Source organism: Bowmanella denitrificans (assembly GCF_002887595.1).
Taxonomy (GTDB): domain Bacteria; phylum Pseudomonadota; class Gammaproteobacteria; order Enterobacterales; family Alteromonadaceae; genus Bowmanella; species Bowmanella denitrificans.
In genome coordinates this window covers 57,672-155,962 of the sequence record NZ_PEBU01000014.1, presented here as the reverse complement: position 1 = coordinate 155,962, position 98,291 = coordinate 57,672, and the positions used below count along the sequence as shown (strand labels likewise).

The window sequence follows — 98,291 nt, the reverse complement described above, 5'->3', positions numbered from 1 at the left end:
TATGTTTTCACTATTTGCAACGCGCACTTTTCTCAATTATCTCGCGCTTTAGCGCGAATTTTCGCGCGCGGCATCACTTACAGCATTTCCAGGCCTTTAATTTCCTTAATGCCCAGCCCAGGGGTATTTTCGATACTGATCTCGGCGCCGTTAAATTTTACATTGCCAATCACAGGGTCAAAGGCGCACAGGGAAGGGCCGTCCAGGTCCACCTTGGTAATAATATGTGATTTGGCCACCGCCAGATGGGCGGCAGCGGCCACGCTGATACTGGTCTCCAGCATACAGCCAATCATGCATTGAACGTCGAAGGTTTCGGCGATATCTGCAATACGGATGGCATTGGAGATACCGCCGGTTTTCATCAGCTTGATATTAATAATATCGGCGGCGCGCATTTTAATCAGTTCGATGACTTCTTTGGGGCCAAAAGTACTTTCATCGGCCATCACCGGCGTATGTACCCGCTCGGTAATATACTTCATTCCTTCTAAGTCATGACCTTTGACCGGCTGTTCTACCAGTTCCAGACGCACACCGGCATCTTCGAGTTTGGTCAGGGCGTATACCGCTTCTTTGGCGGTCCAGCCCTGGTTGGCATCCAGGCGCAGCAAGGCTTTGCCTTCTACCGCCGCATAGATGGCCTTAACCCGCTCGATGTCCACACCGATATCTTTGCCGACCTTGATTTTCAGGGTTTCGAAGCCGCGGTTTACCGCCTCGATACTGTCTTTGACCATCTTATCGATGTAATCCACGCTGATAGTAATATCGGTACTTAAGGTGGGTTCGCCGCCGCCCAGGATCTTATACAAGGGGGCGTTATAGCGCTGGGCAAACAGGTCATAAATGGCAATTTCTACCGCCGCTTTAGCACTGTAATTTTTGACGATACTGCCCTGAATCAGATGGGTTATGCGATTTAAATCCTCAATATCTTCGCCAATCAGCTTGGGTTTGATCATGGTTTTAATCGCTTCAATAATCGAACCATGGGTATCGCCGGTGATAACTGCTGTGGCCGGGGCTTCGCCATAGCCTCTGTGACCGGTATCGGTTTCGATAATAACGATCACATCCTCAACTTTTTCAACGGTGCGCAGCGCCGTTTTAAACGGGGTCTTAAGTGGCACCCTGAGCATGGCAAATTTGATATCAGTGATTTTCATGACTTTGACCCCTAACGGATAGTTTTAATGGTGTAGATCCTGTCCACATAGCTGGTGGACTGCGACAATCGCATGGGCAGAAGCGGAGTCACAGATACACCGTTCAGCCCTCCCTGGTAAAAATTGCCCTGTTTATCCACATAGGCCATGCCGTGTACATCATGGATAACATAAGGTTGGCCATGCTCCTCACCCAGATACATCACCACATGGCCGGGGATGTAAATCAGGTCACCAACCTGTAGTTTGTTGAGGGCGCTGAGTTTGTCCTGTGCGCTGCTGTTTTTATCAAAGCGGATATTCTGGCCATATTGGCCTTTGCCCTGCTCACCGGAGTTACGCGGCATCAGAATGCCAAAAGTGCGATAAACCTCTGACACAAAACCTGTGCAGTCCCTGGCGTTAAAGTCGTGGCCCCAGCCGTAGCGTTCACCGAGAAACTTAAAACCCTGGCGAATTATATTGGCCGGGGTAAAAGGCAGGTAACCCTGGTGCAGGTCCTGATTACGGCTGATCAGAGCGGGTTTAAATGACAAGCTGCCATTGGCTTCGCGAAAGGGCAGTTCCACCGCATAGCTGGCATAGGGATTCTGGCCATACAGGCGGTGATTGACGTCCTGATTACTCAGCAGGGGTAGCCTGACACCCATATCCAATTGTTTTTCCGACAGTTGCACAACCTCGGGATTATGATTGGTAAACACCTTTGCACCAGTTACTACCATAAAGGGCGTTTTTTGCCCGTAGCCCAGTACTTGTTCTTTTGTGCCAATGGCCACCGACGATGCCGGCAGCCAGGCCAGATAATGATAGGCACGGGCCAGTAACCATTGGCCGTCTTTACTTTGGTGATAAATCGCCAGGGCATCACCGGGAAACAGTCCGGTTTCGATAAAACGGTCAATATCCAGATCCATCTCCTGGTTATAGGCTTTATCCGCAGAGGGGAAGCGGCGCATATGAGTGCGCTCGGTCACCAGCGCAAACCGCACGGGGTTTAAGGCTCTGATGTTGGTGATATTCAGGTTTTCCAGATAAGGCTGGTAGTGCTGTTTGGTTAACTGGGTACCATCGGCATAGAATCTGTCACTACTGGGAATAGAACTGACCTGTTCGATAGCGGCTTTAAGATCTTCTGCACTTAAGGCCGCAGGCAGGTCAGCCAGGTCCTGTAGTTCATTCTGCTGGTTGAAGGTTCGCTGATTAAGCTGCTTGATTTGCGTTTGGCTTAACAGTACCTGATTGGCATCTTTTTGTTTTTCGACCCAATATTCGCTTTGCAGATGCTGCATCTGAATACCGATAACATCGGTGTCGGCAGCGCTGGCGCTGAAAGTCAGGAAACTCAGACCCAGAAATAATGCACAGAGTAATTTCATAATATTAATTTGCTTCCAATTCAAATGGCCGGTAGCAGATTGCCCACCAAAATGCCGCCCGCGGTACCGACTATATAGCCCAGTAACGCCATAAGTATACCAACAGGGATCAGGCTGCGAGAGTAGGACGCCGCCAGAATCGGCGCTGAGGCTACGCCACCAATATTGGCCAGCGACGCCACACCACAGGTAAACAGGTCCAGCCGGAATAACTTGGCCAGGGCCAGCATCACCAGCGCATGCAGTATCAGAATCAAAAGCCCGGACAGAATGAACAGAGGCGCCTGGCCGATATTGGCCACATTGCCTCTGGAGGCAATCAGGGCAATCAGAATAAACAGCATTAATTTGGATAACTCTCGGTCACCCCCTAAGTGTCTGAGGCGTGACTGGGCCACCAGCAGGCCTAATCCCGTAGCAACCACCACTTGCCAGGCGGTGCTGTTAAAAAATTCATTGCCTGGCAATATGCCACCCAGCCAGATAGCAGTCTGGGCCGCCACTGCGGCAGCCCCCAGCCAAAACAGCAAAGCTGCGCCACTGGCCGGTGCAATCTGTTGTTCATTCAACTGGGCGGCAACCTGATCAAGACGCGTATTGTCTGCGCCACTCCAGCGGTTAAACAGTTTGGCATGCGGGGTCAGGGCCAGCAGAATAAAGACCCACACCGCATAGTCAATGGAATCTACCAGCAGGGCAAAGCCCATACTTTGTTCATTAATACTGAATATTCCCTGCACCGCCACCATATTACCGGTGCCGCCCAGCCAACTGCCAGCCAGTGCCGCAAAGGTCTGCCAGCTCTGCGCAGGCAGCCAGTTGTGCATCAGCAAATGCACCACAATAATCGCCAGAATAATAGAGGCCGAGGCGGCCAGAAAGGTCAGCAATAATCTGGGGCCGAGTTTAGCGATAATGCGCAGGTCGGCCTGTACCATCATCAGAAAAATCATGGCAGGCAGCAAATTGCCTTTGCTGACTTTGTAGGCCTGGTCGATGGCTGGGCTGGCTTGCCAAACCGACAGACTGGCAGCGCACAGCATCACAAAATACAGTACCACCACGGCCGGAACCAGGGCAAAAAAGCGCTTGGCGGTTTTGTCTTCCAGTAGCGCCAGCAGGCCTGCACAGCCCAGTACCAGCGCTATAAAACCGCTTACAGAATCAATCATGGCTGAGGTCTCTTTTTTCTATGCCCTTGTCCATCGGCGAATCTTTATACACATTGAGTATCAAGGAATATTATTTCAAATCAATAATAAAGTAATAATAAATTATTTACATTGTGGAAATTGCTGATATTTTATCCATACTGGTGTAGGAGCAGCTTAACTTCAGGATGAAGTAAATATTCCTTGGTTGCAAGTTGTTTGGAATAAGTTATTTCAATTGGCCGGGAATAGTGCTAGCGTTAATAGCGGCTGTTCAAAAAGCCAGCAACAAGTGCATTGGTTTAAAACAAATACAACTGAACCAGGGATAACATAAACATGAAACTCAATAAGACTGCTTTTTCTAGAAGGCGCCTGGCATTGGCTACAAGACGGGCGTTGAGAACTCCTCTTTATTCCGTGTCTGCCCTGGCGTTAGCGAGTGCGATGGTTTGTGCCCCGGCTGTGGCTCAGCAGGCAGGCGGTATCAAGGGTAAAGTTACCGAGCAACAGGGTATGGCCGTGGGTGGTGTAACGGTAACCGCCACCAGTAATGTAATGCCCAAGCCCCGTTCCACCACCACCGCCGAAGATGGTAGCTACAATCTGCCACTCTTGATTCCCGGGCGTTATGAACTGACATTTACGTCAGCCGACGGCACCGTTCGTAAGGCCAGTGCTAATGTACTGCTGGACCAGGTTTCTAATGTCAGTATTGTGCTGGCTCCGGCCACGGCTGACGACACAGAGATTATTCAGATTGTCGGCAGTGCTATTGTCCGTGAAGGTAATTCTTCTCTGACCAACTCGATTGGTGATGATGTAGTGGAAGGGTTGCCGGTGGGGCAGAGCTACCGCGACCTGTTTAAGCTGGTACCAGGCGTACAGTATTCCGAGAATAGCACTCTGGGGCCGGCAGCTGGTGGTTCAGGAGTGGATAACAAATATGGCTTTGATGGCGTGGATGTTTCTCTGCCGCTGTTTGGCAATCTGGCATCTGAGCCTTCAACCCATGATATTGAAATGGTGTCGATGGAGCGCGGCGGTGCCAAGGCTAAGGGCTTTAATCGTGCTGGCGGTTTCGCCATGAACACCAAGTCCAAATCAGGGACCAATGAATTCCACGGTAAATTAGAATACAAGCTGGAGGATGCTAATTTTTCAGCCACCCCTGATGAAGGTCTGTATGAAGAGAAAGATAAGAGCTGGGTGACCGCCAACCTGGGGGGGCCGCTTATTGAGGATGAGCTGTTTTTCTATGCCTCTTATTATCGCCCGGAAGAAGATGGTCAAAGCAAAGTAACCAAATATGGTGAGGTTAAGCCCTTTAAGAGCGTCAGGGATGAATATTTTGGCAAGCTGACCTGGGCACCAACTTACGAGTTGTTGATGAACCTCAGCTACCGGACTTCTGAGAAGGAAGAAACCGCCGCGTCAATTGGGGAGTTTGATGCGGATAGCGCGTCTTCCGGCGGCACAGCGGACCAGGATATCCTGATATTTGACGGCTCCTATATTATCGATGACTACACAACCGTTAGTTTCCAATACAGTGAGTTTACTCTGGAAACAGCTGGTGTACCTGATATGGCTTTAGGTGTGGTGCCTACCATTGGCGGTTCGCTTGATATCTCGAATCTGGACCAGATGGGGTATTTCAATGTGCCGACCTTGCGCTCTGATGAGGGGTACGACCGTGTCACAGGTCAGGCCCTAATTGACCAATATGGCTATTTAGAGGGCGGTGTACGCAAAGGCGGTGGCGGAGTTGGTGGCTTCTTTCAGATTGATAACATTAATTTCTATCGAGACAGCTTTGAAACAGCCCTTGAACACGAGCTGATGTGGGGTGAGTCAACCCACAGTTTGCACTTTGGCTTTAAATGGGCCGAAAGTGAGGAAGAGCTGATTCGTGATTCTAACGGCTGGGGTTCTATTTCTTATATTGGCGGCCTGGAGACTGCTACAGATGGTACTCCCATTTATTATCGTAGCTATACCCAGCAATCCACTTTTGGTGATATTGAAAGCTCGGTGCCAGCCATTGTGTCATCCATCGAAACCTATAATTTCGAAATCAATGACACTATTGAACATGGTGATTTTACCTACAATGTTGGGGTACTGATCAGTAAGGATGTTTACTACGGTCAAGGTCTGCGGCCTAAAGACGGCACTGTGTCAGGCTATGAAGTAGCGCCTGGCAATAAATACAAAATGTATACCATTGACTGGAAGGATATGATCCAACCCCGTCTGGGGGTGGAATGGCGTTATGACGGTGAAAACACCGTATTTGCTAACTTTGCCCAGTATAACCCGGAAGCCAGTTCATTGGCCCGTGCAGCGTCCTGGGATAGAAATGCCCGCCCGCAAATGGAAGTATGGTTTGATGAGGACGGAAACTTTATTGAATCTACGCCAAGAGAGGGTTCATCCGGTAAGGCATTTCAGGATAATATGAAGCCACGTCGAATTGATGAATTTACTATTGGTACAACCAAACAGCTAACCGATGAATGGTTTATTCGTGGCCATGCCAGATACCGTGAAGGCTCGCATTTCTGGGAAGATGTACCAAATACTGCGCGTTTGTCCGGTACTTATGGCAATGGCTCTGTACCACAACATATTGCTGATAAAGGCCTGTATGTTGATAACCTGGATGCCATTCGCGCCGAAATTGGCGGGTCGTCTTATGTAATTGCCGAAGTGGATGACGGCCGGACCAAGTATTGGGAATTAAGCCTGGAAGCTGAATGGAATGGCGATAATACCTATCTGAATGCTTCTTACGTGTGGAGCCATTACTACGGTAACTTTGACCAGGACAATACCACGGCGACAAACGATGCCAATACTTTTGTTGGTTCCTCCAACTATAACGATGGTAATGGCCGTTATTCATGGGATAACAAATACGGAACCCTTAGCAGTGATAAACCGCATTTGCTGAAGGTTTATGGTTACTACACCACGGACTGGAATGCCAATATTGGGGCTTATTTGTTGTATCAGTCGGGTCAACCCTGGGAGAAATGGGACCCAACTGTGTATGGTTACGCCAGTACTGTTTCCGCAACAAACCGTTATGGTGAGCCAGCCGGTAGCAGACGCAGTCCAAGCCATTGGCAGTTAGATCTGAACTACACGCAGGATTTCCAGTTGACTGATGACTTTATGTTGAAGTTCCGTGCTGACCTGTTCAATGTGTTTGATCGCCAGACTGGTTACAACTTTAATCCTTATGCGTTCTCCGATACCTTTGGAGAAGCTCGTGACTACTACAACCCACGCAGACTACAAGTCTCTGTGGCGGTGGAGTTCTAAGCGGTTCACTATGGCCCTGCTGGCAGGGCCGGATAAAATCCTCGCATCCGTCGGGGATTTTTTATGTCCATGGATGGACGGTATGCCGCGATCGCATGGATGCGAAAGAGCGGCGATGTCCATGGATGGGCGGGACGAAAAACTGCTCCTGCGTTTTCGTCACTTCCGCCTTCCATGGCGGGCGTATGCCGTGGTCGCATGGATGCGAAAGAGAGGCGATGTCCATGGATGGACGGGCAGAAAAGCTGCTCCTGCGTTTTCTGCACTTCCGCCTTCCATGGTGGTCGGCAGAAAAGCTGCTCCTGCGTTTTCTGCACTTCCACCTTCCATGGTGGTCGGCAGAAAAGCTGCTCCTGCGTTTTCTGCACTTCCACCATCCCTGGTGGTCGTATGCCGCGATCGCATGGATGCGAGAGAACGGCGATGTCCAGGGGAGCGGGCAGAAAAAGCCTATCTCTCTGGCTTGTCTGACCGGCGCTAGCGGTCAAAAAGATGTATTAACGCAATTCGGTGCAATAAAAACACCATCGGATAACGAGAGACTAAGGCCATACGGTCTACAAAAACAAAGAGAGTGTTATGTCGTTTTTTCAGGGAATAGCCCGTGTTAGCTGGGTTGGCCTGGCCGCCCTGGCTGGGTTAGCCGGCTGTGCCAGTTTCTCGGTGCAGCAAATGCCATCCAACAGTTACAACCATAGAGTGCAGTTTTTGGTGATGCACTTTACTGCCATAGACTATCAGGCTTCGGTGGACGCGCTGGTTACTGGTAAGTATGTGAGCTCTCACTATCTTATTCCTGAACGTTTTGACGATTCTTATCCTGGCGGTGATGATTTACAGGTTTACCAACTGGTGGATGAGCACGATCGCGCCTGGCATGCTGGTAGCAGCTATTGGCAGGGGCGGCAGGACCTGAATGACCAGTCCATTGGTATTGAAATCGTTAATGTGCCGCGCTGCGAGCGCCCGATGGGGCATCACTTTATGGACCCGGAACAAAGCACGGAGCACGGTGATGGACGCCTGTGTATCTTCCCTGACTATGATCCCAAGCAAATTGAATTGCTGGTTAAACTGTCAAAAGACATTCTGGCCCGAAACCCGGATATCGGCCCAACACAAGTGATTGGCCATTCCGATATCACCCCGAGCCGCAAGAATGACCCTGGCCCGCGTTTCCCCTGGTACCAGTTATACAAAGAAGGTATAGGCGCCTGGTATGACAACGATACCGTCAACAAATACTGGCAACAATTTAGCCAGTCGCCGCCCAGTCTGGGCCTGGTGCAGGCAGCACTGCGTACTTATGGTTATGGCGTGCTGGAAACCGGGCAGATGGATGCACAAACACTGGATACTCTGTCAGCCTTTCAGATGCACTTTTTACCCTGGCATGTTAGTGGGCAGGCCAGTGATAAAACCGCCGCCACCCTGTTTGCGTTACTGGAGAAGTACTTCCCTGTCAGGCTTGAAAAGCTGATGCAGCGTTATGCTAAAGAGCAACTGCCGGATGTTGCGCCTGTAACGCTACCGCCATTGGGGCAGATTGATGAAGTCTTTCCGCAGCACAACCCCAGCGAGCGGCAGTATGTTAACGACAGGCGTATTTTTAAGGCATATGCCGGACAGGGCGAGATTATTATTGATAGCCACAATGCGCAAAGCGCCGACATTATGATTAATGGCCAGAAGCTGAATATTCAGCAGCCATTTAAGGCTAACCAGCAGTACCGTTATTCCCTGGCTAAACGCACTAAAAATGGCACCAACGTGCTGCAGGTGGCTAATGTTAGGCCATTAGGTGCTGAGATCCGGGTCACTATTCCTTATCCAACCCTCACTGAGGCTAAAACCAGCTCCTATAACTTTAAAGCCGTGGATAAACTGATTGGCGATGACATTGCCCAGGGCTTTCCCGGCGCGGTATTAATGGTGGTGAAAGACGGCAGAATCATTAAGCAGACCGCCTATGGCAATCAGCGGGTCTATGCTGATGACGGCAGCCTGCTGCCCAGCCCCCAGCCGATGCAGGTTGACACCCTGTTTGATATGGCGTCAAACACCAAAATGTATGCCACTAACTATGCATTGATGAAGCTTGCCAGCCAGGGCAAGCTGGATTTCAGTCAGCCTATCAGCCGCTATATTCCTGAGTACCGCGGCGCCGGACGTGAAGCCCGTACGGTAAAAGATCTGCTAACCCATACCGCCGGCTATGCCAGCTCGATACATTTTTATGAGCCTGATAACGCGCTGGGCGAACGCTTCTTTTCACAAAACAAGGCCAAAACCGAGCGTTTGCTATTAACTCAGGTGCCCTTTGAAACCGGCCGTCATTTGCGCAGCTTGTATAGCGACACTGACTATATGCTGCTGGGCATATTGGTTGAACGCCTCACCGGCATGCAACTGGACAGCTATGTGGAAAACCAGATTTACCAGCCGCTGGGCCTGCATCACACCATGTTTAACCCGCTACATAAAGGCTTTGTAAAGGGCCAGTTTGCCGCCACAGAAATTCAGGGCAATAGCCGCGGTGGGCGGGTCGATTTTGACAATATCCGTACTTATACCCTGCAGGGGGAAGTGCATGATGAAAAGGCCTTTTATTCCATGGGCGGGGTATCCGGGCATGCCGGGCTGTTTTCCCGCGCCGAGGATATGGCGGTGCTGACTCAGATTCTGCTCAATCGCGGCGGCTACGGCCAACAGCAGATATTCAGTGCAACCGTGCTGGATCAGTTTGCCAAAGCATCAGACAAAGATATCACTCAGGGGCTGGGCTGGCGCCGCGCAGGGAACGGTGAGCGGGCCTGGCACTTTGGCCCTTATGCCAGTCCACAGGCCATTGGCCATACCGGCTGGACGGGTACGGTTACGGTGGTTGACCCGGCTTATGACCTTGCCATTATTCTGCTTACTAACCGCAAACACAGCCCGGTGACAGATAACGAGCAGGGATACGGCTTTGCCGGTGACGAATATGAAACGGGGCGATATGGTAGTGTGGTATCGCTGGTTTACGAAGCCATTCTGGCTAAACCCTGAATCTGCGGCTTATACGCACAGAATGGGTGACCAGAATAAAAAAAAGGTTATGCTAGGACGTTATACCTTTGTAAAGAAATTGAATGGCCTATGGGCATCAAACCTGGCGCTAGGGAGAGATTTTGACCTGTTTACTGAAGATGCAAGCCATGCGTGAGCATATGTCTTCCAGTGAGAAGAAACTGGCGGATTTTATTTTGGATAATACCCATCTGCTGCGGGATTATTCGTCGCAGCAGTTGGCCAATGCAGTGGGGGTCAGCCAGTCCAGTGTGGTGAAATTCAGCCAGAAAATGGGCTATCGCGGTTACCCTGATCTGAAACTGGCGGTCAATGAAAGCCTGGCCAGGGGGCTGGGCCTGCAAAACCAGATGGGCCAGGCTGTCAGCGCCGATGAGCAGGAGTCCATTACCGACATTATTCGCCAGGAAGCCCTGAAAACCATTGATTATCTGGCCGAAGTGGAGGCTTCCGACAGTTTTGTGCAGGCAGTGACCGTACTGGCCCATGCCGCTTGTGTGCAGGTGCAGGGTAGTGGTGAAGGCTGCTATCCCGCTACCCGCTTGGCGCAGGGGTTGTGTGAGGTACAAAAACAGGTTCAGCATGTTAATGATCAGCGCCTGGCCTTGCTGCTGGCCGATCAGGCGGTGGACAACAAGGTGCTGGTGGTGATTAGCATCGATGACAGCGACAACCATTTGCAGGAACTGATTCGTCTGAACCGCGCGCATCGCAGCAAAATTATCGGTATTTGCAAATACGGCGACACCCGCCTGCCCAGCCTGTGTGATATCACTCTGCAGATGCTGGTGGATTGTCAGCATCCGGATGTGGTACTACCGCCGCAGGCGATTAACTTGTCTTATCTGGTGGATTTACTGGTACTGGCGCTGCAAAAAGCCGCTAAAAAAGGTTAGCTGATTCGGATATATCACACAGAGACGCTGAGGGCGCAGAGAAGAGCTCGCAGAGTTTTAAGATCTTCAATTCCTCTGTGTTCTCTGTGCCTCTGTGGTTTTTTCTGCTTTTACGCAAATACATTGTCACCACAGAGGCACGAAGAGCACGGAGATTCACAGAGATTTCAGGGCATTATCTCGGTGAACTCCGCGGCTTGGCGTGATACCGGAATCTTCACACAGAGGCGCTGAGGGCGCAGAGTGAAGCACGCAGAGTATTCAATGTCTTCAACTCCTCTGTGTTCTCTGTGCCTCTGTGGTTTTTTCTGCTTTTACGCAAATACATTGTCACCACAGCGGCACGAAGAGCACGGAGATTCACAGAGGTTTCAGGGCATTGTCTTGGCGAACTCCGCGGCTTGGCGAGTAGCTTTAGCTGAAAGCGGAATCTTCACACAGAGACGCTGAGAGCGCTGAGAAAAGCTCGCAGAGTTTTAAAGGGTTTTAGTTACTTTGCGGCTCTGCGAGAATGTATTGTGTGTTCAGGCTTGGTAACCGTTAGGATTTTGCGACTGCCAGCGCCAGGTGTCCTGACACATTTCCTCGATGCCTTTTTCTGCTTTCCAGTTAAGCTCACGTTCTGCCAGACTAGCATCGGCATAACAGGATGCCACGTCACCAGCGCGGCGCGGGGCAATTTTATAGGGCACCGTTTTACCGCTGGCTTGTTCAAAGGCTTTTACCATATCCAGTACGCTATAGCCCTGACCGGTCCCCAGATTATATACCTTAAGTCCCGCTCCAGGCAGTTTATCCAGCGCTTTTAAGTGGCCCGCCGCCAGATCCTGCACATGAATATAATCGCGCACGCCGGTACCGTCCGGCGTCGGATAGTCATCGCCGAATACGGCCAGTTGTTCACGACGTCCGGTCGCCACCTGGGCAACAAAGGGCATCAGGTTATTGGGAATACCATTAGGGTCTTCACCAATTTGCCCTGAGGGGTGGGCACCGACCGGGTTAAAGTAACGCAGCAGAGTGATATTCCAGCTTGGGTCGGCTTTGTGCAGATTCTGCAGGATCAGTTCCACCATCAGTTTGGATTGGCCATAAGGGTTGGTCGGACGGCCGGTTGGCATGGATTCCAGCAATGGCAGGCTGACCGGGTCGCCGTACACAGTGGCAGAAGAGCTAAACACCAGGTTTTTTACGCCATTGGCCTGCATGGCCTCACATAAGGTCAAAGTGCCATAAACATTGTTCTGATAGTAACGCAGGGGCTGTTCAACCGACTCGCCCACGGCCTTGAGACCAGCAAAATGCACAACCGCGTCAATCTGCTGCTGTGCGAACAAGGTGTTCAGCAGGTCGGCGTCGCGAATATCACCCTCGACAAAGCTAAGGGGTTTGCCACACAGTTCTTGTACCCGCTGCAGGGACGCTTTTGAGGCATTACTCAGATTATCCAGCACGGTGACCTGATGATTTGCTTCAAGAAGTTGCAGCACCGTATGGCTGCCAATATAGCCGGCGCCGCCGGTCACCAGAATATGAGACATAAAGACCTTCCTTATTGGTTGCGATCCAAACTGATATATTTCTCGCACAGGCCATATTGTAAAGGCCTGAGCAGTAAGGGATAAGCCAACAATAGCAATGCCACCCAAATAATTGCCGTCCAGTCGTCGGACAAACGTAAAATCAGTACAAAGGGTGGCAGCAATACCAGCAGTTTGACCAGGTTAAGCAGCATCTTCTCGGGGCCGGTAAGCTTGCTACTGGCTTCTCTTAGTTTGTGTAGCCGCTGCTGCAAAGGCAGTTGGGCCAGGGCCGGAATGTGACGAGAAGAAAAATACAATTTCATGGCATAGTTGCTTGTTTGGCAATGGCGGCAAGCTTACCCGAAATTATCCGGTGATGCAGTGTCTGGTGGGGTTTAGGAGCGAGAAAAATAAAAACGCCCGGCGAACCGGGCATTAGGGGCTGGATTTGAACAAAATCTATACTCGAAAGGCAAACAGCCCCTTGATATCTTATCCGTGGCTGGCTTGTGCCTGGCCAACCGGTGTGGCCGGACCGCTTTGTGCGTCAGGCTTGTCTGCCAGTTTTTCCCAGTGACGGGTTTTTAATGCCAGCAGGAAAATCACGATGCCAACCGCAATGCTGAACAGGGTGATTTGCATAAACAGATCCGGCATTTCTGCTGGTTTCTCCGGGTCGAAGTTACCGGCCAACAGGCCTGCTACTACGTTGCCTATGGAGTAAGTCAGTACAAATACACCCATCATCTGGCCAGCCATGCGCTTAGGCGACAACTTGCTGACTGCGCTAAGCGCGACAGGGCTTAAGCACAGCTCACCAACGGTATGCAGGAAGTAGGTGGCAATTAGCCAGAAAGGTGCCACTTTCAGGCCACTGGCGGCCAACTGAGCGGCAAAGAACATAGTGATAAAACCGGTGGCCATAATTACCAGACCTAAGGCGCTCTTAAAGCCATAGGAAGGGTTGATCATACGTTTGCTCAGGTTAATCCACAGCGCCGCGAAGAAGGGCGACATAATCACCAGAAAAATAGAGTTGGCAGACTGGAACCAGGCGGTGGGAATTTCAAAGGTGCCAATCATACGGTCGGTTAAATCGCGGCCAAATAAGTTCAGCGAAGAACCGGCTTGCTCAAAACCGGCCCAGAAGCAAGTAGATGCCACGCAGACCAGGAACAGTGCCAGCAAACGACGGGTTTCATCGCCGCTCAGTTTGCCAAACATAAAAATGGCCAGGTAGTACAGCAGGAACACCGCAGTGATGGCAATAGCTACATACTGAGCCATGCTAACCGGATTGATGCTGATTTGGCCATTCATGGTTAAAACAGTAATCAGGGCCAATGCGATCAGAAAGCCGACGATAATTGTCCAGCTTAACCTTGCGGCACCAGGTGACAGTGGCTCGGTCGGACCATTACCAATATTGGCCAGTTTGGGTAAGGTCATTCGATACTGAATCAGACCCAGGCCCATACCCACTGCTGCGGCACCAAAAGCCCAGTGCCAGCCCATATTGGTTTGCAGGTAACCACAGACAAAATAACCAATAATGGAGCCCATGTTGATACCCATATAGTACAGGGTATAACCGGCATCGCGGCGGTCGTCATTGTCGCTGTAAAGCTGGCCAACCAAGGCACCAATATTGGGTTTCAGCAGACCGGTGCCCAGTACCACCAGAATCAAACCGATAAAGAAGGTGTGGTCTGAAGGGATAGCCAGCACAATATGGCCGGACATAATAATGATACCGCCGTACCACACGGCTTTTTGCCCGCCGATTAAGCGGTCTGCCATCCAGCCGCCGGGCAGGCCCATAAAATACACCGCACCGGTGTACAAACCGTAGATCGCCGTGGCCGAGGCCACCGTGATAGCCAGGCCCTGCTCTTGCAAGCTGGCGGTCATAAATAATACCAGCAGGGCGCGCATGCCGTAATAACTCATACGCTCCCACATTTCGGTGAAAAACAGGGTGGATAAGCCGCCGGGATGGCCAAAAAAGGCCTTATCTAATTGACTGTTATTTGAAGGCGTTGTCATTGACCAAGCCCCCCCTCAATGCGGCGCAGGGCCGGCAAACTCATGTCGGATGGTTTCATTGATCCTTCCTTATTTAGTAATAATTATCAGGAGACAAAGGCTTAGCCGGTTGAGCTGCAATGTGGGTACAAAAAACCAGCAAACACGCCTGTTGCAAGCGCCCGGTTATACAGCCGCAGCCGGGTAAATGCAAGCGATGTAAAGGCATTCGGTGTTACACTTGCTTTGCTGTATTGCTTAATGCTGAACGAGTATTCGCAATACCAAGATTGCAAAAAGAAACATAGAGGCCGTATTTTGTAGCATTTTCTGGCTGGTGCAGTGAGCTAGGCTTTGTTACCATTTTGCGCGGAATACTGGAAGCTTGGTTGTCGCCTGTGAACAACATGGTAGAGCGGGCAAAGCGCTTCCTGAGGATAGTATTCTTAAACAAGGTAATAGGTAAGGGATTATCTGTCAGATTACAGGTAGAAAATGCGATGAAGCCTAATAATAACGATAAAATTGGTATTTGATGACTGTTTCCCTGAGTAGATCTACCCGTTTCGGCCTTTGCAAGGATTAATAATGTTCGCGTATTTGGAAGTTGTTCCACTTTTTACTGCATTTATTGTCGCCTTTTTTTCTTTGGTGGTGATGACGCCCTTTGCTCGACATTTAGGTCTGGTTGATGCGCCTGATTATAGAAAACGCCATACTGGTTTAGTTCCACTAACAGGCGGTGTTTCAATATTTCTGGCAGTTCTGACCGCAAGTCTGGTTACCGATGTGTGGATGAAAAACTATCCATTGTTCTTTACGGCGTCTGCTTTTGTAGTTCTCTTAGGTATGTTTGATGATCGATTCAATTTGAGTGCCAAGGGTCGATTGGTTTGTCAGTTTGCTGTTGCGTCAATCATGGCTTGGAGCGCCCAAAATTATATCACAGACTTAGGCAATATTTTCGGCTATGGCGACATAGAAATTAGTAGTATAGGTTATTTCTTTACTTTGATTTGTGTGGTTGGGGTTATCAATGCGTTCAATATGATTGACGGCATAGATGGCCTAGCTGGTGGAATGAGTCTGGTGGTCTTGTTTGCCGTGGTGTTCTTAATGCTGATCTCAAATAATGGAGATGCCATCATGGCACCGCTGATAATAGTATCTGCATTAGTACCATTTATGGCTTTTAATCTCAGCATTAAGGGCTTTCGGGGAAATAAGATATTTATGGGAGACTCGGGCAGCATGTTCATTGGGTTGACCATTGTCTGGCTTCTGGTTGAATTTACACAAGGTAGTCAACCTGCAATGCGCCCTATCACCGCTGTTTGGCTTATAGGCTTGCCATTGATGGATATGGCGGCAATTATGTATAGACGCGCAAAGAAAGGGCAGTCTGTGCTTCAACCTGATAGACAGCACTTACACAATATATTTATGCGTGCAGGCTTTTCTCAGACTAAAGCACTTGTTTTCATTATTGCTATAGGTGCAATTTATGCAATGGTTGGCATTGCTGGTGAAGTTTTAAATGTGCCGGAATACATTATGTTCGGTTTGTTTATGTCAATTTTGATATTGTATAGCTACGTGTTACAAAATATCTGGAAAATACTTAGGGTAGTCCGTAAACGTAGTGAATTATAAAATACCAGAGTTATGTATAAGATGAAGTTTTTTTTAACAGTCTTTCTTGCCGCCATATTAGTTGGTTGTGCGTCTGGTCCGCCACAATTGTCTTCTTCTCGTATACCTGTCGAAAAATCACCTCTCCTAGTTTCCAGGGATGTACCGTACTCATACGTAGGGGTATTAAACGATGAGACAGCTACGGAGATTAGACATGATGGTCACACGATTTCGATCGGAAAGTTTTACTTTTCTGCTGCGGGTAATGAATGTCGTCAATTGCGACTCCAATCGACTGTTTCAGTGAATGAGAATATAAATGTTGTCTGTCGGAAAAACAGCTCGAATGATTGGTTTATTACGCGACCTATATTAGCGAATGACGAATTGGTATGGATTTTAGGAAGTAACTGATGAAGCGTTTTTTTACTCTGCTGCTAATGCTTTCCTGCTTTACAGTCCAATTACAGGCGCAGTCGTTAAATTCTCAAGTTGAAAGTACCAATGAGAGTGCAACTGAGTCTGGTTTTATACCGTCAACTACAGTCCCACAGATGCAAACTGGTTCGGTTGTTCAAAGTCAGGGGGTTGATGTTTCTAGATACATGCAAAGTGCAAATAGCAACTCTGTGGCTCCAGCTTATCAGGCATTGTCTGGCGAAACGTTATCTCCCCAGCCCTATGGGGCCAGTTTGTTTACTGGAGGGTATGAAGCGCAGCGTAGTGATGGTATTAACCCCGACTATAAAATTTCTCCGGGCGACAAAGTATCCATTTGGCTTTGGGGTGCGGTTAATTTTGCAGAAGTTTTAACGGTAGATAACCAAGGTAACCTTTTTGTTCCTGAAGTGGGACCCGTACATGTATTAGATTTGCCTGCCGGTAGTTTAAACAAAACGGTAACTGATAAGATAAAGGCGGTCTATGTCAACAATGTCAACGTATACGTTAATTTGCTTAATGCAACACCAGTTAGCGTTTTTGTAACGGGACCCGTCATTAGACCGGGAAAATATGCCGGTTTGGCGTCTGATTCAGTGCTTTCATACTTACAACGAGCTGGTGGTATTGACCCTGTGAGAGGGAGCTATCGTGAAATCTCTTTACTCCGTGACGATAAAGTAATCTTGTCATTTGACCTATACCATTTTCTAAGAGATGGAAAATTGGCAAATGTACCGTTTAAAGACAATGATGTGTTGTTAGTGGGGCAGCAAGGGCCTTCTGTTGTTGTGGATGGTGCCGCGAGATACCCCTTTACGTTTGAGTTGAAAGATAAGTCTAGCATGGGGAGCGAGCTCAGTTATTATGCGCGTCCACTAACAAAGGCAAGTCATGTGGGCATAATTGGGAATAGGGAAGATGGTCCACTCTCTGTTTATTTGCCAATAAGAGATTTTGATAGTTTTTCTATTCAGGATGGTGACAGGGTACTTTTTAATGATGACTTACGCGCTGACGTAATCAGTATCAAAGTGTCTGGAAGTTACCTAGGGCCTTCTTACTATGCTGTGAAACGAGATACTCGTCTGATGGAACTGCTCAGCTATATTCAGGTGGACAAAGAGCAAGCTAACCTTGGCTCGATTTATTTACGTAGGAAAAGTGTCGCTGCTGCACAGAAACGTATGATTGATGAATCGCTGCAGCGCCTCGAACGAAGTGTTTTTACTGCCCCTACATCATCTACCGGAGAAGCTGGAATAAGAGCGGAGGAGGCAAAGTTAGTCGCTAATTTTGTTCAGCGCGCAAGACAAATAAAACCATTGGGAAAAGTAGTTGTTTCTGGTGACGGAAATACTGCCAACATAAGGTTGGAAGAAGGGGATGAAGTTGTCATTCCGCAAAAGAGTGATTTGGTGAATATTGCCGGTGAGGTATTACTGCCCCAAGCCGTTGTTCATAATCCCAGTGCAAGTATAAGTGATTATATCGTTTGGGCTGGCGGCTTCACTGAAAGAGCCGAACCCGATCGAATCGCTGTGGTGCATGCCAACGGGCTCACGACTTTTATGGATATTGGTGAGGGGAGTTGGTATTCAGGAACGCAACTTAAGCAGATAAGTCCTGGAGATGAAATCATTGTATTACCGAAAGTCGATACCAAAGTTCTGCAAGCTGTGAAGGACATCACACAAATAGTTTACCAAATTGCTGTGGCTGCCAATGTCGCCCTTAAGGATTGATCCTGAATATAGGGGGATATGGGAGATCACCATTGGCTAGAAAGACAAAAAGAAACCCCTGGGTCATCTGGAAAGATGTAATTTTTGCATTATTTGCCAGAGAAATACGAGTCGGTTTTAATGATCGCTTGGGAATTGGATGGGCAATTCTCCAGCCTATTATTTTTATTTTTGTCTTGTCTTTTTTCCGCGGACGCCTTGATCAAGGTGAAACCCATACCATTCCAACCTTTGTTTTTATCGCATTTGGTATGGTGCTAATTCAGTGTTTCCTGCAAACCTTTACTGCGGGTGTGAAGGCGATAAAAAAGAACAAAGCACTTTTCGCATTTAGACAAGTTCAGCCAATTAGTGTTGTACTAGCTAGTGGATTGTTTGAATTGTTGATAAAGATCTTTGTCAGTCTAGGAATGGGGCTGATGATGTATTTTCTTAACCTTGATTTTCAGCTTTCAGATCCTCTTAGCTTCATTTTTTATTTCTTGATACTGTGGCTATTTTCACTCAGCTTAGGCTTTTTAGTGGGCATTGCTGTTTTATACATTCCTGAAATTGATAAGATACAAAGTCTTATGACCAGGCCTCTGTTTTTTATCTCGGGAGTGTTTTTCTCCCTGCAGGATTTCCCTAGTGATTATTGGTGGCTATTAGATTGGAACCCAATTCTACATGCCATTGAGTTAAGCCGTTTTGCTGCTTATCCATCTTATGGTCTGGTCGGAGTGAGTAATTCTTACTTAGCGATATGTGTACTTATATCGACTTTTCTTTCTTTGTCTGTTTATCAGGCGTGTTGGAAGAAGGCGATTTCACGGTGATAAAACTACAGGGTGTAACTAAATTTTATCAAACTGAACTCGGAAAGAAGTATATTTTTAAAGATTTATCTTTTGAAATACCTACAGATCATAATATTGCCATTCTCGGATCAAATGGAGCTGGTAAGTCTACTTTATTTAGGTTGTTAGCAGGTAGCGAGTATCCTAATAAAGGCAAAGTTGTTACGCACTTAGAGCTGTCTTGGCCAGTTGCGCTTGCGACAGGAATTCATGCCGAAATGACGGGCAGAGAAAATACCAGATTTATCGGAAGGATTAATGGTGTTAATGACCTGTTGGAATATGAAGATAAGGTTAAAGCATTTGCCGAGTTAGGCAAAAACTATGAGTTACCGGTCAAGACCTATTCCAGCGGAATGCGTTCAAGGCTGGCTTTTGCCTGTTCAATTGCAATAGATTTCGATGTATATCTGATTGATGAGGTTACATCTGTTGGAGATGCCGGGTTCAAGCGTAAGGCAAAACAAGCGTTGTTGGAAAAAAGTCGGGACGCCAGCGTGATAATGGTTAGTCATGATATGCGTGATATCCGTCAGTTTTGTGACAGTGCCATAGTATTGCATGCTGGAGAACTCACTTTTTATAACGATTTAGACGAAGGAATTCGTCATTATCAGGCTTTATAGAACATGACTCGTGAATCTCAGCAATTATTAGAAAAGCGTTTGGAAGTGTTCAGAAAAGAACATTTACAAGAAGGCGATTGGAGACGCCCGGTCAGATTGGTCTCGGCCGCAGATAAGTTGGTAGATAGCGATCCTGCGTTAGCATTGAGAATCTACCAACGAGCCAGGGTTTTACAGCCAAATTCACCTGTTATTAAACAGAAAATTAAGACAACTGGTCAAATACTTAAACAAATTGAACCTGACGTAATGCGCAGCTCTTCAAGTGAGTCAAATAGGCTCACTGACAAATCGGATGTGCCACAAATTGAAACAGGCGATTTGGTAATCACTGCTCTTCAGGCCTGGAACATGAAAGAGCTGTTATTGCGACCGCTTGTCTTGCTTGTGATACTGCCATTTCTAGCCTTTGCCATTTACCTTAGTCTGCTAGCCAGCGACAGGTTTGAAAGTCAAAGCCAGATTATTGTTCAACAACCTAATGGCGCAAGTACGCTAGATCCTTCAATGGCACTGTTGTCTGGTCTGACAGGTAAAAGTGCCAGTCCAGATACTGAATTGGTTGAAGTTTTTATGCAATCAAGTGACTTACTGGCATATCTGGAGGAAACCATTGGGTTTTCGGAGCACTTCAGTAACAGTAATGCTGACGTATTCAGTCGATTAGCATCAAATGCCAGTTTCGAAGATCGCTTGGCGTATTATCAAACACGCGTGAAAGTTGAAGTGGATGACGCTTCCAAAGTGATTAAGCTGAAAACTCAGGCATATACACCAGAATATGCGCGCCTGTTAAATGAAACCATCGTCAGCCGAGCAGAGTGGTATATCAATAAAATTGGTAATCAACTGGCTGAAGCTCAATTGACTTTTGTGAAGCGTGAACATGAACAAGTAGAAAGCAGACTGCAAAAGGCGAAACAGGATCTGTTGTCGTTTCAGCGTCGGTACAATTTGTTGGATCCTGTTGCTGAGGGAATGGCTCTGCAACAAATAACCTATGCGCTTGAAGGGCAGATTGCCGCTAAAGAAGCCGAGCTGCGGGCTCTTAAAGGTAGTATGAGTGATACAGCCTCCCCGGTTATACAAGCCCGGGAGCAACTAAAGAGTCTCAAGCAGCAATTGCTTGAAGAACGTACCCGCTTGACAAAAGATCGAACCCCTACATCTGGCAGTGAAGTCATTGGGGTGAATGAGGTACAAGCAAGGTTTGCAGGGTTAAAGACCGAGCTTGAATTTGCCCTTGAAGCATTGTCCGCATCGTTGGTTTCGCTGGAAAAATCACGGATAGAAGCATACAGGCAGTTAAAGTACCTTGTCGTAGTAGAAACATCGACCTTGCCGGAGGATGCAAGATACCCTCGTACTTTTTATAGCTTGGCACTGTTTTTAGCTGTTTCGCTGATGATGTTTGGTATCGGGCGAATTATTCTGGCAACGGTTGACGAGCTGCGCTGAGTGTTCTGTTCTAAATCCTGAATTGAACTAATAACTAAGTTTTTGTAGAAGAGGTGCTAATGCGTAAAGGTATTGTATTGGCTGGTGGTTCGGGGACGCGTTTACATCCTCTAACCAGCGTAGTCAGCAAACAACTTATGCCGGTTTATGATAAACCGATGATTTACTACCCCATATCTACACTGATGCTGGCTGGTATTCGGGATATCTTAATCATTACCACGCCCGAAGAGCAGAGTCGGTTTATTGCATTATTAGGTGATGGTAGTCAATGGGGGCTCAATTTTAGCTATGTTGTGCAGCCCTCTCCAGATGGACTGGCGCAAGCATTTATTCTTGGCGAGGAATTTATTGCAAACGATGCTTGTACGCTGATTCTGGGGGACAATATTTATTATGGTCATGACCTGCAAGTTTCTTTGCTGAATGCTGCCAAACGCGAAGTGGGTGCCACGGTGTTCGGATATCATGTCAACGATCCACAGCGCTATGGGGTGGTTGACTTTGATGAGAACTGGAATGCCTTATCCATTGAAGAGAAGCCCGCTCAACCCAAATCAAGTTATGCAGTAACCGGCCTGTATTTTTATGACAGCGATGTTGTTGAGATGGCAAAACAAGTTAAGCCATCCAAAAGAAATGAACTGGAAATCACAGACCTGAATTCTTTGTATCTGCAGGCTGGTAAGCTGAGTGTTGAATTACTTGGCAGGGGTTCGGCCTGGCTCGATACCGGCACGTTAGACAGTCTTTTGGATGCGGCAAATTTTATTGCTGCAATTGAAAAACGTCAGGGGCTTAAAATAAGTTGCCCCGAGGAGATAGCATTCAGAAAAGGCTATATCAATGCTGAGCAGTTACAAGCCTTGGCCAGTCCCCTGATTAAAAGTGGCTATGGAATGTACTTAATGAAAATATTGCACGACAAGGTTAAGTAGGCGCGTAATGCAAGTTATTGAAACAACTATCCCCGATGTGAAAATCCTTGAGCCACGCCTATTTGGTGATGAGAGAGGCTTTTTTATGGAGACCTTTCGTGATGATTGGTTTCGTCAACATTGCGCTCATGTTCAGTTTGTGCAGGATAATCATAGTCGCTCATCCAGAGGGATATTGAGAGGTCTTCATTACCAGACTCAGCAAACACAAGGGAAATTAGTGCGCGTTGTATCAGGCGAGGTGTACGATGTTGCCGTTGATGTTAGGGCAAGCTCACCTACGTTTGGCCAGTGGGTTGGCGTTTACCTAAGCGAGCAGAACAAGCGTCAATTATGGGTCCCGGCCGGTTTCGCACATGGGTTCTACGTAACCAGTCAATATGCAGAATTTGTGTACAAGTGCACAGATTATTATCATCCTGAGTCTGAAGTTAGCATCAGGTATGATGATCCCTCGTTGCAGATCGATTGGCCTCTTCTGGACGGTATCGACGTCTCGCTGTCAGCTAAGGATAGGGCCGGAGTTTTGTTCGTTGATGCACCACGCCTTTAAGTGTTGAGATAAGAGCATGTACATAGTTATTGGTAAGGAAGGGCAATTAGCGCAAGAGCTAGGCGCGCTTTTGGGTGAGCAGGCCGTCTGCCTGGGCAGACAAGAGATTGATCTGGGCAGCATGGAAAGCATTGAAGCGACCTTGGCACAAATTCCCGTTACAGCAATTATCAATGCATCTGCTTACACTGCTGTCGATCGGGCTGAAACAGAAGCGGAATTAGCTCACCTGATTAACTGTACCGCTGTCGGTAATTTGGCGACTTATGCTAACAAACACGGGGTGCATCTGGTTCATGTTTCTACTGACTATGTATTCTCCGGTCAGAATGGCAGGCCATACCTGCCCACAGATGAATTGTCGCCTCTCGGTGTATATGGGGCAACTAAAGCTGCTGGCGAACGCAAATTAACAGAAGTGTTGCCTGAGCGTAGCTGCATATTACGAACTAGTTGGGTTTATTCAAAGTTCGGCAACAATTTTGTTAAAACCATGCTGCGATTAATGCAAGAGCGTGAATACCTGTCGGTTGTTGACGATCAAATCGGTTCACCCACCGAAGCATCAGGGCTGGCGAAGGCTTGCATAGAAGCTGCACAGAAGAAAATAGTAGGGGTTTATCATTATACCGATGAAGGGGTAGCCAGTTGGTATGATTTTGCCAACGCTATCCAGGAAATCGCTCTCGAATACGGACTTTTGTCCAGACGTATACCTATCTCCCCCATTCCTACCGCTGCCTTCCCAACGCCGGCAAAGCGCCCTAGCTATAGTGTATTGGACAAGCAATCCTTACGTGCCGCTTTTTCCGAACTCACTGGCCGCCATTGGCGTGAACCGCTAAGAGAACTGCTTGGCGCGTTAGCTGACAAGCCACAATGAATTGACGGCCTTTGGCATTGGCAAAGGCCTAACAAGGTAAAGTAAATGACAAGACGAATGTTAGTAACAGGGGGAGCCGGTTTTATTGGTGCCAACTTTGTGCATTATTGGCTGGCCAAACACCCACAGGACAGCGTTGTGGTGTTAGATGCATTAACCTACGCAGGTAATGAACTGAATCTGGCCATGGTCAGTAAAAAGCCTGAATTTAAGTTTGTGAGAGGCGATATCTGTGACACCGCTTTGGTTGAGCGGTTGTTAAGGGAAGAGGCGATTAACACCGTAGTACATTTCGCTGCGGAGTCCCATGTGGACAGGTCTATTAGTGGACCAGATGCGTTTATTGAAACCAATATCATTGGTACTTACAGTTTGCTCAAGGCCTCGAAAAAAGTATGGATTGATGAGCCCAAGGCAGCTGGTCAAGAGGTATTGGCGCACCGCTTTCATCATGTCAGCACCGATGAAGTATACGGCAGTCTGGGACCGGAAGATCCAGCCTTTACCGAATCTACCGCTTACGCCCCTAATTCGCCTTATTCAGCCAGCAAGGCGGCCAGTGATCATTTAGTTCGAGCTTATCACCATACCTATGGTTTGGAAGTCACAACCAGCAATTGTTCCAATAACTATGGGCCGTTCCATTTCCCTGAAAAGCTGATTCCATTGATCATTACCAATATTTTGCATGATCAGCCACTACCAGTTTATGGCGATGGCAAGCAAATTCGGGACTGGCTATACGTTGAAGATCATGCCAGGGGAATCGAACTGGTTCTGGAAAAAGGACAAATAGGTGAGAACTACAATATTGGCGGCCATAATGAATGGGCCAATATTGATATTGTAAAATTGTTATGTGAGTTGACGAACAAAGCCTTTAACGAGCGCCCCGAATTAACACAAAAATTTCCGCAGGCGACTTTGGCACAACAAGGTAAAGCCGAAGAGCTGATTCAGTTTGTTTGTGACCGGCCAGGTCACGACAGAAGGTACGCCATTGACGCATCGAAAACTACCTCTGAATTGGGCTATAAGCCAGCGGAGACTTTTGCCTCGGGGATTTTTAAGACACTGAACTGGTATCTTGACAATGAGGAATGGTGGGCACCCCTGCGAGCGGGTTAGAGAGTTAGAATCGACCTATACACTAGAGGTATAGGTCGAGTGCCTGATTACCGATATTGGCCAGTTAAGGTGGCTCGTCCCAGAATGTAGTTACTGTACTGGGCTTCGAACTCGGCGCGGTTTAAACCGTAGGTACCAAGGTCAGATGTTGCCAACGTCGGCATGTTCTTGTCCAGTGCATACACCGTAATACTGTACGAGTGGTTATTCGGAGGACAAGGGCCATAGTATTTATCTGGGTTTTCAACCATGCCGGTGTTCGCAAAACTCATACCTGCCGTCAACTCTAACGTTCCAGCTGGCACGTTCATCACATTCCAGTGTTGGCAAGCCTGAGAACCAATGCCGCAGGGCGATATTTCATCATCCATTACCAGAGCAAAACCCGCCGTACCGAAAGGAGCATTGTTCCAGGATAAATGAGGTGATATGTTGCTGCCGCCCATTTCAGGGCATGCTTGTGCTTTAGGGATCAGGTCGCCATTTTCAAAGTTGTCGGATTGGATGGTGAACTTGGCTTTGGCGTTGGATTTGGATGACAGATTAGTCAAATATCCTTTGGGATCAGAAAGCAGGCTAACCAGTCTGATGTTTGCTGAACTCGAAACGCTTAAACGCCATTTTCCCGTTCCGTCTCCCAGTCCTTGGTTTAGACCTTTCGCTCCGTTCCCTTTTTCCAGGTCCTGGGCACTGAGTTCCAAGGTGTGCCCGGCATTAATGGCCACCGAGATGGGCCCCTTTGTCGTGCCTGCATCGTCTATCGCCGTAATGTCTACGGTAACATCCGTGCTTTCGATGTTACTCAAGCGAAGCAGACTCACTTGGTTTGTGTTTGATGCGGGATTGAACATGGGTACTTCAAACACCGAACCTTCATGAGTAACAATATCGTGAATACTCGTAAGGAAACCATCAGCTGTGCGCATGTAGCCATACAGCGCAATATTGAGGTCACTCTTGGCTACCAACCTCCAATCGCCAGTGCCTTCGCCAATACCTGCCGATAAGCCCTTCTGAGCGTTACCATTTTGCAGATCATTAGAGTTGAGGCTGATGGTTTCTTTCGCGGCAATACTGAATGTCACTGATTCACTGGTATTGCCTGTTTCATCGATTCCCAGCAGAGTAACAGTGCCTGCCTTGTTGGATTCGTTTACGATTCGAATAAATCCCTGTCTGACTTCCTGGGATGCATTTGGAAAATACCAAATGGCTTTCTCTGCAGCATTAATAGGAAGTGAAGAAGATCCGAGTGCCATACCAAGGCCGAGACATATAGCCTTATACTTCATGTAGTTACGACTCCATTTGATTGAATTCTCTGGTAGGCTATGGGAATTCCCGACCACTGTCTAACCATAAGCTGCAGTGATTACCTATTGAATTGTAAGTAAATTTGAATGTTTCCAGATGTCTGGTGTCAATCACTGCTGGTAAGTAAACACCTACATATCCTTGTTGCCTGTTTCGGTGTGCATAAACCTGCTCGATCGGGCTAGGTGCAATTAAGTGGCGGGAAGTATTGCAAAGTATCTTCAGGCAAAATGGGCTACAGGAAGCGGCTGCGTTAGCTAAGTGTAAATCCGAAATTTTATAGACAGGCCCATTAACGGGCCTGTCGTGCATGTTACTGTTTGACAATAAACTTCTGCGTGACTTTTCGACCTTCAGCTTGATCGAGATTTTCTGCCAGGTATTGCTGGTCTATCTTAAGTGATACTGTTTGACCATTGATCGACACAGTGGCTTCGACAGGAAATGTCATAGACAGGCTGGTCAGAATCTGTTTTTCGGTCCCTTCTTCTACGGCCGTTGAGGCTTTCAGTTCGGGGGCGTCGGTGCAACGGATAGATTTTAGCTCAGAGCCCTGATGCTGTCGATTCAACTCCGTTTGGACGTCCGCGGGAACAAATTGTGCCGGTGTCTCGCCACGACCCAACAGGTGAACAATCTCCAAAACCTCGTCGGCACAGTCGAAGCCACTGATATCTGGCTGTTGGGCCACTATCGGCAGCGCTACGATTGCCATGGGTAATGCTAACAGTTTTTTTGCATTAAATTTCATACTACTCTCCATACAGGCAACATCAAGTTGGGTTACACAACCTGGAGTGAGCGTAACCCGGTATTTATTAATTGTTCTTGGATAAATCGTCCATTCTGGCCCGTTGTAGCTCGTCAGTAAGAGCTTCGGCTTCGTGTGGCGTGCTCAGTACGTAAGGGATGACCATAATCATAAGTTCGGTACGTTTACGTTCTTCGTTATCATTGCGAAACAGTTTGCCCAGTAATGGCAACTTGCCAAGCATAGGCACCCCAGTATCAGTAACCGTTGAGGTTGAGCGAATCAGCCCACCGAGTAACACTGAGCCACCGTCGCGCAGCGAAACCGTTGTTTGAATACGTCTCTTAGATACCGTAGGCGAATCTATCTCGCTGGTGGCATTGCCCAAGGCTTCGCTAAGCTCCTGACTAATTTCAATATCCACATAGCCTGAGGCATGAACAGTAGGTTTTACTTCCATTAGAATACCAGTGTCGCGGTACGATATATTTTGAATTACTGGCGCATCGCTATTGGTAGTCGATTGGCTGTTGGAGGTAAGCACCGGAATTTCATCGCCCACCTCTATGGTGGCTTCCCCACCACTCTTAACCATAATACGGGGCCTGGCTCGAATGGTTGTATTCTGGTTCTTATAAAATGCACTTAGCACGGCTCTGGTTATGCCAGCACTATTAAGGGTAAGGTTTAAACCTGTTTCGTTAATGTCTATCAGGGTATTGGGGTTTCCGCTAGCCGATGCGTTGGCTGCTTTTCTGATCCAATCAATACCGCTGTTTTCCGTATCATCCAGTGCCACTTCTGCCAGTATAATTTCCACCATCACCGAAGGGGCTGGTTTATCCAGGCTCTTAATTATCGGTAATGTCTTTAGCCAGTCCTTGCCACTGCCGCTAAACAATATGGTGTTTAGGTGTTCGTCTACTGCGTACTGTCCGCGGGCCTGTTCGTTTGACGTTCGAGTGACCCTGGTATTGTTGGCACCTTGGGAAGTTGTTGACGTGCTGCTTTGTTCATCCTTGACCGGAGCACTGTAATTGGCCACGCCTAAACCGTTTAGCACCTTAACAATATGCTCGGCCTGGGTACTTTGCACCTGATAGCTGAAAAGCCCGTTCTCAACCACATTATACTGCTCAGTTTCCAGCGTTTTTGCCCATTCCAGTATATGTGTCAAGGTAGCAGAGTTGCGCGCAAATATGACAAGTTGTCCTGTCGAGTCCAGTGGCAGCAGGCGAATGGCTGTATTGCCTTCGCCAATTCGTACGGCATATCCCTGAGCAGACAATACTTTTTCCAGATTTTTAGCTAAATCGCTTGGACTCGAAATGTCTGGTCGCACAACCCGGCTGTACATTCCATCCATGCTGGGGCGATCTAACAACTGTACCGCTGCCAGAGCCTGCTCAACTGTGCGTCGATTTCCTTGCAGTATCAGAGCATTACGGATTGGATCTTCTTTGATATCCAATTCTGCCTGGGAAAACATTTGTGTTATCCAGCTTCTGACCATTGGCGTGGTTGTTGCGATAAGGGGATGTACGTAGAAGACCGGCCTGGTAGTGGCCGGGACTTCCGGTAAGGCGCGACCACTGACCAGCAGGGGTGTTTCTGTTGCACTGGCATTGGCGGAAAAATCAAATACCAGCGCACTTTCCTTCATATAGGTAAATATGCCGTAAGATCTCAGGGTTGCAATGGCAAGCCGGTACAGTTCTTTCTGACTGATACTGGAAGTAATGCGCATGGTTACCAGGTCTGGTGCGTTTTTTACGCTTGGCTCAATAACAAAGTTAAGGCCCAGTTGGTTGGCAAAAACTTCATTAATAAAGCTTCCCACTGGCATATTGTTAAAGGCCAGTCGGCTGATCTGTTGGTCACTAAGGCCTGGAACAACCGCTTCCTGGGCTTGTTCCTGAGCCTCATCGACATTCAACCTGGGCGCCGCCTTAACACTCATTCCCTTGCTGGCAGATTCAGAGGATTGACTCAGAGTTGAGCTGGGATCCTGCGGTAACGCTTTGGGCTCACGCATCGGCTTCGTGAATATCTCATTGTCCTGCTCAGCAACTTGGTATGCAGGCCCTTTGAAGCTACTGCAACTGGCCAGGCTGCTGCACACTGCGGCAATTAGAAATGCATGGTAAATGCGCGATAGGTTATAGCTGTTCTTAAACATAAAGTGATGCACTTCCGCTAACTATTGTTGCTTTCTACGTTCGCCTCTGTTGGAACGCCGAATAAGAATTGAGTATAAAACTGGTCTGACGCAGTATTGTGCCAGACAACAAAGTCTTTGCCTATTTCGTGTAAAACCCAGTCTGCAAGCCAGCTTTCACCCAATTGCAAGCTTTGCGGGTTAGAACTGTCGGGAGCTTGTATTAGTATGGAACTGGGGTTGTCTGTTACCAGCGCTATCAGCAGGCTATCTTCGATAGTAACGGCTTGAAGTGGATGTTCTTCCTGTTGAGCGGGTTTCTCAGCTTCAGGGGGGGAAAATTGCGGAATGCTGGATATTGCTTGCTGCCAAGCATAGTCAAGGTAGTGTGGGGCATTGGTGTCCACGGCATGTTGGCCTGGTTGTTTCCATTCCGGTTGCTGAAATCCCTGCAGAGCACCCAGCAGACCTGAACCAAAAAGCACTGCCATTGCGGTAGTTAATAAACGCTTATTCATTGCCTGCCTGCCTGTATAGCAGATCAACCACCAGACTGAGACTGTCTGAGGTTTTAGGGGAATACTGCAAAGAAGCGATTCGTCGGTAACCTGAAGTATTGTCAAACATTGACAAAAGCCTTATATAATCAGGCCCTGGTAACTGTCCGGCAATATCCACCCGTACTGACCAATAGGTTTGTTGTCCGACGGTTAGCGGTTCAGACCCGATCAGACTCAAACGCTTTCGCCCCAGCATCGAACCGATACTGCTTTCTACCTCAGCTAACGCTTTGGCCTCCGCCACGCTGGCAGACGGTGCAACAGGCAAACGGTCATGCAGTTCACTAAGCCGTGCTGCCAGGCGTTGGCTCTGTTCAGGATCCGTTTCACTGCTTGCACTATGTTGCAGCCTGGCCAATAAATTGAGCTGGCCCTGGATCTGTCCTCTCTGCTCAGCGAGACTATCGACCATGCTCTTAATGAGTGACAATGCAATGATAACTGCGACGGCCAGGAGCAACCATTGCAGTCGTGGATTGTTATGCAGCTCCTTAGCCAGCTTTGTGGATAGTTCGTTCTTTGTGCTGGTCATTTTGACTTCGCCTCAATAATCCAGGCACCGCCAGCAGTGAAAGGGCGGATACTCACCCGCTGCATAAAAGGTAAGGTTTCAATTTCACTGACAAGGCTGGCAATATCGAGATTCTCGGCACTAAGTTCGAGCTCCAGAGTGGCATTCTGCCAATTTATCTGTCGTACCTGCCAGGCTCCTTGCTGATTGACTTTATCAGCTACCATTCCCAGGCTCTCGGGCAACTGTCCATATTGCAGTAGCCAGTTTTCAATAAAATCTACCTGCAATTGCTGGCTTTGCAATTGGCTCTGTTTCTGTAACTTATCACCAACCTGGTCAGACAGGGTTTGCGTTTCAGCCTGCAGGCTTTTTTCCTGCAAGGCCAGAGTCAGCATGCCGACACCATACCAAGTCAGTATGCAGAGCAGTAAAGCGCTGAAACACCAGAACCACCCCAGTGGCGTTGTCAGACTGCGGCGTATCTTTGACTCCATTGCCCATGGTTGTTGATCATCTAGTAAAACCGCACCGGAATTGCCTTCGCTGACAATCTCACAACTTATCATGTTTCCTTTAACCCAGTGTTGTGCGTAGTAAAAAGTAGCCCCTTTGACCAGATGTGAGCCGTCTGACAAAGGTGATTGCATGGCTGTTTCAGGAGGGCCATTGAAGGCTGTCGCTGAAAACCACAGGTGCAATCCCTGAGCACTCATGTAGCTAAAGTGATAACCGTTTACAAAGGGGCATTGGGTTTTAATTTGCAATGCCACCCAGGCATCAACTTCGTGGCTTTTGAGCTGTTTTGGTACTTCTTTATATATAAACAAGGTTTTAACGTTACAGTCGCCCTGCCGACGGGAGGGCCATAGCCAGCGTTCCAACCCGGTTATCATCTTATTCAGTTGTGTGTTAAATGTTTCAAAGGGCATGCTGTGCAATCTAAATTCACTTCATTTCCAAAACGTCAGTGGTGTAATATACGCGAATTAGGTCAATAGGTTAATCGCTTCTTAATGGCAACTCAGTTGCCAGCAAAGTGACAAAGACTCAGGAGGCATGCAGGATTTTGGCTGCCCATATCTACATAGATTCCAGTCAACTGGATACTGGCTTGTCTACCCATTTGGTTCAGCAGGGCGTGCTTGGCGACGAACAGGTGACCCTGGTGCAAAATAGTGCCGCGGAACTAAAATGCTCTTTTATTGAGGCTGCATCGCGGCTCGGTATGGGAGGCGAAGATTCACTGTGGGAAGCCATGGCAACGGTTATTCAATGGCCGTTGGTTGCCAGTGTCGCGCTTTGTCCACCCGCCCATCAAATATTGACACAGTGCCAGCGTTTGGGACTGAGCATAGATTGGTGTCTCGATCAGAATGTGTTTGTTAGTCAGCAAGACGACCTGTTGCAGATTTATTGTGTCGACCCGACCGATCGTTTCGCGCTTGGCGTGATTCAGCATGTTGCGGGTGAGGAAGAAATGGCTGTGCATTTGCTGACACCCGCTATGGCTGCCAGCATAGCCGATGATGTTAGTCGTGAACGTGCTGTTTCAGAGCTATTTGGTCGCAACAATACTGATGTGATGGCGCTGGCAGAAGAAGCGCCGGTGATCAATTTAGTCAATAGCATTCTGGAGCGAGCCATTCAAGCTGAAGCCTCTGATATTCATATTGAGGCGGGGGCGCAGTCTATGCTGGTCAGATTCAGGGTCGATGGCCGTATGGTGGAGTTTATGCAACAGCCGATGGGACGCTTTGCTGCCATTGCTTCACGTATCAAACTCATGGCGCAACTGGATATTGCAGAGCGCCGTTTACCTCAGGATGGCCGATTCTCAACCAGAATGGCAAAGAGGGAATTTGATGTCAGGGTGTCGTCTGCGCCAGATGTGCATGGTGAATCCATTGTCATGCGTTTACTCCCTAAGAAAAGAGACGAGCTCACACTCGACAATCTTGGTTTTGAAGCAGACCATCTCGAGTTGATTCGTCAGTGGGGGAGCCTGAGTAATGGTATTGTGTTGGTGACCGGGCCCACCGGCTCGGGTAAATCCACCACGCTGTATGGTTTGCTGGCGGATATTCGTACCGGGCAGGAGAAGATCGTCACCGTTGAAGATCCGGTTGAATATCAGGTTGAGGGTATTACCCAGGTTCAGGCCCGGCCGGATATCGGTTACACTTTTGCCAAAGCACTGAGAACGTTTTTGCGTCAGGACCCCGATGTGATCATGGTGGGGGAGATTCGTGATAAAGAAACGGCTGACATTGCTATTCAATCGTCGCTGACCGGCCACTTGGTCTTGTCTACCTTGCACACCAATGATGCCTGCTCGGTTTTCCCCCGGTTGGCTGATATCGGCGTTGAACCTTACTTAGTGGCTGCCACTATTCAGGGCGTCCAGGCGCAGCGTTTGGTACGCAAACTGTGTGCAAGCTGTGCTGAGCCGACCGAGCCACCGACTTTTCTCGCCACTGAGGCGGCCGGAGGGGATTGGCGCAAACCTGTGGGGTGTAAAGCCTGTCAGGGCCGTGGATACCGTGGGCGAGTTGGTGTTTATGAACTGGTTCCTGTTACCCCTGCTATGCGAGAACTTATTACCCGTGGTGCTCCGGTAAATGATATTCGTGAGTTGGCGCGCCGCTCTGGAAATCGCTCGTTGCTGGAAGATGGGTTACTGAAAGCTTCAAGAGGAATCACCAGCGTTGAAGAAGTTTTACGGGTATGCAGTATGGATGATGCGGATACATGAAGTTTCACTTCCGGGGCATAGACCGAACAACAGGCCAAAGAGTTGAAGGCGATATTGAAGCTGTCAGTCAGGCAGAAGGCGTCAGGCAACTTGCAGAAAAACGTATTGATGCTTTCGAGGTGGAAGCATTTGTGCCGTCCAAAAAGCGTGGCCGTAAGGTCAAAACTGCCGATCTTGTGCTTCCACTGCAGGAACTGGCGACACTGACAGTTTCGGGGGTTGCACTGATTGATGCGGTCAGGGCGCTGGCTCAGAACGATGAACACCCCAATCTGGCTAAAGGATTTATGGCCATTGCCAGTAGAATAGAGGGCGGGGAGAGTTTTTCTGCGGCTATTAAGCAGTCGACACTGCCTTTTCCTGATTATGTAGCACACCTGGTGAGTGCCGGTGAGGTTGGTGGCCAACTGGCCCAGGCCCTTACAAATGCCTCTGAGCAAATGAATTACGATCAGGCTGTGCGTGGCGATATTAAAAGCGCACTGACTTATCCTATGGTGTTAATTGCATCAGGCATCGGGGCTATGCTGATTATTTTCTTTGCTGTTGTACCGAAATTCAGCCATATGCTTGATGCTGGCAAAGAGCTGCCTGCGCTGGCTTTTCTGGTGCTCTCAGCCGGGCGCTATGCGAATGAATCGCCAGGTATTATTTTGGCTGTGATCATAGCCATACTGCTGCTTGGGAGCGGGATCTTTGCCAATGCTGGCGTGCGGCGTAAGATAATGGACTTGCTGGTCGAAACCCCTGTAATTGGCCCCTGGCTGGCTGAGCAGGACGCTGCACGCTGGGCATCATTATGTTCCGCAATGCTGATGGCGAAGGTTAGTTTAATAACGGCGTTACGTCTTTCTGCTGCATCGTGCAACTTTAGCCGCAGGCGCAGACGGGCAGAGGCCATGATCAAAGATGTGGAGGATGGCATCAGTTTCACTGACGCCCTGGAAAGGTCACGTCTGGTTCCAGGCACTTCACTAAACCTGGTATCTGTCGGAGATAAGACCGGACAACTGGCGCAAATGCTAAGGGCCGTTGCACAATTGCATGATAGTTCATGTAAACGGCGTATGAAGCAGGTGCTGACGTTGATGGAACCTGTCGCTATTCTGATTGTCGGTCTGTTAATTGGCGTGATGATTCTTGGCATAGTTTTGGCGATTACGGCCTCAACTGATATTGCAATTTAAATACTGGGAGTACAAATGAAAAACAATAAACAGCGTGGTTTCACCATGATCGAGCTGTTGGTGGTGCTGGTTATTCTTGGATTGCTGGCGGGACTGGTTGGTCCGCAATTTTTTGGCAAGGTTGATAGCTCTAAAGTTCGCACCGCCGAAACCCAGGTAAAAATGCTGAAAATGGCATTGCAGACGTATCGTCTGGATGTGGGGCGTTACCCTGCAAAGCTGGACGATTTACGCAGCGCGCCTGGCGATGCGCAAAACTATTGGGCTGGTCCTTATCTTGACGAAGCTGTCCCCCTGGATCCCTGGGACAAACCCTACCAATATCGATTGGACAGCGGGGCAGAGCAGGGATACTACCTTTATAGTCTTGGCGCTGACGGCGTTGAAGGCGGAGATGGCATAAATGCCGAGATTGGCTATTTCCCGGTTAACTAAGCAAGGTTTCACTATGGTGGAACTGCTGGTTACCCTGGTGTTGCTGGGGTTAATATCAGCCGTTGCCGCGCCTGGGCTGGAAGCCTGGATGGCGTCCCGCCAGGCAGCCACCGAACGCGCAGAGCTGGCTTCCCGGCTGTTGTTGTTGCCAATACAGGCCAGCCAGCAAAGGCAGAGCTTATCAATTCACAGCGCTAAGGATCTGGCCATGCCTGACGTCGAATTGCAAATTGAACAGCCGGTATCCGTGCTGGCTAACGGCTATTGCCTGGGCGGCCGCGTTGCCATAGTACAAGGGCCACGTCGTTTTCAGTTTGATGTGCTACCACCATTTTGTGAGTTAAGAGCACGAAGCGTTGAATAGCAAAGGCTTTTCTTTACTTGAAGCACTGGTTGCGCTGGTGGTGTTGTCGCTGGTTTTTAGTGCTGTGTGGGGGTGGTTCGGTTCAGCGGCCACCGCGACCTCTCGTATCCAGCACGCATTGGCGTTACCCGGGGTGTTTCAGCAATTTACCCATTACCTTGAACTTGAGGATATGCAGGCTTCCCGGGCAGGAATATATCAGATAGGGGACTATGTGGTGGATTGGCAGGCTATTCCTTTGCGTCAGTCTAACCAGGAAAGGTACCGGCGTCAGCCCGCCTGGATTGTGACGCTGTTTGAAATTCAGGCCGAGGTAAAATACCAAGACCAAAGCCTTTCCAGAATGAGCACTAGAATCGTTAAGCAATGGCGTGATCCTGCGTATGCCGAATTGCCAGGGCTAAGTCAGTGATGCGCTCCAGGCAGACAACAGAGGGGGCTGATTTGCTTTGTCGCTCGGGACAGGGGTTCACCCTGATTGAGATGCTGGTGGTGCTAGTGATTCTGTCTATGACTACGGCTTTACTGGCACAGGGCCTGCAATCCACCTGGCAGAATTTTCAGCGACTGGGTGCCAAAGACCTGAGTCAGTCCAGTGCCAACCTCCCCGTCGACTGGTTTGAGCAGAGTATCAGGGCGGCATTAATGTATCACCCGCTTAAGGCCAATGCGGTTGGAACATCACAACGATTTGAGTTTGTCAGCGCCGCTCGCCCCGATGATTCGTTGCACATACCGGCGCCCATGGTCTGGCAACTTGTGCCGGGAGAAAGTGGCTGGTTGTTGCAGTGGCAGGCATTGGGCCAACCAGGTTCAGCGGTAACCGTACAACGTTTTTCTGACAATGCTGTGTTTGATTATCTGCTGGACACGCAATGGCAAAACGATTTTTCATCGCAACAAGCCCGCTTGCCTGACGCTGTGCGCGTCAGAGTCGCTGGCAAAGTTTGGGCACTGGCAGTGCCTGGTCGACCGGTACAGGCTGATATACCGCCGGAGTTGCCCATATTCGGAGAGTATGATTTTGGCGGTTAGTCGGGCCAGGCAAAGTGGCGCAGCCTTACTGGCGGTTCTGGTGGTGTCGGTGGTATTGGTAACACTGTTGGCATCGGCGGCATTGATAATGGATAACCGTTTGCAACTGGCGGAACAGGCTCGGCAACAATTTACCGATGGTGCAGCGGCCTATGCCAAGACCAATGAACTTATCTATTTACTGGCGACGCAGCGACTTACCGTGGCGGGTATCAGCCAGGGCAGCAATCAACAAGGGTTGCAGCGTAATGAGGATGGCCAGTTTATACAGCGTATCAGCGGGGACGAATGGCGGACAGACGGCTTCATCTATGAGGAAGGAAATATCCAGTTCAGTATTCAAAATGAGAATGGTCTGCTGCCAGTGAATTCGGCGTTTCAGTATTGGCTGAAGCGCTGGTTGCAGAATAAAGGTTACAGCAATACTGAACAGGCATTTTTGACCGACAGGCTGGCAGATTACGCCGATGCAGACGACTGGCACCGGGCTGGTGGCGCGGAGCGCCGGGATTATGAGCGTTTGGGTAAACGTTCGCCTGCCAACTTCCTGTTACAGCAATGCGCGGAACTGTATTTGGTTGACCGCTGGCCGCCAGTCATTGAAAAGCATCCTGCCATACTAGGGCACTGCAGTCTCAGACGCTCTCCACAGTTAAATATTAATGCCGTGCCCTTATCCTTATGGCAAGTGCTATGGCCGGCATCCGCAGAGAAAGTCGCTGCTGCCAGGGCCGCGGGTGACTGGGTGGTGCACTATCAGGACGCCTACAAGATAGAGCCGACTTTGTTACTGGAGTCTGAAGATCGTTATTCACCGCTGGGCGGCGACCGATTTGTGCTCAGCGTAAAAGCACCAGGTACTGATTACCGGCTTAGCATTGAACGAGGGACAAAAAATGCCCGGCCTTTTACCCAAAGGGTTATATTTTAGCCGCTTGTATGGGTGTGGCATTTAATCCCCACATATTTTTTTTAATAACCGCAAATTTCAACAAATTGTCACATTTGTACAAATTTTATCGGGTTAAATGGTTGTCTGAAAAACCAGCACATGCCTTGTGGGCCACGGAAAATAAAGCCTGGCGAGATTGTGGGAAGTGGAATTTTACACTATAGTTGCACGGCTTTTTTTGGCATGCTACAACTTAGCTCGTCAACTTGATCGGTAAGTTAGTGTTAATACTGATAAAACTACACTTTAAAAGAGTTGATTACTACAATCTGGTGTTGTAGCTTATTGGGGGTGGTCTGGTGATTGGTCACCATGGACTTGTTGGCGCATCGCCACGACTAGCAAAAAACTATAGTTACTCTTGCAGGAGTTTATACATGTTAAATAAGAAAATTTTAGCAGCATCCATTGCTGCTGCAGTTACAATGAGCGCGAACGCAGCTGTGGATCTGACTAACGGCACTACAGCTCTGAAGTACGGAAGCGAAACAATCGTTAACGGTGGCACTATTGCTTCCGCTGCTGCGTTGAACTTCACCGTGCCTGTAGGTTTGAATCTGCCTACTATCGCTGTTAACTCTGAAATGTTCATCCGTATCGAGTTGGATAATGCCAAGTTTGCTACCAACGCTGTTGAAGCGGGCGACCTGACTATCTCTACTGCTGGTACCAAGGCAATCACCAAAGTTGGTGGTGGTGCTTTAACAGAGTCTTATGTTGTGTTTGGTTACAGCAATACCGATACAACTACAAAGTCAACTGATGTTTTGACTTTTGCATTTGACAACGGTACTGCTACTGGCTTGACTGTAACTGATAAGTCTAAACCTGTTACTGTTACTTACAAACTGTACGAAAACTCAGCTAGCCTGGCGGCTCTGAATGGTGGAGCTGGTGCGGTTAAAGAAACTGCTTTAGCTGCTTACACCTTCACTACTGGTCAAGATATTGCTAAGACCTTTGCTGGTGTTGAAAACACTGCATTGGTTGCCAAGCAATTCAAAGAGTTTAAAGCAACTGCTAACGTTGCTGCCGGTAAAAAAGCTGCTCTGGGTACTGTTGACCTGACAGTTGTAACTGGTGTTTTGGCTGCCGATGACTCTGCTCAGGTTGCAGAAGCTGACGTATTCACTACTCCTACCACTACCGCGTCTATCACTGGTGACTTTGGTTTTGGTAAGACTTGGTGGTTGTCTGCCCTGAACACTTGTGGTACTGCTGCTGCCGCTGGCAACACTTTGACCATTGCTGCTGATAAAGCCTCTGCTACTGCACCTTCTCTGGCATTTACTGCTGGTCAAACTCTGTGTGTGGAAGTTAGTGGTTCTGAAGTTATCCCACGTAACAGCACTGGTTACAAGGTATCTCTGGCATCTAACACCGGCGTTGAAGGTACTATCGGTTCTATCGTTTATGATACAACTGCCGTAACCATCCCTTACCTGACCACTTTCGCGGATTACAACCAGCGTGTTTACATCCTGAATAATGGTTCTGTGCCAGCTCCTTACACTACTACTTTCCAAATGGAAGATGGTGTAACTGCAACTGCAGGTGCGATGGCCACTGGTACTGTTCCAGCTAAGACTATGGTCGCTATCAAAGCGTCTGACCTGGTAACATTTACTGGTAAGACTCGTGGTGCTGCTGTGATTGAGATCGAAGCATCTTCAAGCAACATCAAAGCCACTACTCAGACTGTTAACCTGGGTGACGGTTCTACCGACACTCTGACTCTGTCTGTAACTGGTACCAACTAATTAAATAGTTGATATTAAAAAAGCCCTCTTCTGAGGGCTTTTTTTTGTCTTTTTAACTTGTGTTTTCTTTTAAGTGTGTCGCTTCTTCAGCGTATACTAATAAAAAGTAAAAAGCATGATGGAGTTTAAGAGTGCAGGATAAGATTCAGAAGGCAAGGGAACTGGTTGCTGAAGGTAGGTTTAAGAAAGCTCTTTCCATTGTTAAAAAAATAAACCAAAAATCACAGCTTACCAGCTTTGAGAGTTTAGAGCTTGAAGCAAGATGTTTGTATCAAGAAGGAAATTACCAACTCGCACTACTTAAAACCGAAGCCGCTTTAAAGTTGGCTGACAGTGCTGAAAAGAGATACAGTTGTTTGGAGAATATGGCATCGGTACATCAACAACTGGGTAATAGGCACGCTGCGATAGAGTGTATAAAAGAAGTACTAAATGCAACCCAAGCTTTAGAAAGAGCACAGTTAAGATTCGGTCTGATATCCCTGGCTGCTGAGGTAAAGGATTATAATACCATTGAATGTTACGCCCCTGCATTGAGCAATGTCGAAGAGTATACCACTGATGCGACACTCTATCTTGCTGAAGCGGCGATCAATGATAAAAATATAGATAAAGCGTGCAGTTATTTAGATAAAGTAACAGTAGATATTTGTACACAGATAAGACAGAGCATTAAGCAGCAGCAGATTGTAAATACGCTTAATGGTTACCACCACATCCATGCATTCAAGAAAGAAAGCGATCTTTTGGAGAACTTACGAGATAGATTTCAACATGAAAAGTGGTTTAATGCTGTCGAGATGCGTCTAAGAGATGTAGGGGCCAGAGATAACAGCTCAATCAATGTAGAATACAAAAAAGGCAATATATCTCAGGAAAAATCTGCTATCAAGCCTGGTGTTATTGGCAACGACATTAATATTGTAAATGCTGTAACTAAATTACGCAGTGAGTTAGAGAAAAATGGGGCTTTTTTTCATCGGGACTTGAGATTTGTCGTTGAAGGCAATGACATTTCAGTTCAAATGGCTACAGCCTCTAATATAACTGAAAAATGTATGGGTGTGCCTCTGACCTGCATGCCGTTGGTGGATGATTATCAGTTTAGCCTCGACGACGACGGAAAGTTGATTGTCGAAACAAAAAAGCAGATGCTAAACCCGCAAGCTAAGAAGCTGATGCAGCTATTGGTTAACATGTACAATGCTTGTGATAAGTTGGCGAACTGGCGTGAATATTTTACTCTGTTTTCATTGGCTGGATTTAAGCCACTTTTCGACAAACTGATTAGCGCCAGGTCGGATAGCGCTATTTATTTACAATACTACGCGGATAAGAAAGAACTTATTAGCGGATATGCTGTAATTAAAACTTTCGTTGGGTCCAGAATATTTACTTTGGCTCAACATGAGTTGAGGAAGATTGGAGTTAAGTCAAGCAAGGGCGATGAGGCAGTTTTTATCCCTATTATTGAGTTGTTCAATCATCGAATGGGAGTGTCTGGATTCGTTAAAGATGCTAAAAATTTAGATTTAGTGACATATTCTCAACCTGGAGATGAAGGGCGTGAAATCTTTGTACAGTACAATCTAGATGATCCTTTAATCACCTTACTTGTTTATGGCTTTGTAGATTTATCAGCAAGTTGGGTATATACAGTGCCGATTATTATTCAGACTAGGTCTGGATTGAATATGAGAATTGACAACCTCTGTTCGTCGTCGCCTGTAGAAGATGTACCGAATCATCTCATGGGATTTTCTGCTTATTATCCTCCGAAAGTAATCAGACATGGGAAAAGCGTTTACGTAAGTAAGCTGGTCCTCCCGGGCAAGGAGCATCACTCTTCACTGAGAATGATCATTACTGAAGTACTAAAACAGATAGATATTGAAGGTATTTACACTAATTCAGATACCATGACTGCTGAGTTGAATCATATTGAAACGATGATTCTTGGGTTAAATCGCCAATATTGGCAAGAACTGCAGAATATGGTGAATGAGTATGTATCTAAGTATTCTAACTTTTCGTTAAAAACTGCAGATGTTTTACTGCAACTTTGCGACACTTATATAAAGCATATTGCCCGCTATGAAGCGCAATCCGGACGACTACTTAAGCAATAATGGTCCTTTTGTGAGTAAAAGATTTTGTCTACCTCTATTAGCCTGATTACAGGGATTCCCCGTTCAGGCACTACCTTATGCTGTAAACTGCTTAATCAGCGAGAAGATCTGGTTGCCCTGCATGAGCCTATTAATCCCGCCAGACTGCACCAGAACTTGGGGCGCCCTGGAGCGACTTTTAGAGTAAAGACGCTCATCGCAGAGCTTTGTCAGGCTGTAGAGCAAGGGCTGCCTTTTGAACATGGTGATCGTGGGGGCCTGCAAATAGAGAACCCTGTTGGTCTGGTGGAGCAAGATGGCAAGCGTCAGGTTGTTGCGCAGCGCGGGCAGGTTATATTACCTGCCAGAGCGTCTGGTACGTTTCGGCTGGTAGTGAAACAAAATGCCTTGTTTACGGCGTTACTCTCAGGTTTAACGGCTGAGTACCCTATGACTGCGGTAGTGCGCAATCCTGTCGATGTGCTGTTGTCCTGGATGACAGTGGATCTGCCAGTTAACCGCGGCAGGTTGCCAGCTGGAGAGCGTTTTAGCCCGGCATTGCGTCAGTCCTTGCAACAGGTATCCTCGGTGTTTGAACGTCAGTTGATGATTTACCGCTGGTTTATACAGCAGTTTATGCGCCACGAGTTACCGTTAGTGCGATACGAAGACGTGTTGGCAAGTGGTGGCGCGGTATTAGATCAGACAATGGGCTTACCACCTGTGTCGCGTCCGGCGTTAGCCCCTCAACCCCGCCAGTTCAGTCCGCAAGTGTTGCAGATGTTGGCTGCCCATCGTCAGTCTGTTGTTCGGCTAGCGGAGCTGGGATTATACAGTGAAGCCGATATTGTTCAGGCGCTTGACAACGTGCTTAACCCGACAATTTGATTTCATCCTGAATGACCATGGAATGCTATGAGTAATAAGGCGCAGGCTGACAAGCGTTTTTATCTTTGTACCGGCTTTCACCGTAGCGGTACCTCAATGATTGCCCAGTGTCTAGCCAAAGGCGGCATGCATATGGGCAATGAACTGATGGGGGCCAGTTTCAGTAACCCTTTAGGCCATGTAGAGGATATGCCAGTCGTTCGCCTGCATGACCGCCTGTTTTATATCAACGGCACTAACTGGCAATACTGTGATGATGGCCCGTTAATTAAGCCCAACTGGTTACAGAATTACCTTGCTCGCTATATACAATCCAGACAGGCAGAAACTGGTCTGCGTGGGGTAAAAGATCCAAGAGCGTTGTTTTTTCTTAAGGACTGGCAGGTAGCAGGGCAACAGAATATCCGCTACGTATTGATTTATCGCCACTGGTCCGGCGCTGTCCAATCGCTGTTAAACCGCGCCGGACGTCACTTACTGAACGGGACAGCACCCATTCAGTCTAATAAACTGAATTATCGTTTTTGGCACGAGCCTCAGTTGGCGTTTAACATGTGGTTGGCAGGAAACCGGCGCATGCTGGATTTTTATCTGGCGCACCAGGATAAATGCTTACTAATAAGCCAGGAAGGGTTTGCTACCGGGCAGTTCGAAGCACCGCCCCTCGCAGATAAGTTACAGTTACCTGTCGCTTGTCTGACACCAACAGCCTTTAACTCCCAGCTGATGTCGGCGCATCAGGAGCAAACGCTGGCTGGCATGTATGATACTGCGCTTAAACATCAACTGGACTCGCTATGGCTGGCTTTACAGGATGCCGCCGATATTCCGAGCCGCCGCCCCGATACAAGTTGTACTCTGGCTGGGGCGCCGCCGCTGAATGAATTGCCATTGACTAAAGCTGAAGTTGCGGCGCCGTCGACATCTTCGGCGAATTTTCAGCTTGGCTCTTTGACCTGGCCTGAATTGCTTGGCTTTGTGGCGAGGATTCCTGCTCGATTGCTGGAAAGGCAATTATTTAACCAGATCTTTGCCCGCCCTTTTGCTTCTGCAGAGCAGTATCAAACTCTGGCTAAGGTGGCACATCAACATGGCTTTTGGCAGGTAACCAAGTTGGCTAAGTTGCGAGCCATGCATGTGCAGGCTGGTCATTGGCGGGTGGCTGAATGGCAACTGTTTACCGAAGATTGCCCGCATTGGCACATGCAGGATGACAGCGAACTGCCGCAGGTTATTCCTTTTTCGTTGCGCGCCGCTGAAGAGCGTCCGCAAGCGGTGTTACCGCTTATAGATGCGCTGCCGCATCTGGATGAACCAACCTTGTTGCAACGTTTGGCTGCATTGGCACCACCAGCGGCACAACTTGCTATTGAAGCCGTGCTGCTTTATCGGGCACTTAGTCATGCAGAATCCTACCAGCAGTTGGCTGGACTGGCCCTGAAGGCTAAGGCGCCGTGGTTGGCAGAACATGCGCTGTTTAAGTCATTACGCATGGCTTACCAACTGGAATGTTTGGTAAGTCTTGGCGATTTATACCATCATCAAAAGTTGTTGATTAAAGCCTTTGCTGTGTTTGATGAAGCCAGTAGGCTGGCGCCGCAGCGCCCGGTATTGTTGGCTCGCCTTGCCATGGTAAGTCATGCACTGGGTGATACAGAGCGAAGCAGTTATTATCTGACGACCGCACAAAACCTGGCACCAACCCATCCACAGGTGAAACTAGCTGCCCGGCATCTTGACACCAGACAGTGCCAGGGGAATGGAGACACGTCTTTGCAGGACGCCGCGCTGGCGATGCTCAGTTATGCAGCGGTGGATTATGACGAAGTGGTCAGCTTAACACAGTTAGACATCAAGGCCGGCCAGGAGCTTGACAGGCACAACCTTTGTGTAACTTTTTTACTGCGCGACAACCGGGCTTGGCTGAATAGTGGTACACAAGGTTTGTCTGATGCGTCGGCAGCCAGCCTTCGCCGGAGTATTCAGCGGCAATGGCGCAAACTTTGGCCCGAGCCGTTGCTGAACAATGTACTTGAGCATTCTCGGGCATTGCCGGTTATTAGCCCTGCGGCTAAGCCACATTGTGGTCTGGCTGTCTATGTGCACAGTGAAGACCCGGTGCGTCTGGCGTTGTTGTTGGCGTTAGTCACGCAGCGTCGTAACGGTTTTGATTTAATCATTAGTACCTGCGAGGATCTGCGAGCCGACATCACGACACTTTGTGCGAACTGGCCTGGTAAGGTGACCATTGAATGTTATGTCCATTTGGAATCTGAACCACAGCAATGGTTATCGACACAGACAACGGCTTGCCACGGCTATCAGGCGGTCGCTAAGTTACACACCTTTAGTAGCGCGCCAGCCGGACAGCTGGATAATTTGTTGCTGGCACAATGGTATGGACTGATTGGCAGTGATGTCATGCTCGAGCGAGTGCATGAACAGTTTACTGCGCCTTCTAACATTGCTGTGCTGGTACCGCCTTATTACCCTGACCAAGCCGCAAGCGTGGCAGGAGCAAAGCGTGTCGAGGCATTGACAAGCAGGTGCAGGGCCTTGGATCTGCCCGAGCCGTCCAGCCTGTTTATCTGCCCGGCAGACGGTATGTTCTGGTACGACCCGCGCAGCTTAGCGCAGCTTGAGGTCCCGGCTGAGCTTTACAGCGATTCTGACTTCTACTCTCTGCTGGTCTGTGCGTTGGCAAAACAGCAGGGTAAAACCCAGTCAATGCAACTGCTCTAACTGCCGGGGGGCAGCCAATGAATGTCACTTTCGCCTCTGAGGCGAAAGTAGAGCCTGGCATACCGACGTGCCAGCCTGTCCAGCCAGCCTGGCGGGGATTCCGGTGCGGCAAAGACCGTTTCAGGCGCAATGGGATGGCGGTGAATATCCAGAAAGCTAAAGATTTTCAACAAGGTCTGCTGATGGGCATGCTTCAATTCCTGCTGGCGCAGCACCAAAACCTGAGTGGCTGGGATCAAATTATACAGAAACTGTAATTGTTTGCGGTATAAGCCCCGATGCAGGTAGGACTGGGTGCGCAGTGGCGAATTAAAGGCCCACCCATTGCGTCTGGCAGCAATGGCGAGGCGCAGTGGTTCCAGCACAAAGGCGCTCAGCATGTTTCTTGACTCCTGACCAGTGCGTTTCGACATTAGGTAATGGGAAATGGCCCGTTCCACCGGGTCGCGTAAGATCAGGATAAATTTTGCCTGCGGGTTGTAGTGATAACATGCTCTTAAAAATGTCGGTTGATATACGGTAATCGGCGTGGCATCACAAATGATGGGCTGGCCCTGGTAGTTTTGCATACGGCGCTGGTACTGGCGACGGGCAAAATCCTGGGGGGCAGCCTGAGCGCTGTACTCAGGGTGATCAAAGATATGCGCTTCTTTTCCTTCCACCACATACACCGACGGGTGTTGCTGTAAAAAGCTGGCCAGCGCCGTAGTGCCAGCTTTTTGTACGCCAATGATATGTAAATTAACCGGTTTCACACTTTGTTTGCTGTAGGGGGCAAAAGGCCGATACCATAGCGGGTCTGGTGCAACTTGTCACCTTTATAGGGTCAACCACAGTTATGACGATTACGACAGTTTCCTTTTATCGCCGCTATCATGGTTATACCGGTGGTCACCAGAAGGTCAGGGACTATTTGGAACACATGCTGGCGCTGGACAATATGTCAGCGACTCTGTGGTTGGAAAATCGTGCCAGGATTCAAACGAAGTTATTTGATGGCATTGATGGTGTAACCTATCAGGAAAGATATTGCCCTGAGCAAGCTGATATCGTATTTCTTGCAGGACTGGACTGGCAGGGCTATCTGCCACATTTTAACGAAAGTCAGCCGCGCCTGAACCTGATTCAGCACGTTCGGCACGGCGATGCCGGGCACCCATTATTTGCATTTCTTCAGCATAGAGCTGTCAGGCTCTGCGTTTCCGAAGCAGTCAGGCAAGCCATTTTGCCCTATGCAAATGGTCCGTGCATCACGGTAAAAATGGGGCATCGCATTCCTAATCTGACATGTAAAAAGCAGCATCAGCTTTATATTCTTGCGACTAAAGCCCCGCAGCTTGGACAGCAAGTGGCTGAGGCGGCCACCCGGCAGGGCCTGAAGGTGCTGTTACACTGCCAGCCAGTGGAGCGGCAAGAAGTGCACTTAGCCATGGCGAGGAGTCTGGTTACCTTAACCTTACCCAACAAAACCGAGGGCTTTTTCCTGCCAGGTATAGAAGCAATGGCGTTATCGGACTGGGCCATAGTACCGGATTGCATTGCGAGCCGGGAATATACCCTAAATGGCGCAAACATCAGCAGCTGTGAACGTGATCCAGAAGCCTGTTTGGAAGCAGTGTTAAAGGCTTTGCAAACCCGGCGTGGTGTGCTGGGCGCAATCCGCCGGTGGCAAGGGGCAAAGTTGGCGCACGGTTACAGCATTGGCGCCGAGCGCAAGGCACTGCATCAGATTATGCAAAAATTACCAATGTTGTGGGCCGAGATCTCTTAAATGGCGGGCCGGTAAAACAGATTTAGCTGTCTAAACCTGTATGATATTATCCGCCCCCAAATTAGCTGCTGGCGCATTGTCGGTATCGGTGGATGAAGACGTAACAAACACAGTGATAAGAGATGAACACAACCGTCGCCTTACGTGATTTCGGCTATAACTTTCTTGGGCCATTGTGCAGTGAATATCTGTTTGCCCTTAAAGCGCATTATGAACAGAAACAGCCTTCGCACCTGGTGTTTCTGGCCCGGGAAGGGTACTTTTTCCAGCAAGTGCATTCGGTGTTAGTGGACAAAGGGCAGATGCCAACCTGTCCTGCCCTTTACCTGAATGTGTCCCGCACCTTCCTGTTTCGCATTAGCATTGCAGACCCCTTTACATGGCAGTGGAGCCTTTATCACAAGTTTAAGGGCACATTGTCCGACCTATTGGTGGGGCGTTTTGGCTTTACCTTGTCGCAGCTTAGCCATTTGTTTTCCGATGAAGAACTAATTGCTGAGTTTGAACTACCGGCAGATGGAAAAAAGCTTGAAGAGATGTTGCTGATGCACCTGGACCAGTTGAAAATACTGGTGCAGAACAGTCGGAACACTTACCTGGACTACCTGCATAGCCTTGGCTTGAATATGCAATGTGCTCCTCTAATGGTTGATGTGGGTTACAGCGGCACTATCCAAAAGCTGCTGACCCGGCTACTGCAGTGTGACACCAGCGGGCTGTATTTTATTACCACGGAAGACGGTCAGCACGAGGTGGCAGGGTTTATCGCTGATATCCAAAGTGTATTTAAAACCGGCGTGCGCATGGGGGAAGGCTATACCATGCTGGATCGCTCACTGTTTCTGGAGTCTTTGTTGACCTCGCCCAATGGACAGTTTGTAGACATTGACCGTATTTCCGAGTTGGCTGAGCCGACCTTTCACTTCTTCTTTGGTCGGCATACCCGCACACAAAGCCACTTTCAGGATTTGCAAATGGTATTCAGTGGTGCCACCGAAGCCATAGAGCATTATTTTGGTCACCAGATTCGCTTCAGTACCTGTGAGCTTGAGTTGATGTACCAATGTTATGTCACCCGGCGAAATCTGCTGCCAAGGGCAGTATGCCCATTATTTGATGTGGATGATGTGATTTCTGGTAACGGTAATGTCAGTCCCGTGCGTTTATTTGGATTGTAAATGATGAGAAGACTACTAAAACGCACTGCCTCCGTGCTACATCGTGCCACACCACTAACCCGCAAAGGCCGGGAATATAGAAGGTTAAAACGGCTTTATCGCCTCGCGACCCATGCAGGTGTGTTCGACCCTGTGTGGTATCAGCAGTATTATGGCCAGTTTGAGAATGATATTTATGCATTTGAGGACTATTTGCAAAAGGCCCCTTTTGCCAATGTGAATCCTTCATCACGCTTTGATACCGAACATTATCTTCGCACGCATCTGGATATTTACCACAGTGGCGCTAACCCCCTGCTGCATTACCTTTACCATGGTCGAATGGAAGGGCGCGCAGCCCAGGAGGCCAAACCTCGCTGGATCCCGTCTAGGGTGATGGTGGCAAATGAAACGACAAGTTGGCAGCAGCAGCGAATTGCTGTGTGCTTACATATTTACTATCCGGACTTTATCGAAAAGTTTTTAAGTTGTCTTAAACACTTCCCCTGCCAGGTGGATGTATTCGTTACATGTGCATCAGAACAGATATGTCGCGATGTCAAACGACGCTACTCCGGCCTGCGCAGGGTCGCTAAGCTGCAAACAGTGACAGTACCTAACTGTGGCCGTAATTTTGGCCCGCTGCTGGTGGAGTTTGGCGAAGAACTGCTGAAATACGATTTAATGTGTCATTTGCACTCAAAAAAATCTCTGTATTCAGGACGAGAGCAAACCCAGTGGTTTGACTACCTGAATCAGTTCCTGTTTAAAGACCTGCATGTGGTATCTTGTTTGCTGAGGCTGTTCGATGAGCATCCTACGTTGGGTATTTATTATCCGACGTCGTTCTGGATGATGCCTTCCTGGGTTAACCATTGGACCTGCAATAAAAATTTTGCTCAGGAGTTCGCAGATAACTGGGGCATCGATCTACAGGATAATTTTATTAGTTACCCTGTTGGTGGGATGTTTTGGGCCAGACCCCAAGCACTGAAGCCATTGCTGGAAAGAAAATTCAGCTATGCTGATTTTCCGCCAGAACCTTTGCCAAATGATGGTTCATGGTTACATGCGCTAGAGCGTGTTTTAGGGTTGTTAGTGGAAAAAGGTGGCTATAAACAGTTCTTCTACCACCCTCCGGCAGGGCACTTTACCGACGATACAAGCCATATTTTCGCAGGTTATCACAAACCACCAGAGCAACTTTTCGCTGAACTCAGGCGATTCGATATCATTTCTTTTGATGTATTCGATACTATTCTGAGACGCAAATTCAATGAGCCGGATTACGCTAAGTATTTGCTTGGGTGTTATTTGCAAGAGCAAGGTTTAATGCCAAGTGCGCAAGCCTTTGTGTCGTTACGAAATGAAACAGAGTTTGCAATCAGAAAGGCGCAGAATTCTACCGGCGATGTGTGTATTTCCGAGGTTTACGCCAAGCTGGCAAAAGAGATGGCACTGGATTCTGACCATGCACAAAGCCTGATGGACCTCGAGTTTGACTTTGACCTGCAGCAGATAGAAGCCAAGCGGGAAATGGTCGACCTAGTGCATAAGCTGGCCGATTTGGGCAAAACCATATGGTTTGTGTCAGATACCTATTATCAGCAGCGACAGGTGGAGACTTTGTTACGCAAAGTAGGAGTCGCTGCGCCCTATCGCTTGTTTGTGTCGAGTGAAATGGGCTTGCGTAAAGATCGTGGTGATATGTGGCAACACATTAAAGACAATGTTAGTGAGCTTGATATGAGCTTTGTTCATGTTGGTGACAATGTGCGCTCTGATGCTCAGTTGTGTGGAGATTATGGATTAACGAATCTGCATATTCTGCATCCAAATGATAAATGGCAAGCGGCAGGCATGCCCACCCATTGTTTACGAAGTCAAGGAGAGATAGATGAAGCCAATATCCTGAAGTGGGGGCCGCTGGTCAGCAATTTTGGCCGTTATCCGTTTTTTGGTGATTAATTGATATAGCAAGTTGCAGAATGAACACTTTTTACTTACATGTGGGGCCGCATAAAACTGGCACTACTGCGATACAGAAATTTTTAATGGATAACCGCAGTGTATTGTTTCAAAACAATTTGGTTTATCCCAAACGTCATCAGAGCATTTTTGGTCATCATCCTTTTCGGGAACTGCTGAATGACAGGGCGCTAAGTCGGGAAGATGTGGATTTTTTCAATCAGGAACCGCATGACTTCTTATTGTCTAGTGAAGATTTTATTTCCCTGAGCAGGGATAAGTTCGAGTATCTGCGCAATGCGCTGGATAATAAGCGCATTGTAATTCTGTATGCCTGGCGTCGTGCCAGCTTAAAGCTTTATTCCATTTGGCAGGAAACGGTAAAACACGGCGGTACGGAAGGCTTTTTTGCTTACTATCACGATCATCTTGCCAGGCCCGGACAAAGCCAGATGTTGTCGGCGGATTTGAAAGTGGCGATGTTTTGTCATGTGTTCGGCAAAGAGAACGTCAAGATCATTGACTATGATGCATCACAACGTAATCAATCGCTTATTCCCGACTTTCTGCAACAAGTTGGCGTGCAATACAGCGATGGCATGGTGAGCTCGGCGGACAACCCAGATGCAGCTAACCGTGCGATGGATGTCACTGACATTGAAGTTATCCGTGCGTTAAACCATGTGTTTAAAGCAAATTTTGGTGTGACGGGCTCCTGGGTTCGTCATCAGTATCTCAAACATCGGGCTGAGCTTGATGCTTTGGGCCTAGGAGACCTGAAAGATATTATTCGCGGTGCGCAAAAAACTTTGCGAGTGGGAAATTATTTTGTCGATAATCGTTGTGAAAAGATTATGCAGAGCCGCTTTGCTGATAACTTGGTTAACTATGAACCTAGTGCGGAGTTGCAGGATCTTCAGGTGGTCAGCGATGAGTGGGTTTTCAGCTTACCGGCACAGCAGATCCTGGGTAAGATTGCACATCTGATAAGGCAGGCTCATGAAGGCTGAAACTCAGGGGACGGTGCCAGTGAAAGTTAAATTGGTGGCGGTCGCCAAGGACGAAGCGGCCTATTTACCGGACTGGATTTTTCATCACCTTTATTTTGGTGTCGATGAGATTGAGATCCATATTAACCGCACCACTGATAACTCGGTCGCCTTGCTAAGCCGTGTTAGTGAGCTCTGTAGCAATGTTCGTTGGTTTGAAGCTGATTGGGTCGATATGTGTCCTGCATCGGCTAAAAAGCAGATTCAGTTTATTGTATATGCCAAGGCTTTGGAACAGGCTAGACGAGATGGGCAGATTACACATTTGTTGTTTCTGGACATTGATGAGTTCTGGTGTCCGCAGGATTTCAGTCAGGACATTAAACACTGTATTGAGCAGGTTGGGGCTGACAAGCCTATTTTTTTTGAGTGGCTGAACGATTTGGGTGACGGCGTGCCTTTTTCAGGTTTGCCACAACGCCTGACCGGTAATCTGTCTCCATTGGGCAAGACCCTGCTGCCGGTTTCGACAGATATTCGCGAATTGCGTCATCACGTGCCGCATTTTCATAACAGTCAGTTGCCTGTGTTGGTAGATGGTCGGCAGTTTTGCGGCAGAGAGCATCCAGATCAGGCAGTGGCTGGAGAATTAAACAGCCTTAAATCCTCATTTGTGTTTCATCGCGCACATCGTTCGGAAACCGAGTATGTGTCACTGCTCTACCGGGGGCGTCCCGGCAACCAGTTTGCATACAAAAATAACCGCAACGGCTTACCCCGAAGGGGGCATGCTACACTGGAGCTGGTGTTTCCTGATGCAGCCTATGCAAGATATCAGGCTGCTTACCAGGCGTTTATGCACGGGGCTGAACTGGATGATTATATGCAGCAAGCCCGTGCTTTTGTGGAGCAGAGATATCAATTGGCGATTGATAACATGTCGGCCTATTTGCCAAGTCACTACAAAGATATGGTGCGAATCTTTAAAGGTGTGGCTTTGCCAGAAATATTGCGGACCTTTAGGGCTTTTCGGCAGCGGCGTCTGGCGCGGGTAAACCGCAATGTTGAACTACTCAAGCAGTTTGCCCGAGATGCGGCCGCCACGGATTTGGATGAAGCCATAGGGTATCTCGAACGAGCCCATGAGCTGCGCCCCAAGGGACCACAGATAAAGGCATTACTGGAAGAACTCAGGCATCGCAAGGCAATGGTTGGAGCAGCACAATCTGCTGACGGCGGAGAATAGACTGTGATTGTACTGTCACTGACTACCTATGGAAAGCGTATTGATGCGGTGCATCTGACCGTGAATTCACTTAAGGCGCAGCACTATCCGGTAGATAAAATTCTGTTGTGGCTTGATCAGGAAGAGTTTTCGGCACAGAGTGTGCCACCTGTACTGTTGGACATGCAGGACGAAGTATTTGAGATTGCTTTTTGCCCTAATTACCGCAGCTACAAGAAGTTAATCCCGACCCTGACCCGCTATCCTGACGCTACCGTTATTACGGTGGATGATGACATGTTGTACGGCCCCAGGCTGGTTGAATCACTGTATTTGGCCAGCAAAGTGTCACCCGGGGCAATCATTGGCGCCAGAGGCCGCCTTATATTGAAAGATGACTCAGGTGAACTGGCACCTTATGCACATTGGCAGTTTGTTGACGGCAAGCATCCGCTACAGGCTTGTTATTGCCTTATCCCAATCGGATACGGAGGTGTGCTTTATCCACCCGGCGCGTTACAAGATTCCGTTTTGGATATTGCGGCTTTTTCTAAACTGGCGCCTTTTGCTGATGATATCTGGTTTAAGTGTATGGCTATGCTGGCTGCCACGCCTACGGTGATTCTACCACTGAGCGCATCCAGAGATATGCGAGAAATACCTGGAAGTCAGGACAATGCCCTGTACCGGCAGGTGAACGTCGGGGACAAGAATTTGCAGCAGTTTAACGCTGTTATTCAGGCGTATCCGGCGTTGCAGGCGCTAATCAACAGTGACGCTTTTTCACAGGTATGCTCGCCAGCTGCAATGTTGGCCGAGTATATGCGCGCGCAGCCTCTGTCTACAGAACTTTCAGCGCAGGTCAATTTGCTCCGGGATTGCGCCATTGCGCTTGAAAAAGTGGATATGGCAAAGGCTTTTGAGTTGATGTCGATGGCACGTAAAATCCGCCCGAAAGGGCCGCTGATTGATAAAAAGTGGCGTCAATATGCAGCGGCTTTGGGCAAGATGTAGCCGATGATTAAGTTAATCTCCATGCCTTTACGAAGGACGAATTATGCTACCTAGTTTGCTTCGAGAACGAGGTCAATCAAGGTTTCCCAGGGTTAAACTGGTGGCGGTGGCAAAGGACGAAGCAGCCTATCTGGCGGAGTGGATACACCACCACCTGTATTTTGGATTTAACGAGATTGATATTTATCTGAATCGCACCCGGGACACCAGTCAGACTGTGCTCGATCAAATATGCTACCACTATGACCAGGTGAATGTGCATACTGCCGACTGGATTGATAGCTGCCAAGAAGCGGTTCGGCAACAACTGCAGTTTATTGTTTATGCCAAAGCATTTGCCGAGTGCAAAGTGGGCAACCAGGCCGATTTTATTATGTTCTTGGACATAGATGAGTTCTGGACACCATCTGACATGCAGAACCAGATTGCTGAGTGCCTGAGTGATCATAATGAAGCAGACACCGTCTCTTTTGGTTGGCTGAATGAGCACGGTGGTAATCATGAATTTCAACCCTTTTCACAACGAGTGGCCGGGCAGCTTAGTCCTTTGGTTAAAACTGCCATTAATATGCGCACTGAAGTGCAGGAAATGAGCCTGCATTTGCCGAAAACCCGTGGAGTTGAAAATCGTCTATGCAATGGCGAAGCTTTTATTGGCCAGCCAGACAATCGTGAATGTTTGCATCCTGAGTTGATTAAACTGCGCGACACTATGATTATCCATCGAATGTTTCGTTCTGAGCTGGAATATATTGCCGCACTCAGCCGTGGCCGCCCATCCGATGAGTTACCGTTGAAAACCAACCGCCGTGGCTACAACAAGGCGGCTGGTATGCATGTGCTGATGGAGTTGAAGCCAGCCGCCTATGATGATTATCGCAAGTCGTATGAGCAGTTTCTAAACCAAATACACTTGCATGAGCATTTACGCAAGGCCAGAGAAAACGTCATGTTAAAGCGAACTGAGGTTTTGAACCAAGTTGCTCATATGCCAGTTGACAACTTGGACTTGGTGGTGCGCCTGTTTGATGGCTGTAGTACAGAGGTAAGACATGCAGTTAGTACGATAATTAAATCGTCTTTACAGGTTCATCAGCTTGGCACAAGACACCAAGCCATGGAACTGGCGCTAAAGATAAAAAACTGTGATTTTGAACTAGCCAGGTTTGTTATGTCAAAAGTCGCTCTGATGTAATGCAGCATGAAGATGAATATGAATACAAAGGTTAAGTTTGACAATGGACGTGACGTGACCTCTGATGTCCCTGCAAAAGTAAAATTGGTTGCAGTGGCCAAAGACGAGGCGGCATATTTAGCCGAATGGGTGTTTTTTCATCTATACATGGGTTTTGATGCCATTGACATCTATCTAAACCGGACGTCGGATAATAGTGCAGAGGTCTTGGAGGCCATTCAGCGCCGCTATCCCATGGTGAACTTTTACTATGCCGACTGGATTGATTTCTGCCCATTCGAGGTGGCTGGATATATCCAGTATTTGGTTTATGCCAAAGCTTTTGCCGCCTGTCGCGACGAGAAGCAATTTGACTATCTGATGTTTCTCGATATTGATGAGTTTTGGATGCCGGACACTCTGTCATATAAAGTGGGTAATTGTATTACCGACAATTCCGGTGCGGATTGTATTAGCTTTCAATGGTTTAATGAAAAAGGCAAAGGCAAGGCATTTTCCAATCTGTCTTACGATGTGACCGGCTGGCTGGCACCACTGATGAAATCGCTCTTCAGGGTGAATGCCGAGATTAAAAAGCTGCGCCTGCATGTACCTGAATTGAAAGATGGGCGCATATGTCTTTGTGATGGCACGGTTTACAAAGCGACGCCAACTAAGAAAGAGTGCCTGCAAGAAGAATTGCATAAACTGCGTAAAGTCATGATTGTTCATAGACTTTTTCGCTCTCCAAAGGAATATGTTTCACTACTAAACCGGGGGCGACCGACCGACACCATTCCACTGAAACTGAACCGGGAAGGCTATAATTTTGCCGGAAACCCTGCACCTGAACAAAGGTTTCATATTGACCGGCATAGTTTTGCCTTATATCAGGCAGCGTATACTCAGTTTTTAGTGGATACTCAAATGGAGCCTTTACTTGAAACTGCTCGTCGTTTTGTTGAGCAGCGTTACCGGGCGACGCTGCGCAATATGCTTAAGGTACCTAAAGCCTACTTTGTGAGTATGATGCGAGTGCTGCGCGGGGTGACTCTGGCCTCAGTTTCCAAGGACATTTATCTGGGGATACGCACCTATTTTTCAGCTAACCGCTGCACCTCTTCGAAGGAGTTGATAGCGCTGGCCAAACAGGTTGAGAGTGTTGATCTTAGACTGGCGTTGATAGTGTGGCGCAAAGCCCTGGAACTCCGCCCCAATGGGCCCATGATTAAAGCCAGAATAGCGGAATATGAAGCCATAAAGCTTAAGCCTGGTATGAAGCGTGCTGATTTAACCAATAAACAGATTTAGGACTTCGAGATGCGTCTGGTATTTTTTTTGTGTTTTATCATGTTGGTGAATGGGTGTGGTGGCAGCAGCGAATCTGTCAAGCCACCGGTGCCAAAGCCCGAAGAGCCGGTTCCGGCTTATCCAGAAAAGCCCAATGTTGTCGTGATTTTTACGGATGACCAAGGGTATGCAGATCTCAATGTACAGGGAACCCTAACGGATCTTAAAACCCCGAATATCGACAAGCTGGCAGCCATGGGGACGCGGTTTAGCCATGGATATGTTACGTCACCACAATGCACTCCATCGAGGGCTGCCTTGATGTCAGGTCTTTATCAGCAACGCTTCGGTCTGGACGAAAATCGATTTACCCCTATGCCACTAGATGTGGATACGGTCGGCAGTAAGTTTCAGCGCCTGGGCTATCGGACTGGTATGATTGGTAAGTGGCACCTTGAGGTGATGGGTAACTCTGAAGAGTGGTTGGCCCAAAACCATGAGGATTTTTATGCCTCTGGACAGAGCATTGAAAAATTACCGCTACAGTTCAAGCGCCCTTTCTTCCCAGATGAACGGGGCTTCAATGATGTGTTCTGGGGGTACGAGAAGCGTTATTGGACTAACTTTGAACTGAATGGAGAAAATAAATCTCCGGGTTACCAGACTAATGGCCGTTATCGCTTGGATCTGACTGCGGATGCTGCAAGTGTTTTCATAGACCGCAACGCCGATAAGCCGTTTTTCCTATATTTTGCTCCATACGGACCGCACGTTCCGCTTGAGGCTACTGATTTTTATCTGTCCCGTTTCCCTGAGGATATGCCGCTAAGGCGTCGTTATGCGCTGGCGATGATGGCAGCCATAGACGATGGTGTCGGGACTATAGTGCACAAGCTGGAGCAACACGGGCTGTTGGATAAAACCTTGATTGTCTTTATTAGTGACAACGGAGCCCCGCTGGGCGACGACATGACCGATGCACCACTGGAAAAGCGAGGTGAAGCCTGGAATGGCTCAAGAAATGATCCGTTGATCGGTGAAAAGGGCATGTTGACGGAAGGTGGGATTCGGGTGCCTTATCTAATGCAGTGGCAGGGACAGTTCCCCGCCGGTAAGGTGATAGATAAACCGGTATCTTCACTGGACGCAATAGTGACAGCCCTTGAACTTGCCGGAGATAAAGAACTGCACAAGTTGGACGGAGTCAGTTTGATTCCGGCTATCAAGGGCGAAGAAGCTTATCTCAACGAACGATCGCTATTCTGGCGTTTCTGGATGCAAAGGGCAGTTAGAAAAGGTCAATGGAAGTATTTACAGGCAGGCATTGAAAGAGAATATCTGTTCGATATGACGTCGACACATCCTGAAACTGAGAACCTGATTGATTTGCATCCGGATATTGCCGAAGCCTTACGTAGAGAGTTGCTAGACTGGTCTGACAGTATGCTTCGCCATGACCCAATGGTGGAAATTCCTGGTCCTTTTCAGCGACGCTATGACCATTATTTGCCGCGCCCATGAGAGTCGAACAAACCTTTGTCGGGAGCCAGTTTGACTAGTTTTTGCATCGCCTCACCGCATAAAAACTCGTTGTGGTATGACTACCGTGTGTATGTAAATCTGCGTGAAGCGCTGGAGAAGCTTGGCTTTCGTTATCAGAGTGCTGCTGAAAATCGCATTTATTTTTTGGGTGCACCGATGCGACAGTTTTACAACGAGGTCGGAAAGTTTGAATCTGGCGCCAACAACATGGCATTGGTGTACAGCCATGCGGAAAAGCTGCAATCACTGCGCCCGTTCAAAAGAGTCTTCGTCAGTAGTCAGGGAGTCGCCTCATTTTTTAAGCGACGGTCCTGGCTGCGGCTTGACCCTTTGCGGCGGTATCCTGCCTTTACCTCTGATGCGCCCATTGAAATTGTGCCCCCGTTTTCGTCGTTGCAACCATCTAAAAGCAGTCTGCCTCGCTATGAATGTGATTTGTCTTTCATTGGCACACCTCGTATTCGCCCAGTTTTGGAAGATGTACTACCTATTGTTGGGCGCCATGGACTGACATTGAATCTGTATGGCCCCAATTGGGACAAATATCCCGGAAATTCAGCGGCAAAGCAATATTGGCGGGCACCACAGGTCCCATATGAAGACATCCCTCTATTGGCGGCGGGGAGCAAAATTTGTTTGATTGATCATCATCAGACCATGAACAAAATGGGGCTGGTGAGCCATAAGTATGTGGACCTCTTGATGGCAGGTGCGTTTGTTATCAGTGACTATAACTTAGACGCATTAAAGCACTATGGTGGCGTTACTTACCGCCATTCTAACGAACTGGAGTCGTTGATTTTGCAATATCTGGACGATGACGCAGAGCGCAAAGCCCGGCAGATGTTGCAGCAAAGCCTCATCTATAGACATAGCAGTGAGCATGCGGCGCAGGCCATTTCCAGACATTTCGTTTAAATAGAGTCCCGGTTATGATGCTAGCCTTGGGAGAGAAGAGGTTTCAAGTGTTAAGAAAAGTGGCAGTAATTACACTTAAAGCAGTGGTTAGTTCTTTGCCTTCCAGTTGGCGCCGCTATGCCAGGCGATACTCCCGAGTAACCATCAAATACACCACATGGCTTAAGCAGGCAGGTCTGGTGGACTACTTTGCTTCTGACGTGGTTCAGCAACATCGCTTTTTGGCTAATCAACGCATGCAATATCAAGAGATGGCCATACTGGACAGCAGGACTGTGCAGCAGCCCCTGTTTGTTCTTCTGATCACTGACGCTGACAGCCGTGAACTGACCAAAAGCCTGTCCAGCCTTATGGCGATGGATGGTCTGAATGTCAGTGATATCAAACTGGTTCTCTGGGGACTCGAGGCGCATCTGCCAATGGCATTGGACCAAGTCGAAGTCGATTTTAGCTGGCTCAAGCTGAACACATGTGCTGTAAGCAGACTAAGCGATTTGCCTAATTCGTTTAGCCATAGACCTGTGTTTTTTTTCAGGGAAGGGGAGCGCCTGCATGCTAAATTGCTGGTGGTGTTGGGTCATTGGCCGCTGAGTAATATCTCTTATGCTTATGTGGATTGTAATTCGGTAGATGATGAAGGCGTGCACCGGCAACCGGAGTTTATGCCTGACTGGAATCCAGATCTGCAGTTAACCTCGGGTTATGTTGCGACGGGACTTTGGGCGAAATCCTTGGATGATTTGTTCTGGCGACAAGTGCAGGGTCAGAAAAATGTTATTCGCCATTTTCTAATGTCAGTGGCCCTAAGTAAGGTGAAGGCATCAGTTGAGCACATCTCTTTTTGTTTGTTGCATAAAAGTCGTGCTGAGCGTCCTTTATTGGCGGATTGCCCTGACATCCTGTCTCAGCAGATATTGGATAAGGCCGCAGTGACTGAAAATGACGGCTTCAGGCTATCTTTATGCTGGAAGCTATCGTCGTCTCCTCTGGTTAGTCTGATCATTCCCACCAAGAATGCATGGCAATTGGTCAAAGCTTGCATAGATTCAATTCTTACACGCAGCACCTACAAGTGTTTTGAGATTCTGTTAGTTGACAATAATTCGGATGAACAACAGAGTCTTGAGTACTTTGAGGAGGTTAGCAAGCATCCCAAAGTCAGGCTATTGCACTATCCTGGTCCCTTCAATTATTCCGCCATTAACAACTATGCAGCTAAACACTGCCAGGGTGAAGTAATCGGGTTGGTAAACAATGACGTTGAAGTTATCAGTGACAATTGGTTGACATCAATGGTCGCCCAGGTGATGCGACCAGAGATTGGTTGTGTCGGAGCGAAGTTGTTGTATAGCGATGGCCGCATTCAACATGCCGGAGTTATTATGGGCTATGGCGGTGGAGCGGGGCATGCGCACAAGTTTTTCGCTGCAGATGCTCCAGGCTATATGCAGCGTCTTGTGGCCAGTCATAATGTTAGCGCAGTGACAGCGGCTTGTTTACTTGTTAAACGCGTCGACTTTGAACTTGTTGGTGGACTTAACGAGGTGGACTTAAAAGTTGCCTTTAACGACGTAGACTTTTGTTTGAAAGTTAGGGAGTTAGGGCGTAGAAACCTGTTCTGCGCCGAAGCCGTTCTTTTTCATCATGAGTCAGTATCCCGTGGGGCGGAGGATACCCCGGAGAAAATAAAGCGCTTTGAATCGGAAGTGCTGTATTTACAAAAGAAGTGGGGCGCTGTTATAGCTCATGACCCGGCTTACAATAGGCACCTGACGTTGAAACAAGAGAATTTTTTGGTGGCAGATCAGCCAGAATATCGTCCCTTTTTTAGTGCTCAGAGGTAGCACCAAATTATGCTGATTAAACTCTTATTGCCAAGCTGGTTCTTAATACTATTGGTTGGATGCGAAAGGCCTGTATATGCGCCTGATAACGACAAACAACAGATGGTATTGGTTCGTGGTGGTGTGATTACTCTTGGAGAGAATGCGCTTTATCCTGAGGAGCGCGGCCGCAGAACTGTTTCGGTTGAGTCTTTTTATATGAGTAAGACTGAAGTTACAAACCGGGAGTTCCGAGAGTTTGTAGAGGCCACCGGATATGTCACGACGGCAGAGAAAGTGCCATCCCGTGAAGACTACCCTAATCTGCCTGAATCAATGAGAGTGGCTGGTGCCGCTGTATTTAATATGCCTGAGAGCGTTACTGGTCCTGTAAAGAGTATGAGCTGGTGGCGTTTTTTGCATGGTGCTTACTGGGCTGCACCACGGGGGATTGGTTCAGATTTATCCGGATTGGATGATTATCCTGTCATACATATTTCTTATATGGATGCCGAAAGTTACGCGAAGTGGAAAGGGCACAGACTGCCAACAGAGGCTGAGTTTGAGTTAGCTGCACAAGGTATGCAGGCGTTTTCTCAGGGGCGCTATTTGGCAAATACCTGGCAGGGTGCTTTCCCGTATTCTGATGACGCTGATGATGGCTTTTCAGGGCTTGCTCCTGTAGCTCAGTTCCCTGCTAATAAGTATGGTATATATGATTTACTAGGAAATGTTTGGGAATGGACATCCAGTGTCTACTACCATGGACATTCTGTAGATAATCCTTTGCTTGAAGCTTCCAATGCAGGCCAAGATGAAACGCTATCGGATGCACCAGTAAGGGTCGTTAAAGGAGGGTCTTTTCTTTGTTCCCAGAATTATTGTGCAAGATTTCGTCCTGCAGCCAGACAAGCACAAGATAAAGGGCTTGGGACATCGCATATCGGCTTCAGAACTGTAAAAGATATCAATTAGAGGCAGAATTATTTTTCAGTTTCTGTTATTTTCCCGCCATTTTATCCTGTTCAGCGGTTGTTGCCGTTGTTCATCGCACTTTGCTGAATGTTATAGAGAATAGATTGGACGATCAATATACGTATTTAGGCAAAAGCCTGCACGGTAAGTCTTGTCAGGCGGTTGTCGCCATGGCCGTCTATCACGAGGACCGTGTGGATTGGGTCAGGCAGTCCATTGAGAGCATTTTGCGGCAAACTTATCAAGATTTTCTGTTGGTTGTTGTGGTCGACGGACGCTTACAGCCTTTGATTTTTTCGTACCTGCAAGCCGCAGAGCGTCAAAGCGAACAATTGGTTGTTTTGTTGGGAACTGAGAACCGGGGTCTTAGCGCCTGCATGAATGAAGTCATTGATCGATGTGCAGAGTTAGCGCCAAAATTCTTTTTTAGAATGGATGCTGACGATATATCTTCCACAGATCGAATGGAGAAGCAGATTCGTTTTCTTGAAAGTCATCCGCAAGTTGCGGTGCTTGGTACATCTTTGACCGAAATTAATGAAGCTGGTGTGGAAGTCGGAGGGAGAAAGTTGCCTCTTTCTCACCAGGAGATTCTGAAGTTTTTGCCAAAACGCTGCTCAATGAATCATCCGACGGTGGTCTTCCGCTATAGTATTTTTGAAAGTGGGTTTCGCTACAGAAAAGACTTGAAGAATACGCAAGACTACTTCTTATGGATCGAGTTGATGCAGGCAGGTTATATATTTGAAAACCTAAGTGAAAGGCTTCTGAAGTTTAGAAGGGTAAACGACTTCTATAAAAGAAGAGGTTTTGATAAGTCTGTTAATGAGTTCAAAGCTAGATGGTTGGCCATGAGAAAGCTTAAACGCTATTCCATTTCAAATATACTTTATGCTGTTTCCGTTCTGGCATTGCGATTAATGCCGGCTAAAGTCGTCAAACTAGCGTACAAATTGGATAGACTTATTTTGGACAAGTTGGTGAAGCATTGAAGATTGGTGCGGTTGTCATTCTGTATCAACCAGAGTTGGAACAGACAAGATGTATGTTAAGCAGTTTGTTTGCTCAGGTTGATATGGTGTGTGTGGTGGATAACTCCCCTAATAGTTCCTGCATTCCGTTGTCTCTTACTTCATACGAGAATCTGAAGTTCTTCCATTTCCCTGAAAATATAGGTATTGCTGCTGCGCAGAACGTGGGGTTACAGTATTTGATTGAAGCGGGGTTTGATTATGGCTTACTACTTGATCAAGACAGTCACTTCGAAGAAGACTTCGTTGACAAGTTGATAAAGTTATTTGAACAAGCGCGAAGTGAGCATATACCTGAGTTGGTGGCGATTGGTCCGTCTTTGATTTGTGCTTACACTGATAAAATACTTCGGCCATCAATACAGGGTGAGATTGAGCACTTTTGTAACATTGCTTCTGTCCCACAAATTATTGCTTCGGGAATGATGATGGATTTGCGCCAGTTGAAGCAAATTGGTTTGAAGGATGACTCTTTGTTCATTGATGGCGTAGACCATGAATGGTGTTGGAGAGCAAGAAAATGCGGTTACGCAATTGGCAAGGCGTCAAATGTTGTTATGTATCACAAGCTAGGAGATGGGCGACGGCGTTTTGCTGGGGTTACATTTAAAATTGGGGCTCCTGTGCGTTTATATTATCAGTTCAGAAATATTTTTTTGTTATCCCGTCGTCCGTATGTTCCAAATTACTGGAAACTCCGTAACTTTGCAGTGATGCCCTTACGTATATTTGCCAATGCCTTACTTTTGCCAAACAAAAGGGCAAGGCTGAAATTCATGGCGTACGGGATAATTGATGGAATTCTTAATCGCTCTGGCCCGATAAGCGCTAACTGGGCAGAGTAGCTGGTGGTACTGCTTTTTTCTGACAATTTTTATTGCTGTCAATTTCCCGCCGTCTAAAAACTTAGGTTAACCTACTGATATTTATAGGTTAAAAACTGGCACGGTCTCTGCTTTGCCCTTATGTCCGTTGTATAACGTCCAAGTTTTGACATGAGGTAGCCATGCTTAGCCAGCCTAACGCCGCTGCAGACCAAACCACTCTCCATTCACAAATGGAGATTTTACCCGACGCCGGTGAGCTTTTGCGTTTACAGCAACAGTCCTCGCGGTTGGAGCATTTGCTTGAGGTGATGCCGGCCGGCGTGATTGTGGTGGATGGCCATGGCCAGGTTCGCCAGGCCAATCAGGTTGCCATTGAATTGCTGGGCGAGCCTTTGGAAGGCGAGGCCTGGCGCACCATAATTCAACGTTCCTTTAAGCCGCGTGCCGATGATGGTCATGAGATATCGTTGCGTGATGGTCGCAAGGTGAAACTGTCTATCAGTCCTCTGGAGCTGGAACCCGGCCAGTTGATTGTACTGACCGATCTGACCGAAACCCGGCGCCTGCAGCAACAGCTCAGCCATATGCAGAAACTGTCGTCCCTGGGGCGTATGGTCGCATCCCTGGCCCATCAGATCCGTACGCCGTTATCTGCGGCTATGTTATATGCGGCCAATTTACAAAACACCACTCTGACACTGGATGCCAGAGGCCAGTTTGCCGACAAACTGCTGTTCCGGCTCAAAGATTTAGAGCAGCAGGTGAATGATATGTTGCTGTTTGCCAAAAGCGGCGAACAGCAGGTGGTCAGTGAATTGTCGCTGCAAAGCCTGATGCTGGAAGTGGAAGCCGGTGCCGAAGCTATGCTGATGGCACGTCAGGCCATTCTGACCGTGGAGCTTCCCGAGCCGGATATTCTGGTGCTGGGCAATAAAACCGCCCTGGCCAGTGCCCTGCAGAACCTGATTCACAACAGCATTCAGGCCATGCCCAAGGGCTGCCGTATTCACCTGCAAGCCGGGCGCGATCCACTCAATCCAACCGAAGTGGTGATCAGCGTGGCAGACAACGGCCCGGGCATTCCCAAAGCGCAGTTGCTGCATATTTTTGACCCATTCTATACCACCAAAAGCCAGGGCACAGGTCTTGGTCTGGCGGTGGTCAAGGCCGTTGCCCAGTCCCATCAGGGCCAGGTGCGGGCGGTCAATCTGGAACAGGGCGGGGCCAAATTTGATATTCGCTTGCCCATCTTGCGGCAACTGGAAAAAACCTTAACTCCTAAGGAGTGCAGAGGATGAGTAACAGTAAAATCCTGATTGTTGAAGACGACGCTGGTTTGCGTGAAGCACTGATTGATACCTTGCTGCTGGGCGGCTATCAGATTGTGGAAGCCGATTGTGCGGAAGCGGCTATGGCGATACTTGGCCAGGAGCCGGTGGACTTGGTGGTCAGTGATATCCAGATGGGGCAAATGTCTGGTTTGTCGCTGCTGCGCAGCATTAAGCAGAAGCTACCAAATTTGCCGGTGTTGCTGATGACGGCATATGCCACGATTGACGATGCAGTGCAGGCTATGCGCGACGGTGCCACTGATTATCTGGCCAAACCATTCGCCCCGCAGGTGCTACTTAATCTGGTTGGGCGTTATGCGCCAGCGCAGAAGGTGGAATCCCGTCAGCCTGTGGTGGCAGACCCTGCCAGTAAAAAGCTGTTGGAACTGGCCAAAAAAGTGGCTAAGGCCGATGCCACGGTGATGGTATTGGGCCCGAGTGGCTCCGGAAAGGAAGTGTTGGCCCGTTATATTCACGACCAGTCCAGTCGCAGTGAACAGCCTTTTGTGGCAATCAATTGTGCGGCGATTCCGGAAAATATGCTCGAAGCCACTTTGTTTGGTTATGAAAAAGGCGCTTTCACAGGCGCGCTGCAGGCTTGTCCTGGTAAGTTCGAACAGGCTCAGGGCGGCACCATTTTGCTGGATGAAATTACCGAGATGGATCTGGCCCTGCAAGCCAAGTTATTGCGCGTATTGCAGGAAAAAGAAGTCGAGCGCCTCGGCAGCCGTAAAACCATCGACCTGGATGTGCGTGTAGTGGCAACCAGTAACCGCGACTTACGTCAGGCGGTGGCGCGGGGCGATTTTCGCGAAGACTTATATTACCGCCTCAATGTGTTTCCATTAACCTGGTCGCCTTTAGCCCAGCGTCCTGGCGATATTATTCCGCTGGCCCAGCACCTGATTGAACGACACAGCCAGAAAGTAGGGGCGGCCATTCCTGTGCTTAGCGCTTCGGCGCGTAATAAACTGCAGCAATATAGCTGGCCAGGTAATGTACGGGAACTGGAAAACGTTATTCAGCGCGCCCTTATTCTGGCCACAGACGAGCAAATAGATGCCATGGATCTGATGCTGGAGCCGGACTTGCCTCATGAACTGCCGGAACTGGATACCGAACCCGAAGGTAGCAAGCTGGGGATGGAGCTTCAGCAGCAGGAGCACCAGATAATTCTCGACACACTTAAATCCTGTAACGGCAGCCGTAAGGCAGTAGCCGATAAACTGGGCATCAGCCCCCGCACTTTGCGCTACAAACTAGCCAGAATGCGTGATGTAGGGATTGAGGTACCGGCCTGAAGTTTGTTCAGGCCCCGAAAAATACCAAACATTTCTCGCAGAGCTCGCCGAGATAATGCCATGAAACCTTTGTGAATCTCCGTGTTCTTCGTGTCTCTGTGGTGACAATCTATCTGCGCACAAGCATAAATAAACCACGGAGGCACGGAGAACACAGAGTGGATGAAGGTATTTAATACTCTGCGTGTCTTTCTCTGTGCCCTCGGCGTCTCTGTGTGAAGCATTCTGGTATTAGCCGAAGGCACGAAATGCTTTCTCGCGGAGACGCAGAGTTATTGAAAGATTAGAATACTCTGCGTGCTTTTCTCAGCGCCCCCAGCGTCTCTGTGTGAAGCATTCAGGTATCAGCGAAAAGCCACTCTCGCAGAGCCGCAGAGTTCGCCGAGATAATGCCATGAAACCTCTGTGAATCTCCGTGCTCTTCGTGTCTCTGTGGTGATAATCTATACCCGCCGCCAAATTCCCGTCACGCTATCCTAGCAGACCTTTCAACTATTTGAATTTAAAAGAATAAATAATGTGGCACCAGTATTGCTAGGGTTTTGCTAGTCAATTATTCCACGCCCAGCTTATGGAGCCGCCGATGGATATTAAAGCCCAATCCTTGTACAGCGAACTGCAGTCGTTGGCCCGTCAGGCCAGCCTGGACAGCAGTCAGGCGCAACCACTGGTAACCAACCCCAGTTCACAGAATTTTGGCGATATGCTGAAACAAGCGCTGGACAATGTGAACGAGTTGCAGTTTGACTCCAGAAACAAGCAAGTGGCATTTGAAATGGGCGATAAAAGCCTGAGCCTGGTGGATGTGATGGTGGCCAAGGAGAAATCCGGCATTGCCTTTGAAGCCACGTTGCAGGTGCGCAATAAGGTGATGGAAGCCTATAAACAAATTATGAATATGCCGGTGTAACGGGAGACTAAGCTGTGGCAGAAACAACTGGTACAGAACTGGCCGTAACGGGCAACGCCCCAGAGGCCGACAACAACCCGGAACAGCGCTCCGGTTTTATGGAAGGCCTGGGCGGCATCGATTTGCTGCGTCAGATTACCTTGATTGTGGCGCTGGTTATTTGTGTGGCCATTGCCGTGTTTATTGTTATCTGGGCCCAGGAGCCGGACTACCGCCCGCTGGCCAAGATGCCCACCGAAGAGCTTATTCAGACGCTGGATTATCTGGATCAGAATCAGATTGATTACCGCCTGGAAGGCAACGTTGTTTATGTAAACGAAGAGCAGTATCAAAACATCAAACTGGGCATGGCACGCCAGGGCATCAGCCAGGAAGCTAACAGCGGCACCGATATCATCATGCAGGATATGGGCTTTGGTGTTAGCCAAAGGGTGGAAAAAGAACGCTTAAAACATGCCCGTGAACAACAGCTTGCCCGCACTATTGAAGAAATTAGCGCCATAACCCGCGCCAATGTGCTGCTGGCCCTGCCCAAGGAAAGCGTATTCGCCCGGGTAGAGAAAAAGCCCAGTGCGACCGTTGTGCTGACCTTGCGCCGCGGTTCTGTATTATCCGGCGAAGAAGTCGATGCGGTGGTGGATATTGTTGCCTCGGCGGTTCAGGGTATGGAGCCTGGACGGGTTACGGTGACGGATAACAATGGCCGCTTGCTGAATTCCGGCTCACAGGACTCACTTTCTGCCCGCTCACGCAAAGAATACGAAATTGAAAAGCACCGTGAAACCGAGTACCTGCAAAAAATTGATTCAATACTGATCCCGGTGCTTGGCCTGGGCAATTACACCGCGCAGGTTGACGTTTCCATGGATTTCACCGCGGTAGAGCAAACTCAGAAGCGTTATAACCCCGATTTACCTGCGGTGCGCAGCGAAATGACCATTGAGGAAAACTCAGTGGGCGGAATTGCTGCAGGTATTCCCGGTGCGTTGACTAACCAGCCTCCGCTGGACTCCAACATTCCTGAACAGGCCAATAGCAACAATGCCAAAACTACCACCCCTGGCCGTTCGCATAAGGAAGCGACTCGCAACTATGAGCTGGATACCACCATCAGCCATACCAAACAGCAAACTGGCGTGATACGTCGTCTGTCTGTGTCTGTGGCTGTTGATCATACCCAGCAGACTGCTGCTGATGGCACCACCTCGAGTGTGCCCAAAAGTCAGGAAGAGCTGCTCAATATCCGCCGGTTATTGCAAGGTGGCATTGGCTTTGATGTGACCCGCGGCGATTCACTGGAAGTGGTGAGCATTCCCTTTAGCCGTATCGACGACCTGGTGGTAACCGAAGTGCCATTGTGGGAGCAGGAATGGTTTATGCGCGCACTGCGCCTGGTGGTGGGGGGACTGGTGATCATTACCTTGATCCTGGCCATTGTCAGACCCATGCTTAAGAAACTGATTTACCCAGAAGACACCCGTGAGGCTGATGCCTTTGATGCCGATGCCGGGTTGGATCTGGGTGATGAAACTATCAGTATGCTGTCTCAGGAGTTTGATGAAGGGCAGGTGGGCTTTGCTGCCGACGGTTCATTGATGCTGCCAGACTTGCATAAAGATGAAGATATACTTAAAGCGGTTCGTGCCCTGGTGGCCAATGAACCCGAATTGTCAGCCCAGGTGGTCAAGGGCTGGCTGATGCAGGATGAATAATCATGGCAACCAGACAAGTCGCTAAAGTCGCTCCGGAAGAAGCGGAATCCAGTCCAGGCTACGATGTCAGTAAGCTGGAGGGGGTTGAGAAAGCTGCTATTTTGTTGCTGAGTTTGTCGGAAGAAGATGCCGCGCAGATCTTAAAGCATCTGGAGCCCAAACAGGTCCAGAAGCTGGGCAGCGCCATGGCCACCATGGAAGATATGACCCAGAACAAAATCACTGCGGTGCATAAGCACTTTATTGAGGAAATTCAGAACTACAGCACCATTGGCTTCCAGAGCCAGGAGTTTGTGCGTAAAGCCCTGACCGCTGCCTTGGGTGAAGACAAAGCCGCTAATCTGATCGATCAGATCCTGATGGGCGGCGGTGCCAAAGGCCTGGATTCCCTGAAGTGGATGGACTCCAAGCAGGTGGCCAGCATTATTCGCAACGAACACCCACAGATTCAGACCATTGTGTTGTCTTATCTGGATGCAGAGCAGTCAGCGGAAATTATTGCTCAGTTCCCGGAAAAGGTGCGTCTGGACCTGATGATGCGTATCGCCAATCTGGAAGAAGTGCAACCCGCCGCATTACAGGAACTGAACGAGATTATGGAAAAACAATTCGCCGGTCAGGCCGGTGCTCAGGCAGCCAAGATGGGCGGCCTGAAGTCTGCCGCAGATATTATGAACTACCTGGATACCAATATCGAAGGTCAGTTGATGGATGCCATCCGCGAGCAGGACGAAGAGATGAGTCAGCAGATTCAGGACCTGATGTTCGTGTTCGACAACCTGGCCGATGTAGACGATCGGGCGATTCAGACCATTCTGCGCGAAGTGCAACAGGATGCGCTGCTCAAAGCCATCAAAGGGGCCGACGACGAAGTCAAAGACAAGATCACCAAAAATATGTCCAAACGTGCGGCAGAAATGCTTATCGACGATTTGGAGGCCATGGGGCCGGTGCGTATCAGCGAAGTGGAAGCGGCGCAAAAAGAAATTCTGTCGGTGGCCCGTCGCCTTGCCGATGCCGGCGAAATTATGCTTGGCGGCGGTGGCGGCGAAGAATTCCTCTAATTTAGTGGGTGAATGTGGATGAGCGGTTCCAAAGTCCTTAAATATCAGTCCCAGGAGCAGGGTGTACGCACCTGGGAGCTGCCTTATATGGAAGATACCCAGCCCGAACCGGATAAAACCAACGCCATTAACCGCAGCAGCGAATGGAAATACGAACCCCCCGAGCCTGAAGAAGAAATTCTGCCTCCCACTGCGGAAGAAATCGAGGCTATTCGTCAGTCTGCTTATCAGGAAGGCCTGGAAGAAGGCCGTCAGGCGGGCCACGAGCAAGGCTTGTTGCAGGGGCGCGAAGAAGGGCTGAGCGAAGGCCGTGAGCAAGGTCTGGCCCAGGGGCTGGAAGAGGGCAGGCAAAGTGGCCTGGAGGAAATGCAGCAGGCGGCCACCATCTGGCAGGAACTGGCGACCAGGTTAACCAAGCCGGTTACGCAGGTGGACAATCACCTGGAGCGCGAGCTGGTGGAACTGGCGGTGTCTTTAGCCCGGGCGGTGATCCGAACAGAAATACAAAGCAACGAAAATGTGCTGCTGCAGGCCATTAGCGAAGGGTTAAAAGTGCTGCCTATTCAGGAACGTCGCTATCAGATGCATATGCATCCGGAAGACATCGCCCTGGTAAGGCGCCATTTTTCTGACGAGCATATTGAATCTCAGCATTGGCAGTTTATTGAAACCCCCAATATGCAGCGTGGTGGCTGCGATATCGTTACTGATACCAATGCGGTGGATGTCAGTATTGAGCGACGGGTGCGTCAGGTCCTGGATAAATTTTTGCTGGAGCAAGGCTTAGACCGGCAATAATGCGGGCTACGGGCTACGGGCTACGGGCTTCCCAAACATTAGCCCCTGTAGGTCGGACTTAAGTCCGACAAAAACACCTAAACAGACTAAACAGGTACATCTTGCAAAGCCTTAAAGACAAAATCGCCGCCTACCGGCAACAGGTTCCCCAGGCACAAACCGTGGCAGCAGGCAAACTGGTACGGGGCATCGGCCTGACTCTGGAAGCGGTAGGCTGCCAAATGCCAGTGGGCAGTCAGTGTCTGGTACAAACCATCGATGGCGAAATAGAAGCCGAGGTAGTGGGATTTGCCGAGAATATCACCTACCTGATGCCTACCGAGGCGGTTCGCGGTATTGTGCCCGGCTCCAGGGTTCAGCCATTGTCCCGTGAGCAGGGCATTGGCGTTGGCATGGAGCTTTTGGGCCGTGTGGTTGACGGTAATGGTCAGCCCCTTGACGGGCTGGGTGCCATCAAAGTGGAAAAGCGCATTCCGCTTAGCCGCGCGCCGATTAACCCCTTATCTCGCCGCCCTATCAATCAGCCACTGGATGTGGGCGTACGCTGTATCAACTCGTTGATCACCGTGGGGGTCGGACAACGTATGGGGCTGTTTGCCGGCTCCGGGGTGGGTAAAAGCGTGCTCATGGGCATGATGACCCGCGGCACCAGTGCTGATGTTGTGGTGGTCGGTTTGGTGGGGGAGCGGGGCCGCGAAGTGAAGGAATTTATTCAGGATATCCTGGGTGAAGAAGAGCGGCAAAAGTCTGTAGTGGTGGCCGCACCCGCGGATACCTCGCCTTTAATGCGTTTAAAAGGTTGCGAAACGGCGGTAGCCATTGCTGAGTATTTTCGAGACCTGGGCATGAATGTACTGCTGCTGGTGGACTCACTGACCCGCTACGCCATGGCGCAGCGTGAAATTGCCCTGGCAGTGGGGGAGCCTCCTGCCACCAAAGGGTATCCACCATCGGTGTTTGCCCGCCTACCGGCATTGGTGGAACGCGCCGGTAATGGCAGCGACAAGCAAGGAGCGATTACCGCCTTCTTTACCGTGCTGACCGAGGGGGATGATCTGCAGGATCCTATCGCCGATTCGGCCAGGGCGATACTGGACGGGCATGTGGTGTTGGCCAGACGTTTGGCTGACAGTGGCCACTATCCAGCCATTGATGTTGAAGCTTCAATCAGCAGGGTAATGCCCATGGTGGTCAGTGACGAGCACCTGAAAGCCGCCCGGCGGATTAAGCAGGTTTACTCTAACTACCAACAGAATCGTGATCTAATCAGCATCGGCGCATATAGCCGGGGCTCAGATCCACGAGTCGACTTGGCGATTAAGGCCGAGCCGGTGATCAACAAATTTCTGCAGCAGGAAATGAAGCAAGTGCTTCCTTACGATGAAAGTCTTGAAGACATGGCATCTCTGGCCAAAGGACTGGGAGAAGGCTGATGTCTACACGCCAGTTGCAGCAAGTGGCCAGGTGGGAGCAGGAAAAGGAAGATAAACTGGCTAAGGATTATCGTCTCGCCGAGCAAAATGTGCAGGCCAATGTGCAAAAGCTGACCGGTTTGCAAAATTACCGTCTGGATTACCTGCGCCAACTACAACAACGCGCTAACCAGGGACTGGGTGCCACGTCTTTTGCTCAGCATCAGGCCTTTATTGATAAGTTAGACAAGGCTTGTGCTCAGCAAAATCAGATGATTGCCAATGCCAGGGCGGTGGCGCAGCAGCGCCGCGGGTTATGGCTGAAACAGCAACAAAAGCGTAAAGCGGTGGAAATGCTGATTGAAAAAAAGCATCAGCAGGCCCAACAACTAGAAAACCGGCGTGAGCAGGCCTTGCTGGATGAAGTTGCGTTGCAACGTTTTGTGCGCAGAAAGGCGCAGGAGTAAGCCAGCCAAGGCTTGAATGCGTAATCCTACCAACTTGGAGCGCTACTTGCATAACACTGGCTACGAACTAACGCATTATCTACCAAAGGCCCCAAAGTAAAAGGCTGATGGCTTTAAACCTAAGTTCTGGAAACGCCCTATGATGCAACAAGTTGCCGCCGCCAATCCCAAACTTGCCGCCCCTGGCGCAGTGGCTGATGACAATGAGCAAATGCTTGAAAGTGGTCAGGCAGACATTTTTCGTCAGCAGTTAAGCTTAGAGCAAGGCAAGGGCCGACACAGTGTTGAGCCCGTGCGAAAGGGCGGCCCGGAAAAACCCGGCTTCGAAGTCACCGAGCGTGATAACAAGGAAAGTCGTCAGACCGAAACTCTGTCAAAAAGCGAGACAACTGAGTCCGACAAGGCCAGTATCCCCGCCGCTGAAGAGGCTGATAAACAGTCTGAAAAAGGCGATGCGATTGTTATTGATGCACAAAAAAGTGCGGATAAAGGGCAGACTGAGTTGTCATCATCCACCAACGAGCAGCCAGAGGAAGGGGCGATATCAACGCCGCAAGGCGAACCGCAGGCGGATGATTGGCTGAAGTTAGTTTATCAACTGGTGTTGCAGCAGACAAACACGACCGTAGAGCAGGAGCCAAGCGAATCACAAGATGATGTGTTGCAGGTTGGTGCGACTGAAAACAATGTCGATGGCACCGGCACTGAAGCCGACTGGACTGAACAAAATTTAGCTCTACTGGAACAGCTTGGGTTAAACCCTGATATTCTTCAGCAACTCCTGACGCCAGAGCAACTAACCGAGTTTAAACAGTTTTTGACGCAGATGCCGCCACAGTCAGATGATGTGATGTTTGCCAATGTGTTAGTAACCCTGGCAAATATGTTGGAAGATGGTGAAACGCCAGAGATTCCGCTAGCGCTGTTTGACGCAAAGGGCTGGCAGCAGTTAACCAACCTGGCTGGTGAAAATCTGGTGAAGGCGCTGGCGCCTGAACAGATCGCCAAGTTGCCACTGATAACCCCACAACAACAGGTCGATTTACCGAAAGGCAATGTGCAGGACGGAACCATTAAGCTGACCGAGCTTAAAGCTGCGCTTCTTAGCCCTGAGGGGGAAAAGGTCAGCAGAGAGCAGATTTCAGCCGCTGATGATGCAATGAAGCAATCCGAAAAATCGTTGCACAGCGCTGAAACTGCCGCAGATAAAGCTAAAGTACCCTCAGCTGTAAAACCGGTTACTTTACAGGAGCTGGTTCAGTTACCCGAAAAAGATCTGGATAAGCGACTCACCGAGCTAGCCGAGCGACTGCCGGTTAAGCAGCAAGGGCCACAAGCCGTGCAAGATTTTGTTGCCAGTTTGAAAGCCGGTATTGCCGAATTTAAAGCGCAGTTACAGCAAGGGCGTGAACCTGGCCTGGATTTGCAAAGTCTGGTGCAAGCCAGCTTAAAAGAACAAGGCATCAAGATCCCACAACCTGTGCTACAGCCCGAATTGCAGCGTTTTGCAAGTTTAATGGAAAGCCAGGTCAGTCAACGGCAGGACGCGTTTGACCCCAGTCTCAGAGCTGTAGCAGAGCGACAAGTGGCGGCTGAAACCGCCCATGCACAAGTAGAAAGCAGCAAAACAGCCAATGCATCCTCTAATAGTGTCCTGGATAAGGCCATTAATATCGCTAAGCCCGAGGCCGCAATACAACTGGCAGAGCGAGTGCGGATGCTGGTGAATCAAGGCAATATGAGTGCCGATATCCGTCTCGATCCACCGGACCTTGGCTCTATGCAGGTGCGCATTCAGATGCATGGCGACCAGGCCAGCGTGAACTTTGTGGTGCAATCACAGCAGGCCAGAGACATGCTTGATCAGGCGGTACCCAGATTGCGAGAAATGTTGGCGGAAAAAGGTATTGAACTTGGGCAATCATTTGTTCAGCAGGAAGGTAAGGGTGAACAGTTTGCCCAGCAGCAAGGCCAGTCTGATGGCGATGAGCCACAGCAGTCCTTAAATGAACAACAAACAATACATGATATACCGATATCTAATGGCCGACTGGGTGGAATCGACTATTTCGTTTAACACAATTGCTATTCCCTGTGTGACAGATAAGATCAGTAGCCATACAGGTAACTAAATTGGATTGATAATGGCGGAAAAAGAACTGGAGCTGGAAGACGGCGGTAACAAAAAAGGCAAGATGATGATTATCATCATCGCCGCTGCCGTATTAGTCATTGGTGGCGCCGCGGCGTTTTTCCTGCTGGGTGGTTCAGATGAGCCAGCGATGGATGAGCAGGCCATGAGCCCTACGCCAGGGGCCAGTGACGGCGCGCCTGCTGCCAATAGTGCTTCGTTAGGGTCAGCTTTGTATGTTGCTATGCCAAGGCCCTTTGTATTTAACGTGCCTGGTACCGGCCGTGACCGCCTGGTGGAAATCAAGGTGCAGCTGTTGGTACGCGGTGCCGATAATGAAGAACAGGCCAAGATGCATATTCCTATGATAGAAGGCACACTGCTGAGAGTGTTTTCCAGTGCCAATGCTGATGATTTGGTCACCGAAGCGGGTAAAATTGCCCTGCGTGAACAGTCCATCAAAGAAGTGCGCAAGGTGATGCAGGAGATAGCCGGCAAGGACGTGGTGTCGCAGGTGTTATTTACCGGTTTTGTAATGCAATAGGATTAACAGGTGAGCGATTTATTATCCCAGGACGAGATCGACGCGCTGTTACACGGCGTTGATGAAGTCGAAGAAGAAGAGATAGACAGCGGAGAGGGCGGTGGCTCGGCGCTGGAGTATGACTTTTCTTCTCAGGACCGTATTGTCCGTGGCCGTATGCCGACCCTGGAAATCGTTAACGAACGTTTTGCCCGGCATATGCGGGTCAGTTTATTTAATATGATGCGCCGCAGTGCCGAAGTATCGATTAACGGCATTCAGATGATTAAGTTTGGTGAGTACGTACATACCCTGTTTGTACCTACCAGCCTGAATATGGTGCGCTTCAGGCCACTCAAAGGCACGGGCCTTATCACCATGGAAGCCCGCCTGGTATTTATTCTGGTGGATAACTTCTTTGGTGGCGATGGCCGCTATCATGCCAAGATTGAAGGCCGGGAGTTTACCCCTACCGAACGACGTATTATCCAGATGTTGCTCAAGCTGATCTTTGAGGATTACAAAGAAGCCTGGGCGCCGGTCATGGACGTGTCATTTGAATACCTGGACTCGGAAGTTAACCCGGCCATGGCTAACATCGTCAGCCCCACCGAAGTGGTGGTGATCAGCTCTTTTCATATTGAGTTGGATGGCGGCGGCGGTGACTTCCATGTGGCGCTGCCTTATTCCATGCTGGAACCCATTCGTGAGTTGCTGGATGCCGGGGTGCAAAGCGACAAGGAAGATACCGATCTGCGCTGGAGTAAGGCACTCAGGGATGAAATCATGGATGTGCAGGTGGAAGTGTCTGCCACCCTGATGGAAATAGAACTGTCTTTACAGGAAGTCATGGACTTGCAGGAAGGTGATATTATTCCCATCGAGTTGCCGGAGCATGTGGTGATGTTTGTCGAGGACTTACCGACCTTCCGCACTAAAATGGGCCGTTCCAGAGACAACCTGGCGCTGAAGATTACCGAGAAAATACCAAGACCGACCTCTGTGAAGTCAGAACTGCAACTGTTAACCAAAGGCGGACGGCGACTGGACAGCGACGCCGAACTGGCCAGCCTGGAAGACGATTTATAACGCCGGTTTTCGGCATGATTTTTTGCATCAGGGCTGCCCTGGTGCCAATTGAAAGTGAGGTAGCGCGATGAGCACCGAAAATGATGACGCAATGGACGACTGGGCGGCGGCCATGGCTGAACAGGCCGAAGCTGAGGCCGGTGATGACAATGTACAGGTAGCCGAACTGGACGAATTGCAGGACGATGCGCCTATTACCGGCGAAGAAAAGCGCAAACTGGATACCATATTGGATATTCCGGTCACCATCTCTATGGAAGTGGGGCGCAGTCACATCAGCATCCGAAATTTGTTGCAGTTGAACCAAGGCTCTGTGGTGGAATTGGACCGGGTAGCCGGCGAACCTCTGGATGTGCTGGTAAATGGCACGTTGATTGCTCATGGAGAAGTAGTAGTGGTCAACGACAAATTCGGAATTCGCTTAACCGATGTTATCAGCCAAATCGAACGTATTAAAAAACTCAGATAAATCAAAGGCCAAGCTGTATCTTTGCGGCTTGGCCTGGCTCTCTTCCCCCGCTTTTGCCGACAACAAACCCCTAAGTAGCCCCGTCGATTATTTGTCGATTCTGCTGTCACTGGCCTTAGTTATTGGCCTGGTGTTTATGCTGGGCTATCTGTTGCGCCGGTTTAATGTCACTCAAACCGGCAGTGCACAAATGAAAGTGGTGGGCTCCATGGCCTTAGGTACCCGCGAGCGTATATTGGTGATTCAGGTTGGCGAGGAGCAGCATATGCTTGGCGTCACGCCGCAAAATATTAATCATCTGGCCCGTTTGCAGACAAATCTGGACACGCCAGCACCATCGGGGGAGAGTTTTAAGCTCAAGCTTGGCCAACTGATGCAGGGCCAGAAGGGGAAAGATCATGACTAGGCTATTGATTACGGTATTGGCGCTGGTGATGATACTGAAGCCTGACTGGGCCTGGGCCAATCCAGGTGTCAAAGCCTTGACCGTCACCACTAACCCGGATGGCAGCCAGGATTACAGCATGACACTGCAAGTGCTGGCGATTATGACGGCGCTAAGCCTGATCCCAGCCTTTGTGATGATGATGACCTCGTTCACCCGCATTATTGTGGTACTGTCGATTCTGCGGCAGGCTATCGGCCTACAGCAATCGCCTTCAAACCAGATCCTGATCGGTGTCAGTCTGTTCCTCAGCTTGTTTATTATGGCGCCGGTGTTCGACAAGGTGAATGAAACTGCCCTGCAGCCCTATTTAAATGAAGAAATTACCTCCATTGAGGCCTATGAAAGAGCCAAAATACCGATGCGGGCTTTTATGCTGTCGCAAACCCGGGTCAAAGATTTAGAAACCTTTGTGGAAATCGGCGGATACCAGGGCCAGTTCCAGAGTCCTGAAGAAGTGCCGATGAATGTGCTGATCCCTGCGTTTGTGACCAGCGAATTGAAAACCGCCTTTCAAATTGGCTTTATGCTGTTTATTCCGTTTTTGATTCTGGATTTGGTAGTGGCATCGGTATTGATGGCCATGGGTATGATGATGCTGTCGCCCATGATCGTCGCGCTACCCTTTAAATTGATGCTGTTTGTGCTGGTGGATGGCTGGAATCTGATCTTCGGCACCCTGGCTAACAGTTTTGGTATGTAGGGGGAATCTGATGAGCCCGGAAGTCTTTGTTGACGTATTACGCGAAGCCCTGTTTATGGTGATTCTGCTGGTGTCCGCTATTATCCTGCCCAGCCTGTTTGTGGGGCTGATAGTGTCGGTATTTCAGGCTGCCACCTCCATTAACGAACAAACCATCAACTTTTTGCCACGTTTAATCGTTACCTTACTGGCCTTGTCCTGGGGCGGCCACTGGCTTACCGGGCAACTGATGGATTTCTTTTTTGAGATGGTCAATCGTATCCCGGAAGTGGTGGGGTAAAAGTGGTCAGTATGCAGTGTGCAGTCGGCAGAGATGCTGTAGTTAATAGCTCAGTAGGTCGAACTTCAGTTCGACACAACAAGCACACATTGCCGCACAAGTTAAGCCATATAACCCTTAACGTCGGGCGCAAGCCCGACCCACATATGGGCGAATAATGGAAATTCTTTCTACCACCATTACCCAATACCTGGCGGATTTGCTGCTGCCCTTTATGCGTATCAGCGGCATGTTTGCAGCTATGGTGGGGATTAGCGCCAAAACCTTACCTCCGCCGGTCAGGGCTTTGCTGACCTTATTCTTGACCGTACTGATTATGCCGGTAGTGCCACCCGTGCCCATTGCCGAAATGGTATCGGTGGGGACTTGGTTGATGGTGATTCAGCAGCTCCTGATAGGTATCGCTATTGGCTTTATTTCTACTTTGGTGCTCAACACTTTTGTGCTGGCGGGGCAAATCGTCGCCATGCAAACCGGTTTGGGTTTTGCGTCAATTGTGGATCCGGTCAATGGTATCAACGTGCCGGCGGTGGGGCAGTTTTATCTGATTCTGGCCACCTTGTTGTTTTGGGCGCTGGACGGGCACCTGGCGATGATCAAAATGATTGTGCTGAGTTTTGAGGCATTTCCTGTTGGTCCCAGCACATTAAGTCCCGAGCAATTCAGGGAAATCGCCCATTTTGCCGGTTGGATGTTTGTCGCTGCCGTGACCATTTCCCTGGCGCCTATTGTGTCATTGCTGATTATTAACCTGGCCTTTGGGGTGATGACCAAAGCGGCACCGCAGCTCAACGTATTTACTATTGGTTTTTCCATTGCGCAGATCGTTGGTCTGATCATTATCTGGCTGACCATGGATAACTTCACCTACCATTTTGAACAGGAATGGGAGCGTGCCCAGTTATTTATGTGCCAGCTTCTGCGGGTCTGCCAATGACACCCTTTTATTTGCTAAATCATCGCGATCATCAGGTGCAGTGCCTGAACCCTTATCAGGAGTGCCCTAATGGCTGATGCACATGAGAAAACAGAAGACCCCACGTCGAAAAAACTCGAACAGGCGCGTAACAAAGGCCAGATTGCCCGTTCCCGCGAGCTGTCTACCACCCTGGTTTTAATTGGTAGTGCGGCGGCACTGATTTTTCTTGGCCAAAGTATCGGGGGGGCATTGTTTCGGGTGATGCAGCGTATGTTTACCTTATCCCGTGATGAAACCTATGATGCCAACCATATGTTCCAGGCCTGGGGCAGCAGTGTCCTGGAAATAGCCGGCCCGGTGCTGTTTTATATGGTGATTGTGACGATCGCCGGAATCTACGGCAGTATTGCCCTGGGCGGCTACAACTTTACCTGGGAATCAGCCAGTCCCAAGGCCAATAAGATTAACCCGATTAACGGCTTAAAGCGGATGTTCGGTCCTAATGGTCTGGTGGAACTGCTTAAAGCCCTGGCCAAATTCATTATTGTGGCGGTCAGCACTTACCTGGCCCTGCGACTGTTCAGCCATGAAGCGCTGCATTTGGATATGGAACTCTACCCACGCAATATTATGCATGCGTTGGAGTTACTTGGCTGGGCGTTTTTAATCATCTGCTGTGCCATGATCCCTATTGCGGTATTTGATGTGCCTTATCAGAAGTTCAAACATGATAAGGAAATGAAAATGACCAAGCAGGAAGTAAAGGACGAGCGTAAAAATGCCGAGGGTAACCCCGAGGTGAAAAGCCGTATCCGTCGCCTGCAATTCCAAGCTGCGGCCCGGCGTATGATGCAAAAAGTACCGGAAGCCGATGTCATCGTCACTAACCCCACGCACTTTTCGGTGGCGCTTAAGTATGATCAAAATGGCACCCGTGCGCCGGTGTTGGTGGCTAAGGGCATTGATGAACTGGCCATGCATATTCGTAAAATCGCCAATGCCCATCAGGTACCTATTGTTGAATCGCCGATGCTGGCAAGGGCTATCTACTACTCCACCGAGGAAGATCGGGAAATTCCTGAAAAGCTGTTTATGGCGGTCGCCCAGGTACTGGCTTATGTGTACCAGTTGAAAAACTGGAAGAAAGGCCGGGCTAAACGACCTAAGCCACTGGCTAAAGAGTTGCCTATTCCACCTGAGCTGCGGCGTTAGACTGGGTTGGCACTTTGACTCACTCTCTGGCGCTGTTCACTTGATTCTATTTAACCTCTGACGACTTAAACCCGTCGGACTCACGTCCGAGACCTGGGTGTTTATCTGAGTTTTTGCTGTCGGAATAAATTCCGACCCACTGTGGGTTGGGCTCAAGCCCAACAACTAGAAAATGCCAAACCCTGTCTGGTTTATTGGGGACTGTTCAGTTGTGAGCTGATGGCTAGAGGGTGTTCAACGCTCTGTGTCAGCTTAAATTGTCATCATTTAAAAACGGGTTAAAGCGGTTGTTTAAGGCTTTTCCAATTAATCTGGTTGGCCAGGCGCAGTTCGCGCAGGCTTAAGGTGCGGGGCAGGGACTTGTGGGCGTGTTTCCAGCTATGGCCACAACAGGCGGCGCTCAGGGTTGTTTTGCCTGGCACCAGCAGGGCTTTGTCGACGCTATGTGGCTGCGGCAAGCCGTCTAAATGAAACCAGCCATGTTTGTTCAGATGCAGTCTGTCGTTCTGCAGTTCCAGACGGTCGATGCTGTCCAGCTCCAGATGTTCAATACCCAGGTGATGCTGCCAGACCGGCACGGGCAGGCCAAAACAGGCATGTTGTTTAAACCAGTGCAGTGTATCGATTTTATCTTTGCCCTGGGGGCAATGCGCGCTTTGCCTGGCCTGCCAACTGGCGTTATGAATATCCAGTTGTAAGGGGCCGGCATGTTGCAACATACCTGCGGCAACTCGCTTGATATGATGACTTAAGCCTTTAAGACGGCGTTGTAGTAGTGACAGACTGGCGTTTTGAGACAGGGCAAGGAGCTCGCGTTCATACAGAGCATTGCACAGCTCCGCATACTGCAACTGTGCTTTGTCATCGCGAAAAATATCGGTTTGATTGGACTGCATAAGGATGCAAAAAGGGGGCCGCTGCCCCCTTTCTAATCTCAGGCCTGGCCTTTGATTTCCTTGCGGCCATGATAGGCCACATTGCCAGCCAATTGCTCTTCGATACGCAGCAATTGGTTGTACTTGGCAACGCGGTCAGAACGGCACAATGAACCGGTTTTAATTTGGCCAGCGGCGGTACCCACTGCCAAATCAGCAATAGTGGCATCTTCTGTTTCGCCGCTACGGTGCGAAATCACTGCAGTATAACCGGCGTCTTTGGCCATACGAATGGCTTCCAGGGTTTCGGTCAGTGAACCAATCTGGTTAAATTTAATCAGAATGCTGTTAGCGATGCCGTTGTCGATACCGCGCTTTAAGATCTTGGTGTTGGTCACAAACAAGTCGTCACCCACCAACTGCACCTTGTTGCCAATCTTCTTGGTCAGGCTGGCCCAGCCGTCCCAGTCGCTTTCGTCCAGACCGTCTTCGATAGACACGATAGGGTACTTGGTGGTCAGTTCAGCCAGGTAATCGCCGAAAGACTCTGAGTCAAATACTTTGCCTTCACCTTTCAGGTCGTATTTGCCATCGTGGTAGAACTCGGAGGCCGCGCAGTCCAGCGCCAGGGTCACGTCTTTATTCAGCTCGTAACCGGCGGCAGCAATCGCTTCAGCAATTACGGCCAGGGCTTCTTCATTAGATTTCAGGTTAGGAGCAAAGCCACCTTCATCACCCACGGCGGTATTCAGGCCTTTAGCTGACAACACCTTTTTCAGGCTGTGGAAGATCTCGGCACCCATACGCAGGGCTTCACGGAAGCTGGCCGCGCCCACAGGCTGTACCATAAACTCCTGAATGTCCACGTTATTATCGGCGTGCTCACCACCATTGATGATATTCATCATTGGCACCGGCATGCTGTACTGACCCGGCGTACCGTTCAGTTCGGCAATATGCTGATAAAGCGGAATGTTTTTATCCATGGCGGCGGCCTTGGCGTTGGCCAGTGACACGGCCAGAATGGCATTAGCACCCAGTTTCTCTTTGTTTTCGGTGCCATCCAGCTCAATCATCACGGCATCAATAGCTTGTTGATCGTGGCTGCTTTTACCCAGCAGGGCTGCCTGGATATCATTATTCACTGCAGCGACGGCTTTTAATACGCCTTTGCCCAGGTAACGGCTTTTGTCACCGTCACGCAACTCCAGTGCTTCACGGGAGCCGGTGCTGGCACCACTGGGTGCACAAGCGCGGCCCCAGGCTCCGCTGGCCAGATAAACTTCTGCTTCAACCGTGGGGTTACCGCGTGAGTCCATCACTTCGCGGCCAATAATCTTACTGATTTGTGACATTGTTGCCTCTGAATATAAAAGATAAATCGCCCGGCTGGGCGATATTATTATTCGCTCAGGCGTAGCAGGCTACGCCCATCAATTATTGCTTTTATGATGTTGCCCGGCGGCGGCCACAAACCCTTCAAATAAAGGATGACCATCGCGCGGGGTAGAGTTGAACTCAGGGTGGAACTGGCCGGCGACAAACCATGGATGATCATCTATTTCGATGATTTCGACTAAACGCTTGTCGGTGGACAATCCCGTCACTTTCAGACCCGCTGCCTCTATTTGTGGACGCAGGTTATTGTTTACTTCGTATCTGTGGCGATGACGCTCATAAATCGTCTCGCTGCCGTACATGGCATGCACTTTACTGCCTTTGATCAAATGGCACAACTGGCTACCCAGTCGCATGGTACCACCCAGATCGGAATTTTCGGTGCGGGTTTCGGTGCTGCCGTCGGCATCCAGCCACTCGGTAATCAGGCCTACCACCGGGTTTGGCGTACTGGTATCAAACTCGGTGCTGTTGGCATTCTCAAGACCAGCCACATTACGGGCGTATTCAATCACTGCCACTTGCATACCCAGGCAGATACCCAGATACGGTACTTTATTTTCACGGGCGTAGCGGGCCGCGGCAATCTTGCCTTCAATACCCCGTTCACCGAAACCGCCGGGCACCAGAATAGCATCCAGGCCAGCCAGTAAGTCTGTGCCTTTGCTCTCAATGTCCTGCGAATCAATATACTGGATATTGACCGTCAGGCGATTTTTTAACCCGGCGTGCTTTAATGCTTCATTCACTGACTTGTAGGCATCCGGCAGCGCCACATATTTGCCCACCATGCCAATGGTCACCTCGCCATTGGGATTGGACTCGGCATAAAGCACCTGCTCCCATTCTGCCAGGTCGGCTTCCGGGCAGCTCAGGCCAAAACGTTTAACCACTAATTCATCCAGGCCCTGAGATTTCAGCATGGCTGGGATGCGGTAGATACTGTCTACATCTTTTAAGCTGACAACCGCTTTGTCTGCCACATTGGTAAACAGGGCGATTTTTGAACGTTCGTTGGCCGGTAACTGGGCTTCGGAGCGACAGACCAGAATATCCGGTTGAATACCAATGCTGCGCAGCTCTTTCACTGAGTGTTGAGTCGGCTTGGTTTTCACTTCTCCAGAGGCGGCCATATAAGGCACCAGGGTCAAATGCATATACATGGCGCGCTCGCGGCCAATTTCAGTGCCTAGTTGACGAATAGCTTCCAGGAAGGGCTGGGATTCAATATCGCCCACTGTGCCACCAATTTCGACAATGGCCACATCCACACCTTCGGCACCTTCAATCACCCGGCGCTTGATTTCATTAGTAATATGCGGAATAACTTGAATGGTGGCACCCAGATAGTCGCCACGACGTTCGCGTTTGATCACTTCTTCATACACCCGACCGGTGGTGAAGTTGTTGCGGCTGGTCATGCGGGTGCGGATAAAGCGTTCGTAATGGCCCAAATCCAGATCGGTTTCGGCGCCATCATCGGTAACAAACACCTCACCGTGTTGAATTGGGCTCATAGTGCCTGGATCCACGTTGATATAAGGATCCAGTTTCAGCATGGTTACTTTCAGGCCCCGGGCCTCCAGAATAGCAGCCAGGGAAGCGGCAGCAATACCTTTACCCAGTGATGAAACCACACCACCCGTCACGAAAATATAGTTTGTCATGCGAAACCTAAGACTTGGGAGTTAATCGAAAATCCATGCCACAACGCAAAACCATCCACTAGAAGTGGATTGCATCAAGGCGCGTGGAATTCTTATCAGGACGGGAAAACAGTATACGCAATTAGCGGATATCTCTCAATCTAAAACACGAGAATCAGGTCGAAATCTTGCTTGGTCAGCTTGGTGGATATATGCAGGGCGAAGCCAGGCTGCGCCCTGCAAGTGGCAGAGGTTAATCCTGAGCCAGGCGTTTCAATTCATACAGCATATCCAATGCCTGCCTGGGGCTAAGTTCATCTGGATTCAGGCGCTTAAGATGCTTGCGTAGCGGGTCTTGTTGCTGAATAAAGTCCAATTGGGCTGGCGGGGCAGGGGCGATGTTACCCGACGGCTGGGACTCATTCCGCTCCAGTTCCTGCAATTTAGCCTTGGCTGCCAGAATCACGGGCTTAGGTACGCCAGCCAGCATGGCCACTTGCAAACCGTAGCTCCTGTCTGCTGCGCCTTCCTGCACGGCGTGCATAAAGCTAATGCCATCATCATGTTCCACCGCATCCAGATGTACATTGGCCAGCTGCTGCATGCTGTCAGCCAGTTGCGTCATTTCAAAATAATGGGTGGCGAACAAGGTAAAGGCATGAATCTTTTCGGCCAGATAACAGGCCGTGGCCCAGGCCAGTGATAAGCCGTCATAGGTACTGGTGCCGCGGCCGATTTCATCCATCAGTACCAGGCTGTTGGCACTGGCATTATTCAGAATATTGGCGGTTTCGGTCATTTCCACCATAAAGGTGGAGCGACCGGAAGCCAAATCATCTGATGCGCCAATGCGGGTAAAGATTCGGTCCACCGGGCCAAGCCGGGCATTTTCGGCTGGCACAAAGCTGCCCATGTGCGCCATCAGCACAATCAGAGCGGTCTGGCGCATATAGGTAGACTTACCGCCCATATTCGGCCCGGTAATAATCAGCATGCGGCGCTGATTGCCAAGAGCCAGTGGATTGGCAATAAAAGGGTCGTTAAGCACCTGTTCCACCACCGGATGGCGGCCGCGATCATACTGGATACCTGGCTCTTCGCTGAACTGTGGACGCTGGTAATCAAAACGCAGGGCGCAGTCGGCCAGATTGCTCAATACATCCAGTTCGGCCAGTGCTGCGCCGCTAAGCTGTAATTCAAACAGTTGTGGCAGCAATTCATCAAACAGCGCATCGTAAAGTTGCTTTTCCAGGGCCAGGGCGCGGCCCTGACTGGTCAGGACCTTGTCTTCATATTCCTTCAGCTCGGGAATAATGTAGCGTTCATTGTTCTTCAAGGTCTGACGGCGTACATATTCTGCTGGTACCAGATCGGCGTAGCCACGACTAACTTCGATATAGTAGCCATGCACTTTATTAAAGCCGACCTTCAGGGTGGGAATATCAGTGCGCTGTTTTTCCCTTTCCTCCAAACGCTCCAGATAATCTGTGGCACCTTTGGACAGCGCACGGAGTTCGTCTAATTCGGCGTTAAAACCGGGGGCTATCACGCCGCCATCACGGATCAGGACCGGCGGGTTGTCGATAATGGCGCGTTCCAGTAGGTCGAGCAGGGCCGGAAATTCGTTGATTTCCCTGCCAAGGTTGTCCATGGGCGGACAGTTCAGGCTGGCCAAAAAAGTGCGAATAGCAGGGAGCTGAGCAAACGCCTGGCGCAGGCGCGCGAAGTCTCTGGGCCGGGCGCTACGCAGAGCCAGACGCCCTAATACCCGTTCTATGTCGCCGACCTGCTTCAGATAGTCTTTCAGTTCGCTGATATCGGCGTCTAAAAGGGCCTGAATGCTGTCTTGCCTTTGCTTCAGAGCCTGAATATTGGTGAGTGGGCGGTGGATCCAGCGCTGCAATAGGCGGCTACCCATGGCTGTGCTGGTTTTGTCCAGTACCGAGGCCAGGGTATTTTCGATGCCACCGGCCAGGTTCTGGGTCAATTCCAGATTACGCCTGGTGGCGGCGTCCATTTGCACGGTATCGGTTTGAGTTTCCAAACGAATGGCGCGAATATGCGGCAGGGCGGCACGCTGGGTATCTTTGACATATTGCATTACGCAACCGGCGGCGCACAGACCCAATTCGGCATTTTCCACACCAAAGCCGCTTAATTCCCGGGTGCCGAACTGTTGGTTCAACTGGGTGATGGCGGTTTGCAGATCGAACTCCCATTGAGGGCGGCGACGCAGGCCACGACGTTGTTCAATCAGGTTAAATGCTGCCATACCTTCGGGATACAGCAGCTCTGCTGGTTGGGTGCGCTGTAATTCTGCCTGCAGGGCTTCTTCGTTTTTTAGTTCACAGAGGCTGAAACGGCCACTGGATAACTCCAGCGTGGCGTAGCCGAAACCGGCCTTGTCTTGCCAGACAGCAGCCAGCAAGTTGTCCCGCCGGTCTTCTAAAAGTGCCTCATCAGTGATAGTGCCCGGGGTGACTATACGGGTTACTTTGCGTTCCACCGGCCCTTTGCTGGTGGCCGGGTCACCAACCTGCTCACAAATCGCCACGGATTGTCCCAGTTTGACCAATTTGGCCAGATAGCCTTCCACAGCATGGTAAGGCACACCAGCCATGGGAATCGGATCGCCGCCGGATTTACCCCTGGCCGTCAGCGAGATGTCCAACAACTGGGCGGCCCGTTTGGCGTCGTCGTAGAACAGTTCATAGAAGTCACCCATACGATAGAACAAAAGAATCTGCGGGTGTTCAGATTTGATGCGCAGATATTGCTGCATCATCGGCGTATGCTGGGCGAGCTGCTGTTGGTTAAAAAGACCGGCTTGCATGGCAAAATTATCAGAGGGCATAATGACGCTATTCTTTGTTATTGTCGGGATTAGAAAAGATGACGACAGAAACGAGCCTGCGCCTGGCCGGTGAGTTGGGCGACACCCTTAAACAAAAGGGTTGGACAATGACCTGCGCTGAATCCTGCACCGGAGGGGGCATAGGATACGCCATTACCAGCGTCTCTGGAAGTTCCTCCTGGTTTGAACGCGGCTTTATCACCTACTCTAATCAGGCCAAGCAGGATTTACTTGGTGTGCAATCTGACACCCTGGTGGTGCACGGCGCAGTATCAGCCCAGACCGTTGAAGAAATGGCTCAGGGGGCATTAAATGCCGCCAAGGCTGACATGGCCATTGCCGTTAGCGGTATTGCGGGCCCGGACGGTGGCAGCCCGGAGAAGCCGGTTGGCACTGTGTGGTTTGGCCTGGCCTTGAAGGGCGAAACAAAAAGTGTTCTGCAGCGCTTTGAGGGCGATAGACAGCAAATTCGCCAGCAAGCGGTGGAATTTGCCCTGAGGTTTGGGGCTGAAGCTATTCGCTGACGGTTGCACATAGTGCCGGCAGCAAGCAACAAGTATCCAAACTGGCATATGGGCGCTAAGTTCGCTCAGAATGGCCTGTTATTGAACAGCAACCAGTTGATTAATGGTTATTTTATGGATGATTTTGCGTAACTGGTATTCCTGGATTAGGTTTAATTAACATCGGTTCCAATTGACCGACTGTTAATGATAATAATTATTCAATCTGGGAAACCCAATAATGAAAAAATCACTCCTTGTTTTGTCCGTTGTGGCGCTGTGCACCAGTCCATTCACTTTGGCTGCTGATTTGGTTAGTGGCGACAATTCCAATTTAACTGCGATTTGCATTGCTGCAGCTGAATCTGATGCCGCAATGGAAGCTAAAGCTGAAGAATTTGGATTTAACCAAACAGAATTGCAAACCTTCAGCTGTAACGGCATGACCTTAAAAGAATTTGCCAAGAAATACCGCGACAACACCTCGGGCAAATCTGTTGTGGTGTACACCTTCGAGAAGACTCAGGATAGCCGCGAATCCGAGCTGTGCTTTGCTGCAGTGACCTCTAAAGAGACCTATGAAAAGGTTAAGCAAAGTATGTTTAATGGTAGAGTCGACGACGTGCAATGCAATGGTTTACCCATAGAGAAGTTTGCCAGACGTTATGGCAATAGAGGATTCTCTAAGTAACAGCATCGCCGCCAGGCACCGCCCTTGTTGGTATAGCCGCAGGGGCGGCATCCTATTAAACGCCAATCTACACAAATTTTCCATCAGGCCCTTGTAACTGTATGGCTATACAGTATACTTGCATTCAATTAATGACGACTGTCAACCTGCTCAGAGAAGGAGCGACCAATGGAAGATAATAAAGCCAGGGCCTTGTCAGCCGCCCTGGGACAAATTGAAAAACAATTCGGTAAAGGTGCCATAATGCGTCTGGGCGATAACCAGGCGATGGATATTGAAGCTATTTCCACTGGCTCTTTGAGTGTGGATGTGGCGCTGGGGATTGGCGGCCTGCCTTGTGGCCGGGTAGTGGAAATCTACGGTCCTGAGTCTTCTGGTAAAACTACCTTAACACTGCAAGTGATTGCCCAGGCACAGAAAATGGGTAAAACCTGCGCCTTCGTGGATGCCGAGCATGCACTTGACCCTGTTTATGCTGGTAAGCTTGGCGTGAATGTGGAAGAGCTGCTGGTATCTCAGCCGGATACCGGTGAACAGGCGCTGGAAATTTGCGATATGTTGGTGCGTTCAGGCGCCGTGGATGTGGTGGTAGTAGACTCAGTGGCAGCCCTGACGCCTAAAGCTGAGATTGAAGGTGAAATGGGTGACTCTCATGTGGGGTTACAGGCTCGTCTGATGTCGCAGGCACTACGTAAGCTGACCGGTAATATTAAGCGCTCCAATACCTTATGTATTTTTATCAACCAGATCCGTATGAAAATTGGTGTGATGTTCGGTAACCCCGAGACCACCACTGGTGGTAATGCACTGAAATTCTATGCCTCGGTTCGCTTGGATATCCGCCGTATTGGTGCGGTGAAAGAGGGGGATGAAGTTGTTGGCAGCGAAACCCGCGTGAAGGTGGTAAAAAACAAAGTGGCGCCACCCTTCAAGCAGGCCGAATTTAATATTATGTACGGCGAAGGGATAAGCAAAGAAGCCGAGCTGGTGGACATGGGCGTGCTACACAAGTTCGTGGAAAAAGCCGGGGCCTGGTATAGCTATAATGGCGAACGTATCGGCCAGGGTAAGGCCAACGCGGTGAAATTTATGAAGGAAAAACCAGAGATTGCTCAGGCGATTGAAAAGCAACTGCGTGACAAACTGTTATTGGCTAAAACAGTTAAAGCCGAGGAAGGCGTTTCTGAAGATGTACTGTAAGCATTAGCTTGTTTGTGAGAAAGGCCCGTTTTCGGGCCTTTTTGTTTTCAGGCATTCATAGTATGGATTCACTTTTATCAGTTTTGTTGGTTGGAATACTGATGAAAATAGCGGTAATGTCCGGTGATAGGAAAGCTGAACAGCCGGTTGTCCTCTACTGGCCCTGCGCCGATATTGTGCAGTACTAATGGTGTTCCATCTGCAGCTTTACTGGTACTGACTATACCTATATGAGGCAGATTGCCTGGCAGCATCCAGGTCACCAAATCGCCGGGCTGATAGTCTGATTTATCCTGTGAATTTGGCAATGTCAGGCCCTGTCGACTGAAAAATACCTGCAGGTTGGGGACTCGCCTGTGGTCAATATTGCTGTCAGGTTTTTGCAAGCCCCAGATGCGTTTGGATGGATATAAGGAAAAATTAGCCAGCATATCCTCGTGCACTAATTGTTGCAGGTCCACACCAAGTGCGCGATAGCTGCGGATAATCAGGTCGGTACAAACACCGATATTGTCAGGCACATCGCCGCCTGGATAGGCCAGCTTACGGTAACTACCATTATAGTTAACTTCAATCTGGGTGCGGGCCTGGGCCGCAGCTACTAAGGATGTTGGCTTGGCCATCAGAAGAGGTGACCACAGTACCCACACAAGGGGTAAATGCTGCAGAAGTTTAATCATCCCTGATTCTCCAATGGCCCGTCAGACAACTGCAATGCTTGTCGTTCAGCCCGTCTAACCTGTTGATAAAGAACGAACACCGCCAAACAGCAAAAGCTCGTGCAAAGAAACAGTGCGGGGCCGCCATAGGCCTTGAGCAGCAGACCGCCAATATAAGGGGCGGTAGCAAATCCCAACGAATAGATTGCCGCAGCACCGTAGTAAACCCCGCGCATATTGGGCGGCGCAATGCGGTCGATCTGGATGTTCATGGTCGGAAACAGCACGCATTCGCCCAGACTCAGTAAAAAGGTGGCAACTATCCAGCCCCAATACCATTCTACCGGATTAAGGGCATAGCTTAACTGGGAAAGTGTCAGCAGTACCATGCCTACTTGCACTCTGTGAGTCAAACTGCGTTTTTGCATCAGTCTGACCATCACAAATTGAAAACAGACAATCGTCATACCGTTGGTGAAAATCAGGGTGCCGACTAACTGCACCACGTTGTCCAATCCTTCACGACTCAGATACTGAACCAGGGATGAGTCCATATGCGCAAAGACAAATGCCACTAAAGTATTGGCGGCAACCAGCAGCAAAAACAGCTTATCCTGCTTAAGTACGGTTAATATCTGTCTGAGGGGCACAATGCTGGCTGCCGCAGTTTTGGGGGACGAAGGGCGACGAAACCCCCACCAGACAACCCATAGTAAAAGAAGGTACACGGCTGCAACGGCAAAAAATGTATGCTGCTGGCCGGAAAAACCCAGCCATACGCCCGCCAGGGGAAACAGTGCCGCCCCCACATTGATGGAAAAGTAGCGTAATTGAAAAGCCATCTCGCGCATTTCACTACTTGGCAGCATATCACTGATAATAGCTTTGGCTGGTGGTTCCCAAATCTCCCGGCTAATGGCGCAAAAGGCCATGCAGATAGCATAAAGCAGTACCTGATCGGCAACGGCAAGCAGACTGAAAGCCAGTACTGCCAGCACCCCGGCAGTGAGCAGCATGGTTTTACGCCCCAGCCTGTCGGTGAGTGCCCCGGCGTAAAACCCCACCAATACGGCCGATACGGCAGACAAGGTCATGGTCAGGCCCACTTGCCATTCGTTCAGGTTGAACTTCTGGTAAAGCATAATGGCCATGAAGGGCCAGACCATAAAGAAGGTACCACGTGAAAAGAATACCCCGAGGATCATAATCCACACCAGGGAAGGAAATTGTCTAGCCAGTTGCCAGTTCACGCTATCTGGTCCTTCAGGGTCTTTTAACAGGTGTATAAGCTATAGGTTTTACTCTTGATTTAAAAGTCACCTTTTACAAACCGATCCTCTGCACGCGGGGTAACGGCGGCGCTGACGTACCGCAAAGACAGACTGTGAACTTTGATTTCCATCTTATCACACTTGTTTTGGACGTCTAGACGTAAAGAGGTTGACATTTCCAGACGTCTTGGCAAGATCGCCATAGCGCCGGGGCGGCCTATTCGTTCACTTGTTCGGAGCACTACCATGCCAATTCGCATACCCAATGACTTACCTGCACAAGATGTTTTAGGCGAAGAGAACATTTTTGTGATGGGGATGGACCGTGCGGCCCATCAGGATATTCGTCCTTTGGAAGTCGGTATTCTGAATTTGATGCCGAATAAGATTGAGACCGAAGTGCAACTGTTGCGACTGCTGTCCAATACGCCATTGCAAATCAATGTGGATTTAATTCGGATTGACAACGAAGCACCGAAGAATACCCCGAAAGCCCATATGGATGCGTTTTATCACCAATTTGAAGATGTAGCGCAGAAGAAGTATGACGGGCTGATTGTCACCGGCGCACCGCTGGCCTTGCTGGATTATGAAGATGTTAAGTACTGGGATAAGATGCAATCGGTACTGGATTGGGCACGACGCCATGTGCAGTCCACCCTGTTTTTGTGCTGGGCCGCCCATGCAGCCATGTACCATTACTATGGTATTGACCGGCGTCTGCGCGAAAATAAGCTCTCTGGCGTGTTTGTGCATCAGGTTAATCAGGAGCACGATGAACTGCTGCGCGGTTTCGACCCGGTATTCAACGCCTGCCATTCCCGTTTTGGGGAAATTCCGACAGACACCTATTTGTCATTAGCGGATATCAAGGTACTGGCCACCTCAGACAAGGCCGGGGTTTACCTGGCAGCCAGTAAGGACAAGCGTTTGGTATTTGTTACCGGTCACCCAGAATATGACCCTGATACCCTGGCAGGTGAGTATCAGCGCGATCTGGATAGTGGCCTGTCGCCTGCTGTGCCGGATAATTATTTCCCTGGCGATGACCCTGGCAAGCCGCCATTGGTCACCTGGCGCTCCCATGGTAATTTGTTGTTCACCAACTGGCTGAATTACTATGTGTATCAGGAAACCCCGTATAACCTGTCGGATATTGCCTGAAAGGCATAAAGAGGATTGTTTAGTTGAAGCTTAAGCCCATCGAAGAGGCCCTGAAATCGCGCATCCTGATCCTGGATGGCGCCATGGGCACCATGATCCAGCAGCATAAGCTGGAAGAAGCCGATTATCGCGGACAGCGTTTTGCCGACTGGCATATGGATATCAAGGGCAACAATGATTTGCTGGTATTAACCCAGCCAGAGATTATTTCTGACATTCATGAACAGTATCTGGCTGCAGGGGCCGATATTCTGGAAACCAACACCTTTAACGCCACCTCTATCGCCATGGCGGATTATGATATGCAGGCGCTGGTGTATGAAATTAATCTTGAGGCCACCCGTTTGGCCAGGCAGGCTTGCGACAAATACAGTACGCCTGAACGCCCCCGCTATGTCGCCGGGGTGTTAGGTCCCACTAACCGCACCGCCTCAATCTCGCCAGATGTGAATGATCCAGGCAAACGTAATGTCACCTTTGATGAGTTGGTGGCAGCCTATGAGGAGGCTACTCAGGCCCTGATGGAAGGCGGTGCAGATATTATTCTGATTGAAACCATCTTTGATACCTTAAATGCCAAAGCAGCCGCCTTTGCGGTGGAAAATGTATTTGAAAAGCGCGAACAGCGCTTGCCAGTGATGATCTCAGGTACCATCACCGATGCGTCGGGGCGTACCCTGTCCGGGCAAACCACCGAAGCTTTTTATTATTCACTGCGCCATATAAAGCCGCTGTCCTTTGGTCTTAATTGCGCTCTGGGGCCGGATTTGCTGCGCCAGTATGTGCAGGAGCTCAGTGATGTGTGCGAATGTGCGGTATCTGCCCACCCCAATGCCGGTCTGCCCAATGAATTTGGCGAATACGATATGGACGGCGAAGAAATGGCGGTACATATTCGTGAATGGGCCGATGCCGGAATGCTGAATATTGTCGGTGGCTGTTGTGGTACCACGCCACAGCATATTCGTGTGCTGGCCGATGCCGTCGCGGGTAAAGCGCCAAGAACCGCGCCAAAGCTGCCGGTCAGATTACGCCTGTCCGGCCTAGAGCCCTTTGTACAGTAACAGACCGAGGTAAGCATGACTCAACAAGCCAGCGCCAACTTTATCAACGTCGGCGAGCGTACCAACGTCACAGGCTCCGCCCGCTTTAAACGCCTGATTCTGGAAGGCGACTATGAAACCGCCCTGGATGTGGCCCGCCAGCAGGTGGAAAACGGTGCCCAGGTGATCGATATCAACATGGACGAAGCCATGTTGGACTCAGAAGCTGCCATGGTGCGTTTCTTGAACCTGATTGCCTCCGAGCCGGATATCAGCCGGGTGCCGGTGATGATCGACTCGTCCAAATGGTCGGTGATAGAGGCGGGCCTGAAGTGCGTGCAAGGCAAGGCCATTGTTAACTCCATCAGTCTTAAGGAAGGCGAGGAGCAGTTTCTGCATCAGGCCAAACTGATTAAGCGTTATGGCGCTGCTACTGTGGTGATGGCCTTTGATGAAACCGGCCAGGCCGATACCGAAGCGCGTAAGTTTGAAATTTGTCAGCGCAGTTACAAGCTGCTCACCGAGAAAATCGGCTTTGCCCCGGAAGATATTATTTTTGACCCGAATATCTTTGCGGTGGCCACCGGCATTGAAGAGCACAACAACTATGCGGTGGACTTTATCAATGCCACCCGCAGGATTCGTCAGCATTTGCCCCATGCGCATATTTCCGGCGGCCTGTCTAACGTATCATTCTCGTTTCGCGGCAACGAGCCGGTGCGCGAGGCCATGCACTCGGTGTTTCTGTACTATGCCATCAAGGCCGGGATGGATATGGCCATTGTCAATGCCGGACAATTGGCGGTATATGATGATATCCCTAAGGAACTGCGCGAAGCCGTTGAGGATGTCATTCTTAATCGTCACCCCGATGCCACCGACCGGTTACTGGAACTGGCGCCCAAATACAAAGGCGACGGTAAAGAGGTAGAAAAAGAAACCCAGGAATGGCGTAGCTGGCCGGTGAACAAACGCCTGGAACATGCGCTGGTAAAAGGTATTACCGATTTTATCGAAGAAGACACCGAGGCGGCCCGCCAGCAAGCCGAGAAACCCCTGCATGTGATCGAAGGGCCGTTAATGGACGGCATGAATGTGGTGGGCGACCTGTTCGGAGAGGGCAAGATGTTCCTGCCGCAAGTGGTCAAATCGGCGCGGGTGATGAAGCGCGCGGTGGCTTACCTGCAGCCTTATATTGAAAAGGAAAAAAGTGCCGGTTCCTCCAACGGCAAGATCCTGCTGGCCACGGTAAAAGGCGATGTCCACGATATCGGCAAGAACATTGTTGGTGTGGTGCTGCAATGTAATAACTTCGAGGTGATTGACCTTGGTGTGATGGTGCCCTGCGAGAAGATTCTGCAAACCGCCCGCGAACAACAGGCCGATATGATTGGCTTATCTGGTTTGATTACCCCGTCGCTGGATGAAATGGTGCATGTGGCCAAGGAAATGCAGCGTCAGGGTTTTGAGTTACCGCTGCTGATTGGCGGCGCGACCACGTCCAAAGCCCATACCGCGGTAAAAATTGAACAGAATTATCATGGCCCTGTGGTGTATGTGCCTAACGCGTCCCGCGCGGTAGGGGTGTGTCAGAAACTGATTTCAGCTACAGGGCGCGCCGATTTTGCCGCTGAGCTGTCACTGGAATATGCCAAAGTTCGTGAGCAGCATGCCCGTAAAAAGCCGCGTACCAAACCTGTTTCCTTGGAGCAGGCCCGTGCTAATGACGTCAAACTGGACTTTAGCGACTATCAACCCAAGTCGCCCAATCAACCTGGCGTGCAGGAAGTCACGGCGGATATTGCTACATTGCGCCGCTATATTGACTGGACACCGTTTTTCCTGACCTGGTCACTGGCCGGTAAATACCCGCGTATCTTTGACGATGAGGTGGTGGGCGAAGAGGCAAAAACACTGTTTGCCGATGCCAATACCATGCTGGATCGTTTTGCTCAATCTGGCGAAATTCAGGCCAAAGGGGTGGTGGGTATCTTCCCGGCCAACCGGGTCGGCGATGATATTGAAATTTACGCAGATGAAAGCCGTAGCCAGGTGCTGAGCCGGGCTTGTCATTTGCGCCAGCAAACCGAAAAGGCGGATTTTCCCAATTACTGCCTGAGTGATTTTATTGCCAGCAAAGACAGTGGCATTGCCGACTATACCGGCGCTTTTGCCGTTACCGGCGGCATTGGTGAAGATGAACTGGCCGATGCCTATAAAGCCGCAGGGGATGACTATAACGCTATTATGGTTAAAGCCGTGGCTGACCGCTTAGCAGAAGCCTTTGCCGAGTATCTGCATGAAAAGGTACGCAAGGAAATCTGGGGCTATGCAGCGGATGAAAATCTGGATAACGATGAGTTGATCCGCGAGAAGTATCAGGGTATTCGCCCGGCGCCCGGCTATGCAGCCTGCCCTGAACACACCGAGAAGCAGAAAATCTGGGATTTGTTGGATGTAGAGCGCCGGATCGGTATGCAACTGACATCCAGCTATGCCATGTGGCCCGGTGCTTCGGTATCCGGCTGGTATTTTGCCCATCCGCAAAGTAAGTATTTTGCCGTAGCGCAGATTCAAGCTGACCAGTTGGCAGACTATGCGCAGCGCAAGGGCTGGGATACGCAGACTGCTGAGAAGTGGCTGGCGCCGAATTTAAGTTAGCCGTTGTTAGATGTCAGTTGTCAGGGAGGGAGCATGAGCTCCCTCATTCTAGAAAATTTAGATGTATCCAACCAATCTCCCCTTTGTAAATAACTGCACCCCATTCTCCAGAAACATCGAAGACAGGAATTTTATCTCCTCTAATAAGAGTGCCTATAATCTTCGCGGTAGTGCTTGGCTTTTCTCTTACATTTAGGCTCGATGCTTTGACCGCGTAGGTTTTAGAACGAGCTGGTGTTTTGTAATCATATTGATAAGGCTGGCCATAAGACACTGAGGGGCTGCTGGGTGAGGCGGGGTCTTTTGACGACTGAGGAAAGCTGTAGACTCTCTTCGGTGAATAGTGCGTTGTTCCAATTCGACAAGTCTTGTTTTTAGAGATACATGAGTTCCCACAAGGCTTACCTTTTTTACATGCTTTTGCTTCAACTTCAACGCCATAGGCTAATACACATAGTATTATTGTGATTACTTGAAGTATTTTCATAAGATTGGCTCTGTACTCGTGTCAGTCATTACTGACAGTTCATTGAAATAGATGGTGTAAGGTTAGTGTCTGTAAAATTTTTTAACCAAGAATTGTTTCAATTGCTTCAACAGGGGGCCAATGAGAGCCCCAGACGGCGGTTAAATCACAATATTCATCAGGATTTGAATGACCCGGTACAAAGACTGTTTATTACCCTGATGCCAGACTCTTATGTACGTCCGCACCGGCATAGTCAGTTGGAAAAATGGGAATGCTTTTTGATGTTGCAGGGGCAAGTGGCATTCTTGATCTTTGATGAGTCGGGAAAGTTACTACAAAGGTATGAACTCAATGCGGATGGCCCACTCAGAGGGCTGGAGATCCCGGCTAACACCTGGCATACCGTTGTGCCTGGTGATGAACCCGCGACCTTTTTTGAAGTTAAACAGGGCCCTTACCAGGCGATGGAGGATAAAGACTTTGCCGCCTGGGCGCCGATAGAAGGGCCACAAGGGCAAGATTTTCTGAGTAGATTAAAGTCACTGAAGGTGGGACAAAGCGCCGCCCGGTAGTTTGCGGCGGCGACTTTAGCAGACTTGGATATTTGTGCTGAGAGCCAAGTGAACCGGTGTTTTTAGCCGCGACGGAACCTGCGTAACATCACCAGGCCCAGCGCCATCAGCAGGGCAGTGGCAGGCAAAGGAACGCGGGTGACCTGTAAGCCCGCCAAGGCAACGGAATCATCATCTCCGTCAACCCACAGCATAAATGCCTTACCAACCAGAGCACTTGACGGGTCGTTTGCGGCTATTACACCAAACTCTGGTTCAATGTCATGGAAGCTTATCTGCAACTCAGGTATACCGCTGCTGAAATCTACCAGGGAAATATTAATATCATCTGATCTGCCGACACCTTCAAAAAACATCATGTCTAAAGAGACGGTATGGGAAAATACCAACAGAAAACCTTCATCAGGATCTTCATCATAATATGATGAGCTGCCGCCATCCAGAAATGGACCGTCATCGTCGGAGGAAATCAGACCCAAGCCGAGGTCGGCATAAAAAATGCCGGGATAGCTAACCGGCTGCCAGGATTCTTTTTGCTCGCCATCAGAATTGAAGCTGGTGGTCCAGCCGCTCACCTGTAGTGCTAAGCCAGCATCGTACATATCAATCTGGGGTAACACTTCAGGGGCGTCCATATTGATAAAATCAAATTGGTGAATCAAACCGGCATTAGCTTGCAGGGAAAACATAGTAAAGATGGCGGCACCAAAAGTGCGACGAATAGATAACATCAATTAACTTCCTACTAACAACAACTTTTTCTGGTGAAATATGTATAGCGCTGCCGCTTTAGGCACAAGTTGGGCCAACATGTAAAGTTATTTGAAAACAATTGTTTATGCTCCACTTCGACGTTGGATATTAAATTGTGTAAATATATCTGACACTTAATGTCTGTTATTTAAACATTAGTCGACTGCAATGAGTTGGGTAATGCAATAGCTTTAGGTATGATTTCTGTTTAGCGTTTTGTGGATGCTGGTATGTCAAAGCCTTTTAGTCAGGCCTGTGAAAATAATAAACAGCCCATACTGCAATTTCTGCGGGTTCGTTTCAGTAATGTCAGGCATGTACTGGAGATCGGATCCGGAACGGGCCAGCACGCGGTGTATTTTGCCCCGTCACTGTCACCTATAGTCTGGCAGTGCAGTGATATGCCGCACAATCATGCCGGTATTAATGCCTGGATTGATGAGTTTCCCTGTGACAACTTGCGTCGCCCGCTAAATTTTACTGTTGGTGAAGATGACTGGCCGGATACCCAAGCGGATGCGGTGTTTACCGCCAATACCACACATATTATGCAGCCGCAGCAAGCCCGATTGATGATGGAGATGGTGGCTGAGCACTTACCCTGCGGCGGGGTATTTTGCCAGTACGGACCTTTTAATATTGATGGTCAGTACACCAGTGACAGCAATGAGCAATTTGATCTGCACCTAAAAGCGCAGGGCTATGGTGGAATTCGCGATATCAATGAGTTGCAGGATTGGCTGGCGGGAACCTCACTAAGCTTAGGGCAAAGAGTACAGATGCCGGCTAACAATCAATTATTGGTTTGGCAGAAGATGCCTTAAGGCGATAAGGCCATTTGGCGGTCAAGGATTTGCTGCCACTTCTGATAGCTAAGTCTGGATAAACCGTTTTGCTCAAATAGCGGCCAAACCCGGTCTTCCGATACCAGCTTGTTCAGTCCTTTGTTTAACGCCCTGGTGAAACGGCCGAAGTTGGCATTACCCTGGCGCCCCATAATATGAATACCTGCCTCCATAGGCATGTCCCCAGCTTCCAGACACAAGTTTTGTCGCCGTCCACTTTTATCACTGCAGTAATAACGGGCCAGGGTTTCCACGATAAAGATGTGCTTCACCCTGCCACCTTTAAGCAATTGCAGCAGTGCGTCGCTCTCCACCAAGCCATATAGGTTATTGTAACCACTGTCGCGCAGAAACTGACTTTGTGCCGAGCCCTCAATAACCCCTACAAGCAAATCCGATGTGCGGATCTGTTCGGCACTTGCAAAGGGCTGGCTGGATAAGCGAAAGAAACCTGCTCTTGAGATAGCTAATGGTGCAGTAAACTGAGCCCATTGCTCCCGCTCTGGGGTGATGGCGGCAAAAAACAATGCGTCCAGTTTGCCCTGCTGCAACTGACTTTGCGACCAGGCCCAGGGCATTGATTGTAAAGTGAGCTTGAACTCCTGGTTGTCGCCAAGCACTTGCTGAGTTAACTGCCAGGCTAACCGGTACTCGCCAGGTCGGTCCAAGCCGCTTTCGTGGCGCTCCGATACGCCAAGAATAAGTGTTTGCCCGAAGCCAGCAAAGGAACAAATCAATAGCAGTACAAAACTGATATAGCCTGAGTATTTCACAAGTTACTGCCAGCACTTTTTATTAAAAGGTAGCAGTCTTTTGAGCGATGCGCTCAGCCAGAGTGCTGTGAGCCTCTGGCAAAAGGTAAAAACTGCATGGCATTATCTTTGTAACTGGCCAATTGCTGTTTCTCAT

At 49.3% G+C, this 98,291-nt stretch carries 87 protein-coding genes (1 of these 87 only partly in view); 63 read left to right on the top strand and 24 right to left on the bottom strand.

What is annotated here, in order from left to right; translation table 11 throughout:
• Positions 1-77 precede the first annotated feature (77 nt).
• From CSR04_RS21355 to CSR04_RS21345, 3 genes are read right to left on the bottom strand one after another with little or no spacing between them, the layout of a single operon-like run.
• Positions 78-1,169, bottom strand: a complete 1,092-nt coding sequence (locus CSR04_RS21355) for a dipeptide epimerase (RefSeq protein WP_102798370.1) — start codon at positions 1,167-1,169, stop codon at positions 78-80.
• 11 nt (positions 1,170-1,180) lie between these two features.
• Positions 1,181-2,548 (bottom strand): SH3 domain-containing protein, encoded by a 1,368-nt coding sequence (locus CSR04_RS21350; RefSeq protein WP_102798369.1) that lies wholly within the window; start codon positions 2,546-2,548, stop codon positions 1,181-1,183.
• A gap of 20 nt (positions 2,549-2,568) precedes the next feature.
• Complete coding sequence (locus CSR04_RS21345; RefSeq protein WP_102798368.1) at positions 2,569-3,720, bottom strand: DUF819 family protein; 1,152 nt, start codon at positions 3,718-3,720, stop codon at positions 2,569-2,571.
• Between the two features lie 378 nt (positions 3,721-4,098).
• On the opposite strand from CSR04_RS21345, the gene CSR04_RS21340 reads away from it, so the two are divergent.
• From CSR04_RS21340 to CSR04_RS21325, 4 genes are all read left to right on the top strand, one after another.
• Entirely contained in the window at positions 4,099-7,029 is a 2,931-nt protein-coding gene (locus tag CSR04_RS21340; RefSeq protein WP_245921807.1) for a carboxypeptidase regulatory-like domain-containing protein, read from the top strand.
• Between the two features lie 218 nt (positions 7,030-7,247).
• Positions 7,248-7,640: a hypothetical protein gene (locus tag CSR04_RS21335; protein WP_146027223.1), complete on the top strand. Its 393-nt coding sequence runs from the start codon at positions 7,248-7,250 to the stop codon at positions 7,638-7,640.
• On the top strand, positions 7,609-10,077 hold the full coding sequence (pbp4b, locus tag CSR04_RS21330; RefSeq protein ID WP_102798365.1) for a penicillin binding protein PBP4B: 2,469 nt from the start codon (positions 7,609-7,611) through the stop codon (positions 10,075-10,077). Before CSR04_RS21335 ends, pbp4b begins: the two co-directional genes overlap by 32 nt.
• A 122-nt stretch (positions 10,078-10,199) precedes the next feature.
• A complete protein-coding gene (locus CSR04_RS21325) occupies positions 10,200-10,994 on the top strand; it encodes a MurR/RpiR family transcriptional regulator (RefSeq protein ID WP_102798364.1) in 795 nt (264 codons plus the stop codon).
• Between the two features lie 524 nt (positions 10,995-11,518).
• Here CSR04_RS21325 and galE read toward each other — a convergent pair.
• From galE to CSR04_RS24800, 4 genes are all read right to left on the bottom strand, one after another.
• The gene (gene galE / locus CSR04_RS21320) at positions 11,519-12,535 is read right to left on the bottom strand and encodes a UDP-glucose 4-epimerase GalE (RefSeq protein WP_102798363.1); all 1,017 of its coding nucleotides are present in this window, start codon (positions 12,533-12,535) and stop codon (positions 11,519-11,521) included.
• A gap of 11 nt (positions 12,536-12,546) precedes the next feature.
• Positions 12,547-12,840 carry a DUF6170 family protein gene (locus CSR04_RS21315; RefSeq protein ID WP_102798362.1) on the bottom strand — a complete coding sequence of 98 codons (294 nt, stop codon included), beginning with the start codon at positions 12,838-12,840 and terminating at the stop codon, positions 12,547-12,549.
• Positions 12,841-13,009: 169 nt separating this feature from the next.
• The gene (locus CSR04_RS21310; RefSeq protein ID WP_102798361.1) at positions 13,010-14,563 is read right to left on the bottom strand and encodes a peptide MFS transporter; all 1,554 of its coding nucleotides are present in this window, start codon (positions 14,561-14,563) and stop codon (positions 13,010-13,012) included.
• A gap of 214 nt (positions 14,564-14,777) precedes the next feature.
• On the bottom strand, positions 14,778-15,158 hold the full coding sequence (locus CSR04_RS24800) for a hypothetical protein (RefSeq protein ID WP_146027222.1): 381 nt from the start codon (positions 15,156-15,158) through the stop codon (positions 14,778-14,780).
• On the opposite strand from CSR04_RS24800, the gene wecA reads away from it, so the two are divergent.
• From wecA to rfbB, 9 genes are all read left to right on the top strand, one after another.
• On the top strand, positions 15,131-16,195 hold the full coding sequence (gene wecA, locus CSR04_RS21305) for a UDP-N-acetylglucosamine--undecaprenyl-phosphate N-acetylglucosaminephosphotransferase (protein WP_102798360.1): 1,065 nt from the start codon (positions 15,131-15,133) through the stop codon (positions 16,193-16,195). The genes CSR04_RS24800 and wecA overlap by 28 nt on opposite strands.
• A 395-nt stretch (positions 16,196-16,590) precedes the next feature.
• Positions 16,591-18,363 carry a polysaccharide biosynthesis/export family protein gene (locus CSR04_RS21300; protein ID WP_102798359.1) on the top strand — a complete coding sequence of 591 codons (1,773 nt, stop codon included), beginning with the start codon at positions 16,591-16,593 and terminating at the stop codon, positions 18,361-18,363.
• Between the two features lie 32 nt (positions 18,364-18,395).
• On the top strand, positions 18,396-19,181 hold the full coding sequence (locus CSR04_RS21295) for an ABC transporter permease (RefSeq protein WP_102798358.1): 786 nt from the start codon (positions 18,396-18,398) through the stop codon (positions 19,179-19,181).
• A complete protein-coding gene (locus CSR04_RS21290; RefSeq protein WP_102798377.1) occupies positions 19,178-19,828 on the top strand; it encodes an ABC transporter ATP-binding protein in 651 nt (216 codons plus the stop codon). The genes CSR04_RS21295 and CSR04_RS21290 overlap by 4 nt, the downstream gene beginning before the upstream one ends.
• 3 nt (positions 19,829-19,831) lie before the next feature.
• On the top strand, positions 19,832-21,286 hold the full coding sequence (locus CSR04_RS21285; RefSeq protein WP_102798357.1) for a KpsE/RkpR family capsule polysaccharide export protein: 1,455 nt from the start codon (positions 19,832-19,834) through the stop codon (positions 21,284-21,286).
• Between the two features lie 59 nt (positions 21,287-21,345).
• Positions 21,346-22,224, top strand: a complete 879-nt coding sequence (rfbA, locus tag CSR04_RS21280; protein WP_102798356.1) for a glucose-1-phosphate thymidylyltransferase RfbA — start codon at positions 21,346-21,348, stop codon at positions 22,222-22,224.
• A gap of 7 nt (positions 22,225-22,231) precedes the next feature.
• Complete coding sequence (gene rfbC / locus CSR04_RS21275; RefSeq protein WP_102798355.1) at positions 22,232-22,777, top strand: dTDP-4-dehydrorhamnose 3,5-epimerase; 546 nt, start codon at positions 22,232-22,234, stop codon at positions 22,775-22,777.
• Positions 22,778-22,793: 16 nt separating this feature from the next.
• Positions 22,794-23,660: a dTDP-4-dehydrorhamnose reductase gene (gene rfbD / locus CSR04_RS21270; protein WP_102798354.1), complete on the top strand. Its 867-nt coding sequence runs from the start codon at positions 22,794-22,796 to the stop codon at positions 23,658-23,660.
• A 45-nt stretch (positions 23,661-23,705) separates the two neighbouring features.
• Positions 23,706-24,788 carry a dTDP-glucose 4,6-dehydratase gene (gene rfbB, locus CSR04_RS21265; RefSeq protein ID WP_102798353.1) on the top strand — a complete coding sequence of 361 codons (1,083 nt, stop codon included), beginning with the start codon at positions 23,706-23,708 and terminating at the stop codon, positions 24,786-24,788.
• A 47-nt stretch (positions 24,789-24,835) separates the two neighbouring features.
• Here rfbB and CSR04_RS21260 read toward each other — a convergent pair whose 3' ends face one another.
• The 6 genes from CSR04_RS21260 to CSR04_RS21235 form a co-directional block, all read right to left on the bottom strand.
• A complete protein-coding gene (locus CSR04_RS21260) occupies positions 24,836-26,080 on the bottom strand; it encodes a YbhB/YbcL family Raf kinase inhibitor-like protein (RefSeq protein WP_102798352.1) in 1,245 nt (414 codons plus the stop codon).
• Positions 26,081-26,415: 335 nt separating this feature from the next.
• On the bottom strand, positions 26,416-26,853 hold the full coding sequence (locus tag CSR04_RS21255; protein WP_102798351.1) for a hypothetical protein: 438 nt from the start codon (positions 26,851-26,853) through the stop codon (positions 26,416-26,418).
• Between the two features lie 67 nt (positions 26,854-26,920).
• Positions 26,921-29,032: a type II secretion system protein D gene (locus CSR04_RS21250; RefSeq protein WP_102798350.1), complete on the bottom strand. Its 2,112-nt coding sequence runs from the start codon at positions 29,030-29,032 to the stop codon at positions 26,921-26,923.
• Positions 29,033-29,049: 17 nt separating this feature from the next.
• On the bottom strand, positions 29,050-29,529 hold the full coding sequence (locus CSR04_RS21245; protein ID WP_102798349.1) for a hypothetical protein: 480 nt from the start codon (positions 29,527-29,529) through the stop codon (positions 29,050-29,052).
• On the bottom strand, positions 29,522-30,103 hold the full coding sequence (locus CSR04_RS21240; RefSeq protein WP_102798348.1) for a hypothetical protein: 582 nt from the start codon (positions 30,101-30,103) through the stop codon (positions 29,522-29,524). The genes CSR04_RS21245 and CSR04_RS21240 overlap by 8 nt, the downstream gene beginning before the upstream one ends.
• Positions 30,100-31,014, bottom strand: coding sequence for a hypothetical protein (locus tag CSR04_RS21235; RefSeq protein ID WP_102798347.1), 915 nt, complete (start codon positions 31,012-31,014; stop codon positions 30,100-30,102). Before CSR04_RS21235 ends, CSR04_RS21240 begins: the two co-directional genes overlap by 4 nt.
• A 137-nt stretch (positions 31,015-31,151) precedes the next feature.
• On the opposite strand from CSR04_RS21235, the gene CSR04_RS21230 reads away from it, so the two are divergent.
• The 11 genes from CSR04_RS21230 (at position 31,152) to CSR04_RS21180 (ending at position 44,308) form a co-directional block, all read left to right on the top strand.
• Positions 31,152-32,837: a GspE/PulE family protein gene (locus CSR04_RS21230; protein WP_245921804.1), complete on the top strand. Its 1,686-nt coding sequence runs from the start codon at positions 31,152-31,154 to the stop codon at positions 32,835-32,837.
• Positions 32,834-34,024, top strand: coding sequence for a type II secretion system F family protein (locus CSR04_RS21225; RefSeq protein ID WP_102798346.1), 1,191 nt, complete (start codon positions 32,834-32,836; stop codon positions 34,022-34,024). Before CSR04_RS21230 ends, CSR04_RS21225 begins: the two co-directional genes overlap by 4 nt.
• 15 nt (positions 34,025-34,039) lie before the next feature.
• The gene (gspG, locus tag CSR04_RS21220) at positions 34,040-34,459 is read left to right on the top strand and encodes a type II secretion system major pseudopilin GspG (protein WP_102798345.1); all 420 of its coding nucleotides are present in this window, start codon (positions 34,040-34,042) and stop codon (positions 34,457-34,459) included.
• Positions 34,428-34,823, top strand: a complete 396-nt coding sequence (locus CSR04_RS21215) for a prepilin-type N-terminal cleavage/methylation domain-containing protein (protein WP_102798344.1) — start codon at positions 34,428-34,430, stop codon at positions 34,821-34,823. The genes gspG and CSR04_RS21215 overlap by 32 nt, the downstream gene beginning before the upstream one ends.
• Positions 34,816-35,235 (top strand): prepilin-type N-terminal cleavage/methylation domain-containing protein, encoded by a 420-nt coding sequence (locus CSR04_RS21210; protein ID WP_102798343.1) that lies wholly within the window; start codon positions 34,816-34,818, stop codon positions 35,233-35,235. Before CSR04_RS21215 ends, CSR04_RS21210 begins: the two co-directional genes overlap by 8 nt.
• The gene (locus CSR04_RS21205) at positions 35,235-35,858 is read left to right on the top strand and encodes a PulJ/GspJ family protein (RefSeq protein ID WP_102798342.1); all 624 of its coding nucleotides are present in this window, start codon (positions 35,235-35,237) and stop codon (positions 35,856-35,858) included. Before CSR04_RS21210 ends, CSR04_RS21205 begins: the two co-directional genes overlap by 1 nt.
• Positions 35,842-36,789, top strand: a complete 948-nt coding sequence (locus CSR04_RS21200; RefSeq protein WP_102798341.1) for a type II secretion system protein GspK — start codon at positions 35,842-35,844, stop codon at positions 36,787-36,789. Before CSR04_RS21205 ends, CSR04_RS21200 begins: the two co-directional genes overlap by 17 nt.
• 398 nt (positions 36,790-37,187) lie before the next feature.
• Entirely contained in the window at positions 37,188-38,570 is a 1,383-nt protein-coding gene (locus CSR04_RS21195) for a hypothetical protein (RefSeq protein WP_102798340.1), read from the top strand.
• A gap of 131 nt (positions 38,571-38,701) precedes the next feature.
• A complete protein-coding gene (locus tag CSR04_RS21190) occupies positions 38,702-40,699 on the top strand; it encodes a tetratricopeptide repeat protein (RefSeq protein ID WP_102798339.1) in 1,998 nt (665 codons plus the stop codon).
• A 24-nt stretch (positions 40,700-40,723) separates the two neighbouring features.
• Complete coding sequence (locus CSR04_RS21185; protein ID WP_102798338.1) at positions 40,724-41,566, top strand: sulfotransferase; 843 nt, start codon at positions 40,724-40,726, stop codon at positions 41,564-41,566.
• Between the two features lie 27 nt (positions 41,567-41,593).
• The gene (locus tag CSR04_RS21180) at positions 41,594-44,308 is read left to right on the top strand and encodes a hypothetical protein (RefSeq protein WP_102798337.1); all 2,715 of its coding nucleotides are present in this window, start codon (positions 41,594-41,596) and stop codon (positions 44,306-44,308) included.
• Here the strand turns inward: CSR04_RS21180 and CSR04_RS21175 are convergent.
• Complete coding sequence (locus CSR04_RS21175) at positions 44,305-45,063, bottom strand: sulfotransferase family protein (protein WP_102798336.1); 759 nt, start codon at positions 45,061-45,063, stop codon at positions 44,305-44,307. The two genes, CSR04_RS21180 and CSR04_RS21175, sit on opposite strands and share 4 nt — an antisense overlap.
• An 83-nt stretch (positions 45,064-45,146) precedes the next feature.
• Between CSR04_RS21175 and CSR04_RS21170 the strand changes: the two genes are divergently transcribed.
• The 31 genes from CSR04_RS21170 to flhB all read left to right on the top strand — a co-directional run bounded on the left by CSR04_RS21170 (position 45,147) and on the right by flhB (position 78,778).
• Positions 45,147-46,079, top strand: coding sequence for a glycosyltransferase (locus CSR04_RS21170; RefSeq protein WP_102798335.1), 933 nt, complete (start codon positions 45,147-45,149; stop codon positions 46,077-46,079).
• A gap of 122 nt (positions 46,080-46,201) precedes the next feature.
• On the top strand, positions 46,202-47,257 hold the full coding sequence (locus CSR04_RS21165) for an HAD family hydrolase (RefSeq protein WP_102798334.1): 1,056 nt from the start codon (positions 46,202-46,204) through the stop codon (positions 47,255-47,257).
• Positions 47,258-49,204 carry a rhamnan synthesis F family protein gene (locus CSR04_RS21160; protein ID WP_216362614.1) on the top strand — a complete coding sequence of 649 codons (1,947 nt, stop codon included), beginning with the start codon at positions 47,258-47,260 and terminating at the stop codon, positions 49,202-49,204.
• An 86-nt stretch (positions 49,205-49,290) separates the two neighbouring features.
• A complete protein-coding gene (locus CSR04_RS21155; protein WP_146027220.1) occupies positions 49,291-50,214 on the top strand; it encodes a hypothetical protein in 924 nt (307 codons plus the stop codon).
• Positions 50,204-51,439, top strand: a complete 1,236-nt coding sequence (locus CSR04_RS21150) for a glycosyltransferase family 2 protein (RefSeq protein ID WP_102798331.1) — start codon at positions 50,204-50,206, stop codon at positions 51,437-51,439. The genes CSR04_RS21155 and CSR04_RS21150 overlap by 11 nt, the downstream gene beginning before the upstream one ends.
• A 3-nt stretch (positions 51,440-51,442) precedes the next feature.
• Positions 51,443-52,432 carry a hypothetical protein gene (locus CSR04_RS21145; protein WP_102798330.1) on the top strand — a complete coding sequence of 330 codons (990 nt, stop codon included), beginning with the start codon at positions 51,443-51,445 and terminating at the stop codon, positions 52,430-52,432.
• A 43-nt stretch (positions 52,433-52,475) separates the two neighbouring features.
• Positions 52,476-53,627, top strand: a complete 1,152-nt coding sequence (locus CSR04_RS21140) for a glycosyltransferase family 92 protein (RefSeq protein WP_102798329.1) — start codon at positions 52,476-52,478, stop codon at positions 53,625-53,627.
• Positions 53,628-53,645: 18 nt separating this feature from the next.
• Positions 53,646-54,917: a glycosyltransferase family 2 protein gene (locus CSR04_RS21135; RefSeq protein ID WP_172449454.1), complete on the top strand. Its 1,272-nt coding sequence runs from the start codon at positions 53,646-53,648 to the stop codon at positions 54,915-54,917.
• Positions 54,918-54,926: 9 nt separating this feature from the next.
• Complete coding sequence (locus tag CSR04_RS21130) at positions 54,927-56,417, top strand: sulfatase family protein (RefSeq protein ID WP_102798327.1); 1,491 nt, start codon at positions 54,927-54,929, stop codon at positions 56,415-56,417.
• 30 nt (positions 56,418-56,447) lie between these two features.
• A complete protein-coding gene (locus CSR04_RS21125) occupies positions 56,448-57,356 on the top strand; it encodes a glycosyltransferase family protein (RefSeq protein ID WP_146027219.1) in 909 nt (302 codons plus the stop codon).
• Between the two features lie 59 nt (positions 57,357-57,415).
• Positions 57,416-59,200 (top strand): glycosyltransferase family 2 protein, encoded by a 1,785-nt coding sequence (locus CSR04_RS21120; protein ID WP_216362613.1) that lies wholly within the window; start codon positions 57,416-57,418, stop codon positions 59,198-59,200.
• A gap of 9 nt (positions 59,201-59,209) precedes the next feature.
• The gene (locus tag CSR04_RS21115) at positions 59,210-60,154 is read left to right on the top strand and encodes a formylglycine-generating enzyme family protein (protein ID WP_102798324.1); all 945 of its coding nucleotides are present in this window, start codon (positions 59,210-59,212) and stop codon (positions 60,152-60,154) included.
• Between the two features lie 104 nt (positions 60,155-60,258).
• On the top strand, positions 60,259-61,146 hold the full coding sequence (locus tag CSR04_RS21110; RefSeq protein WP_342751419.1) for a glycosyltransferase: 888 nt from the start codon (positions 60,259-60,261) through the stop codon (positions 61,144-61,146).
• Positions 61,143-62,030, top strand: coding sequence for a glycosyltransferase family 2 protein (locus CSR04_RS21105; protein WP_245921802.1), 888 nt, complete (start codon positions 61,143-61,145; stop codon positions 62,028-62,030). Before CSR04_RS21110 ends, CSR04_RS21105 begins: the two co-directional genes overlap by 4 nt.
• 212 nt (positions 62,031-62,242) lie before the next feature.
• Complete coding sequence (locus tag CSR04_RS21100; RefSeq protein WP_245921810.1) at positions 62,243-63,310, top strand: sensor histidine kinase; 1,068 nt, start codon at positions 62,243-62,245, stop codon at positions 63,308-63,310.
• The gene (locus CSR04_RS21095; protein ID WP_102798321.1) at positions 63,307-64,644 is read left to right on the top strand and encodes a sigma-54-dependent transcriptional regulator; all 1,338 of its coding nucleotides are present in this window, start codon (positions 63,307-63,309) and stop codon (positions 64,642-64,644) included. Before CSR04_RS21100 ends, CSR04_RS21095 begins: the two co-directional genes overlap by 4 nt.
• A 583-nt stretch (positions 64,645-65,227) precedes the next feature.
• Positions 65,228-65,554 carry a flagellar hook-basal body complex protein FliE gene (fliE, locus tag CSR04_RS21090; RefSeq protein WP_102798320.1) on the top strand — a complete coding sequence of 109 codons (327 nt, stop codon included), beginning with the start codon at positions 65,228-65,230 and terminating at the stop codon, positions 65,552-65,554.
• Positions 65,555-65,568: 14 nt separating this feature from the next.
• Positions 65,569-67,266, top strand: coding sequence for a flagellar basal-body MS-ring/collar protein FliF (gene fliF / locus CSR04_RS21085; RefSeq protein WP_102798319.1), 1,698 nt, complete (start codon positions 65,569-65,571; stop codon positions 67,264-67,266).
• Between the two features lie 2 nt (positions 67,267-67,268).
• A complete protein-coding gene (gene fliG, locus CSR04_RS21080) occupies positions 67,269-68,330 on the top strand; it encodes a flagellar motor switch protein FliG (RefSeq protein WP_102798318.1) in 1,062 nt (353 codons plus the stop codon).
• An 18-nt stretch (positions 68,331-68,348) separates the two neighbouring features.
• Positions 68,349-69,128: a flagellar assembly protein FliH gene (fliH, locus tag CSR04_RS21075; RefSeq protein ID WP_102798317.1), complete on the top strand. Its 780-nt coding sequence runs from the start codon at positions 68,349-68,351 to the stop codon at positions 69,126-69,128.
• A 98-nt stretch (positions 69,129-69,226) separates the two neighbouring features.
• A complete protein-coding gene (fliI, locus tag CSR04_RS21070; RefSeq protein WP_102798316.1) occupies positions 69,227-70,561 on the top strand; it encodes a flagellar protein export ATPase FliI in 1,335 nt (444 codons plus the stop codon).
• The gene (gene fliJ, locus CSR04_RS21065) at positions 70,561-71,007 is read left to right on the top strand and encodes a flagellar export protein FliJ (protein WP_102798315.1); all 447 of its coding nucleotides are present in this window, start codon (positions 70,561-70,563) and stop codon (positions 71,005-71,007) included. The genes fliI and fliJ overlap by 1 nt, the downstream gene beginning before the upstream one ends.
• A gap of 139 nt (positions 71,008-71,146) precedes the next feature.
• Entirely contained in the window at positions 71,147-73,084 is a 1,938-nt protein-coding gene (locus CSR04_RS21060; protein WP_102798314.1) for a flagellar hook-length control protein FliK, read from the top strand.
• Between the two features lie 67 nt (positions 73,085-73,151).
• Positions 73,152-73,682: a flagellar basal body-associated protein FliL gene (gene fliL / locus CSR04_RS21055; protein WP_102798313.1), complete on the top strand. Its 531-nt coding sequence runs from the start codon at positions 73,152-73,154 to the stop codon at positions 73,680-73,682.
• Between the two features lie 9 nt (positions 73,683-73,691).
• Positions 73,692-74,750, top strand: a complete 1,059-nt coding sequence (gene fliM, locus CSR04_RS21050) for a flagellar motor switch protein FliM (protein WP_102798312.1) — start codon at positions 73,692-73,694, stop codon at positions 74,748-74,750.
• 67 nt (positions 74,751-74,817) lie between these two features.
• Positions 74,818-75,219 carry a flagellar motor switch protein FliN gene (fliN, locus tag CSR04_RS21045; RefSeq protein WP_102798311.1) on the top strand — a complete coding sequence of 134 codons (402 nt, stop codon included), beginning with the start codon at positions 74,818-74,820 and terminating at the stop codon, positions 75,217-75,219.
• A complete protein-coding gene (gene fliO, locus CSR04_RS21040; RefSeq protein ID WP_102798310.1) occupies positions 75,179-75,625 on the top strand; it encodes a flagellar biosynthetic protein FliO in 447 nt (148 codons plus the stop codon). The genes fliN and fliO overlap by 41 nt, the downstream gene beginning before the upstream one ends.
• Positions 75,626-75,653: 28 nt before the next feature.
• On the top strand, positions 75,654-76,367 hold the full coding sequence (gene fliP, locus CSR04_RS21035) for a flagellar type III secretion system pore protein FliP (RefSeq protein ID WP_425427713.1): 714 nt from the start codon (positions 75,654-75,656) through the stop codon (positions 76,365-76,367).
• Between the two features lie 10 nt (positions 76,368-76,377).
• Complete coding sequence (gene fliQ, locus CSR04_RS21030; protein WP_102798308.1) at positions 76,378-76,647, top strand: flagellar biosynthesis protein FliQ; 270 nt, start codon at positions 76,378-76,380, stop codon at positions 76,645-76,647.
• 157 nt (positions 76,648-76,804) lie between these two features.
• A complete protein-coding gene (gene fliR / locus CSR04_RS21025) occupies positions 76,805-77,584 on the top strand; it encodes a flagellar biosynthetic protein FliR (protein WP_102798307.1) in 780 nt (259 codons plus the stop codon).
• 69 nt (positions 77,585-77,653) lie between these two features.
• Complete coding sequence (flhB, locus tag CSR04_RS21020) at positions 77,654-78,778, top strand: flagellar biosynthesis protein FlhB (protein WP_102798306.1); 1,125 nt, start codon at positions 77,654-77,656, stop codon at positions 78,776-78,778.
• 278 nt (positions 78,779-79,056) lie between these two features.
• Here flhB and CSR04_RS21015 read toward each other — a convergent pair whose 3' ends face one another.
• The 4 genes from CSR04_RS21015 to mutS all read right to left on the bottom strand — a co-directional run bounded on the left by CSR04_RS21015 (position 79,057) and on the right by mutS (position 85,551).
• Positions 79,057-79,674: a hypothetical protein gene (locus CSR04_RS21015; RefSeq protein ID WP_102798305.1), complete on the bottom strand. Its 618-nt coding sequence runs from the start codon at positions 79,672-79,674 to the stop codon at positions 79,057-79,059.
• A gap of 38 nt (positions 79,675-79,712) precedes the next feature.
• Positions 79,713-81,008 (bottom strand): phosphopyruvate hydratase, encoded by a 1,296-nt coding sequence (gene eno / locus CSR04_RS21010; RefSeq protein ID WP_102798304.1) that lies wholly within the window; start codon positions 81,006-81,008, stop codon positions 79,713-79,715.
• A gap of 78 nt (positions 81,009-81,086) precedes the next feature.
• Positions 81,087-82,718: a CTP synthase gene (locus CSR04_RS21005; protein WP_102798303.1), complete on the bottom strand. Its 1,632-nt coding sequence runs from the start codon at positions 82,716-82,718 to the stop codon at positions 81,087-81,089.
• A 232-nt stretch (positions 82,719-82,950) separates the two neighbouring features.
• Positions 82,951-85,551 (bottom strand): DNA mismatch repair protein MutS, encoded by a 2,601-nt coding sequence (gene mutS, locus CSR04_RS21000; protein WP_102798302.1) that lies wholly within the window; start codon positions 85,549-85,551, stop codon positions 82,951-82,953.
• Positions 85,552-85,589: 38 nt separating this feature from the next.
• On the opposite strand from mutS, the gene pncC reads away from it, so the two are divergent.
• From pncC to recA, 3 genes are all read left to right on the top strand, one after another.
• Positions 85,590-86,075 (top strand): nicotinamide-nucleotide amidase, encoded by a 486-nt coding sequence (gene pncC, locus CSR04_RS20995; protein ID WP_102798301.1) that lies wholly within the window; start codon positions 85,590-85,592, stop codon positions 86,073-86,075.
• Between the two features lie 220 nt (positions 86,076-86,295).
• Complete coding sequence (locus CSR04_RS20990) at positions 86,296-86,745, top strand: hypothetical protein (protein WP_102798300.1); 450 nt, start codon at positions 86,296-86,298, stop codon at positions 86,743-86,745.
• Between the two features lie 168 nt (positions 86,746-86,913).
• A complete protein-coding gene (recA, locus tag CSR04_RS20985; RefSeq protein ID WP_102798299.1) occupies positions 86,914-87,945 on the top strand; it encodes a recombinase RecA in 1,032 nt (343 codons plus the stop codon).
• A 77-nt stretch (positions 87,946-88,022) separates the two neighbouring features.
• Here the strand turns inward: recA and CSR04_RS20980 are convergent, their stop codons facing one another.
• The gene (locus tag CSR04_RS20980) at positions 88,023-88,568 is read right to left on the bottom strand and encodes a DUF1287 domain-containing protein (protein WP_102798374.1); all 546 of its coding nucleotides are present in this window, start codon (positions 88,566-88,568) and stop codon (positions 88,023-88,025) included.
• A 53-nt stretch (positions 88,569-88,621) separates the two neighbouring features.
• Positions 88,622-89,854, bottom strand: coding sequence for an MDR family MFS transporter (locus CSR04_RS20975; protein ID WP_102798298.1), 1,233 nt, complete (start codon positions 89,852-89,854; stop codon positions 88,622-88,624).
• Between the two features lie 267 nt (positions 89,855-90,121).
• On the opposite strand from CSR04_RS20975, the gene metA reads away from it, so the two are divergent.
• Genes metA through metH form a run of 3 tightly spaced genes read left to right on the top strand, consistent with a single transcriptional unit; the run spans position 90,122 to position 94,743 of the window.
• Positions 90,122-91,039: a homoserine O-acetyltransferase MetA gene (gene metA, locus CSR04_RS20965; protein ID WP_102798296.1), complete on the top strand. Its 918-nt coding sequence runs from the start codon at positions 90,122-90,124 to the stop codon at positions 91,037-91,039.
• Between the two features lie 23 nt (positions 91,040-91,062).
• Positions 91,063-92,103 carry a homocysteine S-methyltransferase family protein gene (locus CSR04_RS25135; RefSeq protein WP_281259803.1) on the top strand — a complete coding sequence of 347 codons (1,041 nt, stop codon included), beginning with the start codon at positions 91,063-91,065 and terminating at the stop codon, positions 92,101-92,103.
• 15 nt (positions 92,104-92,118) lie between these two features.
• Entirely contained in the window at positions 92,119-94,743 is a 2,625-nt protein-coding gene (metH, locus tag CSR04_RS20960) for a methionine synthase (protein WP_216362612.1), read from the top strand.
• A gap of 43 nt (positions 94,744-94,786) precedes the next feature.
• Here metH and CSR04_RS25035 read toward each other — a convergent pair whose 3' ends face one another.
• A complete protein-coding gene (locus CSR04_RS25035; protein WP_172449451.1) occupies positions 94,787-95,230 on the bottom strand; it encodes an SH3 domain-containing protein in 444 nt (147 codons plus the stop codon).
• A 65-nt stretch (positions 95,231-95,295) separates the two neighbouring features.
• Between CSR04_RS25035 and CSR04_RS20950 the strand changes: the two genes are divergently transcribed.
• Positions 95,296-95,784 (top strand): WbuC family cupin fold metalloprotein, encoded by a 489-nt coding sequence (locus CSR04_RS20950; RefSeq protein WP_102798295.1) that lies wholly within the window; start codon positions 95,296-95,298, stop codon positions 95,782-95,784.
• Positions 95,785-95,846: 62 nt separating this feature from the next.
• On the opposite strand, the gene CSR04_RS20945 is transcribed toward CSR04_RS20950, so the two are convergent.
• Positions 95,847-96,515 (bottom strand): hypothetical protein, encoded by a 669-nt coding sequence (locus CSR04_RS20945; RefSeq protein ID WP_102798294.1) that lies wholly within the window; start codon positions 96,513-96,515, stop codon positions 95,847-95,849.
• A 252-nt stretch (positions 96,516-96,767) separates the two neighbouring features.
• Between CSR04_RS20945 and CSR04_RS20940 the strand changes: the two genes are divergently transcribed.
• Positions 96,768-97,361 (top strand): DUF938 domain-containing protein, encoded by a 594-nt coding sequence (locus tag CSR04_RS20940; protein ID WP_102798293.1) that lies wholly within the window; start codon positions 96,768-96,770, stop codon positions 97,359-97,361.
• Here the strand turns inward: CSR04_RS20940 and CSR04_RS20935 are convergent.
• Together CSR04_RS20935 and CSR04_RS20930 are read right to left on the bottom strand one after the other, a co-directional pair.
• Positions 97,358-98,155 (bottom strand): substrate-binding periplasmic protein, encoded by a 798-nt coding sequence (locus tag CSR04_RS20935; protein WP_102798292.1) that lies wholly within the window; start codon positions 98,153-98,155, stop codon positions 97,358-97,360. The genes CSR04_RS20940 and CSR04_RS20935 overlap by 4 nt on opposite strands.
• 53 nt (positions 98,156-98,208) lie before the next feature.
• On the bottom strand, positions 98,209-98,291 hold the final stretch of the coding sequence (locus CSR04_RS20930; protein ID WP_102798291.1) for a GNAT family N-acetyltransferase. 1,075 nt of this gene lie beyond the right edge of the window; 83 of the gene's 1,158 nt are visible here — the last part of the coding sequence; the start codon falls outside the window, past its right edge; the stop codon is at positions 98,209-98,211.

Coding starts and splice junctions, on each gene's coding strand:
- CSR04_RS21355 (WP_102798370.1), bottom strand. CDS start 1,169: ATGAAAATCACTGATATCAAATTTGCCATGCTCAGGGTGCCACTTAAG.
- CSR04_RS21350 (WP_102798369.1), bottom strand. CDS start 2,548: ATGAAATTACTCTGTGCATTATTTCTGGGTCTGAGTTTCCTGACTTTC.
- CSR04_RS21345 (WP_102798368.1), bottom strand. CDS start 3,720: ATGATTGATTCTGTAAGCGGTTTTATAGCGCTGGTACTGGGCTGTGCA.
- CSR04_RS21335 (WP_146027223.1), top strand. CDS start 7,248: ATGTCCATGGATGGACGGGCAGAAAAGCTGCTCCTGCGTTTTCTGCAC.
- pbp4b (WP_102798365.1), top strand. CDS start 7,609: ATGTCGTTTTTTCAGGGAATAGCCCGTGTTAGCTGGGTTGGCCTGGCC.
- galE (WP_102798363.1), bottom strand. CDS start 12,535: ATGTCTCATATTCTGGTGACCGGCGGCGCCGGCTATATTGGCAGCCAT.
- CSR04_RS21315 (WP_102798362.1), bottom strand. CDS start 12,840: ATGAAATTGTATTTTTCTTCTCGTCACATTCCGGCCCTGGCCCAACTG.
- CSR04_RS21310 (WP_102798361.1), bottom strand. CDS start 14,563: ATGACAACGCCTTCAAATAACAGTCAATTAGATAAGGCCTTTTTTGGC.
- wecA (WP_102798360.1), top strand. CDS start 15,131: ATGTTCGCGTATTTGGAAGTTGTTCCACTTTTTACTGCATTTATTGTC.
- CSR04_RS21300 (WP_102798359.1), top strand. CDS start 16,591: ATGAAGCGTTTTTTTACTCTGCTGCTAATGCTTTCCTGCTTTACAGTC.
- CSR04_RS21285 (WP_102798357.1), top strand. CDS start 19,832: ATGACTCGTGAATCTCAGCAATTATTAGAAAAGCGTTTGGAAGTGTTC.
- rfbA (WP_102798356.1), top strand. CDS start 21,346: ATGCGTAAAGGTATTGTATTGGCTGGTGGTTCGGGGACGCGTTTACAT.
- rfbC (WP_102798355.1), top strand. CDS start 22,232: ATGCAAGTTATTGAAACAACTATCCCCGATGTGAAAATCCTTGAGCCA.
- rfbD (WP_102798354.1), top strand. CDS start 22,794: ATGTACATAGTTATTGGTAAGGAAGGGCAATTAGCGCAAGAGCTAGGC.
- rfbB (WP_102798353.1), top strand. CDS start 23,706: ATGACAAGACGAATGTTAGTAACAGGGGGAGCCGGTTTTATTGGTGCC.
- CSR04_RS21260 (WP_102798352.1), bottom strand. CDS start 26,080: ATGAAGTATAAGGCTATATGTCTCGGCCTTGGTATGGCACTCGGATCT.
- CSR04_RS21255 (WP_102798351.1), bottom strand. CDS start 26,853: ATGAAATTTAATGCAAAAAAACTGTTAGCATTACCCATGGCAATCGTA.
- CSR04_RS21250 (WP_102798350.1), bottom strand. CDS start 29,032: ATGTTTAAGAACAGCTATAACCTATCGCGCATTTACCATGCATTTCTA.
- CSR04_RS21245 (WP_102798349.1), bottom strand. CDS start 29,529: ATGAATAAGCGTTTATTAACTACCGCAATGGCAGTGCTTTTTGGTTCA.
- CSR04_RS21240 (WP_102798348.1), bottom strand. CDS start 30,103: ATGACCAGCACAAAGAACGAACTATCCACAAAGCTGGCTAAGGAGCTG.
- CSR04_RS21235 (WP_102798347.1), bottom strand. CDS start 31,014: ATGCCCTTTGAAACATTTAACACACAACTGAATAAGATGATAACCGGG.
- CSR04_RS21225 (WP_102798346.1), top strand. CDS start 32,834: ATGAAGTTTCACTTCCGGGGCATAGACCGAACAACAGGCCAAAGAGTT.
- gspG (WP_102798345.1), top strand. CDS start 34,040: ATGAAAAACAATAAACAGCGTGGTTTCACCATGATCGAGCTGTTGGTG.
- CSR04_RS21215 (WP_102798344.1), top strand. CDS start 34,428: ATGCCGAGATTGGCTATTTCCCGGTTAACTAAGCAAGGTTTCACTATG.
- CSR04_RS21205 (WP_102798342.1), top strand. CDS start 35,235: ATGCGCTCCAGGCAGACAACAGAGGGGGCTGATTTGCTTTGTCGCTCG.
- CSR04_RS21200 (WP_102798341.1), top strand. CDS start 35,842: ATGATTTTGGCGGTTAGTCGGGCCAGGCAAAGTGGCGCAGCCTTACTG.
- CSR04_RS21195 (WP_102798340.1), top strand. CDS start 37,188: ATGTTAAATAAGAAAATTTTAGCAGCATCCATTGCTGCTGCAGTTACA.
- CSR04_RS21180 (WP_102798337.1), top strand. CDS start 41,594: ATGAGTAATAAGGCGCAGGCTGACAAGCGTTTTTATCTTTGTACCGGC.
- CSR04_RS21170 (WP_102798335.1), top strand. CDS start 45,147: ATGACGATTACGACAGTTTCCTTTTATCGCCGCTATCATGGTTATACC.
- CSR04_RS21165 (WP_102798334.1), top strand. CDS start 46,202: ATGAACACAACCGTCGCCTTACGTGATTTCGGCTATAACTTTCTTGGG.
- CSR04_RS21160 (WP_216362614.1), top strand. CDS start 47,258: ATGATGAGAAGACTACTAAAACGCACTGCCTCCGTGCTACATCGTGCC.
- CSR04_RS21155 (WP_146027220.1), top strand. CDS start 49,291: ATGGATAACCGCAGTGTATTGTTTCAAAACAATTTGGTTTATCCCAAA.
- CSR04_RS21150 (WP_102798331.1), top strand. CDS start 50,204: ATGAAGGCTGAAACTCAGGGGACGGTGCCAGTGAAAGTTAAATTGGTG.
- CSR04_RS21140 (WP_102798329.1), top strand. CDS start 52,476: ATGCTACCTAGTTTGCTTCGAGAACGAGGTCAATCAAGGTTTCCCAGG.
- CSR04_RS21135 (WP_172449454.1), top strand. CDS start 53,646: ATGAATACAAAGGTTAAGTTTGACAATGGACGTGACGTGACCTCTGAT.
- CSR04_RS21130 (WP_102798327.1), top strand. CDS start 54,927: ATGCGTCTGGTATTTTTTTTGTGTTTTATCATGTTGGTGAATGGGTGT.
- CSR04_RS21115 (WP_102798324.1), top strand. CDS start 59,210: ATGCTGATTAAACTCTTATTGCCAAGCTGGTTCTTAATACTATTGGTT.
- CSR04_RS21100 (WP_245921810.1), top strand. CDS start 62,243: ATGGAGATTTTACCCGACGCCGGTGAGCTTTTGCGTTTACAGCAACAG.
- CSR04_RS21095 (WP_102798321.1), top strand. CDS start 63,307: ATGAGTAACAGTAAAATCCTGATTGTTGAAGACGACGCTGGTTTGCGT.
- fliE (WP_102798320.1), top strand. CDS start 65,228: ATGGATATTAAAGCCCAATCCTTGTACAGCGAACTGCAGTCGTTGGCC.
- fliG (WP_102798318.1), top strand. CDS start 67,269: ATGGCAACCAGACAAGTCGCTAAAGTCGCTCCGGAAGAAGCGGAATCC.
- fliH (WP_102798317.1), top strand. CDS start 68,349: ATGAGCGGTTCCAAAGTCCTTAAATATCAGTCCCAGGAGCAGGGTGTA.
- fliJ (WP_102798315.1), top strand. CDS start 70,561: ATGTCTACACGCCAGTTGCAGCAAGTGGCCAGGTGGGAGCAGGAAAAG.
- CSR04_RS21060 (WP_102798314.1), top strand. CDS start 71,147: ATGATGCAACAAGTTGCCGCCGCCAATCCCAAACTTGCCGCCCCTGGC.
- fliL (WP_102798313.1), top strand. CDS start 73,152: ATGGCGGAAAAAGAACTGGAGCTGGAAGACGGCGGTAACAAAAAAGGC.
- fliN (WP_102798311.1), top strand. CDS start 74,818: ATGAGCACCGAAAATGATGACGCAATGGACGACTGGGCGGCGGCCATG.
- fliO (WP_102798310.1), top strand. CDS start 75,179: ATGTTATCAGCCAAATCGAACGTATTAAAAAACTCAGATAAATCAAAG.
- fliP (WP_425427713.1), top strand. CDS start 75,654: ATGATACTGAAGCCTGACTGGGCCTGGGCCAATCCAGGTGTCAAAGCC.
- fliQ (WP_102798308.1), top strand. CDS start 76,378: ATGAGCCCGGAAGTCTTTGTTGACGTATTACGCGAAGCCCTGTTTATG.
- fliR (WP_102798307.1), top strand. CDS start 76,805: ATGGAAATTCTTTCTACCACCATTACCCAATACCTGGCGGATTTGCTG.
- flhB (WP_102798306.1), top strand. CDS start 77,654: ATGGCTGATGCACATGAGAAAACAGAAGACCCCACGTCGAAAAAACTC.
- CSR04_RS21015 (WP_102798305.1), bottom strand. CDS start 79,674: ATGCAGTCCAATCAAACCGATATTTTTCGCGATGACAAAGCACAGTTG.
- eno (WP_102798304.1), bottom strand. CDS start 81,008: ATGTCACAAATCAGTAAGATTATTGGCCGCGAAGTGATGGACTCACGC.
- CSR04_RS21005 (WP_102798303.1), bottom strand. CDS start 82,718: ATGACAAACTATATTTTCGTGACGGGTGGTGTGGTTTCATCACTGGGT.
- mutS (WP_102798302.1), bottom strand. CDS start 85,551: ATGCCCTCTGATAATTTTGCCATGCAAGCCGGTCTTTTTAACCAACAG.
- pncC (WP_102798301.1), top strand. CDS start 85,590: ATGACGACAGAAACGAGCCTGCGCCTGGCCGGTGAGTTGGGCGACACC.
- CSR04_RS20990 (WP_102798300.1), top strand. CDS start 86,296: ATGAAAAAATCACTCCTTGTTTTGTCCGTTGTGGCGCTGTGCACCAGT.
- recA (WP_102798299.1), top strand. CDS start 86,914: ATGGAAGATAATAAAGCCAGGGCCTTGTCAGCCGCCCTGGGACAAATT.
- CSR04_RS20980 (WP_102798374.1), bottom strand. CDS start 88,568: ATGGCCAAGCCAACATCCTTAGTAGCTGCGGCCCAGGCCCGCACCCAG.
- metA (WP_102798296.1), top strand. CDS start 90,122: ATGCCAATTCGCATACCCAATGACTTACCTGCACAAGATGTTTTAGGC.
- metH (WP_216362612.1), top strand. CDS start 92,119: ATGACTCAACAAGCCAGCGCCAACTTTATCAACGTCGGCGAGCGTACC.
- CSR04_RS25035 (WP_172449451.1), bottom strand. CDS start 95,230: ATGAAAATACTTCAAGTAATCACAATAATACTATGTGTATTAGCCTAT.
- CSR04_RS20945 (WP_102798294.1), bottom strand. CDS start 96,515: ATGTTATCTATTCGTCGCACTTTTGGTGCCGCCATCTTTACTATGTTT.
- CSR04_RS20940 (WP_102798293.1), top strand. CDS start 96,768: ATGTCAAAGCCTTTTAGTCAGGCCTGTGAAAATAATAAACAGCCCATA.